Consider the following 86,181-nt stretch of genomic DNA (forward strand, 5'->3'; position numbering starts at 1 on the left):
ACCGGCACCTGGTGGCCCGCGGCAGCGAGGAGGCGTACCGGTGAGCCGGCTGCCCGTCGCCGACCGCGGCACCGTACGCCGGGCCCTGCGGGACATGATCAGCCGGCACCGGCGCGCCGTCTGGGTCGTGCTGGCGCTGCACAGCGCCGCCGCGGTCGCCGGGCTCGCCCCGCCGTGGCTGCTGGGCACCATCGTCGACCGGGTCACCGCGGGCGCGGACGTCGCCACCGTGGACCGACTGGCACTGGCCATCGCCGGGTGCGTCCTGGTCAGCGCCCTGCTCTCCCGGTACGCCCAGTACGCCGGCCACCGCTTCGGCGAACGGGCCGTCGCCGAGCTGCGCGAGGAGTTCGTCTCCCGGACTCTCGGGCTACCCGTCTCGGTCGTCGAGCGTGCCGGCTCCGGGGACCTGGCCACCCGCAGCTCGGTCGACGTGTCGACGGTCGGCACCACGGTCCGGGACGTGGTGCCCACCATCGTCATCGCCACGGTGCAGTTGACGTTGCTGTTCGGGGCCATCTTCCTGCTGCACCCGCTGCTCGGGTTGGCCGCGCTGGCCGGGCTCCCGTCAATCGTGGGGGTGACCCGCTGGTACCTGCGCCGGGCCAGCTCCGCGTACCTCACCGAGGGCGCGGCGGCGGCCGAGCTGACCGAGACGCTGACCACCACCGCCGAGGGCGCGCGCACCGTGGAGGCGCTGCGGCTGGCCGACGACCGGATCCGGCACGGCACCACCCGCGTCACAGCGGTGTGGCAGGCCCGTCGGGCGACCCTCGCGCTGCGTACCGTGTTCTTCTCGGTCGTCGAGGCCAGCTATCCGCTGCCGGTCGCCATGGTCCTGCTCGTCGGGGGCTACCTGCTCTCCCGGGACATGGTGTCGCTGGGCGCGGTGGTCGCCGGCGCGCTCTACCTGCAACAGGCGATCGACCCGTTGGACCGGCTGTTGCAGTGGACCGAACAGGCGCAACGCGGGTTCGCGTCGTACGCGCGGCTGCTCGGCGTGGGTCTGGTCCCGCCCGAAGCAGCCGGCACGACCGCCTCGTCACGGGGCGAGCGGCTCGTCGTTCGAGGCGCCCGGTTCTCCTACTCCGACGGGACGGACGTGCTGCACGGCATCGACCTGGAGGTGCAGCCCGGTGAGCGGCTGGCCGTCGTCGGCCCGTCCGGCGCTGGCAAGTCCACACTGGCCCGTCTGCTGGCCGGGATCGACGCGCCGCGTCAGGGCCTCGTCAGCATCGGCGGCTGCCCGGTCACCGACCTCGACCCGGCCGAGCGTCGCCGCCGGATCGCCCTGGTCACCCAGGAGCACCACGTCTTCATCGGCTCGGTACGCGACAACCTCTCCTTCGCCGCGCCCGACGCCTCCGACGAGCAGATGCGCGCCGCGCTGCTCACAGTGGGCGCCGACTGGTTTGCCGGGCTACCCGACGACCTGGACACCCAGCTCGGCGACGGGGCCCGTCAACTCGGTGCGGCCGAGGCCCAACAGCTCGCGCTGGCCCGGTTGGTGCTCGCCGACCCGCACACGCTGATCCTGGACGAGGCGACCGCCGCGCTCGATCCGTCCACCGCCCGCCGCACCGAACGCGCGCTGGCCGCCGTGCTGGTCGGGCGGACCGTCATCGCGATCGCGCACCGGCTCAACACCGCGCACGACGCCGACCGGGTGGCCGTGCTCGCCGACGGTCGGATCACCGAGATCGGCAGCCACGACGAGCTGGTCGCGGCCGGCGGAGCGTACGCGGCCCTGTGGCGCTCCTGGCACACCCGCGTCGACGAGCGCTGAGGCGTCCTACTTCACCGCGCCGGAGGTGAGGCCGGCCTGGATCTGACGCTGGAACACCGCATACACGATGATCATCGGGAGGATGGCGATGGTCAGCGCGGCGAACAACCCGGACCAGTCCGCCTCGTAACCGGCGTTGACCGAGATGTCGGCGATGCCCTGGGTGAGCACCCACTTGTCCTTGGCGTTGGAGAGCAACACCAACGGGAGCTGGTACTGCGCCCACTGACCGATGATGTTGAAGATCGCGACGCTGATCAGACCCGGCTTCGCCATCGGCATCATCACCTGGAAGAACAGTCGGCTGTGCCCGCAGCCGTCGATCATCCCCGCCTCGGCCACCGACGACGGCAGCGTCTTGAAGAACGCGGCCAGGAAGAACACTGTGAACGGCAACGAGTACGCGGTGTAGACCAGCACCACGCCGGTGTGGGTGTCCAACAGACCGAGGTTCTTCACCACGAAGAAGAGCGGCACCAGCGCCAGGAAGACCGGGAAGGCCAACCCCGAGACGAACAGGAAGTAGACCGCCCGGTTCCCCCAGAACTTGTAGCGGGCCAGCACGTACGCGGCCATCGAACCGAGCAGCATGGTGAGGAACGTGCTGCACGACACCACGATCACGCTGTTGAGGAAGTACCGCCCGACGTGCGCCTTGGTCCAGGCCCGCCCGAAGTTCTCCCAGCGCAGCTCGGCCGGCAGCGTCCACGGGCTGCTGAAGATCTCGCTGGTGTTCTTGAACGCGGCGAGGAAGGTCCAGAGGATCGGCACGATCACGATCACCGCCCACACGGCGAGCGCGACGTGCCCCAGGCTGGCGAAGAACCGTACCTCCGAGCGGGGGCCCTTCGGCCCCGACCCGGTGGGGGCGGACGGGTCACCGGTCTTCGGCGGCAGCGCCGCCGGCGTCGGCGGCAGCGTCGACTGCGGATTCATCAGTACTCCACGCTTTCCCGCTTGGTGAGCCGCAGCGTCAGCGCCGCGAACGTGAGGGTGAGGAAGAACAGCGCCACGCCCATCGCCGAGGCGTAGCCGTACTTCGAGTAGACGAACGCGTTGCGGTAGATCTCCATGGCGAGAACCGTGGTGGCGCCGTCCGGGCCGCCACCGTCCACCGAGAGCACCGCGACGATGGCGAACGCGTCGAACGCCGCGATCCCGAGGTACACCCAGGCCACCTGGAGGGTGTCCCACAGCAGCGGCAGGGTGACCCGGAAGAACAGGGTCACCTTCGTCGCCCCGTCCATCTCGGCGGCCTCGTAGATCTCACCGGGGATGGAGGCCATCCCGGCCGAGAAGAGCACCACGTAGAAGCCGACCGCCTGCCACACCAGCACCGCGATGATCGACCAGAGGGCCAGGTTCGGCTTGATGAGGAAGAGGACCGGCTCGATGCCGAACTTCATCAACACGCCGTTGATCAGGCCGGACTCGTTCGGCCGGTACACCATCTGGAACAACACAGCGATGATGGCCACCGCCAGGACCTGGGGGAAGAAGAACACCACCCGGTAGAACTTCGCCCCCCAGACCCCCTGGCGTTGCCCGCCGCTGCTCTTGCCGCCCACGTTGAGCAGGAAGGCGAAGAACAGGGCGATGGCAATGGTGATCAGCGGCAGGGCAAGCAGCAGTACGCCGTGGTGCTGGACCGCTTTCCAGAAGGCCCCGTCGTCGAGCAACCTCCGGTAGTTGTCGAAGCCCACCCACTGCGGGGCCGACAGCCCCCGCCAGTTGGTCATCGAGATCTGGAACGCCTGCGCGTACGGCCAGATCACGAATGTCACGTACAGCGCGACCGGGGCGAACAGGAACCCGATCACGAATGGATACTTGCCGTGCCGCATGACCCTAGCTCCGATCGATCAGCGCTTGAACTTGGTGACGGAGCTGTCCTTCTTGATGGCGTCGGCGCGCTTCTGGATCCGCTCCACGAAGGCGTCGGCGTTGATCCGGCCGAACATCAGCTCGTTGGTGGCGGTACGCGCCTCCGTGTCGAGCTCCTTGTACCAACCGTCGAAGTACAGGTTGAACACGTCCTGACCGGCCGCCTTGAGCGCGGCCTGGGAGCTGGCCACACCGGGCGGGAAGGCGAAGCCCTCCGAGCCGGCGGTGACCACGGTCGGGGCCTTGACCACCTCGGTGAAGCCCTTCGCCCCCTCCTTCGACAGCATCTGGCGCATGTACTCCAGCCCGCCCTTGGGGTTCTTGCTCTTCGCCGAGACAAAGTAGCCCTCACCGGCGGTGGCGCGCAGCGCGGTGGCCGGCAGCTTGTCCGAGGCGGACAGGCTCGGCACCGGCATGAGCTGGTAGTCGAAGCCGGCCGGCGTGTCCTTCTTCTGCTCGCCCTCCAGCCAGTCACCGCTGGGGTACATGGCCACCTTGTACTGGTTCTGCCGCAGCTGCACGTCGGTGTGCTTTAGCCCCTCGAAGCTCTTGTCGCTGAACTTCGCGCCGACCTCGGCCCACGCCGCGGCAGCCTGCTTGACGGCGTCCTGCTTCCAGGCACCGTCCTCCAGGTTGTCGATGTTCTTCAGCACGTCGGTGCCACCGATCTTGGCGGCGTGGGTGAGGATCACGTTCCACTGGTAGTACGCAGCGTTCGCCCCGGCGTAGCCGTACGGGGTGATGCCCTTGGCCTTGATGTTCGTGAGCAGGGCCATGAACTCGTTCCAGTCCTTCGCCGGCGCCCAGCCGTTGTCCTTGAACAGCTTGCCCGAGTACCAGATGCCGAAGACGGTGGAGACGTAGTACAGGACGAACGGCTTGCCGTTGAACGAACCGGCCTCGATGGTGCCCGGCACCACCGTGTCGCGGACCTTCTTGCTCGGATCGTCGACAGACGGTGCGTCCCACAGCTCGGTGAGGTCCTGGAGCTGACCGTCGGCCACGAGCGCCCCGAAGTCCATCAGCTTCTCGCCCGAGTTGTTCACGAACTCCGGCGGGTTACCGGAGGCGAACCGCGGCTGGAGCACAGTGGAGACGGCCTGGGTGGCCTGGTGCTTGACCTCGGCCTTGGGGAACGCCTTCTTGTACAGCGGCTCGTGCACGTCGGTGGCGTACTTCTCGCCGTAGCCACCGTTGAAGATGACCACCTCGATCGCGGCGTCCTCCTTGACGCCCAGCGGGTTCTTCTCGCTCTTGGTGCCACCGGCGACCTGCTCGTTGTCACCGTCGCTGCCGCTGGTGGCGCAGGCGCCGAGCAGGCCGATGGCCGGAGTGGCGAGCATGCCCACGGCGGCGGCGCGACGCAGCACCGTGCGACGGTCGAGTGCGGCCGGGTGTTCGGGGGTAATCGACATCGTCGTCTCTCCTTGTGAAATTCGGGTCATGCGGTACGCCGGAGACGTCCGGCGTACCGCGACTCGAGGGCGAGGTTGTGCTCGTCCCCGCCGGGGACGTTGGCGGAGAGGTAGATAGGGGGTACCTCCCCGGCCTGGTGGAACCGTCGTACCACCTCCGCGGTCAGCAACTGCGCCAGCAGCGCCGTGGTGACCGAGGAGACCGCACAGACCGCGCCGCCGCCCTCGAGCGGCAGCAGTGCATCGCCGTACGGCGCGCCGTTGTCCAGCACGACGTCGGCGAGGTCGGCGAGCCGGTGCCCGGACGGGTGCCGTGGGGCGACCCGCGCGGTGTGCTCGACCGAGGTGACCGCGATCAACGGGTGACCGCGCTCGGTGACCAGCGCCGCCAGCTCGACCACCGAGCCGTTGATGCCGGATTGGGACGCCACGACGAACACGTCGCGCGGCTGGGGCGCCGCGAGCGCGTAGATCTGGTGGGCGATGGAGGGATCACGTTCCAGCTTGGGGTCGGCGAGCACGTCACGCGGGGCGTCACCGTGCATCACCAGGTCCCGGACCGAGAGCCTGTTGGTGGGGACCAACCCGCCGGCCCGGGCGACCAGCTCGGCGGCGAACGCCTCCGAGTGCCCGGCGCCGAACGCCTGGAGCACGCCGCCGTCGCGCAGGCTGTCGGCGATCAGGTCGGCGGCCCGGGTGATCCCGTCGGCCTCCGAGTCGAGCAGCCGGTCGAGCACCGGGCGGACGGCGTCCGCGTACCCCTGGGCGCTGATCATGAGAGGGCTCCCTTCGCCGCCTTGTGCCCGTCGACTGCCTGCGCTGTCCGCCGGAAGGCCGCGTGCGCGCGGTCGTGCGTGCGTTGGGCGACGGCGATGTAGAGCAGGTCGAGCACCACCAGTTGGGGGTGCCGGGCGGAGAGCGCGTCCGGTCGGAAGGTGGTCGCCTGGCTGGCCGTGAGCAGCACGATGTCGGCCAGCTCGGCCAACGGGGAGCGGGGGAAGCCGGTGAGCGCGAGCGTGGTGGCGCCCCGGCTGCCCGCCTCGGCGAGCATCTCGATCGTCTCCCGGGTCTGCCCGGTGTGCGAGATGCCGAGCGCCACGTCCCCCGATCGCAGCAACGCGGCGCTGGCCAGCCCCTCGTGCACGTCGTTCCACGCCCACGCGGCCACACCGATGCGGTGCAGGCTGAACTGCATCTCCTCACCGACCAGGGCGCTGCCACTGGCACCGAAGATGTTCACCCTGCTGGCGCCGGCGATCGCCACAGCGGCCCGTTCCACCTCGGTGAGGTCGAGCAGTGTGGCGGTGTCGTGCATGGCCCGGGTGTCGGCGGCCATGATCTGGTCGAGCACCCGGGCGAGCGGGTCGCTCGGCTGGATCTCCCGTCCGATGTCGACCGTCCAACCGGCCGAGCGGGCCCGGCCGGTCTCGGAGGCGATGCCCAGCCGCAGGTCGGCGTACCCCTCGAAGCCCATCGCCCGGCAGAAGCGGGTGATGGTCGCCGGTGAGGTGCCACTGCGCTCGGCCAGCTCGACGATTGTCGACCGGGCGGCGGCCTCCGGGTCGCTGAGCACGTGCTCGGCGACCCGACGCAGGGCGCCGGTCAACTCGCCGAGCCCGTTGCGTACCCGGGCCAACACCCCGTCGGAGGCCGAGGTCCGCCGGTCGATCACGTTGGCGTCGACCACCGCGGTCCCCGCGACGGTGTCCACCTCGTGATCAACCATGAGACGCCTCAGCTTTCCGAAAAGACTGTTAACTGTTAGTGGTAAAAGTTCTTACTGAACGACCCCCTGTGTCAAGACTGTGGGCGAAGTTTTCAAACTGTTACCTGGTGCACAGCCCGCCAGTCCCGCCACAACTTGCCCCGCACGACCCCGCCGACCAGCATGAACAAGCCAGATCGCCGTTCCGCGCAAGGAGACTCGTGCCGATGTCCGACACCGTCGTGGTGGGTCTCGATATCGGCGGTACGTCCACCCGGGCGACCGTCCTCACCCTCACCGGGCAACGCCTCGGCACCGGCCGCGCCGGCGGCGGCAACCCCACCAGCCACGGCGCCGAACGCGCCGCCGCCGAACTGCTGACCGCGCTCCGCAGCGCGCTCGCCGACGTCGACCCGACCCGGGCGGCCGCCGGCACCATCGGGCTCGCCGGAGCCGGCCGGCTGCTCGCCGACCCCGCCGGGCGGGACGCCTTCGACCAGGCCTGGCACGACGCCGGCCTGCGCTGCCCGTACGAGGTGCACGGCGACGCCCTGGTCGCGTACGCCTCAGGCACCGCCGCCGCGGACGGAACCATCCTCATCGCCGGCACCGGGGCGATCACCGCCCAGGTCCACGAGCTGCGACTCGACCGGATCGCCGACGGCCACGGCTGGCTGCTCGGCGACGCCGGCTCGGGCTTCTGGCTCGGCCGGGAAGCCGTACGTCGACTGCTCGCCGACCTCGACGCCGGCAGTGGGCTCGGCGCGCTGACCACGACAGTGCTCACCGAGATTCTGGGCAGCGCCGACATCGCCGCCCGCCCCCGGGACACCGTCGACGCCACCATCCAGACCGTGACTCGTCGCCCCCCCGTCGAACTGGCCCGGCTCGCGCCGCTGGTCGTCGACGCCGCCACCCACGGCGACCCGGTCGCCGCCTCGCTGATCAGCGAAGCCGCCACACACCTCACCGAGAGCGTGAGCCGGATCCGCCCCGCCGGGGCCGTGACACCGATCGTGCTCGGCGGTGGCCTGCTCACCGCTGACACCCCGCTGGCCGCCGCCGTCCGGGCCGAGATCGCGCGACACTGGCCGGACGCGCCACTGCGTACCGCCGGAGACGGGGCCGCCGCCGCAGCCTGGCTGGCCGCCCGCGGCCTACCCGAGGTGACCGACCCGGCCGCCCTGCACGCCCGCCTCTTCCCCACCCCCTGACACCCCCGGCGCAACGCGCCCGCAGCACCCCCGCCTGCCCGGCACCCCGCCCCACGCGCCGCGCCACCCCGCCCTGCACACCGCGCCACCCCGCCCCACGCGCCGCGCCACCCCGCCCTGCACACCGCGCGCCGCACGCCGCACGCCGCACGCCGCGCATGATCGCGCCCGATCCAGGTTGTAGTGCCCTCCGGTCGCGACGAGGGGACTCTTTCCAGGTTCCAGCACGATCACCGACGCGCGGCACCCGAGACGAGCGCGCTCACGGCGGCAGGCGGCCGCGTATCCGCGTGGCCTGCCCCGGCCGTGAGCGGCTGGGCGGCGGCATCGCCCACTTCATCGAGGCGGACCTCTCGGCGGGCGGCGTCGAGATCCGCCGCCTCGCACACGAGGCGACGACCCTGGCGGGGCGGCCGGTCGACATCCTGGTCAACAACGCGGCCTTTCTCGTGCCACCTCACCCCATGACGGAGTCGACCGAGGAACAGATCGACAAGGCGCTCGAGGTCAACGTCAAGGCCCCGTTCCTTCTGGCGGCGGCCCTGGTGCCCGGCATGGTGGAGCGGGGTGGCGGCTCCGTGATCAACATCGGCTCGATCGGCGGCGTGGACGGAATCAAGTTCACTTCGCTGTACGGCGCCAGCAAGGCAGGCCTGCACTCGCTGACGAGGTCGTGGGCCGCGGAGTTGGCCGCCGACGGTGTGCGGGTGAACACCGTCGCCCCCGGACCGACCATCACGGAGGGCAGCGAAGACCTCCGCCCCCTCCTGGAGAAGCTCGCGAGAGCAACCCGGACAGGCGTACGGGCAACGTGCAGGACACCGCCGCTGCCGTGATCTTCCTTGCCAGTGAGGACGCCTCACACATCCACGGTGTACTCCTCCCGGTGGATGGCGGGGCTCTCGCGATCTGAGGACCGGCCGGCTCGGCGCGTCGGCGCGCCGAGCCGGCGTCGACCGGATCTCCAGGGCCCGACGCACGTCGGGCAGCGCACACGTCGAGCGGTTCCGACTGATCAGTATCGGTCAGACCCGAGCTGCCTGGAGATCGATGCCGGTCCCGCCACAGTCGCCCGGGGTACGCGGGGAAGCTGCCCCGATGACCGGGAGGCACTGACCGACCCTACTTGAGCTGCCCTGCGGTGAGGCCCGCCTGCACCTGACGTTGGAAGGCCACATAGACGGCAAGCACCGGGAGCACCGCGATGCTCAGCCCGGCGAACAGACGAGCGTAGTCGCCGGCGTACCCCTGGCTGACCGACAGCGCGAACAGCCCCTGCGCCAGCATCCACTTGGACGCGTCGCCCTGCAACAGCACCTGCGGCAACAGGAACTGGTTCCAGTGGCTGAGGAAGTTGAAGATCGCCACACTGATCATTCCCGGACGGGCCATGGGCAGCATCACCCGGAAGAAGAGCCGGAAGTGACCGCAGCCGTCGACAAGTGCGGCTTCCGCCACCGAGGTCGGCAGGGTCCGGAAGAAGGCGGTCAGGAAGAACACGGTGAACGGCAGCGAGTAGGCCGCGTACACGAGGATCAGCCCGAGCCAGGTGTTGAAGAGACCGGCGTTGCGGACCACGAAGAAGAGCGGCACCAGGGCGAGGAACACCGGGAACATCAGGCCGCCGACGAACAGGTAGTAGACGACCTGGCGGCCGCGGAACTCGTAGCGGGCAAAGACGTACGCGGCGGTGGCACCCATCAGCATGGTGAGGCTGACCGAGCCGGTCACCACCACCAGGCTGTTGAGGAAGTACCTACCGATGTGCGCGCCGGTCCAGGCCCGCGCCCAGTTGTCCAGGTGCAGCGCGCCGGGGAGCCCCCAGGGGTCGGCGAGGATCTCACCGTTGGTCTTGAACGAGCTGATGAACATCCACAGCAGTGGCAGCACGGTGAGCAGGCCCCAGAGCAGCAGGAAGCCGTGCGAGAGGGCGTTGGCCACGCCGAGTTCGCGGCGCACCGGGCGGTCCCCGCTGGTGACCGGGTTCGGGGCGGTCGCTGTGGGCTGATCCAGAGTGGTCACGAGTACTCGATCCGTTCGCGCCGGCCGATGCGCAGCGACAGCACCGCCACCGAGAGGGTCAGGAAGAACATCACCACGCCGATGGCCGAGGCGTAGCCGAACTTGGTCTCGCTGCCGAAGGCGGTGTCGTACATGCGTACGCCGATCACGTCGGTGGAGAAGTTCGGCCCGCCGTTGGTCATCAGCTGCACGAGGATGAACCCGTCCAGGGCGAAGATGGCCAGATAGACCCAGGCGACCTGGACGGTGTCCCAGAGCAGCGGCAGGGTGACCCGGCGCAGGGTGGTGAACCGGGACGCGCCGTCGAGCAGGACGGCCTCGTAGATCTCCTTCGGCACTGCCGACATCGCCGCGCCGAACAGCACCACGTAGAAGCCGACGTTGCTCCACACCATCACCGCGAGCACGCACCAGAAGGCGGTCGCCGGGTCGCCGAGCCAGGTCGGAGCGGGCAGGCCGAGGCCGTGCAGAGCGGTGGTGAGCAGCCCCTTGTTGGGGTGGTACACCTCCTTCCACAGCAACGCGATGATCACCACGGAGAGCACCTGCGGGAAGAAGTAGACGGTGCGGTAGAGCGCGCCGCCGCGTACGCCGGTGACGCCGGCACTGCCCTTGCGCCCACCCATGGCGAGCATGGTGGCGAAGAAGAGCCCGAGCACGATGGTCAGCACCGGCACCAGTCCCAGCAGGATCGCGTTGTTCTTCAACGCGTTCCACACGTAGTCGTCGTGCCAGAGGGTCTTGAAGTTGGCCAGTCCGACCGGGTTGGCGTCGGCCGAGTAGCCGAGCCAGTCGGTGGTGGAGATCTGGAACGCCTGGAAGTACGGCGAGACGACGAAGAACACGTACAGCAACACCGGTGGCACCAGGAACGTGACGATCAGCGGCCACTTGCCATGTTTCACGAGAGGGACCTCTCCGAGGGGGGACGGCCGGTGGGGGTGGATCTCTCCCCCACCGGCCGGGCGGTCAGGCCGCTCGCTTGTACTTCTTGATCGAGCTGTCCTGGGCGATCGAGTCGGCGCCCTTCTGGCACTGTTCGAGGAACTCGGCGGGGCCGATCCGGCCGCTGAAGAACTCGCCGCACGCGGCGTCGACGAGGTTGCGCTCCAACTTGCGGTAGTAGTTGTTGTAGACCCAGTTGAAGCCGTTGGCGCCGGACGCGTCGAGGGCCTTGACCACTGTGTTCAGCCCGTACGGCAGCTCGACTCCCTCGCTGGCGCCGGCGACGACGGTGAGGCTGGCGACCTTCCTGGTGAAGTCCTGGGCGCCCTTCTTGGACAGCATGGTCCGGAAGTACTCCAGACCGCCGGCGACGTTGCGGGCCTTGGCCGGCACCAGGAACGGTTCACCGGCGGTGCCGCGGATCGCCTCGAACGGCAGCTTGTCGCCGCTGCCCAGGCTCGGCGTCGGCGCGATGGTCATGTTGAATCCGGCCGGGGTGACGTCCTTCTGCTCGCTCTCCAGCCAGGAGCCGCAGGAGATGAATGCGGCCTTGCCCTGGCACCAGGCGGTCTGCGACTGCTTGTGGTCCAGGCCGGGCGAGCCTTCCAGGATGTACTTGTCCTTGACGATCTGGTGCCAGGCGTCGGCCGCGGCCTTCATCGAGTCGGACTTCCAGGCGTTCGGCTCCAGGTTGTCGAGCGCGAGGGCCACCGACGGGCCGCCGAACTTGATCGCGGTGGAGATCAGCGGCCAGCTCATGTAGCGCGGGTGCAGGCCGGCGTACGTCCAGGGGGCGATGCCGGCGGCCTTGATCTGCTTGCAGAGCGCGATGTGCTCCTCCCAGGTCTTCGCGTACTCCCACTTGCGTTCGGTGAACAGCTTGTTGGAGTACCAGATGCCGTAGGCGGTGTAGGTGTAGTTGAGCACCAGGAACTTGCCGTCGTAGGAGCCGATCTCGACAGCACCGGGCAGCAGGGTGTCCTTGACGGTCTTGCCGGGCGCGTCGAGGCTCGGGGCGGCGAGCAGCTCCCCGAGGTCGGCGAGGGCGTTCTGACTGACCAGGCCGTTGAAGTCGATCTGGCCGGTGCCGGAGTTGTTGACCACGTCCGGCGGGGAGCCGTCGACGAAGCGCGGCTGGAGGGTCTTGCTGATCTCCTGGGTGGAGGAGTGCTTGATCTTCGCCTTCGGGTACTTCTCGGTGTACATGGCCTCGTGGGCCTTGGCGTACTCCTCTCCGAACCCACCGCCGAAGATCACCACTTCGAGGGGGGCGTCCTCCTTCACGCCGAGCGGGTTCTGCGCGCTCTTGGTGCCCCGGTAGATCTCCGCGTCGTTCTTGTCACCGCCACCGCCGGTGGCGCAGCCGGCCAGCAGACCGGCGGCGGGGGTGGCCAGGAGGCCGGCGGCGGCGCTGCGCCGCAGGATGTCACGCCTGTTCATGGGTTCTCCTCGGGTCGGGTCGGGCGGATCGCCGGTCTGTGGGGGGAGGCGTCCGCCGCGCGAGGGGCGGTAGTTCTCTTCAGTTCATGCTCTGTTGCTGAAGAATTTCTACGACAGCCGGGCTCGGACTTCAAGTCCTGACTGTCGAACCGTTATCACCACCAGCCGCAGGGACCGACGCCGCCGGGCCGTCGCACCCCGAGAATCCGGGGGTACGCCGACGAAGGCCGGCCCACCTCGCGGCGAGCCGGCCTGGTGTTGTCGGCGGCGAGCGTCAGGTCTGGGTGGGGAACCCGAGGTTGACCCCGCCGTGGCGCGGATCCAACCAGCGGCTGGTGACGACCTTGCCCCGGGTGAAGAAGCGCACCCCGTCCTCACCGTGCGCGTGCAGGTCACCGAAGAGTGACGACTTCCAGCCGCCGAACGAGTGGTACGCCATCGGCACCGGAATGGGCACGTTGATCCCGACCATGCCCACCTCCACCTCGTGCTGGTAGCGCCGGGCCGCCCCACCGTCGTTCGTGAAGATCGCCGTGCCGTTGCCGTACGGGCTGGCGTTGACAAGGTCCACCGCCTCGTCGTACGAGCCGACCCGGACCACGCTCAGCACCGGCCCGAAGATCTCGTCGGTGTAGATCGACATGTCCGGGGTCACCCTGTCGAACAGCGTCGGGCCGAGCCAGAAACCGTCCGGGTCGCCGTTCGGCGTCACGTCGCGCCCATCCACCACCGGCACCGCGCCGGCGGCGACACCCGCGTCCACGTAGGAGCGCACAGTCGCCGCGTGCGCGGCGGTCACCAACGGGCCCATGTCGCAGCCCCGTCGGCCGTCGCCGGTGCGCAGACCGGTCACCCGCGCGGCGATCCGCTCGACCAGCGCGTCCGCCACCGGCTCCACCGCCACCAGCACCGAGATGGCCATGCACCGCTCCCCCGCCGAGCCGAACCCGGCGTTCACCGCCGCGTCGGCGGCCAGGTCCAGATCGGCGTCCGGGAGCACCACCATGTGGTTCTTCGCCCCACCGAGCGCCTGCACCCGCTTGCCGGCTGCCGTTGCGCGTTGGTAGACGTACCGGGCGATCGGCGTGGAGCCGACGAACGACACCGCCCGCACCTCCGGGTGCTCCAGCAACGCGTCGACCGCCTCCTTGTCGCCGTTGACCACGTTGAGCACCCCGTCGGGCAGGCCCGCCTCGGCGAACCACTCGGCCAGCAGCAGCGCCGCGCTCGGGTCCTTCTCGCTCGGCTTGAGCACCACCGCGTTGCCGCAGGCCACCGCCACCGGCACGAACCACAGCGGCACCATCACCGGGAAGTTGAACGGGGAGATCACCGCGACCACGCCGAGCGGCTGCCGGATCGTGTACGAGTCGACCTCGGTGGACACGTTCTCGCTGAACGCGCCGCGCAACGCCGACGGCAGGCCGCACGCGTACTCAATGACCTCCAGGCCGCGCTGCACCTCGCCGGCGGCGTCGGCGAGCACCTTGCCATGCTCGGCGGTGATCACCTCGGCGAGCCGGTCCCGCCGGGAGTGCGCCAACTCCCGGAAGGCGAACAGCACAGCGGACCGCCGGGCCAGCGACGCGTCCCGCCAGGCCCGCGCCGCGCGGGCGGCGGCCTGCACCGCCACGTCGACGTCCGCCGTCGAGGCCAGCTCGACAACTGTGGTACGCCGACCGGTCGCCGGGTCGAACACGTCGCCGCGCCGCTCGGAGGTGCCTTCGACCCGCTTGCCGTCGATGAAGTGACCGATGCTCATGCCGCCACCCCCGCAGCCGAACGGATCGCGTCGACGAGGATCGCCAGGCCCTCACGGGCCTCCTCCTCGGTCAACGTCAACGGTGGACCCATCCGCAGCACGTTGCCGTAGAGCCCGCCCTTGCCGGTCAGCAGGCCACCGTTTCGGGCGGCTTCGAAAACCAGGTTGGTCAGCGCCGGATCCGGCTCACCGCCGCCCGGACGGACGAACTCGACGCCGAGCATCAGCCCCTTTCCGCGTACCTCGGCGACGCAGTCGAGACCGCCCACTGCGGACCGCAGGCCGTCGGCGAGGATCGCGCCGACGCGGGCCGCGTTCGCCTGGAGGTCGTGCGCGATCAGATAGTCGAGCACCGCGTTGCCGGCCGCCGTGGAGATCGGGTTGCCGCCGAAGGTGGAGAAGCTGATGGCCGGCACCGACTCCAGCACCTCGGCCCGGCCGACCACCCCGGCCAGTGCGAAACCGTTGCCGATGCCCTTGGCGAAGGTGAGCAGGTCGGGGGTGACGCCGTGCGCCTGGTAACCCCAGAAGTGCTCCCCGGTACGCCCCCAGCCGGTCTGCACCTCGTCGGCGATGAACAGGATGCCGTGCTCGTCGAGGACCTTCTTCCAGCTGGCGAAGAGCCCGTCCGGCGGGTGCACGAAACCACCCACGCCCTGGATCGGCTCGGCGATCAGCGCGGCCACGTCACCGGCGGTCTGGGTGGCCAGCACCTCGCGCAGGTCCTCCACCGCCGCGTCGACCTGCTCGTCGGCGCCGAGCCGGGCCAGCAGGCCGCGCAGCCGGTCACCGGAGTGCAGCCAGGCCACCTGGAGCGGGTTGAGGCCGCTGGCCGACCAGTTGCGGTTGCCGGTGACGCCCATCGCCGCGTACGACCGGCCGTGGTAACTGTTGCGCACGGCCAGGATCTGGTGCGAGCGGCGGTGATTGGTGGCGACCAGCAGCGCCGCCTCGTTCGCCTCGGTGCCGGAGTTGGTGAAGAACACCCGGGCGTCCGGGATGCCGGAGCGCTGGGCGATCTTCTCGGCCAGCTCCACCTGTTGACGGATCAGGTAGAGCGTCGAGGTGTGCACGATGCCGGTGGCGAGCTGCCGCTCGACGGCCTCCCGGATCTCCGGAATGTCGTACCCGATCATGTTGGTCAGCACGCCGCCGAAGAAGTCCAGATAGCTGCGCCCCTGCGCGTCGGTGACCCGGCGACCCGAGCCGGAGACCAGTTCGAGTGGCTCGGCGTAGTACAACGGCATCCAGGACGGGAGCACGGCCCGGTGCCGGGCCAGCAGGTCGTCGGTCATCGTGGCAACCCTTCAGCGGCGTTCATGGATATCGCACGCTCCCACCGCCGGCCGATGCGAACAACTGTCAGCCTGTAGCGCATGGGTGCCCCGACCTGACAGCACGTCAACGCTTTCCACAGCTATGGTCATTATTGACCGCCGATTTCAGCAGCGTTGACGGCATACTTCCACTCGATCCGCAGCATGGCCGCCCACCGCTACAGTGGGTCGGTCCACTGTCGCCGGGGAGGCACGCGGTGCGCATCGAAGAGACGATCGCCGAGCTGGAGCGCGTCGCCGCCCGCGAGGTGGGCCGGGGCAGCGAGGCGCTGGCAGCGCCCGCGGCGGGTGGACTGCTGGCCGCCGCCCGGTCGCTCGCCACCGCCGGGGCGCCCGACGCCGCGGTGTTCACCGGGTTCTTCATCCCCGGCGCCGAGCCACCCGCCGCGGAGACCGACGGCCCACTCGGCGCGGTCCAGATCGCCACCGCGCTGCGCCTACTCGGTGGCCGGTGCCGGCTCGTCACCGACGAGCCCTGCGCCCCGGTGGTCGAGGCGGCCGTCGCCGCCGCCGCGCCGGGCCTGCCGGTCGACGTCGCGCCGCTACGGGGGTACGAAGAGTGGGCCGCAGTCCTCCGCCCCGAGTACGGCCGGCTGACCCACCTCATCGCCTGCGAACGGGTCGGACCCGGGGTGGACGGACGGCCCCGCAACATGCGCGGCGAGGACATCGGCGCGCACACCGCACCCCTCGACCGGCTCTACACCTGCGGGTCGGCGTACCGCATCGGCATCGGCGACGGCGGCAACGAACTCGGCATGGGCCGCCTACCGGCGGACCTGATCGGACGGGTGGTCGCCTCGGGCGAGCGGATCCGGTGCGTGGTGGGCGCTGACGCGCTGCTCGTCGGCGGCACGTCCAACTGGGCCGCCGCCGCCCTCGTCGGCGCGCTGTCGCTGCTGCGCCCGGAGGTGCCCGAGCTTCGGACACTGCTGGAACCCGCCTGGTCGTACGACCTGCTGACCGCGATGGTGCGCGCGGGCGCGGTGGACGGCGTCCGCCGCCGCCCCACGCTCAGCGTCGACGGCCTCGACTGGCCCGCGTACGCCGAACCGCTCACCCGGATCGCCGAGCTGGTCAGGGCAGGCCGGTAGGCGTCTGTGGCTCGGTCGCCGGCCGCAGTGCCCTCGGCGGGCGGCTCGCCGCTCGGGCGTGCGCGACCTGGCGGGGGCGCAACGGCAGGTGCAGGGCGGCGGCGACCACAGCGAAGGCCGCCCAGCCGGCGCCGAGCGCCGCAGCCGACGAGACGTCCTGAAGGTAGTGGTACGCGGTGAGGAAGCCGACCAGCGCGAGGCTGTTGCGGGCGAAGTGCCGACTGAACTCCGCCAACTGCCGGCGGGCCTCGACGGCGACCAGCACCCCCGAGTACGGGAACGTCACCACCATGCCGCGCAGCACCGCGCCGAGCAGCGCGGTGAGGACCGCCCCAACGAAGATCACCACCAGCTTGAGCAACACCGGCAGCCCGTCCGGGCGGCTCTCCGCGACGGCGACCGCCTCGTCGGCGGAAGCGCCACGTCGGCGGGCGCGACGGCGCAGCCACAGGATCGCCGCCAGCCAGAGCACCAGCGTGACGGCGAGGGCCACCTCGAACGGAATGTCGACGGCCAACAGGCCGGCGCTCAGCGCCACGTAGACGGCGATCCCCGCGACGTCGGCGAGCAGAATCGGCCAACGCCACAGCTGGTGGGTGACCGCCACTGTGACGAAGAAGAGGTTCAGCCCGAGCACGCCGAGCACCTGCGCGCCGTCCACCCGGTACTCGGTGGTCACCAGGGCGAGCGTCATCGGCAGCGGCAGGCTGTAGACCAACGCGCGGAGCCGGACGGAGCGGATCACGCTGACCGCCCAGACCACGGCCGTCACCAGCAGGACCGCGCTCCACGTCATGGCTCACCCGTTCCCGCCCCGCTGGGGGCCGTCAGTCCTGGAAGGTCGCGGCGTTCGCGCAGCTGTCGAACACGCGGGTGAGCCGAGCGACATCCGTCCGGTTGACCGAGAACTGATTCTCGCCGATCTCGCCGTGCGCGGTCATGTGGGCCTCCCAACAGCTCGACCCGTCCCAGAGTGTCAAGTTCACGTGCAGATGCGGGCTCACCACCCCGAGGGGCAGCAGACCCACCCGCGCCCCGGCCGCGCGCTGCTTCTCCACCAGGGCGGACAGATCGTCGGTCAGCGTGGCGTAGACGAAGACCCGGGTTATCTGGACACCCCGTTGCAGGGCCTCCACGTTGGCCTCCCAGTAGCGGCGGCCGATCTCACTGCGCCACCAGCTCAACTCGCCGCTCACCCGGGGCATCACGTTGGTCAACCCGTCCAGCCGACGTACGCAGGCGCGGGTCGCGCCGACCAGATCCTCGTCCTCGTCACCGCGCCGGATGATCCGACCGTCCGCGAGCTGCTCGGCCTCCAACCGGAACTGCTCGTAGCGGCGCTGCGCCTCCACCGCGACCCGGGTGCCCGCGTGCTGCTCGGCAGCCGACCGCATGGCCCCGGCCAGCTCCGTGGTGGTGCGGACCAGCCAGGGCGGACCGTCCAACAGCGTGCGCAGGTGGAAACGGCGCTCCGCGCGGGCCAGCGAGTCGACCAACAGCGAGATGGTGATGCCCATCAGGCCGGCCAACAGCGACTCCACCCCGGAGGCGGCGTTGCTGAGGTCGAGCACGATGCTGAGGGTGATCGACAGCGTGATGCCGACCAACGCCACCGGATCGGTGTGCGCCACCAGCCGGACGAAGCCGGCGGTGGAGCCGCCCTCCCGCAACCGCTGACGGGCCACGTCACGGGTCATCGAGATCCCCCAATCAGCCGTTCCCGCCAGCGTAGACAGCGACCACAACCAGAGGCCCCGCCGCAGCGGGCCGGTAGCATCCGGCTGTGCACAGAGCGGACGCGGCGGCGTCGAGCGGAACGGACGACGAGCGGATCACGGCGGAAGTCCGAACCTGGGTCTGCTCGACCCCGCTCCGCGGCCTGGTCGCCCACTTCGGCGGCACCTGGCCCGACGGTGACCTCACCGACGTGCTCCGCTTCCTCGACGACTTCTCCGCCCGCCACTGGGACTTCCGGGGCGGCCGGGAACGACCCGACGCCCGGGAGCCCGACCTCGATCCGGCCACCGCGACACTGGTGCTCGACGCGGCCGCCGCGCTCGGGCTGATCCACCCGGTGCCGCCGGCCCGGTCGGCGTACGCCCACCTGGTGGTGCTCGGCGGCCTGGCGCACGCCTGCGTACGCCGCGTCGGCTACGCCGCGCACCTGCTCCGCGCCGGCCTGCCGGTCAGCGGCGAGGTCGCCGTCCTGGGCAGCTTCCGGCCACTGTCGGACTGGGAACGCCGCACCCTCGCCGAGGCGGGCCTGCCGGCCGACGAGACCGAGGTGGACGTGCTGGACACGGCCGTCCGCCGGGTGTTCGAGGTGGCCACCCCGGCGGAGCAGGACGGCGTCGACGCCGGCCACCCGCACCACTCCTGGTCGTCGCGGACCTACCGACCGGACGGGCTGCCGCCGGTCCGGGTGCTGGCCGCGCCGTCCAGCGAACCGGACCAGCGGCGGGCCCACACCGCCGACACCCAGCGGTTCTGGGCCGGCCACGTCCGGCTCGCGCCGGGCGACAAGGTCCTGATGGTCACCGCGCCGATCTACGTGCCGTTCCAGCACTGCGACGCGCTACGCACGCTGGCCGTGCCGTACGGGTGCGCCATCGACACGGTCGGGGTGGACCCGACGCTGGCCGACCTCGCGGTGCTGCCCGAGCAGACGCTCACGCCGGGGCGCTACCTCCAGGAGATCCGCTCGGCGGTCCGCTCGATGCGTGCCCTGCACGCCGGGCTACACCAGCGCTGACAGCTCAGCGGGCGGTGTCGGCGACGGCCTGGGCGAAGACCTCGGAGCGGTGCTCGAAGTTGCGGAACCGGCCGTAGCTGGGCGCGGCCGGGGACAGCAGAACCACCCCGCCGGCCGGGGTCACCTCGCGGGACAGCCGGACCGCGTCCACCAGGTCGTCGACCAGTTCGGTACGCACCTTCGGCAGGCCGGCGAGCACCTCGACGATGCGGGTGCCGCTGTCCGGAATCCCGATCACTGTCAGCTCCCGCTCGGCCAGGTGCTCCGCCAACGGCGTGTAGTCCAGACCCCTGTCGTTGCCCCCGACGATCACCGTCAACGGCCGCCCGTCGTACGCGTCGATGGCGTGCATTGCCGCGTACGGGCTGGTGGCCAGCGTGTCGTCGACGAACGTCAGCCCGGACGGGTCGATGATCTCGGTGAGCCGGTGCGCCAACCCCTGGAACTCGGCGACCGCGACGGCCAGGTGGTCCTTGTTCGCCACCACGTCCACGCCGAGCGCGTCGAGCACGGCGAGCGCGACGCAGAGGTTGCCCTCGTTGTGCCGGCCGACCAGCGGCAGCACCGCTCGCTGGAAGAGCGGCTGGTCACCGAAGTGGAACCACTGTGTGCCGTCGGCGCCGGTGGCGACGTGGGTGGTGTCGGGGCGACCGGCGCGGACCGCCGGCAGCTCACCCAACTCGGCGGCGAGCCGGGGGTCGCCGCCGTTGACCACGATCGTCTGCGGGTCGTGGGCGAGCAGGTTGAGCTTGTCCCGGTAGTACTCCCGTTCCCCACCGTGCGCGTCCAGGTGCTCGGGGAAGAGCGCGGTGACCACCGCCACCCGGGGCGAGTCGGTGAGGTCGCTGCACTGGTAGCTGGACAGCTCCAGCACGTACAGCTCCGCCTCCGGCAGGTCCAGGGTCGGCACCCCGATGTTGCCGCCGAAGACGTTCGGCCGGCCCATCGCGGTGAGCAGATGACTGATCAGGCTGGAGGTGGTGCTCTTGCCCTTGCTGCCGGTGACCCCGACGGTGCGCGCGGCGTGGTCGGCCATCCACAACGCGGTGCCCTGGGTCACCAGGATCCCGCGGCGGCGCAGCTCGATCAGCCACGGGTGGGTCTGCGGCACGCCCGGAGAGCGGACCACGACGTCCGCGGCGGCCAGCCGTTCGAAGCCCGCCTCGCCGGTGACCAGCGGCGCCGCCTCGGCCAGTGGACCGTCCCAGGGCAGCGACAGGAAGTTCGCGCTGTCGTCGACAGCGACCAGCTCGGCCGGCCCGTGCGCGGCGATGGCGGTCACAGCGGCCCGGCCCTCCCGACCGGTGCCCCAGACGGCAACGGTACGTCCGCGCAGGTCAGAAAGGCGCACGGGGCTCTCCTCGGGGGTCACGGCGGCGGCTGGCAGGGCCCGGTCCGGACACGGCCGGACGAACCAGGGCCTAGTATGGCGTGTGCCCAACGAGCAGCTCCGGCGGATGGACGCCTTCACCTTCCCGTCCTACTCGATCGACTTCGCCACCGGCGAGGTGTTGTTCGACTACGCCCTGACCGGCCCGGCCGGTGAGCAACGGTTCACCGAGGTGATCACGCTTCCGCTGCCGGCGGAGCCGCCCTCCGACGAGACGGTGGCGACCCTCAACCGGGTGCTGGAGGTGCTGCACCTCGTCGCCGGGGTCAGCTACTACAAGGCCGCCGCGCCGCCCCGACTCCTGCTGCCGACGCCGCTGGGCGCGGCCACCGTCGACTACGTCACGGCCGTCTACACGAAGGGCCTCGCGGAGTACGCGTACCGCAACCAACTGCCGCACGTGCTCGAGCTGCGCCCGGAGGTGCCGGCCGGGACGCCGGAGTCTCCCCGGGTGTACGACGACTCGGACCGTCGCCCGCTGTCGGCGGTCGGCGGCGGCAAGGACTCGATCGTCAGCCTGGAGGCGCTGCGCCGCGCCGAGCTGGACCCGGTGCCGTTCTCGGTCAACCCGAACCACGTGATCGTCGCCGTCAACGAGGCGTCCGGGCTGGTTCCGCTGGCCGCCCGGCGGCGCATCGACCCGGTCCTGTTCGACCTGAACGCAGCCGGCGCGCTGAACGGGCACATCCCGGTCACCGCCATCAACTCCCTGATCGCGGTGGCCACCGCCGTCCTGCACGGGCTGGGCCCGGTGGTGATGTCCAACGAGCGTTCGGCGTCCGACCCGAACCTGGTCTGGAACGGCCACGAGATCAACCACCAGTGGTCCAAGGGCGTCGAGGCGGAGGGGTTGCTGCGGGCGTCGCTGGCCGAGCACGCCGGCCTGACCGACCCGTACTTCTCCCTGCTGCGTTCGCTGTCCGAGCTGCACATCGCCCGGCTGTTCGCCGAGTTCACCCGGTACGACGACGTGGTGACCAGCTGCAACCAGGCGTTCAAGCTGCGCGACGCGAGTGAGCGCTGGTGCCGCGACTGCCCGAAGTGCCGCTTCGTCTTCCTGGCGATGGCACCGTTCATGCCGCGGGAGCGGGTGGTGGGCATCTTCGGCGGTGACCTGCTGGCCGACGAGTCGCAGGTCCCCGGCTACCGCGAGTTGCTGGGCGTGGACGGGCACAAGCCGTTCGAGTGCGTGGGCGAGGTCGAGGAGTCGGTGGTGGCTCTCGGCCTGCTCGCCGAGCAGGACCAGTGGCGCGACGCCCCGGTGATCCAGGCCCTTGTCGACGCCGTCCCGGAGACGGCCTGGTCGGCAGTGGCCAACTCGGACGTCTTCACCCCCGGCGGCCCCAACCACATCCCCCCCACCTACGCAAAAGCCCTGGCCACACTCACCTGACTCGGAAGCGGACCCACTTTCCCCGCCCCGCCTCGCCTCGCCTCGCCTCGCCTCGCCCCGCCCCGCCCCGCCCCGCCTCGCCTCGCCTCGCCTCGCCTCGGGGAGTGTGCCCCTGCTCCTTTGGAGCTGATGTCGTAAACGAATCAGGGCACGATTGACCCGCGCCGAGCCGCGCCCAGCCGCGCCGCGCCGCGCCGCGCCGCGCCGAGCCGAGCCGAACCAAGCCGAGCGATTCGTTTACGACATCAACTCGATAGCGTCCCGGCCCCCTATGCCCACCCCTACGCCAGGCCGACCCCGCCCGCGTCGATCATGGCGTTGCAGTGGGCGCAATAGACGTTTTTGCGACGTTTGCCCCCCACCACAACTCCTTGATCGACGCGGGCGGGGGTGAGGCGGGGGCGGGGGTGGGGCGGGGTGGAGTCCGGCCCGGGGGTTAGGGGGTGCGGACTGCTTCCAGGGCCAGTAGGGCCACGTGTAGGGAGAGGCTGGCCTCTACCGAGTCCAGGTCCACGTCGAGGATGCGGGCGATGCGGGCCAGGCGTTCGTAGAAGGCCGGCCGGGACAGGTGGGCGGCGGCGGCGCCGGCGGACTTGTTGCGCCCCTGCTCCAGGTAGGCGCGCAGGGTGTCGAGCAGCCGTTCCCGGGGGTGCCGGGCGTCGTACTCCAGCAGCGCGCCGAGTTCGCGCTCCACGAACGTCTGTAGGCGGGGCTCGTCGCGCAGCAGGTGCAGCAGCCCGGCCAGACCGACGTGCGGCAGCCGGAAGATCGGCAGGTCACGCCGGTCCCGCCGGGCCGCCTCGGCGATCTGCCGCGCCTCGACCAGCGACCGTCGGGCTTCCCGCAGTGTGCCCACTCCGGAGCCGGCGGCCACGATCACGCCACCCTGGCCAGCTCCCCGGAACGGGTCGACACCGACCCCCGACCGAGCGGCCTCGACACCGAACGACGCGCGGGTCGGATCCACGCCGAAGCCCGTGCGGGCCGGATCGACGCCGACCGCCGCACGGGAAGCGTCGGCTGCGGAGCGGGACACGTCGACGCCGGAGGCGGCCCGCGCCGGTTCGACACCGGGTGCCGGTCGGCCGGTGCCGGCGTCGAGGCGTACCTGACGAAGGGCGCTGGCGAACGCGGACAGCGCGCGGTCCTCGGCGGCCGGGTCCGGCAGGGCCAGGAGCGCGCCCACCGAGTTGTCGTCGACGGCGCTGGTGAGCGCGGTCAGTTTCGCCTCCCGCAGGGCCTGGCCGACCGCCTCGGAGAGATCGCGTAGCCGGGCCTGGCTGGCCTCGGGGCCGACCTCCCCGGCGGGGTCGTCGGCGCGGTGCCGGACCATCACGCCGACCAGGTGCCGCCGGTCGAGCACCACGCCGAGCGCCTTTGCCCGCAGCCCCACCTCGTCGACCGGGCGGGAGTGGTCGAGCAGCGCGGTGAGCAGGGTGCGGTGGATCTGCCGCTCCAGGCCCTCGGCGTCGCGGCGGATCAGCCGGCCGAGCGCGAGGGTGGACGCGGCCCGCTCGATCAGGATGGTGAGCCGGGTGGGCGAGCCCGCTGTCGGTTCGACGGCCTGGGCGCCGGGCACGTCGCCGCTGGCCGGCCAGCGGAGCAGCAGCCGACCCCAGTCCTGCCCCCGGGCACCGACGGTGGTCACCAGCCAGCCGCTGTCCGGGTCGTACGCGGTCCGCCCGGCCGGGCGGATCCGCCGGGAGTGCTGCTCCCAGCCGTCCAGCAGCAACTCGGCGCTCTCGCCCGCCGGGTCGTACCCGAGCACCTGCCGGGACAGGTTCTCCAGCACCACTGGGCAACCGGACAGCTCGGCGGCCTGTCGGATCACCTCGGCGGCGTCGGCGCCCTCCACCGACAGGTCGTTGAACCGCTGGTGGATCTCCTCGGTGGCGCGCAGTTCGGTGAGCTGCGCGTCGACGATCAGCGCGTGCACCGCCTCGGTGATCCGGACGAACGGGGTGGCCCGGCGCAGCTCCACCAGGGGCAACCCTCGCCGCTCGGCGGCGGCGGCCATCACCCGGGGCACCCCGCTGACGTACCTGCGGCCCAGCTCGACGACGAGCCCGGAGACTCCGACGTCGGCGAGGTCACCGATGAACGCGCGCAACCCGGCGTCGTCAGCGGGCAGACCGATGCCGGTGGTGAGCACCAGTTCGCCACCGCCGAGCAGGGTGGCGATGTCCGGCACCTCGGCGACGTGCACCCACCGGACGGGTCGGTCCAGCCCTTCGTCGCCGGCGACCACGCGGGGCGCGCCGTGGCGGACCGGGTCCAGGGCGAGGACCTCACGGACGGTAGGGAACACGGCCGACACGCTACCGTCCGTGACGCCGGAACTCGACTTGCCACCGGCGCGAGGGGTCAGTCGACGCCGAACTCCATAGCGGCGCGGTCGAGCGCCTCGTCCTCAGCCGAGGCGACGCCCCGGGAGGCGATGGCTTCCGCGCCGCCCTCGGGCATCGCGCCGATCAACCCGGTCGAGGCGGCCTGCGCGGCGCCGATCATCCGCTGGGGGTTCCCGCCGCCGACGAGGCCGAGGGAGGCGTACTGCTCCAGCTTCGACCGCGAGTCGGCGATGTCCAGGTTGCGCATGGTGAGCTGGCCGATCCGGTCCGACGGGCCGAAGGCCGAGTCCTCGGTACGCTCCATCGACAGCTTGTCGGGGTGGTAGCTGAACGACGGGCCGGTGGTGTCCAGGATCGAGTAGTCCTCGCCCCGGCGCAGCCGCAACGTCACCTCGCCGGTGACCGCCGTGCCTACCCACCGCTGCAACGACTCGCGCAGCATCAGCGCCTGCGGGTCCAGCCAGCGGCCCTCGTACATCAGCCGACCGAGGCGGCGACCCTCGTTGTGGTAGTTCGCCAGGGTGTCCTCGTTGTGGATGGCGTTGACCAGCCGCTCGTACGCGTAGTGCAGCAGAGCCATACCTGGCGCCTCGTAGATGCCCCTGCTCTTGGCCTCGATGATCCGGTTCTCGATCTGGTCGGACATGCCCAGGCCGTGCCGGCCGCCGATGGCGTTGGCCTCCAGCACCAGGTCGACGGCGCTGCCGAACTCCTTGCCGTTGATGGTGACCGGGCGACCCTGGTCGAAGCCGATGGTGACGTCCTCGGTCGGGATCTCCACCGACGGGTCCCAGAACCGGACGCCCATGATCGGGTTGACAGTCTCGATGCCGGTGTCGAGGTGTTCCAGGGTCTTCGCCTCGTGCGTGGCGCCCCAGATGTTGGCGTCGGTCGAGTACGCCTTCTCGGTGCTGTCCCGGTAGGGCAGGCCGCGTTCGAGCAGCCACTCGGACATCTCCTTACGCCCACCCAGCTCGGTGACGAAGGCGGTGTCGAGCCACGGCTTGTAGATGCGCAGCATCGGGTTGGCCAGCAGGCCGTAGCGGTAGAACCGCTCGATGTCGTTGCCCTTGAAGGTCGAGCCGTCGCCCCAGATCTGGACGTCGTCGGCGACCATCGCGCGGACCAGCAGGGTGCCGGTCACGGCGCGGCCCAGCGGGGTGGTGTTGAAGTACGCCCGTCCGCCGGTGCGGATGTGGAAGGCGCCGCAGGTCAGCGCGGCCAGGCCCTCCTCGACCAGGGCGGCGCGGCAGTCGACCAGGCGGCCAAGCTCGGCGCCGTAGCTGAGCGCACGACCGGGCACCGAGGCGATGTCGGGCTCGTCGTACTGGCCGATGTCGGCGGTGTAGGCGCAGGGAATGGCGCCCTTGTCGCGCATCCACGCGACAGCGACCGAGGTGTCGAGGCCGCCGGAGAAGGCGATGCCGACACGTTCGCCGGTGGGCAGGGAGGTGAGAACCTTGGACACGGGGAAAATTATGCAATAGAACGCATGGCCATGCAAGCTGATGCGGTCTACTCGCCGCCGGACGGCATGTCGTCGCGTCCCAGCTCCCAGAACGCCACCGCCGCTGCGGCGGCCACGTTCAACGAATCCACCCCGCGCCGCATCGGAAGGACCACCCGCACGTCGCTGGCGGCCTGGGCCGCCGCGGTGAGGCCGGGCCCCTCGGCGCCGAGCAGCAGCGCCGCTCGCTCCCGCTGCGCCGGGGTCAACCGCTGCATCGGTACGGCGTCCGGCGCGGGCGTCATCGCGAGCACCGTGAAACCGGCCTCCCGCACCTGGTCCAGGCCGGCGGGCCAACGGTCGAGCTTCGCGTACGGCATCGCGAAGACCTCACCCATGCTGACCCGGACACTGCGCCGGTAGAGCGGGTCGGCGCAGGTCGGCGAGAGCAGCACCGCGTCGACACCGAGCGCGGCGGCCCCCCGGAAGATCGCGCCCAGGTTGGTGTGGTTGTTCACGTCCTCCAGGACGACGACCCGGCGCGCGGTGGCGAGCACCTCGGCCGCCGTCGGCAGCGGCTGGCGGTGGAACGACGCCAGCACCCCCCGGTGTACGTGAAAGCCGGTGGCCCGTTGCAGCACGTCCTGGGTCGCGGCGTACACCGGGGCGTCGCCGGTGTCCAGGTCGGCGAGCTGGTCGACCCGCTTGGCGTCGACCAGGTACGACCGGGCCGGATAGCCCGCGCGCAACGCCCGGCGCAGCACCAGCTCCCCCTCGGCGATGAACAGGCCGTGCGGTGGTTCCCAGCGGGTGCGCAGCTCGACGTCGGTGAGCGCCCGGTAGTCGGCGATCCGGTCGTCGTCAGGGTCGGTGATCTGGTGTACGGGCACCGGACGATTCTGCCGGACGCCGGGCAGCGCGCTCCGACGCCCGCTCGACGACGTGTTTTGTCCGAATAAGAAGGGGAATGACCGGCGTAGCATCGGACGCGACGGGAAGGACCAGCCAGGTGAGCGCAGACGACACCACGCCGGACGAGGCGGGCGCTCTGCCCCGGCGTCCGACCGTCGCCGACCACATCGTGTCGCGGCTGTTCAGCTGGGGTGTGCACCGCTACTTCGGCTACCCCGGCGACGGCATCAATGGCATGACCTCCGCCCTGCAACGCACCAACGGGCGGGCCCAGTTCATCCAGGTCCGCCACGAGGAGACCGCCGGGTTCGCCGCCTCCGCGCACGTCAAGTACGGCGGCGGGCCGCTGGGCTGCGCCCTGGTCACCAGCGGGCCGGGCGCGATCCACCTGCTCAACGGCCTGTACGACGCGAAGCTCGACCACCAACCGGTGATCGCCCTGGTCGGGCACACAGCGACCACCGCCGAGGGCGGCGGCTACTACCAGGAGGTGGACCTGCTCGCCCTCTACAAGGACGTGGCCGCGGCGTTCCTGGCCCAGCTCGACAATCCGGCGCAGGTCCGCCACCTGGTCGACAGGGCGTGCCGGACGGCGTTGGCCCGGCGTACCGTCACCGCCCTGGTCCTGCCCCTGGACATCCAGGACGAGCCGGCCGTACCGAACCCGCCGCACGCGCACGGCTACTACCAGACCAGCAACGCGCCGAGCAGCACACCGACAGTGCCACCGGAGGCCGACGTACGCCGGGCGGCCGAGGTCCTGCGCGGCGGGCAGCGGGTGGCCATGCTGGTCGGCCAGGGCGCCCTCGGCGCGCGCGACGAGGTCCGCGAGATCGCTGATCGGCTCGGGGCCGGCGTGGCCACCGCGCTGCTCGGCTTCACCGCCGTCGACCACCGCGAGCCGTGGGTGACCGGCGCGATCGGACTGCTCGGCACACGACCGAGCTGGCAGTTGATGAGCGGCTGCGACAGGCTGCTGATCGTGGGCAGCAACATGCCGTACTCGGAGTTCTACCCGCCGCCCGGGCAGGCCCGCGCGGTGCAGATCGACCTGGACGGCACCCAGCTCGGGCTGCGCTACCCGACCGAGGTGAACCTGACCGGCGACGCCCGCCCCACCCTGCGGGCGTTGCTGAACGAGCTGGGCCCCGGCCCCGGGCCGACCGCCTGGCGGGCGGAGGTCACCGAGGCCACCTCGGCGTGGCGTCGGGTGCAACACGACCTGGCCGAGCAGACCGCCGACCCGGTCAACCCGCAGTTGCTGTTCCACACGCTGAACGAACGGCTGCCCGACGACGTGCTGCTCGCTGTCGACTGCGGCACCACCACCGCCTGGTACGCCCGACACATCCAGGTACGCCCCAGCATGCTGGCCAGCCTCTCCGGCACGCTGCTGTCCATGGGCGGCGCCATGCCGTACGCGCTGAGCGCCAAGTTCGCCCACCCGGACCGGCCGCTGGTCGCGTTGATCGGCGACGGCGCCATGCAGATGAACGGCGTCAACGAGCTGATCACCGTGGCGAAGTACTGGCGCAGCTGGGCCGACCCGCGCTTCGTGGTGCTGGTGCTCAACAACCGGGATCTGGCGTTCGTCAGCTGGGAACAGCGCTCCACCGAGGGGACACCGATGTTCCCGGACAGCCAGCAGTTGCCGGACATCGCCTACCACCAGTGGGCGGAGGTGCTCGGGCTGCACGGCGAGTTGATCGACTCACCGGATCAGGTACGGGACGTCTGGGACCGGGCGCTCACCGCCGACCGACCGGTGGTGATCAACGCCCTGGTCGACCCGGCGGAGCTGATGCTGCCACCGCACTTCACAGTCGAGCAGGCCCGCAAGACCGCCGCCGCGGTGCTACGCGGCGACACCGACTGGGCCGGAATCATCCGCCGCGGCATCCCCGCCACAGTGGCCAGCTACCGCCCCCGCCGCCGAGACCGCTAGGTTCTGTCTCGTAGATCTTGGTGGTCGGGGACGGCGCGTAGCCGGTCAAGGGTTTCGACCAGGTCAAGGGTGGCCTGGAAGTGAAAGCCGAGCTTGTCGTAACGGGTGGCGAGGCCGCGCCAGTGTTTGCATCGGTTGAAGCCGACCTCTTCGGGCGCACCTACAAGACCGCCAGCGCCTGGAGCAGCTATGCACAAGCCGACTGGACCGCCTACCTCAACAGCCGCTTGATTCTGACGGCCATAGGTGGCCCCACCTCATGGTCCGCTGGAGCCCACGGGCCTGGGCTGGACGGCTATTCGGCGCGGATCGCCTCGGCGAGCTGGTCGAACGTGCGCTCCAGGACCGCTGGCCGCTCAATGGTCGGCGGCTCCCGCGCGGACGACGCCGGATTCGTACGCGTACACCACGGCCTGGACCCGGTCGCGCAGGTTGAGCTTGGCCAGCACGCGACTGACATGGGTCTTCACGGTGCCCTCGGACAGGTGGAGCCGGTCGGCGATCTCGACGTTGGACAGGCCCCGGGCGACGCGCGTGAGCACCTCGCGTTCCCGCTCGGTCAGCACACCGGGGTCGGTGACGGCGGCCTGCGGTGCTCCCGCCGGTACGTATCGTTCGAGCAGCCGGCGGGTCGCGCTGGGCGCCACTACCGCGTCGCCGGTGGCCACGACGCGGATCGCGGAGAGCAGGTCGGCGGCGAGGGTGTCCTTGAGGAGGAAGCCGCTGGCGCCGGCCCGCAGCGCGGCGTAGACGTACTCGTCGAGGTCGAAGGTGGTCAGGATCAGGACCCGGGTCGGGCCCGCCCCGCCGGCCCGGATCAGGCGGGTGGCCTCGACCCCGTCGACGGATGGCATCCGGACGTCCATCAGCACGACGTCCGGTCGCAGCTCGCGCGCCATGGCGGCGGCCTGCTCCCCGTCGGCGGCCTCGCCGACCACCGCCATGTCGGGCGCCTGCGTCAGGATCAGCCGGAATCCGGTACGGACCAGTGCCTGGTCGTCGGCGAGCAGCACTCGGATCATGCTCGCCTGTTTCCGATCGGCAGGTTGGCCCACACCTGGAACCCGCCGTCGGGCCGGGGGCCGGCGGTGAACCGTCCCCCCAAGAGGTGGACCCGTTCCCGCATGCCGGACAGGCCGTTGCCGTCGGCCACCACCACGCCACCTCCTTTGCCGCCGCCATCGGCCCCGCCTCCGACGGTACCGTTGCGGATCTCGATGTCGAGCTCGGTCTCCCGGTAGCACAGAACGATGTCAGCGGACGAACCCGCGTCGGCGTGCTTCATCACGTTGGTCAGCGCTTCCTGCACGATGCGGTACGCCGACAGGTCCAGCGGCGCGGGCAGCGGCGCGGCCACGCCATCGATGCGCAGCCGTACCTCGGTGCCGGCACGGCGTACCTGGTCGACCAGGGTGGGCAGCTGCGCCAGTCCGGGTGGCGGGTGCCACGCGTCCTCGCCCTCGCCCAGTGCGTCGAGGACCCGGCGCATGTCGGTGAGGGACGCGCGGCCGGTGCGCACGATCGCATCGAGCGCGACCCGGGTCTCAGCCGGCTGGTCGTCCAGGGCCGCCACGCCGCCCTGCGCCTGGATCACGATGAGGGACAGGCCGTGCGCGACGACGTCGTGCAGCTCCCGGCTGATCCGGTCGCGCTCGGCGGCCATGGCGAGGGCGGCCCGCTGGTCCTGTTCGCGCTGCAGGTCCCGTGCCCGGGCGGCGAGCTGGTCGAGGTAGGCGCGGCGGCTGCGGCTGCCGGAGCCGATCGCCCACGCCGCGACCAGCGCGCCGCCCAGCACGGCCGGGCCACTCCACCGGGCCGCCCCGCCGGTGTTGTCGCCGGTGATCAACTCGGTACGTTCGAACGCCGGGCCCGCGCCCTGTTCGACGTTGTTGACCTGGAAGGCCATCGATGGAATGCCCGGTGCCGACCGTCCGCGCAGGGCGAAGTATCCGTTCCAGCAGAGCAGGACCAGCAGGACGCCGGCGAGCGTGGCCAGGGACGTCGCCGGCGATCGGCGGGCGGCGACCGTGTACACGAGGATCAGCACGGCGGCGTCGGACCCGCCGATGAGCGAGCCCTGCGCCACGTGTGCCGCGACGCATACCGTGCTGACCACCAGCATCGCGAGCGGCCAGCGGTTGCGCAGCCCCACCGCGATCACGGCGACGCCGGTCGCGATCCACCAGAGCACCACGGCGCGCTGGTGCGGGGGGCCCAGCAGCGCGACCGCGGCGAGCAGGCCGGCCGCGAGCGAGGCGTCGCGTAGCGCCGCCCGACCGGCCAACCGGCGTGCCGCGGTGAGGACCTGTCCTGCCACCGGGCAAGCCTACGGTCCGCCGCCGGGCCGCCGCGTCTGTCGTACGACGGACCCGGGCGTGGCGCACATCCCTCCCGCGACAGAACGCGATGACGACTCCGGCCGGATGCGGGTAGCGCACCCGGGACCGGAGGCTGGTGGCATGACCACACTGCGACCCTCTCGACGCTCCGTGCTGGGCCTGCTCGGAGCAGTGCCGCTGGCCACCGGCGGGCTGCTGGCGGTACCCGCCTCCGCCCACGCCGGTGCCGAGTCCGACCACCGCGGGTCCGATCCCGTCCCGGCGGACCTGCGGCCCGGCGGAGCGCTGGATCAGCTCATCGCCCAGTCCGCCGCCACCGACCGGTACTCCGGCACGTTGCTGTTGCTGCACAACGGTCGCCCGGTGCTGTCGCGCACGTACGGCATGGCCGACAAGGAGCAGTCCATCCCCAACCGGCCGGACACCATCTTCGCGCTCGGCTCGATCACCAAGATCTTCACCGGTATCGCGATCGGCCAGCTCGTACAGCAGGGCAAGGTCGCCTACCACGAGAAGCTGAGCGCCTACCTGACCGGCTTCCCTGCGGCAATCGGCGACACGGTGACCGTGCATCAACTGCTGACGCACACCTCGGGCCTGGCGGACGTGGCACGCGATAGCGGCGACGTCCTCAGGTCCTGGACCAGCGAGGCAGAGGTGACCCGCGAGCTGTTGAAGCTCGTCCAGGCGGCACCGTTGCTGTTTCCGCCCGGCACCGGCTACACATACAGCAACAACGGCTACATCACCCTGGCCTACATCGTCGCCGCCGTCTCCGGCCAGAGCTTCTACGACTACGTCCGCAAGCACATCTTCCGGCCGGCCGGGATGATCAGCTCCGACTTCTACAACCGCGATCAGTGGGACACCAACCGCCGCATCGCCCACCCGTACGCCCCGCCGCCGTCCGGCGGCGCGCGCGTCGACAACCACCTGCTCGACACGTACATCGGCCACGGGGCCAGCGGCGCCTTCTCCACAACCCCCGACCTGACCGCGTTCGTCAGCGCGCTGACCGGCGGCAAGTTGCTCGACACCGCGTACACCTGGCTGGCGACCACCCCCAAGTTCCCGGCGCCGCCGCTGCCGCCCAAGCCCGGCCTACCCGCGCAGTCCCTGTTCGAGTGCTACGGCCTCAGCGCGGTTCTGGTCAACGACCACTGGGGCCTCGGCCACAAGGGCGGCACCACCATGGGCATCTCGACCGCCCTGGAGTGGTACCCCGCCAACGGGTACGTCTACGCGAACCTCTGCAACTACGAGGCCGGCAGCACCACACCCATCGACACCCAGGCTCGACTGCTGATCACCGGGGCCGGAGAACACCGGCCCCATCCCCGTCACTAGGCGACTTCTCTGGCCCAGCCGGCCAAGAGCTGTGGCCCCGGCGCAGAACCGGGGCCACAGCGGAAGTTCTATGCCAGCCGACGAGCACCCCGATGGCCCGCAGACGGAGGGCCTCCGGCCCGGAGCAACACACACATCTGCCGCGAAGTGTTCACGACCAGGTCAGACGAACCAGTTGAACAGCAGGTCACCAAGCCGGCCCGGACGGTGGTAGGTGACATCGCGGCGTTCTTCGTCGGTAAGCAGCCGGAGGGACCGATCCTCGATCGGTTGCTCCAGCTCCGCGGTAGCTCGACGGTTCTCCACAATTGCCCACCGGATGCTCAAGGTCATCCCGAGCGACGTAGTCACCGACCTCGCCTCCGTCCACCCGGCCGTGCTCGACCTGCTCGGTGCCATCCGCACCTTCATCGACGCCTACAACCAGCGCTGCGAACCGTTCCTCTGAACCAAGACCGCCGACCAGATCCTCACCGAAACCCACCGTCAAAAGAACTCCGACACGCGACACTGGGCAACGCGTCGGAGTCCCATCTCCTCGCCCCGGTGTGTCAGGTCCCGAATTCCAATGCGCCTGACTCGAGTTCGCGTCGGAAGAACGTTTCTGGGTGCATGAGGCCGCCGGGGGGATCCGCTACGGCGGTGGCTCGTCGCCGGAGTTCCGTGATGTACTTCGTGTCCAGGACGGTGGAGGCGGCGATCTGTTGCCGCAGGATGAGCGCTCGGGGGCCGGTGTAGAGGTAGGCGTCTGCGCCGGGGTAGCCGTTGGCCGCGGGCGGCTGCCCGGGCCGGGACTCGAAGTAGGACGCGTCGAGTTGGCCCAGCCAGGTTCCTGCGAACGGGACGACCGACGGCACCGGCCAGCCGGCCATCCGCTTTTCCAGCTTCTTGTTGTCCTTCTGGAAGCCGAAGTGCGGGGCGACGGTGTACGTGACGCCAGGGAACTCTTGCTCGTACATCGCGACCGCGCTGCCGGCGCCGTGCAGCAGGTGGCTGATCCCGAAGAGCATAAGTGCCTTGCGGTCTTTGGAGAGCACCTCACTTTTCATCAGCGCGGCGATGGTGCGGTCCCGTTCCTCGAAGGGCGCGAGGCCTTCAGGGCTGGTCACCTTGCTCCAGTCGATGGGCGGATCACAGGCCACCACGCGCAGTTTCTCCGCCGGCGGCAAACCCCTGTTGACCTCGCGCACGAGCGGGAAGAGCCGCTCGTAGAAGACCGAGAAGCCGCAGCTCGGCTGGGTGGTGTTGCGCCACACCTGGCGTACGTCGCCCAGCGGCACGTCCTCGCCCGCGATGTAGCGGTCCAGAAGTGGCTGGTAGAGCGAATTACCGCACTCGACGGCGATGACGTCGGCCTTGCTCGGGAAGGCGGGATTGCGGATCAGGTCGAGGAAGATGTCGTTCGGACTGGCTCCGGCCACTACGTCGTAGCGGTCGAACGCGGCGAGGATGGCCTCCTGGGCATCCTGGGGGCGGGCGCCGGAGGCGGCACCCGGTGATGACTCGGACGGCATGGCGACCAGCAGGGCGGCACCGGCCGCCAGGGCCGCGGCGGCGATGTAGGTGAGCTTGCGCATGAGGCCTCCTATGGACGGCTTCGTGGTCACGCGAGGCGGCGGACGCGGCGGACTGCGAGGTAGAGCAGCAGGGCGGCGACGGCGACGAAGATGCCGGTCTCGATGCCCTGGAACAGCCAGAACCGGGTTCCGGGTTGGTAGAGCTGCCAGTTGTAGGCGCCCGAGGTGATGCCGAGGTCGGCGCCGCACGCGCCTCCCGGTCCGGCAGCCTCGGGGGCGCAGGCGATCTGCGCGTTGGCCGTGACCATCTTGCCGGAGGCGTCGCGGATACCGTAGGACAGGATCCAGTCGCCGGCGGCCGGGTTGGTCTGCTCGACGGCGTCCTGCAGGGGGAATGTCACCACGCGGGCGGGCAGGTAGTGCGGCCGGGCGAGTGTCGTCAGGACGATGCGCAACCCGAGGAACCCGAAGAGCGTGGCGGACATCGCCGGCAGCACCTTGGGCCAGATGGTGCCGGCGAAGATGCCGAGCGCGACCGCGAAGATCGTGTAGCCGATCGGGGCAGTGCCCTGCATGTCGAAGAAGAAGACGTTGAAGCGGCCGTGCTGCCCGGCCTGACTCATCGGGGTCAGCCACCACGAGACGCCCAACCCATAAACCACCGAGGCGACGAGCGCGACCGCGCCGGCGACCCCGAACTTGACCAGGGCCCAATGTCCCCGGCTGACGCCCTGGGTCCAGACCACGCGGTGGGTGCTCTGCTCGATCTCGCGGGCGACAAGCGGCGCACCCCAGAACAGCCCGACCAGCAGCGGCAGGACGAGGAAGAGCACGCCGATCATGGTCATCACGCCGTACTGGCCGTTGAACTGGACGGACGCCTTGCCGCAGGTGTCGGCGTCGGCCGGGATCATCGAGGCGGTACCCAGCGCGCTGACGCAGTCGTCCAGGCCCAGGTCGGCAAAGGTGTGCCGCATGGCCAGACCGGTGGGGACCATGAACACGGCGAGCAACGCGAGGCCGATCGCGGTGAACAGTGCCTGCTTGCGGTGTTGCCGCCAGGCGAGCCAAATCATGCCGGCACCTCCCATTCGGTGTTCGGCTGAGAGGTGCCATCGCCGAGGTAGGCGAGGATGAGGTCCTCCAAAGTGACGTCGTACGCCTCCCATGCCGAATCGCGCAGCGTTGCGTTCGTGCGGACCAGCAGCGTGGACTGCCGGTCGGTGTGCTCGGCCCGTATCACCTGCGCGATCCCGGCGGGCAGCGGGCGGTCGTCTCGAGGGCCGACGAGCTGCCGGTGTTCGGCGAGCAGGGCACTGACGTCGCCGGTGAGCTTCACCTGTGAGGCATGCAACACGATGAGGTGGTCGCAGGTGCGTTCGAGGTCCGCCAGGATGTGCGAGGACAGCAGCACCGTGGTGCCTGTCTCGGCGACGACGCCCATCAGCGTCTGGAGGAACTCGCGCCGGGCCAGCGGGTCGATGCTGGCGACCGGTTCGTCGAGCAGTAGCAGCCGTGGGCGCTTGGCCATCGCCAGGGCGAGGGCAACCTGGGCCCGCTGACCGCCGGACAACTTGCCGACCGGCTTGTCGCGCGGGATGCCGATCTGCGCCAGCCGGCGGTGCGCTAGTGCCGTATCGAAGCGCCGGTTCAGCTTGGCTCCCATGGTGAACAGCTCGTCCGCCGTGAAGTCCCGGTACAGCGGGGTGTCCTGGGCCACGAAGCCGACCTCGGACAGGACGGCGACGTTGTCGTACGGCATCCGGCCGAAGACCCGTACGGTGCCGGCGTCCGGCCGCAGCAGACCGACCGCCAAGTGCAACAGGGTGCTCTTGCCCGCTCCGTTGGGGCCGACCAGGGCGGCCACCCTCCCGGCCGGCAGGCGCAGCGAGCAGTCCTGCAACGCCCAGGCCTTGCCGTACCTCTTTCCGAGCTGTTCAGTTTCGAGAACGATATCCATCCGTAACCCTTCCGTCCTGCTCACGCGGTGTGCAGGTTTCAGTTCTACGCAGACGCCGGTGTCATCACGGTGCCGCCGGGTGACACCGTTCTGATACCCAGGCAGTGGCAGGGTGGGGATCATGCGCGTACTGGTGGTCGAGGATTTCGAGGTGCTGGCCCGTACGGTGGGTGTCGGGTTGCGTCGTGAGGGCATGGCGGTAGACGTGGTCCTCGACGGCAACGCGGCCCTCGATCACCTGGCCGTGACCCGCTACGACGTGGTGGTACTCGACCGCGACCTACCGGGCGTGCCGGGCGACGAGGTGTGCCGCCGGATCGTGGAAAAGCACTCGGCGACCCGGGTACTGATGCTTACTGCCGCCTCGACGGTGAAACAGCGGGTCGACGGCCTGGACCTCGGCGCCGACGACTACCTCGCCAAACCGTTCGACTTCGCGGAGCTGGTCGCGCGGGTGCGGGCGCTCGGCCGGCGGGCGGGTCCGGCCATGCCGCCCATCCTGGAGTACCGGGAACTCACGCTCGACCCGGGCCGGCGGGTCGCGACCCGCGAAGGACGCCGGCTGGAGCTGAGCCCGAAGGAATTCGCCGTCCTGGAATGCCTGCTCGCCGCAGACGGCCGGCTCGTATCGGCGGAGGATCTACTCGAACGGGTCTGGGACGAGGCGGCGGACCCGTTCACCACGGCGGTGAAGACCACCATCCGCCGCCTGCGGACCAAACTGGGCGACCCCGCCATCATCCACACCGTTCGCGAGGGCGGCTACCGGATCGGCGAACCGTGATGCGCGTCCGGATCCCCCGGCGGAGCCTGCATGCTCAGCTCACGCTGCTCTACGCCGTGCCCTTCCTGATCTCAGGCGTCGTGCTGCTCGCGATCCCGCTGCTCGGCAACAGGCAGGCCACCCCGGCGGGCCTGATCGCGGACCCGGCCGTCGTTACGAACGACGGCGGTCGCCTGGACCGACAGTTCACCACATCGGCGTGGGCCATAGCCGGCATGGTGGTGGTCTCCCTCCTGCTCGGCTGGTTCGTCGCCGGCCGGTTCTTGCGGCCGCTGCGCACCATCACCGCCACCGCCCGGGAGATCTCCGCCAGCGACCTGCACCGCCGGCTCGGCCGAACCGGACTCCACGACGAATTCACCGACCTGGCCGAGACGCTCGACGACCTGTTCCAGCGGCTGCAGGCCGCGTTCGAGTCGCAGCGGCACTTCGTCGCCAACGCCTCGCACGAACTGCGTACCCCGCTCACCGCCGAACGGACGGTGCTCCAGGTGGCGCTCGCCGACCCCGACGCCACCACCGAGACGCTACGGTCAGCGTGCCACGAGGTCCTCACGCTCAGCGACCAACAGGAACGCCTCATCGAGGCGCTGCTCACCCTGGCGCACGGCGAACAGGGCCTCCAACTGCACACCCCACTCGACGTCGCCGACACCGCCGCCGAGGTAACCGCCGCCTGCCATCAGGACGCCGCAAGGCGGGGAATCCGGATACACACCTCCCTCGAACAGGCACCGGCAACCGGCGACCCCGACCTGATCGAGCGCCTGATTGTCAACCTGGTCGACAACGCCGTGCGGCACAACGCGCCGGGCGGGTGGGTGGAGATCAGCACGATGACCACCGCGACCGGCAGCGCCATCCGGGTCAGCAACTCCGGCCCGGTGGTGCCGCCCGGTGAACTCGACGCGCTGTTCCAGCCGTTCCGGCAGGTCGGCAACCGCCGGACCAGGCACCCAGACGGACACGGGCACGGACTCGGTCTGGCCATCGTCCGCACGATCGCCAAGGCGCACGGGGCGACCCTCGACGCCCGGACCCGGACCTCCGGTGGTCTCGACATCGAGATCAGGTTCTCGGATGAATGAGCTGCGGTCAGCCGGCACGCACCTGGTCGGTGCGAGCCGAGCAAGATCAGGTGGGCGCTCATCGGCATTACCCGGACCTGTCAAAGGGCGGGGCGGGGCGGATCGGCGTGCGGGGGGTGGGGGTGGATGGTCAGCCTCGGCGGTCGAGCCAGCGTTGGAGGGCCGAGCGGGGGTCGTCGTCGGTGGTGGGGTCCTGTCGACGGTTCGGGACCGTCGGGCGCTCCACCGGGCGGTGCGGGTCGCCGGCCAGCTCGTGGCTCGGTGCGGCGAACGCCTTCTCCGGTTGGCCCTTCACTGCGGTGGCGATGACCCGGGCGACCGCGTCGATCACCTTGGTCTGCACCGCGGAGCCCACCGAGTCGGCCGGGTCGTCCGGGTTGGCGGCGATACCGGCCACCGCGACCTGCGGGGTGAAGCCGACGAACGTCTCGGTGGAGTTCTGCTCCGAGCTACCCGTCTTACCAGCCACCGGCCGGCCGTCGAGGATGTCGTTCACACCGGTGGCGGTGCCACCGTTGCACTGCCCGAACGCCGACTGCTGACCCACCGGGCAACGGGCCGCGTCGGTCGCGGCACGGGCGACGTCGGCGTCGAGCACCCGCTTGCAGGAGGGCTGCCCCACCGGCACCTTCGTGCCGTCCGCGCCGGTCACCGAAACCACAGGCACCGGCGTGCAGTAGGTGCCGTCGGCGGCCACCGTGGCGTACGCGTTGGCCAGGTCCAGCGGGGTGGTGGCCGCCACGCCCAGGGTGAACGAACCCCAGTTCGCGGCGTTGTTCTTGGCGAAGGCGGCGTCCGAGTCGGCGCGGAACGTGATGCCGAGCCGCTGCGCCATCTCGACCACCTTGTCCTGGCCGACCTGCTCGGCCAGCCAGACGAAGTAGGTGTTCACGGAGCGGCCGAAGCCGTCCCACATCATCCGGTACCCGTCCATCCAGTCCGGGTTGGCGTTCGCCGGGCACCAGTGGCCGTCACAGCTACCCGGCCCCTCGGCGGCGTACCGGGTGGGCAGCTTGGCGGGCGCGTCGAAACCGGTGGAGAGGGTACGGCCCGACTCCAGCGCGGCGAGCATGGTGAACAGCTTGAACGTGGAACCCGCCTGGTACCCGTCGACGCTGGCTCCGCCGGAGATCAGCGGGTTGACGGTGTTCGGGTAGTTCGCCTGCCCGGCCGGGTTGTCGGCGAGGCTGTAGTGCCTGTTGACGGCCATCGCCAACACCCGCCCGGTGCCCGGCTGGACCGCCGCGATGGGCAGGGCGCGCTTGTTGTCGTAGGAGTAGACCTTGGTGGCCTGCTGCTGCGCGGTGGCCTGGATCTTCGGGTCCAGCGAGGTGACCACCGTGTAGCCGCCCGACCGCAGTGCCTGCTCGCGCTCCGCGACGGTGGCCCCGAAGGCCGGCTGGGTCAGCCACCACTGGCGCAGGTAGTCGCAGAAGTAGCCCCAGTCGTCGTGCCCCTGGGAGACGGCGGTGCAGCCGTTGGGCTGGGCGGTGGGGTGCAGGGCCAGCGGCTCGGCCTTGGCCTGGGCGGCCTGCGCGGCGGTGATCGCGTTGGTGGCGACCATCGAGTCCAGCACGTACGACCGGCGGGCCAGCGCCTCGTCCTTGTCGCCGCTGATCGGGCTGTACGCGTCCGGGGACTGCACCAGACCGGCCAGCAGGGCCGACTCACCGAGGGTCAGCTGCGCCGGAGGCTTGCCGAAGTACCGCTGGCTGGCCGCCGCGATCCCGTACGCCCCGGAGCCGAAGTAGGCGATGTTCAGGTACCTGTCGAGGATCTCGTCCTTGCCGAGGCTCTTGTCGAGCGCACTCGCGTACCGGATCTCCTGGATCTTGCGGCCCACCGTGGGATCGGTGGCGGCGGCGCGTTCCTCGGCGGTGCGGGTGGGATCGGTCTTGAGCACGTTACGGACGTACTGCATGGTCAGCGTCGAGCCGCCCTGCTCGGTGCCGCCACCCTTGACGTTGGCCACCAACGCCCGGGCCAGGCCGCGCAGGTCCGCGCCACCGTGGTCGTAGAAGCGCCGGTCCTCTGCCGCCACGATCGCCTGCCGCATGACCGGGGCGATCTCCGACAGGGAAACGTCGGTGCGGTTCACGTCGTAGAACGTGGTGATCAGCGTCTTGCCGTCGTTGGCGTAGAGGTACGAACGCTGCGGCGTGGCCGGGGTCTTCAGCGAGGCCGGCAACGCGGCGTACGACCCGAGCGCGGAGCGGGCCGTGAGCCCGAGCAGCAGGTTGCCCGGCAGGGCGGCGACTGCCAGGACGAGCCCGGCCAACACGCCGGCGAGCAGCACTGTGAACAGCCGCGACAGCGGCGAGCGGGGGGCGGCCATGCAACCCAGGATTGCCACAAAAAGCGCCAACCGACCACCCCCACCCCGCGATTGTCAGCAACTTCACGCCCACCCACCAGCCAACTCCCACCCCACCCCCTCCGGCCCCCACCCCAGTGATCACGGGCTCGCCAAAAGGTTCAGAGTCGACCGAAGGCCGGCCCCGGCCCCGGCCCCGGCCCCCGGGCCCCGGCGATTGGCCCGCGTTGATCATGAAGTTATTGCCACGACACGCCGTGGCCGAGCGCAATAACTTCATGATCAACGGGCGAGGGGCGGGCCTGAGGCCGGGTGGGGTGGGTGGGGAGGGGTGGGTGGGGAGGGGTGGGGTGGGGTGGGTGGGTTAGGGGTTTGGGGTACTCAGGCTGGCGGTGGCGGCGTCTCTGGCGGTTTCACGGGGCATCAGGCGGCCGGAGCGGTAGCCGATGCCGATGCCGGCGATCAGCACGAAGATCGCGCCGAAGGTCTGCAAGGAGCCGATCAGGGCACCGCCGAGGCCGAGCAACGGCGCAGCGATGATCAACATGACGCCGTCGCCGAGGCTGAAGGTGCCCGAGCGGGCCACCGCCCACCCGGTGAGGAACCAGCCCGCGCTGTAGAACGTGGCGCCGAGCAGGACCAGCGACCGCGCGGTGGTGCCGAAGACCGGCGTCTGCTCCTCGAACCCGGCGAACGGCAGCATCAGCACGGTGCCGGCGATGCTGACCAGCAGCCCGGCGGCGGCCGCCCGGCGGCTGCGGGTCGCGGCCAGCAGCCCGGTGAGGGCCAGCAGCGCGAGCAGACCGAGCCAGACCGCGGCCACCCAGCCGATCAGGTACACCGCCCGGCCGTTGGCCGGATAGGGGTCGTTGCCCACCCCTCCGTCGCTGGCCATCGCCACCGCGCCGTAGAGGATGGCGTACGCGGGCAGCAGCCAGACCGCCGCCCGCGCGAACCGGCGCACCGACCAGGCCCAACTGGCGTTCGTGGCGGGGGCGCCCGGGGTCGGCTCACCGACGAAGGGCAGTACGCCGAACCCGCCACCGCTGCGCCGGGAGCCCAGCGGGGCGACCGGGTCATGTGCGCCGGGCACCGGGGCCGAGGACCACATCCGATTCGCCGGATCCTTCATGCGTCACCTCGCTCGTCGTCGAGCGGTGCACCGACGCGCCGGGGCGCCCCGATTGCCTGGTCACCACCCGTCCTAGGACCGATCGTGGCAGGCGTCGGAGCGCCCCATGAGTCTTTCTCGTATTAAGCCGTGATCAGCCGCGCTCACGCTGGTCGGCCGGGTCCTCGACGAGGCTGGTCGGCGACACCGGCTCCGGTGCGGGCAGCCCCTGCCGCCCCTTGCCGCCGGTGGCCTGCGCCTCGGCGACGCGTACCTCGTCGTGGATCTGCTGGGCCGCGTCCGCCGCGGCCTGCGCCGCCTCGGCGGCCTCGCGCTCGACCTGGCTCGCCTGGTCCGCGGCCTCCGGTGCGGGCAGGTCCCCGACCATCTGGCTCAGCCCACCGAGCGCGCCACCCATCCCCTCCAGGGCCTTGGTCAGCTCGGCCGGGACGATCCAGACCTTGTTGGCGCTGCCCTGGGCGATCTGCGGCAGAGCCTGCAGGTACTGGTAGGCGAGCACCTTCTGGCTCGGGTTGGCCTGGTGGATCGCGTCGAAGACCGTACGGATCGCCTTCGCCTGACCCTCGGCCTGCAGGATCCGGGCCTGGCGGTCACCGTCGGCGCGCAGCACCGCCGACTGCTTGTCACCCTCGGCGGTGAGGATCACCGACTGCTTGTGCCCCTCGGCGGTCAGGATCGCCGCGCGGCGGTCCCGCTCGGCGCGCATCTGCTTCTCCATCGAGTCGCGGATGCTGGCCGGCGGCTCGATCGCCTTGATCTCGACCCGGGTCACCTTGATGCCCCAGCGGCCGGTGGTCTCGTCAAGCACACCCGAGAGGTGCCGGTTGATCTCGTCCCGGCTGGTCAGCGCCCGCTCCAGATCGAGCGAACCGATCACGTTACGCAACGTGGTGACGGTCAACTGCTCGATGGCCTGGAGGAAGCTGGAGATCTCGTAGGTCGCCCGGACCGAGTCGACCACCTTGAAGTAGAGGACAGTGTCGATCGAGACCACCAGGTTGTCCGAGGTGATCACCGGCTGCGGCGGGAAGCTGACCACCTGCTCCCGCATGTCGACCTTGGTACGGACCGCGTCGATGAACGGCACCAGCAGGTTGAGGCCGGGGCTGAGGGTGCGCTTGTACTTGCCGAGCCGTTCCACCACGTCCTGGCGCTGCTGCGGCACGATCCGCACAGCCTTGGCCAGCGTTATCACGGCGATCAACGCCACCGCGATCACCACCACCCCGATTAAGGTCATCCCGTTCACCCTCTCGATTCCGGCAGCTCGCCGGCGGAAGAAACATCGTCCTGCCACACCAGGGCTGTCGCGCCCCGGACCTTTATCACCCGAACCCGTTGACCGGGGTCGTAGACCTGTGTCGTGTCGTACGACCGGGCGCTCCACAACTCACCGTCAATCTTGACGAGACCCTGCTCGGCGTCCACCCGTTCCAGCACCAGCGCCGTGGAGCCCTCGATCGCCTCCACGCCGAACGGCTGCTCGCCACTCTCCAGCGCGGAGCGGCTGTGCCGCCGGATAACCGGCCGCACCACCACCAGGCTCAACGCCGACACCACAGCGAAGACCAGCGCCTGCACGGCGACCGGCGCGCCCAGGGCGGCAGCACCGGCGGCGGCGAACGCACCGGCCCCGAACATGATCAGAAATAGCGTCGTCGTAAAGATCTCGGCGACGGCCAGCAGCACACCCAAAACGATCCACACCACGGCGTCCACCCCCCGATCGTGACACGCGAATGCACGAGCAGCCCACCCGTGAAGATCAGTAGGCTCGGCGAGACCTTTTCCGGCCCGTCAAAGACACCACGAATCGGCGGCCCGACCCGAGGAGATTCCGTTGACTCTGCTCCCCGAGACCGCCCGACAGATCGACACCCGGGTCGCCCAGGCACAGGCCGACGGTCACACCCCGTCGCTGGTGCTGGGCGTGGTCCGCGACGGCACGCTGGCGCATGTGGCCGTCGCCGGCGAACACCCCCGCCCGGATGTCGACCTGCAGTACCGGGTGGGCTCGATCAGCAAGACGATGACCGCCACCCTGATCATGCAGTTGCGCGACGCCGGCCGACTGGCCCTGGACGACCGGCTGGAGCAGCACCTGCCGGGCACCGGTGTAGGCGCGCTCACAGTGCGCCAACTGCTCGGCCACGCCAGCGGCATCCAACGCGAACCCGAGGGCGACTGGTGGGAGCGGGCGGCGGGCGTCGATCTCACCACACTGCTCGCCGGGGTCGACGCCGACAAGATCGCTTATGCGCCACACCGCGCGTACCACTACTCCAATCTGGCGTACGGGCTGCTCGGCGGGTTGCTCGAACGGCTCACCGGGAAACCGTGGGCCGACCTGCTCGACGAACGGATCCTCACCCCGCTGGGCCTGCGCCGCACCACCTACGCGGCCACCGAGCCGTACGCCCGCGGCTACGTCGTCCACCCCTGGCACGGCACGTTGCGCGAGGAACCCCGTACCGACACCGGTGCCATGGCCCCCGCCGGGCAGCTCTGGTCGACGATCGAGGACCTGGGGCGCTGGGCCGCGTTCCTGGCCGACCCCGACCCGTCGGTGCTGGCCGGCGAGACGCTGACCGAGATGTGCGCCCCCGTGGTGATCAGCGATCTCGACTCCTGGACCGGCGGGCACGGCCTGGGACTGGAGCTCTACCGTGACGGCGAGCGCGTGTACGTCGGGCACGGCGGCTCGATGCCCGGGTACGTGGCCGCCCTCGTGGTGCACCGGGCCAGCCGCACCGCAGTGGTCGGCTTCGCCAACTCGTACGGCTTCCCGATCACCGGGCTCGGCCGCCAGCTGCTCACCACGGTGCTGGACGCCGAACCGGCGTTCACGCAGCCGTGGCGACCGGCCACCGCCGCGCCGGCTGCCGAGTTGGCCGAGCTGACCGGCCGCTGGTGGTGGATGGGCACTCCGCTGGACCTGAGCTGGGACGCTGGTGACCTGCTGGCCCACGTACGCGGTGAGCGGGTGAGCCGGTTCACCGCCGAGGGGACGGACCGCTGGCGGGGACGTTCCGGCCCGGAGAACGGCGAGATCCTGTCGGTGCTGCGCGACGACAACGGACTGGCGCGGGCTGTCGACATCGCCACGTTCGTCTTCACCCGCAGCCCGGACGAGGTGCCCTGAACCGCCGCTGGGCGGATTCGGCGGACCAGGCGGTCAGGCCGGCTCGGTGACGAAGTCGATGAGGCGTTCCATGGCGTTGATCAGAGGGGTCTCCACGTCGGCGAAGCTGTTCACCCGGGACAGGATGTGCCGCCACATGTCGGCCGGCTCGGCCACCCCGAGGGCCGCGCAGACACCCTCCTTCCACGGCCGCCCCGGCGGCACCACAGGCCAGGCCGCGATGCCCAACGCGGCCGGCTTGACCGCCTGCCACACGTCCACGTAGGGGTGCCCGGTCACCAGCACGTGCGGCGAGTTCACCCGGGCGACGATCCGGCTCTCCTTGCTGCCCGACACCAGGTGGTCGACGAGCACGCCGAGTCGTCGGGTCGGGCCGGGGCCGAAGTCGCGTACCTCGGCGTCGAGGGCGTCGATGCCGTCCAACGGCTCGACCACCACGCCCTCGATCCGTAGGTCGTCGCCCCAGATCCGCTCGACCAGCGCGGCGTCGTGGATGCCCTCCACCCAGATTCGGCTGGCCTTCGCCACCTGGGCCCGGACGTTGTCCACGGCGACCGAGCCGGACGCGGTCCGCCGACGGGCCGCCGGCACCGCGGCGCGGGTCGGGCGGCGCAGCGTCACCGGACGGCCGTCGAGCAGGAACGCCGCCGGCAGCAGCGGGAAGTTGCGCCGCCTACCGTGCCGGTCCTCCAACACCACAGCTCCGGCCTCGAAGCCCACCACCGCTCCGCAGAACCCGGAGTCGGCATCCTCGACCACGAGATCCGGTTCGGCGTCCACCTCGGGGGTGACCTTGCGCCGTCGCCAGTCGCCCGCCAACACGTCCTCGCCGTATCGCCCCGCCATGTCGATCACGCTAAACCCAGCCCGCACTCACCTCGCTCCCCGACACACCGCGCCACGCCCACAGCCGCCCCCGCTGCCCCATCCCCTCCGCCGATCATGGACTTTTGGTGCCTCACAAAACACTCGCAATCGGGACTTGTCCCCCACCACAACTCCATGATCGACCTGAGCGGCGGGAGGGGCGGCGGGTGGGCGGCGGGGTGGGCGGCGGGTGGGCGGCGGGGAGGGTGGGCGGCGGTGGCGGCGGGTGGACGCAGGTCAGGCACGATGGGGCGAACAGGGCAGTTGGGGGCAGGCCGGGCGACCGGAGCGGCAGCCGAGACAGGGCCGGTCGCGACCACGTACCCTTTCGGCATGTCCACCCCCGCAACGGGCGCGGCCACTCTCGCGCCGCGCCGGTCCAGCCGGTTCGTTGCCTGGGTGCGCGCGTGGCGCGCCGGGTTGGTGCCCTACGACGAGGTCGCCGACGCCATCGCCGGCGACGAGGAACACCTCGTTGCGGACGCCCCGGGCACCTGGACCGACGTCCCGCTGGGTGCCGCGCTGCCCACCCTGGCCAAGCTCTCCCCGGACGAGATCCGCCTGGTGCTGCCCGCGCCGGGCGACCCGAGGGGTCTGCCCGGCCCCGGGGACTTCGCCGGTGCGGCGCTGGTCACGGGTGAGGCGGTGGTCGCCGGTGGGCTCGGGCTGATCCCCCAGGTGCGGCTGCACACCTCCGGCTCCGGAGACTGCTTCGAGACGGTGCTCTGGCGGGTCTACCCGCTGCCGGCCAACGCCCACGCCGCGTCACTCTCGTTGCCTGGCGCCGCCGAGGCGGAGGCCGAGTTGGCCGCCGCGCTGGCCGAGACGACAGCCGTCCTGACCCGCCTCGACGTCGCCCAGTGGCGGCCCGAGCTGGCCGGTGCGCTGGCTGCGCTCCGCCGCCCGGACGGCACCACCGACCTCCCACCGGGCTTCGACCCGCGGGCCCGCCGGCTCTTCGCCAGGGCCGCGGTGCTCGACCGGGTGCTGGCGTTGGCAGGGCACGCCGCCCCGGGCGGCGCGATCAACAACTACGAGGCGCAGCAACGGGACGCGGCACTTCGCCCCCTGACCGCTGCCTGCCGGCAGGCGCTGGTGGCCGCCTGCAACGCCCCCCTGCGCCCCTGACCAGCACCGCCGCCACGAGCACCGCAACACCGCCGCCCGGACCGCGACGACCAACCGCGACGCGCGCCTGCGCCGCCCCACCACACCCATGATCGTGCTCGATCCAGGATGTAGTGGCCTCCCGCCGCAGGGTCACCACTAAATCCTGGTTCAAGCACGATCATCAGCGCTAGCGCACCGCGCGGGCGAGGAGGACCGGGGCTGGTCAGATCTCGTCGAGCAGGTCAGCGACCGAGTTGATGATCCGCGACGGGCGGTACGGGTAGCGCTCCGCCTCGGTGCGGCTGCTGATCCCGGTGAGCACCAGGATGGTCTCCAGCCCAGCCTCCAGACCGCACAGGATGTCGGTGTCCATCCGGTCACCGATCATCGCGGTGCTCTCCGAGTGCGCGTTGATGGTGTTCAGCGCCGAGCGCATCATCATCGGGTTGGGTTTGCCCACGAAGTACGGCTCGACCCCGGTCGCCTTGGAGATCATGGCGGCGACCGAGCCGGCGGCGGGTAGCGCGCCTTCCACGGACGGGCCGGTCACGTCGGGGTTGGTGCAGATGAACCGGGCGCCATCGTTGATCAGGCGGACGGCCTTGGTGATCGCCTCGAAGCTGTACGTGCGGGTCTCGCCGAGCACCACGTAGTCGGGGGCGAAGTCGGTCAGCACGTAGCCGACGGCGTGCAGCGCCGTGGTCAGCCCCGCCTCACCGATGACGTACGCGGTGCCACCCGGTCGCTGGTCGGCGAGGAACTGGCCGGTGGCCAGGGCTGAGGACCAGATCGACTCCTCCGGCACGTCCAGCCCCATCCGGCTGAGCCGGGCCGTCAGGTCCCGCGGGGTGTAGATCGAGTTGTTGGTCAGCACCAGGAACGGCTTGCCGGAGGCGCGCATCCGGTTGATGAACTCCGGCGCGCCGGGCACCGGCTGGCCCTCGTGCACCAGCACGCCGTCCATGTCGGTCAGCCAACTCTGCACGGGCTTACGGTCATGCATGATGATCCTCAGAGGTCAGGGGCGACGGGTCGGCACGCAACAGACGGTGGGGCAGGTGTCCCACATGGGCAGCTCGCCCAGGCGGCGGCGCAGCTGCGCGCCGTCCGGGTCGGTCCGCTCGGTGACCAGCTCACGCACCATGGTCACGAAACGCGGGTCGGTGCCCGGCGTACCGGCCCGGACGAAGTCCAGGCCGAGCTGCTTCGCCGTCTCCAGCGCTTCGGTGTCCAGGTCCCACACGACCTCCAGGTGATCGGAGACGAACCCGATCGGGCTGACCACCACGCCGGTGGTGCCGCCGTGCGCGAGGGCGGCCAGGTGGTCGTTGATGTCCGGTTCCAGCCACGGCACCTGCGGCGGGCCGGAGCGGCTCTGCCAGACCAGGTCGTACCCCAGGTCGGGTGCGGCGGCAGCGGCGACGAGCCGGGCGGTCTCGTGCAGCTGCGCCTCGTACCGGCCGCCGTGCGGGCCGGCGTTGGCAGCCATCGAGTTGGGGATGGAGTGGGCGGTGAAGACCAGCCGGGTGGTGTCCCGCTTCGCCGGGTCGAGCTGGTCCAGCGCCGCCCGGACCGCGTCGACGTGCGGCTCGACGAAGCCGGGGTGGTCCCAGAACTGACGCAGCTTTTCGATCACCGGGGCGTCCGGGCCGACGGCGGCACGGGCGGCGGCGATGTCCTCCTGGTACTGCCGGCAGGACGAGTAGCCGCCGTAGGCGCTGGTGACGAAGGCCAACGCCCGGGTGATCCCGTCGTCGCGCATCTGGGTCACGGTGTCGGCGAGCATCGGGTCCCAGTTGCGGTTGCCCCAGTAGATGGGCAGGTCGAGACCGTGCGCGGCGAAGTCGGCGCGGACGGCGGACAGCAGGTCCCGGCACTGCTGGTTGATCGGGGACACCCCACCGAAGTGCTGGTAGTGCTCGGCGACCTCGACCAGTCGTTCGGGGGGCACACCCCGACCCCGGGTCACGTTCTGCAGAAACGGCATCACGTCCTCGGGCCGTTCGGGCCCGCCGAAGGACACCAGCACCAGCGCGTCGTACGACATGGGGTCATTCTCGCCCCTCGGCCGGGACGTCCCGGCGACGCCCCCTGGTCCGGACGCGTAGATCACGCGGACGGTGACCAGGGAGCGTCACGGTGCGGCGTCAGGAACCGATGGCGTGGTAGCCGCCGTCGACGTGGACGATCTCGCCGGTGGTGGCCGGGAACCAGTCGGAGAGCAGCGCCAGGCAGGCCCGCGCGGCGGGCTCCTGGTCGGTGAGGCTCCAGCCCAGCGGGGCGCGCTGAGCCCAGGCTTCCTCGAACTGGTCGAAGCCGGGGATCGACTTCGCGGCGATGGTGCGCAGCGGCCCGGCGGCGACCAGGTTGCTGCGGATGCCCTGCTTGCCCAGGTGCAGCGCCAGGTAGCGGGACGCGGACTCCAGGCCGGCCTTGGCCACGCCCATCCAGTCGTAGACCGGCCACGCCTTCGTCGCGTCGAAGGTCAGGCCGACGACCGCGCCGCCGGGCGACATCAGCGGCAGCGCCGCCATCGCCAGGGACTTGTACGAGAAGGTGGACACGTGCAGGGCGGTCGCCACGTCCTCCCAGGGCGCGTCGAGGAAACCGCCGCCGAGGCAGCTCTGCGGGGCGAAGCCGATCGAGTGCACGACACCGTCGAGGCCGTCGACGTGTTCGCGGACCCGGTCGGCGAGGCCGGCCAGGTGTTCGGTGTTGGTAACGTCCACCTCGATGACCGGCGCCGGCTCGGGCAGCCGCTTGGCGATCCGCTCGACCAGGGAGAGCCGGCCGTAGCCGGTGAGCACGACCTGCGCGCCGTTCTCCTGAGCGAGCTTCGCCACCGAGAAGGCGATCGAGGCGTCGGTGATGACACCGGTGACGAGCAGTCGCTTACCGGCGAGCAGTCCGGACATCGCTGATTTCCTCCGTAGTCAAAAGGGTTAGTGGCCCATGCCGAGGCCGCCGTCGACCGGGATGACGGCGCCGGAGACGTACCCGGCGCTGTCGGAGGCCAGCCAGGTGACCACGGCGGCGACCTCGTCCGGGCTGGCCATGCGGCCGGCCGGGATGGACTTGAGGATCTCCGCCTTGCGGTCGCCGGAGAGGCCGGCGGTCATGTCGGTGTCGATGAAGCCGGGTGCCACCACGTTCGCGGTGATGTTGCGGCTGCCCAGCTCTCGGGTGATCGAGCGGGCGACGCCGACGAGGCCAGCCTTGCTGGCGGCGTAGTTGACCTGCCCGGCGCCGCCGGCGAGGCCGACCACCGAGGAGATGAAGATCATGCGGCCCCACTTGGCGCGGAGCATCTTGCCGGAGGCCCGCTTCGCGACCCGGAACGCGCCGGTGAGGTTGGTGTCCACCACGTCGGTGAACTGCTCCTCGGACATCCGCAGCAGCAGCGTGTCGGCGGTCATGCCGGCGTTGGCGACCAGCACCTCGACCGGCCCCAGCTCGGCCTCGACGGCGGCGAACGCGGCGTCGATCGAGGCGGCGTCGGTGACGTCGGCGCGGACGCCGAACAGGCTGCCCTGATGGCCGGCTCCGCCTGCGCCCAACCCCGGCTCGGCTGCACCGGCGCCGGGCACTCCCCCACCCCGGTGGGTGACCGCCACCCGGTCGCCCTGCTTGGCGAAGGCCTGCGCGATGGCCAGGCCGATTCCCCGGTTGCCCCCGGTCACCAGCACGGTACGGGCCACTGTTCCCCCTTGCGAATGGTCAGCACGGACGCGTCGGAGCCTAGGCGTTACCGGCAGGTAAGCGCTAACGGGAGTCGCGTCACACTGGGGTACGACACGGGGATCAACCCCTGGTGGCACGCCTCGTGGCGGGGTCGGCCCGTAGCCTCCGGGTGGTGAACCGGCATCCGATCGTGGTGGCCCTGCGGGCTCTGCGGCAGACAGTGCTCGGCCCGGACGCCCGGCCCGAACGGCCGTTGCTGGCCCGTTGGCCCGGGCCGGCCCGCTACGCAGCGCCGGTCGGTCTGCTCGCCGCGCTCGGCCTCTTCCTGATCACGTTGACGGTGGAGAGCGACTGGGGCCTGCCGCCGCCGATCGCGCTCCTGTTCGCGGCGATGACGGTGGCGCCGCTGCTGGCGCTGCCCCGGCGTCCGCTGCTGGCCTGGCGGCTGACGGTGCTGGCCCTGCTGGTCTGCACCTTCAACGCCCCGGCCGACCAGGCCTGGCCGTGGACCCCGCCGCTGGCGCTCGGGTCGATCGCTGTGGTGGCGGTGGTCTTCGCACGGGTCGACCGGCCGGTGCTGGCCTGGGTGGTGGCGATCAGCACGGTGCCGGTGCTCACCCTGGTCCATCCCGACAACCGGGTCCCCGTCCTGCTGCTGCTCGGCGCGCTGGCGATCGTGGGCGACCTGATCCGCCGCAACCGACTGTCCCGGCACGCGCTGGCGGCGCAGGCCGAGCTGAGCGAACGGGAGCAGGAGCGCCGCGCGGTGCTGGAGGAACGCACCCGGATCGCCCGGGAGCTGCACGACGTGGTGGCCCACCACATGTCGTTGATCGCGGTGCAGGCGGAGACCGCCCCGTACCGGCTGACGGACGTGCCGGCCCCGGCAGCCGCGGAGTTCGTCGCCATCGCCGCGTCGGCCCGTGACGCGCTGACCGACATGCGGCGGCTGTTGGGGGTGTTGCGCAGCGAGACGACCGGACCGCAGACCGCACCGCAGCCGGACCTCACCGACCTGGGCGCGATGGTGGACGCGGCACGCCGGGCCGGGCTGCCGGTGACACTGGACGCCCAGCCGGTGGACGACGACCGGGTGCCCGCGCCGGTCGGGCTGGCCGCGTACCGCATCGTCCAGGAGGGCCTGGCCAACGCGGCCCGCCACGCGGCCGGCGCCGCGGTGCGGGTCACCGTCCGCGCCGGTCAATCCGGTCTGGGGGTACGCGTCGAAAACTCCCCGGCCGACGCCCGACCGACAGCCGACGGCGGCTCCGGGCACGGGCTGACCGGCATGCGGGAGCGGGCCACCTCGCTGGGCGGTACGTTCACCGCCGGGCCGCTGCCCGACGGGGGTTACGCGGTGGCGGCCGAGTTGCCGTACGACGTGGAGGGCGGGGACCGATGATCCGGGTGCTGATCGCCGACGACCAGGCGATGGTCCGGCAGGGTTTCGGCGCGCTGCTCGCCGCCCAACCGGACCTGCTGGTCGTGGGGGACGCCGCCGACGGCGCGCAGGCGGTGGCCGCCGCCCGCCACCTCGACCCGGACGTGGTGCTGATGGACGTGCGGATGCCGGTCATGGACGGGCTGGAGGCCACCCGCAAGCTGCTCGGTGACCGGTCGACGCAGCGACCCCGGGTGCTCATCCTCACCACCTTCGACCTTGACGACTACGTGTACGAGGCGCTGCGCGCCGGGGCCAGCGGGTTCCTGCTCAAGGACGCCCCGGCGGCCGACCTGGTGCAGGCGGTGCGGGTGGTGGCAGCCGGCGACGCGCTGCTCGCCCCGGGGGTGACCCGCCGGTTGATCGCCGAGTTCGCGGCCCGCCCGGACCGCCGCCGCCCCCGCCCCACCGACCTGGCCGGGCTCACGCCCCGCGAGACCGAGGTGCTGCGGTTGATCGCCCGGGGCCGCAACAACGCGGAGATCGCGGGTGACCTGGTGGTGGCCGAGCAGACGGTGAAGACGCACGTCGGGCGGATCCTGGCCAAGCTGGGGCTGCGCGACCGGGCCCAGGCAGTGGTGCTGGCGTACGAGACGGGTCTGGTGACCGCCGGCGAGTAGCCCTGTGGAGCCAGCCCGGGAACGGCTCTGCGGGACGACGACCGGGCCCCGCCCCTGGGCGCACTCTCCCTTCGGACGACATTCCGGAGGGAGAACGTGATGCGACGACGAGGTGCCAGCGGGGTGGCGATGGCCGCGCTGCTCGGCGTGAACCTGGTCCTGCCGACCCGACCCGAGCCGGCCACGGCGGTGGGGTTCGTCGAGGCGTACCCGGTGACGGCGGCGGCGATGCGCGCGGCCGGCCCTCCGTACGCGGACTGGGCTGCCGACGGACGCCGGTTCCTGCTGTTCGACGAGCGCGGTGACGGTCGCGCGGTCGAGGTGTTCGGCGACCTCGCCGACGCGGACCGGATCGCGGTGCTGGTGCCGGGGGTCGGCAGCACCCTCGCCGACTTCGACACCGGGTTGGGCGGGGTGGCCCGGCGGGCGCCGGCGGTGCAGGCCGGGCAGCTCTACCGGGAGCTGCGGGCGACCGACCCGACGGCGCGGGTAGCGGTGCTGGCCTGGCTCGGCTACGACCCGCCCGACGGGGTGTTGACCGCCGCCGGTGGCGTCAGCGCGCGGCGCGGCGCGGCCGGGTTGGCCGCACTGCTGCGGGAACTGGCCGGGCGGCGTCCGGCGGCGACGATCACGCTGGTCGGGCACAGCTACGGGGCGCTGGTGGTGGCGCTGGCGGCGGCGGACGCCCCGGCCCAGGTCACCGACGTGGTCAGCCTCGGCGGTGTCGGCGCTGGGGTGCAGCGCGCCGACGACCTGCCCGGCGGGCGGCGGTTCTGGGCGGCTGAGGCGCCGACCGACTGGATCCGTCGGGTACCGCCGGTGCGCCTGCCCGGCCTGGGTTTCGGCCGGCGACCCGGCGACCCGGCGTTCGGTGCCCGACCCCTGCCGGTGGGTGGGGTGGCGGGGCACGACGGCTACCTCGCGTCGGGCAGCGCCGCGCTGGGCGCGGTGGCGGCGGTAGTGCTGGGCGACGTCGACCGGATCGGGGACGCCCGGTGAGGCGGGACCGTGCCGTCGACGCGCTGCGGGCGTACGCCATCGGCGGGGTGGTGCTCGGGCACTGGCTGGTCACCGGTCTGGTGCTTGGCGGCGACGGCGGGCTGCACCAGGCCAGTCCGCTGACCGCCCTGCCCGACCTGGCCCCGGCGACCTGGGTGTTGCAGACGCTCGGGTTGTTCTTCTTCACCGCCGGGTTCGGCTCGACCCGGTCGCTTGCCCGCCACCCGGGCGGCGCGGGTGGTTGGCTGGCGGGGCGGCTGCGCGGGCTGCTGCTGCCCACTGTGGCGCTGCTCGGTGTGGGTGCCGCGGTGCTGCTCGCCGCCACCGTGGTCGGCACCTCGGACGACACGCTCGCCGTCGCGCTGCGGCTGGCGGTCAGCCCGCTGTGGTTCCTGTTACCGCTGGTGATCCTGGTCGCGGTGACCGGCCCGCTGCGCGTCGCCGTACGCCGGTGGGGGGTGGCTCGGTGCGGGGCACCGGCGGTGGCCGTGGTGGCTGCTGTCGACCTGGCCGTCCGGCTGCTGCCGGCCGGCGCCGACCTGCCCCCGGTCACCGTGCTGGCGGCCTGGTCGGTGCCGTACCTGCTGGGTGTGGCGCACGCCGACGGGCGGCTGGACGGCCGGCGGGCGGGCGGCACGTTGGCGGCCGGTGGGGCGGTCGCGCTGGCGGCGCTGCTGGCGCTGGGCTACCCGGTGAGCGCTGTCGGCGTGCCCGGGGCCGGGGTGTCCAACCTGAACCCGCCGTCGCTGCTGGTCGTGGCGCTGGCGGTGACCCAGGTCGGGCTGGGGCTGTTGGCCCGGCCGGCGCTGCACCGGCTGCTGACCCGGCCGCTGCCGGGCCGGGCGGTGACCGAGGTGAACCGGTCCGCGGTCCGGATCTACCTGTGGCACCAGCCGGTACTGGTGGCGGTGACCGCGCTCACCGCGCGCGGCGGGCTGGCGGTGCCCGGTCTGCACACCGCCCCGGACGGCCCGGGGTGGGTGCTGGCGCGCTGCTGCTGGCTGCCGTTGCTCGCCGTGGTGCTGGTCACTGTGGTGCGGGTGGGGCGGCCGAGATCGCGCCACCGAGGCGTACGCGCTGGTGGCGAGCGGCGTCGCCAACCGGGCGGTGGAGGGGCCGCCGGCCGGTCGGCCGAGTGCGTTCCGTCGGTACCGCAGGTGTACGATCATCGACGTTCCGGCCCGCCCGACTTGCAGGAGGTGATCGCTGTGCGAGATAGCGATCCTCCCAGTCGTGGCCGGGCCGATGGTCAGCCCCGCTGAGCCACGACTCAGTCTGGTGAGCTGACCCCGCTCCGCTCCCCACCACGTCGGCAACCGCCGAGGTGAGTGTGCCGCGCCGCCCGATCCCGGGCGGTCGCCGGGAGCCGCCCGGTCACGACTTCGTGTGCGCGTCCCCACCCCCTGCGGTCCGCCCCCGCACGCGGACCGTCCAGCCGCCACCCGGAGCCGTCATGAGCCGTTACGTCGCCCCGCTGGGCTTCACCCTCGCCGCCGTCTGGGTGGCCATCGTCTTCGTGCTCGCCGGTGGCGGTCACTGACCGCTCCGGATCGGCAGTGTCGCTGACCGCTGGCCGGCGCTGCCCCGTGCTGGTGCCGGCGGCGGTCCCTGACCGCCGCCGGCGCACCGGCTACAACATCCGCGACGACCAGAGCAGACTGAACGCGCCCGCGCAGAGCGCCAGCAGCAACGCCACCCCGGCGTACCACTGGGTCACCTCACGCGGCTCGGTGCGGAACCCGATCGAGCTGCCCATGTCCTGATAGACCTGCTTCAGCTCGCTCACCGAGGCCGCCTCGTAGAAGTAACCCTCGGTGGTCTCGGCCAGCTCGGCAAGGGCCATCCGGTCCACCGGCACCCGCTGCAACTGCCCGCCGATGTCGACCTGGCCGGTGTCGGTGCCGAAGGCGATGGTGGAGACCGGAACGTTCGCGGCCTGCGCCGCCGCCGCCGCCTCCTCCACCGCCCGACCGGAGGTCCGGAAGCCGTCGGAGAGCAGCACGATCCGTGCCGGCGGGATGCCCTCCGCGCCGTCGGTCGGCACCGATCGGATCGCCTCCAGACAGGTGAACACCGCCTCGCCGGTGGCTGTCGCCTCGGCCAGCACCAGCCCGTCGATGGCGCTGGTCACCGCGTCCCGGTCCTTGCCCGGCGGCACCAGCACGTTGGCCGCCTTGGCGAACGACACGAGGCCCAGGTTGTAGCTCTCCGGCAGCTCACTGACGAACTGCTTGGCCGCCTCCTGGGCCGCCTCCAGCCGGTTCGGTGCCACGTCGTCGGCCTGCATCGACAACGACACGTCGATGGCGAGCATCACAGTGGCCCGCTCCAGCGGCTCCTTGGTGTCCACAGCGGGACGGGCCAGCGCGGTGGCCAGCACCAGCAGGCAGAGCAGGAACGCGGTCGCCGGGACGTGCCGACGCCAGCCCAGGCCCTTCGGCGCGACAGTACGCAGCAGGTCCACATTGGTGAACCGCATCGCGTACGCCCGGCGGTGCAACTGCCGCCAGACGTAGAACGCGGCGAGGGCGAAGACCGGCAGCACAGCCAGCAGCCACCACGGTTGCAGAAAACGGATCATCGTGTCGTCCCCCGGGTACGCGCGTGCCGCTGCGCGGCCACGAATCGCACCATGTCCAGCAGCCAGTCTCGGTCGGTACGCAGACGCAGGTGGGCCGCGCCGGCGCCGCGCAGGGCGGCGGCGATCGTGGCCCGTTGGGCGGTGGCCGCCTCGGCGTAGCGCTGCCGCAACCGCGGGTCGGCGGTCTGCACCTCGTGCAGCTCGCCGCTCTCCGGGTCGACCACCGGCAACACGCCCACGTCGGGCAGTTCCAGCTCACGCGGGTCGACCACCTCGATCGCCAGCACGTCGTGGCGGACGCGCAGCTTGCGCATCGGCCGCGCCCACTGTTCGGCCGGCGCGAGGAAGTCCGAGACCACCACTGCCACACCGCGACGGCGCGGCGGACGGTTGAGCATCTCGATCAGGGCGCCGAGATCACCGCGGCCGGGTTGGATGGCGGTGCCGGCGACGGCACGCAGCAGGCCCTGCGCCTCCTTGCGTCCGGAGCGCGCCGGCAGCCGGGTGAGCACCCCGGGCCCGGCCGCCGGTGGTCCGCCGCGCCAGCGTCGGGCCGGGGCGGACACCCCGCCACCGGTGCCGATCACGGCGCCGATCCGGTTACCCCCGCGCACTGTCAGGTGGGTGATGGCGGCCGCGGCGGCCACCACCACCTCCCGTTTGAGCCACTGCCCGGTCCCGAAGTCCAGGCTGGCGGAGAGGTCGAGCGCGAGCCAGGTCTCCAGTTCCCGGTCGGCGACCGTACGTCGCACGTGCGGTGTGGTGGTCCGGGCCGTGACCGGCCAGTCCATCCGGCGCACGTCGTCGCCGGGGCGGTACTCCCGGGACTCTCCCGCCTCACTGCCCGGTCCGGGCAGCAGGCCGGCGTAGTCGCCCTGGAGCAGACCGTCGAGCTTACGGGTGACCAGCAGCTGAAGCCGGGACAGCACGGCCTCGCTACGGTCGGCGAGGGGTGCCGGACGAGGGGTGGGTGAGGTCACGGGCGCTGCCCGGGCCAGCCAGCGCCCGGCGGCGGCGCGATCGTCGGCGGGGTGGCCTGCTGCCGGGGAGCGACAGCCGGGAGCGGGATCGTCGACATCACCCGCTGCACGATGTGGTCGGCGGGTACGTCGTCGGCGAGCGCGTCGTAGCTGAGCACCAACCGGTGCCGCAGGATGTCCGGCGCGATGTCCTGCACGTCCTGTGGCAGCGCGTAGTCACGCCCGCGCAGCAGCGCCAGGGCGCGGGTGGCCCGGACCAGACCGAGCGAGGCGCGCGGGCTGGCCCCGTACTGGATCAGTTGCGCGACGTCGGGCATGCCGTGCTCGGCCGGGGCCCGGGTGGCCAGCACCAACCGGACCGCGTAGTCGACAAGGGCGTTGTGGACGAAGACCTGGTCCGCCTTACGTTGCAGGGCGATCAGCTCCGGGGTGTCGAACACCGCTGTCGGCTCGGGCGCGGCCACGCCCATCCGGTAGACGATCTCCCGTTCCTCCGCGTCGGTCGGGTAGCCCACCACAATCTTCATGAGGAACCGGTCCCGCTGCGCCTCCGGCAGCGGGTAGACGCCCTCCTGCTCGATCGGGTTCTGGGTGGCCATCACCAGGAACGGGTCCGGCACCCGGTGGCTCTCCCCACCGATGGACACCTGCCGCTCACTCATGACCTCCAACAGCGCGGACTGCACCTTCGCCGGCGCCCGGTTGATCTCGTCGGCGAGCAGGAAGTTGACGAAGACCGGGCCCAACTCGACGTCGAACTTCTCGCTCGACTGCCGGTAGATCCGGGTGCCCATGATGTCGGCGGGCACCAGGTCCGGGGTGAACTGGACCCGGGCGAAGGACCCACCGACGACCTTGGCGAGGGTCTCCACAGCCAGGGTCTTGGCCACCCCGGGCACGCCTTCGAGCAGGCAGTGACCCCGGGCGAGCAACGCGACGAACATCCGCTCCACCATCCGGTCCTGCCCGACGATCACACGTTTGATCTCGAACAGGCCCTTCTCCAGCAGGGTGGCGTCCTGCGCGGGTGTGGTCACCGGGGCGGGTGCCGCTCCGTTCGGCGTCGGGGCGTCGGGCATGGTCGGCTGGGCCACCGGTCCTCCACAGCGTTTGTCGGTCGTCGCGGCTCGTGCGGTATCAAGACTCGCACGCCTTGCTGAGTGTCGAGGTGGGGAGAAGCCGATTTTGGCCGCGCCGTCCCCAGCGGCCGAATCGCACATCGAGGGTGTGCACGGACCGGCCCACCGCGTGTACGATTCACCCCGTCGCCGGGCGGCTCCCCCCGTGGTCGCCCGGCGCTCAACTTCTCCGTCCCGCCGCCCTAGACTGGCCGGGATGAGCATCCCCTACCCCGCCGATGAGGCCCTGGTCTGTTCGGCCCGGGGCTGCCGGTCCACCGCCGTCTGGGCGCTGGAGTGGAACAATCCCCGTCTGCACGACGCCGATCGGCGCAAGACCTGGTTGGCCTGCGCCGAGCACCGGGGCAGCCTCGGTGACTTCCTCGACGCTCGAGGCTTCCTGCGTGCCGTCACTCCGGTGCCCGGATCGCCTACGCTCGACCTGTGAGCGGCGACCCTCCGGCTTCCCCCGGCCCCACCTCCCCGTCCTGGCCGCCCACCCCGGCCACCGCACCACCCGGCGTCGACCCGCCGCCCGGCGCGTTCCCGGCACCCGGCACGCTCGGCCCGGAGCCCACCGCGCCGGACGCCTCGACGCCTGCCCCGCTGCCACCGGGCGCGCTGCCGCCCGGTCACCGGCCGGCACCCGCCGCCGATCAGCGCGCGCCCGACCTGCCGCCCCCGGGTCTCCTGCCGCCCGAGCCCGGCGCGCTGCTGACGGCCGCGCCGGGTGGTCGGGGTCCGCTGGAGCCCTGGCCGGACACTGTCAACTGGCAGCCGATCTCCACCGACCTGATCTGGGTGGAGCTGATCCGGCTGGCGATCGTGGTGGCCATCGGGCTGGCGGTGACAGGGGTCGGCTGGGCGTTCAGCGGTCACTGGTTGTTCGGGCTCGCCGTGGCCGTCGTGCTGGTGCTCGGTGCGTGGCGGGCCGTCGCGATCGTCCGCGCGGTCCGGGCCTGGGGGTACGCCGAGCGGGAGAACGACCTGCTGGTGAGGCACGGGCTGCTGGTCCGCCGGCTCTCCATCGTGCCCTACTCGCGGATGCAGTTCGTCGACGTGAGCGCCGGGCCGTTGGAGCGCGCCTTCGACCTGGCCACTGTGCAGTTGCACACCGCGGCGGCGGCGAGCGACGCCCGGGTGCCCGGGCTGCGTCCGGCGGAGGCGTCGCGGCTGCGCGATCGACTCACCGCGCTCGGCGAGGACCGGGCGGAGGGGCTGTGAACACCCGCGTGGGCGGCCGCCGACCGCGCCGAGGGCCACGCCGATGAGCGACGGGTCCCCCGAGCCGAGCACCGTGCCACCCACCGGCCCGACGCCACCGGGGCCGGTGCTGCCCGATGGCGCGACATCGCCTGGGCCGGTGCCGACTGGCACGGCATCGCCTGGGCCGGTGCCGCCCGGCTCGTCACCTCATGGGCCGGTGCCGCCCGGCATGCCCGCGCCGTGGCCGGCACCACCGGTCGGCGGCGAGGGCGAGCCCCGGCAGCGACTGCACCCGCTCAGCCCGGTGCTGCACGGCGCCAAGTCCCTGGTCGTGGTGATCGCCGGGCTGTCCTGGTCGACGCTGTCCCGGGTGGGCTTCGGCTGGTTCGCCGCCATGGTGGCGGTGCTGGCGCTCGGCGCGACAGTGCTGTCGGTGATCAGCTGGTACAACACCGGCTACCACGTCGTCGGCCGGGAACTACGGGTGTACGAAGGGCTGCTCTGGCGGCGTACCCGGGCCATCCCGTTGGAACGGTTGCAGGCCGTGGAGGTGGTCCGGCCGCTGCTCGCCCAGCTCACCGGCCTGGCCGAGCTGCGCCTGGAAGTGGTCGGCGGAGGCAAGACCGAGGCGCCACTGGCGTACCTCGGCGTCGCCGACGCGGCGGTGCTGCGCGAGCGTCTGCTGGCGCTGGCCGGGCGGGTGGCGCAGCGGCCCGCGCCCGGCGACGCGGCCGCCCCGGTGGCCCCGGGTGCGACGGCGCCACCGACGGCCGTGCCGGGCCGGCCACTGCACGCGGTACGCAACCAGAACCTGCTGATCAGCCAACTGCTCACCCCGCAGGCGTTCCTGCTCCCGTTCGGTGTGGCCTTCGTCGTGGTGCAGTTCCTCACCGCCGGTTCGTGGTCGTTCGTCGCGGTGGCGAGCACACTGACCGCGATGGCGGGTGTCCTGCTGCAGCCGATCCGCCGGGTCCTCGACGACTGGAACTTCCGGCTGGCCCGCGACGGCGGCACGCTGCGGGTGCACAACGGCCTGCTGGAGACGCGGGCGCAGACCGTGCCGCTGGAGCGGGTGCAGACCGTGCGGGCCACCTGGCCGTTGCTGTGGCGGATGAAGGGCTGGCTGCGGCTGCGGCTGGAGGTGGCCGGTTACTCCGTCGCGGAGGCCGACGACCGCAACCGGCCCGACCGGCTGCTGCCGGTCGGCGACCTGCCGACGGCGACGATGATCGTCGCCGAGGTGCTTCCCGGGGTACGCCTCGACGCGCTCAACCTGAGCCCGCCGCCGCGGCGGACCCGTTGGCTGCACCCGCTGGGCCGCACCGCGTTCGGCGCGGGGCTGTTCGAGCGGGTGTTCGCCACCCGGTCCGGGCGGCTCACCAGGCAGTTGGTGATCGTGCCGTACGCCCGGATCCAGAGCGTGCGAGTGGTCCAGGGGCCCATCCAGCGCCGTCTCGGGTTGGCCACCGTCCACGCCGACACCGCGGGCGGCTCCGGCGCCACAGCCCAGGACCGCGACCTGGCCGAGGCCTGGGCCCTGGCTGCGGACCTGACCGCGAGAGCACACCAGGCCCGCACCCAACTCTGACCCCGCCACGGCCCACCCCGTTGCTATATATATCGCCGCACGATATATATAGACCATGGACATCAGTGAGCAGACGTTCCTGATCCTCTCCGCCCTCGCCGACCAACCCCGCCACGGCTACGCGTTGGTGACAGAGGTCGACGAGATGACCAACGGCAGGATCCGGCTACGCGCCGGCACCCTCTACGGGGCCCTCGACCGCCTCGTCACCCAGGGGCTCATCGCCCCCGACCACGACGAGGTGGAGAAGGGCCGGCTGCGTCGTTTCTACACATTGACCGACGCCGGGGCAGACGCCATCCGCGCTGAGAGCCAGCGGATGGCCACAGCGGTCCGGCTCGCCGAGGAACGCCTCAACAAGCGCGCCGCCCGCAACGCCCCGCGCCTCGGGACCATCGGATGAGCCCGGACATGAGCCCCCTGGAACGACGATATCGGCGGCTGCTGCGGCTGCTGCCAGCCACGCACCGCAGCGCCCGCGGCGAGGAACTGCTCGGACTGCTGCTCGACCTCGACGACGGCCGCCGACACCCCAGCTGGCACGAGACACTGAACATCGTCGCCCTGGCGATCCGGCTGCGACTCACCACGCCCGTCACCACCACGGCCCTGACCACCGGGCTCACCGCCCTGCTCGTCGCCGCCGGCACCCAGCCCGCCGGTCACACAGTGGACCTGTTCACCGGCGCCGTCCTCGCCACCGACATGTCGGCCATCATCGCCGGCTGGCCGCAGCTGGCCGCTCTCGGCCTGCTGCCCCTCGCGCCACTGATCGCCTGGCTGTGCGGCGCGACCCGGACCGCCCTCACCCTGCAGGCGATATTCCTGACGGTCACCGTAGGTTGGTTCGTCATCGACGTGCTCGGCGGCGCCGGCCTGGGAATCAACCCCGGCCAACAACTCTTCGCGTACGCCCCACCGACCCTGACCCTCGCCCTGCTCGCGGTCGCCGCCCGCGAGCGGTGGGCCGCGCCCCGGCCGCGCCCGTTCTGGTGGGCCCTCGTCCCGCTCGGGATCCTCGCCTGGAAGGGCACCGGAGAGTGGGGACGCCACGGCGTCTACGTTCCCGACGCCGTGCCGACGGTCATCGGGGTCCTCACCGCCGCCACAGTCGCTGTCGGAGCCGCCTTCGCGCTCCGCCGCCACCGGCCCGCTGTCATCGTCGGCGTCGGGCTCACCGGCTTCGTCGCCGGATGGCTCATCCCCGACCCGTTGCTCTCCAACACGGCGATGCGCCACTTCGACGGTCAACCGCTGCCACTGGCGATCCTCATCATGGTGATCGCCGCCACCGTGGCCGGCATCAGTCGCCTCACCCGTCGCCTCAAGCCCGAGGCGCGAGCTCTGCCACCCGATGAACCAGTGCTGCCCTGAACACCAGCTTCGGCTCGGAACGACCGACCCTGATGGGACCTAACGGTCGGCGGGGATCGCGGGGTGGGTGGTGGTGTCCGGTTCCCGTGGAGCGGGCGGCTCGGGCTCGCCGGGCGGAGGGTCGGTGGGCTGCTCCCTGGGCAGTGCCGCCTTGGCGCTCGGGTGGCGGGCCCGCCAGGCCGCCCAGCCGCGCTCCGCCAGACCGACCACCAGGAAGGTCAGCCCCACGTAGGCCCAGCCGACCAACACGTCGATCACGTAGTGCTCACCCGAGTAGACCAGGGTGAAGGTCATCGCCAGCGGGTACGCGAGCAGCAGCGGCCACCAGCGACGACGGGTGGCGGTCAGGAAGAACAGCACCACGAACAACGCCCACGCGGTGTGCAGCGAGGGCATCGCGGCGACCGGGTTGGAGGCGATCTGACCGGCGTTGAGGACGTTGCCGGCCCCGTGCATGCCGAACGCCTTCCAACCCCGGGTCGAGATCCGGGCGACCTCGGTGAGCAGGCCGTTCTGCGCCGCCCACCAGGGCGGCGCGGCCGGGTAGATGAAGTAGGTGACCAGACCGGCCGCGCAGAGGAAGCCCCAGCGCCGCATGTACGCGGCCCAGCGGCGCCGGTCGCGCAGCCAGAGCACCGCGGCGGCGGCCAGCGCCACCACGAAGTGGGAGAAGTACACCCAGCTCGCGGCGACATCCCACCAGTGCACCTGCGGGTGGTAGAGGTGCTGCTGCAACCAGACGGTGGGCACCTCACCGCCGGTGGCCCAGCCGAACATGAACCGGTCGGCGACGATCAGCTCCATCGCGTGCGGCGTGGCCCCGTTGTCGGCGAACCCGCGCGAGAGGTTGTAGATCACGAACAGCAGCACCACCGGCACCCAGTCCCGGGCGAAGCGCAGGTGGCTACGCCACGGCCGTTCGCTGTTCCAGGCGATGGTCGCGAGCCAGATCCAGACGAAGGCGTACGCCGGGTCGGTGGGCAGCCCGATGGCCAGCCACGCGGCGACGAAGGCGACCGCCCAGACGGTCATCGCGACGACGCGCCGACGACCCCCGTCCGGGGACGCGGGCGGGTCGGTCCGGGCGGGGGGCTGGGGGTCAGTCACGACGGCCATCGGGGTCAAGGTTAACGACGGGTACGGCATCGACCGACGGGGACCACCCGTTGCACGTCGGGGTGGTCGCGCCCGGATCGTCGGGCGCGTGCTCGACGCGTCCGGCGAGCACCTAGGCTGACGAGCATGCAGGAGCAGCCCGAGCCGGCCTTCGCGCCGGGTCTGACCGCCCAGGTCGAGTTGACGGTCACCGACGCGGACACCGCCCAGGCGGTCGGTTCCGGGGACGTACCGGTGCTGGGCACTCCCCGGGTGCTGGCGCTGGCCGAGGCGGCCACCGTCGCGGCGACAGCGACCGGGATGCCACAGGGTTCGACGACAGTGGGCACCCGTGTCGAGTTGGAGCACCTGGCACCGACAGTGGTCGGCCGGACGGTCCGCGCGCAGGCGCTGCTGGCGACCGTCGACGGTCGCCGACTGTCGTTCGAGGTCACTGTCAGTGACGGCGACCAGACGGTGGCCCGGGGCCGGGTGGACCGCATCCTGGTCGACCGGGGACGCTTCGTCGAACGGGCCGGGCGGACGTCGTGAACGCCGCTTTCGTCGAGGTCGCCGACCGGGTGCACGTGCTGGCCGAACCGCTGCTGCGGGTCAACGTCACGCTGGTCGTCGGCGACGACGAGGCGCTACTGGTGGACACGCTCTCCTCGGCCGCCCAGGCCACCGAGCTGGCCGAGGCAGTCCGGGCGGTCACCGACCGTCCGTTGACGCTTGTCAACACCCACCACCACTACGACCACTGCTTCGGCAACGCCGTCCTGGCCGGCGACCCACCCCGCCCGGTGTACGCGCACGAACTGGCCGCCACCGCCCTGCGCGAGGAGCCGGAGCGGCTACGCCGGGAGGCGTACGAGGAGTTGCGCACGGAGCACCCGGCGCTCGCCGCCGAACTGGCCGACACCCCGCTGTTCGCCCCCACGCACACAGTGCACGTCGAGACGGTCCTCGACCTCGGCGGTCGACGGGTGCTGCTACGTCACCCGGGGCGGGGGCACACCGAGGCCGACCTTGTGGTGCACGTGCCGGACGCCGACGTGTTGGTGGCCGGGGACCTGGTGGAGCAGAGTGGCCCGCCCGCCTTCGAGGACTCGTACCCGTTGCAGTGGCCGGACGCGGTCGCGGACCTGCTGCGATTCACCACCGCGCGCACTGTGGTGATCCCGGGCCACGGCGACCCGGTGGACGTCGACTTCGTCCGGGCGCAGCACGCGGAGCTGGCGGAACTGGCCTGGCTGATCCGGGCCGCGCACACCGGCAGCGCCCCGCCGGAGCGGGTGGCGGCCGAGGCCCCTTTCGGGGCCCGCCCGGCCCTGGTCGCCGCCCACCGGGGCTACCTCCAGCTGAACGGCGACGCCTGATCCGCCTACGCCGAGGCACGTCGCCACTGCTGGTGGGTGCCGGTGCCACACGTCCACTGGGCGAGGCGGGCACCGTCGGTGGTGGCGGCGTTGAGCACCTCCAGGCACTTGCCGCTGTGCCGGGCGACGAGCTGCACGTACCCCGAGCCGAGATCCTGCACGCGCCACTGCTGGTTGGTGCCGCCGTTGCAGCTCCACTGGATCACGCGGACCCCGTCGGCGGTAGCTGTCGCGCCGCCGGACACGTCGAGGCACTTGCCGCTGTGCACGCTGACCACCGCCTGGTAACCGCCACCCGCGTCCTGGAAGCGCCACCGCTGGTTCGGCTGACCGTTCGCGGCCCACTGCACGATCTCCGCACCGTCGGTGGTCGCGTTGTTGTAGACGTCCAGCAGCTTGCCGCTGTGTCGCGCGGTGAGGGTGTACGTGGTCGGCACCGGCACCGTGGTGTCCGGGGTCAGCCGGTACAGCCCGGCTCCGTGGGCCGGTAGCGACCGGGTGAGGGTGCCGGTCACCGTGCCGAGGGCCGCGCCGGACCACAGGTCGGTCACTGCGGCCGACCCGATCCCGAGGTCGGCGAGGTTCACCGACACCTGCGCCGCGCTGCTGTCCCGGTTGAACAGGGCGACGTACCGATCGGTGCTGCCCGGCACGTCGGCGACCCACACCTGCCGGCTGCCACCGTAGAGCTGACGGTTGTTCGTGCTGTTCTGGTTGACTCCCAGAACCGCGGCATTGGTCATCAGCGCCAGCTCCGCAGCGCGGTTCTCGACCAGGTTGCCGCCCCACATCAACGGCGCCCGGTTGATCGCCCAGAGTGACATCAGGGTGCGCTGCTCGTCGGCTGTCAGATTGGAGTATCGCGGCGAGCCAACCGGCCCGTACTTGGAGAGCCGGCCGATCGGGATCATGTCGGCGTCGGGCCAGGCGCCGGTGGTGCGGTACGGGGTCCAGTTGCGCAGTTGGTCGAAGAGCGCGTCCACTGACGACCAGTTGTCCCACAGATCGTTGACGATCCGCCACATGTGCGCGTTGGCCTGGACGTGTGCGCCGCTGGCCAACGAGGTCGGGCCGGGTGACAGGCTCAAAACCATCGGACGGCCACTGCGCTGGATGGCCAGTCGGTACCCCTCGACCTCCGACTGCCGATACGTCGGGGCGGCGATGTCGTCCACCTTCACGTAGTCGACCCCCCAGGACGCCAGCAACTGGAACATCGAGTCCAGGTAGGTCTGCGCGCAGGGGTTGGACATGTTCAGGCCCCACATCAGGTTGAGCCAGGCCGCTGTGGTGGTGTTGTTGATCTGGTTGGCGCGGCAGGTGGTCCCGAGGATCGGAACGTTGTCGGCGACCGCCTGGCGGGGAATGCCCCGCATCAGGTGGACGCCGAACTTCAGCCCCTGCGCGTGGACGTAGTCGGCGAGCGGCTTGAACCCGTTCTCACCGGCGGCTGAGGGGAACCGGGTGGTGTCCGGCAGCAGCCGTCCGTTGGCGTCCATCCGAAGCCTGGGTTGCAGGTTCGCGTCCTGGTTGGGGCTGTTGTTGTGCCGACCGGGGTAGTACCAGGCCCAGTCGATCACCACGTACTCCCAGCCGAACTGCCGCAGGTTGGTGCCCATGTAGTCGGCGTTGGCCCGGACGTCGGCCTCGGTGACACTCCAGTTGAACGAGTCGTAGCTGTTCCACCCCATCGGCGGGGTGTCGGCCACCCCGTTGTCCCACGCCTTCGCCCGCTCGGGCGGGTCGGCGACGACCATCCCGGCAGCCACGAGCAGCATGACCAGCAGGGCCGCGACGCGGCGAAACAACAGAGGCACCAAAACCACCCGCATCAGAACCTCCCCGACGACGCCCACGTTTCCATCGCGCATCGTCGATGTTAACGCTCACAAATTCCCGCGGTCAACCCCCTCCCCCACGCCCACTCCCCACCCCACCCCGCCCCACCCCCGCCGCGATCTTGCACTTTGTGTGGGGTTAAAGCCGAGCAAAGCGGACAAAACCTCGACCGAAAGTGCAAGATCGGCGCGGGGGCGGGGCGGGGCGGGGCGGCGCGGGGGCGGGGTGGGGCGGGGTGGGGCGGGGTGGGGTTAGGGGTTGAAGCGGTTTTGGACGGCGGTGCGGGTGGGCATGGCGGTGGCGCCGCCCGGGGATTCGCAGACCAGGCCGGCAACCCGCAGCGCGAAGGCGACCCGGTCGACCCAGCCTGACGGGCTCTCCGGTTCGCCGTCGACGAGCAGGTCGGCGATCAGCGCGGCCATCACGGAGTCACCCGCGCCGGTGGCGTCGATGGCGTTGACAGTGGGGGCCGGCACCCGGACCGGGTCGGCTTCGGCGGCGGCCAGCACCGCACCGGCCGCGCCGAGCGTCACCACCACAGTGGCCGCCCCCAACTCACGCAGGTACGCCGCCACCCCCTCGACCGGCTCACCGGGATAGAGCAGCACCGCGTCGGCGGCGCTCAGCTTGACCAGGTGCGCGCCGGCGGCGAACTCGGCGACCACCTCGCGCAGCCCTTCCAGCGCGGCTGGCCCGTTCAGCAGCCGGGGACGTACGTTCGGGTCGAAGACCCGCAGGCCGGCGGCGAGCGACCAGGCACGGCGGGCGGCGGCCAGCGTGTCGGGTTGGAGCAGCACGATCGAGCCGCAGTAGAGCACGTCGGCGCCCTCCAGCAGCGCCAGGTCCAGATCGTCGGGGCCGAGCAGTCCGTAGGAGGCCGGCTCGCCGTAGAAACGGAAGTCCGGCTCCGGTCCGGCGTACGTGACCACGGCGAGCGTGGTCGGTGCCGGGACCGTGATCGCACCGGCCACCCCGACGTCGGCCGCGGTGAGGAAGTCGCGGATCCTGCCGCCCAGCGCGTCGTCACCGAGCGAGCCGACGAACTGTGCCGCACCGCCGAGTCGGGCCACGCCGACGGCGACGTTGAGTGGCCCGCCGCCGATGGCCTGCCGATAGACCCGTTCCCCGTCGATTTCGCTGTCGAGCAGGTCGACGAGCGCTTCGCCGAGCACCACCGCGTACCCCATGCCGATCCTCTCGTCGTCGCCACCGGCTGCCGCTCGCCGAGCCGATCTCCGTGGCACCAGGCTGGCACAACGCACGGCCCGATGGGCGCCGAAGGCCGTGCACCGACGTGCGCGCTACCCCGGCCGGTGGATCGGCCCGTCGACAGCCGCGAGGGGGCGGCCGGTGCCACCCCACCGGGCCGCGACGATCTGCGCGGCCACACTCACTGCGGTCTCCTCCGGGGTACGACCACCGAGGTCCAACCCGATCGGGGAGGCGAGCCGGGCGAGCTGCGCCGGGCTGAGCCCCGCCTCACTCAGCAGCTTGTGCCGCTCGTCGTGGGTGCGCCGTGAGCCCATCGCGCCGACGTACGCCAGCGGGTGGCGCAGCGCCAGCTCCAGCAACGGCACGTCGAACTTGGGGTCGTGGGTGAGCACGCACAGCACTGTCCGCTCGTCGAGCCGATCGGCCGCCAACTCGGTACGCAGGTAGCGGTGCGGCCACTGCACCACCACCTCGTCCGCTTCGGGAAAGCGCCGCGCGGTGGCGAAGACCGGCCGGGCGTCGCAGACGGTGACCCGGTAGCCGAGGAACGCGCCGATCCGGGCCACCGCGGCGGCGAAGTCGATCGCACCGAAGACGATCATCCGGGGCGGGTTGGCGTACGCGGTCACGAAGAGGCTGATGCCGCCGCCCCGGCGTTGCCCGTGGTACCCGTACCGGAGCATTCCGCTGCGTCCGGCGGCGAGCAGCCCGAGGGCGTCGGCGCTGGCCGCGTCGTCGAGGCGGTCGTCACCGAGCGAGCCGACGGACCCCTGGCCGGTCAGCACCAGCCGCCGGCCGAGCCGCCGGGCCGGGTCGGTCGATCCGCCGCCCGGAGAACTGCCGGCGTCGGCGGCCACGCAGGTGACGATCGCCGCCGGGTGGCCGCTTCGGCGGGCGGCGGCGACCGCCTCCAGCACCGGCAGGGCGCTCGTGTCGACGCGCTCCACAAACACGTCGAGGATGCCGCCGCAGGTCAGGCCCACTGTGTACGCGTCGTCGTCGCTGATCCCGTAGCGGCACAGCTCGGGTTGGCCGGTGTCGAGCACCAGGCGGGCGCGTTCGTAGAGATCGGCTTCGACGCAGCCGCCGGAGACGCTGCCGATGACCGTGCCGTCGGTCGCGACCACCATGGCGGCGCCGGGTGGCTGCGGGGCGGAGTGCCAGGTGGCCACCACCGTGGCCAGCGCGACCGGCTCGCCGTCGCGGCACCGGCGGTGCACCTCGTCGAACACGTCCGGCACCGGCTGCCGCCTCTCCGTTCCCGCTCCCCGTACGCAGGATATGGCGTCCAGCGGCGACCGACGGGACTTCTCATGCATCGAGGAACGACTATTGCGCTCGGCCGCCGTGGCGTGGTGGGATGACGCGTACCGGGCGGTGCGAGGGCTGCGGCGCCGCCGGTTGCCGGGTTGGTTAGACGCGAGGGCACCGGTCCAGGACAGGACCGTCGACGGCGCACGTCCACCGGCTGTTTTCCGCCGGGGCACGTCGCCGTGATCGTCGCACCGCTCACGACAGCGGGGCGATCACGCCACATCCCACCCGATTGCGGCGGGGCGGCTCGGACAAGCGCCCCTCGCGAGTCAGGAGAACCCGTGAACCGTTCCCGTATGGCCGCCTTGCTCACCGCGGCCATGACTCTCGCGCTGGGCGCTGTCGCCCTGGCGTCCACTCCTCAGCCGGCCGCCGCGCACGGCGCGGCGATGACGCCGGGCAGCCGCACCTACCTGTGCTGGCAGGACGGCCGCAGCCAGACCGGTGAGATCAAGCCGAACAACCCCGCGTGCTCCGCCGCCGTGGCGCAGAGCGGGGCGAACTCGCTGTACAACTGGTTCAGCGTGCTGCGCTCCGACGCTGGCGGCCGGACCACCGGCTTCATCCCGGACGGGCAACTGTGCAGCGGCGGCAACACCGGTTTCCGCGGCTACGACCTGCCCCGCACCGACTGGCCGCTGACCCACCTGACCTCCGGGGCGCGGTTGGACTTCAAGTACAGCAACTGGGCGCACCACCCGGGCACGTTCTACTTCTACGTCACCAAGAACAGCTGGAGCCCGACCCGGGCCCTGGCCTGGAGTGACCTGGAGGAGCCGTTCCTGACGGTGACCAACCCGCCGCAGCGCGGCTCGGTCGGCAGCAACGACGGGCACTACTACTTCAGCGGCAACCTGCCGTCGGGTAAGAGTGGCCGGCACATCATCTACTCCCGCTGGGTCCGCTCGGATTCGCAGGAGAACTTCTTCGGCTGCTCCGACGTGACCTTCGACGGCGGCAGCGGCCAGGTCACCGGCGTGGGTCCGGGTGGCACGCCGACCGACCCGACCGACCCGCCGACCGACCCGACGGACCCGCCGACCGACCCGACGGACCCGCCGACCGACCCGACCACCCCACCGCCGTCGGGCGGTGACTGCATGGCCACCTACAAGGTGAGCAGCGCCTGGCAGGGTGGCTTCCAGGGCGAGGTCACGATCATGAACCACGGCAGTACGCCGTTCGCCGGTTGGACGGCGAGTTGGGCTTGGCCCAACGGACAGTCGATCAGTCAGATCTGGGGTGCCACCCAGACATCGTCCGGCTCGACGGTGACGGCGACGAACGTCGCCTACAACGGCACAGTCGCACCGGAGGGCACCACCACGTTCGGCTTCCTGGCCAGCTCCACAGGCACGAACGGGCTCCCCACGGTCACCTGCGCCCGCCGCTAACCACCACCACAGTGAAATGATCAAGAGGTTTGCGTCACCGGAATCGCTCCGGATGACGCAAACCTCTTGATCAACAGGGTGGGGCGGCCGGGGTCAGCGGACCATGGAGCCGACCACCGGCTTCGTGAGCAGGGCGGACTGGTTGCGCTGGATGCCCGGGTCGAGGGTCTTGGCCACGAAGATCGCGTGCCAGATGCAGAAGATCAGCACCGTCCACACCTTGCGGGAGTGGTCGGCCTCCTCCCGCTTGTGCTCGTCGAGCAGCCGCAGCGCGTACGACAGGTCGAGCAGGTCACCCGCGCCCGAGGTGCTGAGCACGTGCCGGGCCCACTCGTACATCTCGCCGCGCAGCCACACCCGGGTGGGGGTCGGGAAGCCCAACTTCTTGCGGTTGACGATGGCCGGCGGCACGACACCCTGCAACGCCTGACGCATCGCGTACTTGGTGGCGTCGGAGCGCGGCGGCAACTTCAGGTCGACCGGGATCTTCGCCGCGACGTCGAAGACCTCACGGTCGAGGAACGGCACCCGCACCTCCAGCGAGTGCGACATCGAGATCCGGTCGGCCTTGACCAGGATGTCGCCGCGCAGCCAGGTGTAGAGGTCGACGTACTGCATCTTGGTGACGTCGTCGAGCTCCGTGCACTCGGCGTAGATCGGGGCGGTGACGTCCGTGTAGCGCACCGAGGGGTCGTAGCGGCGCATCAGGTGCTGCTTCTCCTCCTCGGTGAACATCCGGGCGTTGCCGTAGTAACGCTCCTCGATCGGGGTGGTGCCGCGCTCCAGGAAGCTCTTGCCCTTGACCCCCTGCGGGATCGCCTTGGAGACCGCGCGCAGCCCCTTCTGCACACCGCCGGGCAGACCGTTGACGGTGCCCAGCGACAGCGGCTCCCGGTAGATCGTGTAACCGCCGAAGAACTCGTCCGCGCCCTCACCGGAGAGCACCACTGTGACGTGCTCGGCGGCCTTCTTCGCCACGAAGTAGAGCGGTACCAGCGCCGGGTCGGCCACCGGGTCGTCAAGGTGCCAGACGATCTTCGGCAGCGCGTCGATCATGTCCTGCGGACCGATCTTGGTGGGGATCGTCGTGACGTCCAGGTGCCGGGCCGAATCCTGCGCGACGTCGATCTCCGAGTAACCCGGCACGTCGTAGCCGACGGTGAAGGTGAGGATGTTCGGGTTGAACTCCCGCGCCAGCGCCACCACCGCTGTGGAGTCGATGCCACTGGACAGGAACGAGCCGACCGGCACGTCGGAGCGCATGTGCATGCGCACGCTCTCCCGCAGCGTCTCGCGGATCTCGTGGTAGAGCCTCTGCTCGTCGTCGACCGGCGCCGGCCGGAACACCGGCCGGTACCACCGGCGTACGTCGATCCGGCCGCCCGGGGTCCAGTTCAGGTACTCCCCGGAGCCGATCCGGCTGATGCCCTTGTGCAGGGTGCCGGGCTCGGGGACGTACTGCAGGGTCAGGTAGTGACTCAGGTTCGCCGTGTCGACGCCAGCGTCGCCCTGGTAGTTGCTGTGCGCGAACGGCAGCAGCGCCTTCTTCTCCGAGGCCAGGTAGAGGCCGTCGGCGGTCTCCAGGTAGTGCATCGGCTTGATGCCGAAATAGTCGCGGGCACCGAACGCCCGACGTTCCTGCCGGTCCCAGATGACGAAGGCGAACATGCCCCGCAGCCGGGTGAGCACCTGCTCACCCCAGAAGTGGTAGCCCGCGACGATCACCTCGCCGTCACCGGCGGTGGCGAACTGGGCACCGAAGTTTCTGATCAACTCCTCGCGCAGCTCGATGTAGTTGTAGATCTCGCCGTTGAAGGTCAGCAGGTAACGGCCGTTCGCGTAGGGCAGTGGCTCGTGGCTCGACGCGACGTCGATGATGGCCAGCCGCTTGTGGGCGAACACGCCGTCCGCGTACCGGCCGGAGGCGTCGCCGACCACCTCGACCCCTGTCTCGTCGGGGCCGCGGTGGTGCAGGCATTCCAACGCTCCGGCGATGTGGTCGCGATGCGCGGCGGCGTTGCCGTTCGCGCTGAAGAAGGCCAGAAGTCCGCACATGGTGGCCATCTTTCCACGCGCGCTGTCGGCCCTTGCAGCCGTCCGTCGATCCACCCGACTCCCAGGGGGCGTTACCGCCAACCGGACGCGCGGTACCGTCGGGACCAGCAACGAAGCGGAGGGAGCGGCGCAATGACCGAGGGACAGACCGACGGTACGCCGACGGACGGTACGGAATCGCACGATCCGGACTTCCCGGAGGCGTTCCTGTCCTTCATGCGGCAGGGCTGGAGCGACACCGCGCTCCCCGTGACGCCCCGCCCGGAGACGCCCAACTACGCCAAGCGACGGGCAGCGCTCTCGGCGGCCTTCCCCGGCGAGACGCTGGTGATCCCCACCGGCACCGAGAAGGTCCGGGCCAACGACACCGACTACCCGTTCCGGCCGGGCAGCGACTTCGCCTACCTGACCGGCGACCACGACGCCGACAGCGTCCTGGTGCTGCGCCCGAACGGCTCGGGGCACGACGCGACGCTGTACATGCGGCCCCGATCCTCCCGGGAGACCGACGAGTTCTTCCGCAGCCGCAACGGCGAGCTGTGGGTGGGCCGGCGGCACACCCTCGGCGAGAAGTCGACCGAGCTGGGCCTGCCCACCGCCGACCTGACCGGCCTGGAGGCGACCCTCGCCGACCTGGCTCCGGGGCGTACCCGGGTGCTGCGCGGTTTCGACGCCCAGGTGGACGCGGCCGTCCGGCCCTACGACGGGCCCCGCACGGAGGGCCAGCCGGCCCGCGACCGTGAGCTGGCCATCGCCATCTCGGAGATGAAGCTGGTCAAGGACGAGTGGGAGATCGGCCAACTCCAGGACGCGATCGACGCCACCGTCCGCGGCTTCGAGGACGTCGCCCGGATCCTGCCGGCCGACCGGGCGGTCTCCGAGCGGCTGCTGGAGGGCGTCTTCGCGCTGCGGGCCCGCCACGACGGCAACGACGTCGGGTACAGCTCGATCGTCGGTGCCGGCGAGCACGCCACGATCCTGCACTGGGTGCACAACCACGGCGCCACCCGACCGGGTGACCTGCTGCTGATGGACATGGGTGTCGAGGGCCGCAACCTCTACACCGCCGACGTCACCCGGGTGCTGCCGGTGAGCGGCCGGTTCACCGCGCTACAGCGCCAGGTCTACGACATCGTGTACGCCTCGCAGCAGGCCGGCATCGAGGCGATCCGCCCGGGGGTGAAGTTCAAGGACGTCCACCTGACCTGCATGCGGGTGCTCGCCGAGGGCCTGTCCGAGCTGGGTCTGCTGCCGGTGAGCGTGGACGAGGCGATGGACGAGAAGTCGACGGTCTACCGGCGGTGGACGCTGCACGGCTTCGGCCACATGCTCGGCATCGACGTGCACGACTGCTCCAACGCCCGCAAGGAGACCTACCGCGACGGCGCGCTGGGCGAGGGCTACGTGCTCACCGTCGAGCCCGGTCTGTACTTCCAGCCGGAGGACGAGCTGGTCCCTGCCGAGCTGCGCGGTATGGGCATTCGGATCGAGGACGACGTGCTGGTCACCGCGACCGGCGCGGTCAACCTGTCGGCCGGGCTGCCCCGCACCTCCGACGAGGTGGAGACCTGGCTGGCCGAGCAGCGCGAAGCCGGCCCCCGCCTGCCCAGCTGAGCCTGCTGGCGGCCGAGGCTGGCGGATCAAGCCCGCCCCTGGCCGCCAGCCCCTGGCCTGACCGGCCCTCGCCGCCAGCCCCTGGCCGTCCACTCCTGGCCCGACCGCCCCTGGCCTGACCGCCCCTCGCCCCTTCGCCGCCAGCCCCTGGCCGCCTGCCCCTTCTTGAGGGCTGGCGGCCAGGGGCTTCCGCCGTGATCCACTCGGCTTCCTTGAAGTCGCGCTGTCCCGGCCGCTCGGATGCCGCGTTTTCAAGAAAGCCGAGCGCCAGCAACGGTCGGTGTGCGCGCTCGGGTCCTTTCCGCCGACCCCGGACCGGTTGGCCGCCCTCACCCGACCTGCGCCCAATGCGTGGTTATCTCGGATACGTCCGCATCGCGAAGATGGTTCTCATACGGTGAGGATCAGAGGCTACAACCCATTTGTAGCTGGTCGTGGCGCCTCGGGCGGTGCGATCCCGTCTGGTAGCAGGAAAGGGCGGAAGGCTCTGATGTCCAACGACGTAACGAGTACCGACGGCGGGGCCTCGGCAGCTCCGCCGACACGGCGAAGGCGGGCGCTCTGGGTCGCCGGCGTGGCCGGGCTGACCGGCGTGGTCGGGCTGGCGGCCCTCGGCGGCGTCGCCGCTCGAAACGACAAGCCAAAGGCCGACCAGGTGTCCGATGCGCAGCCGTCGACCAACCGGCAGAACGTCAACGACGACGGCGGCGCGGACAAGGGCGGCGCCAAGGACGACGGCGGTCAGGACGACGAGTGGAGCGGCGACTGGAGCGGCTTCGACGACCAGTCCGGCAAGGATGGCAAGGAGCGCAAGGACGGCAAGGACGACGAGAAGGACCGGACCAGGCAGGTCCCGTGCGACTCCGACAAGCTGATCCAGGCGATCACGTTCGCCAACAACGAGGACGGCGGCGTACTGGAGCTGGCCAGGGGCTGCACCTACACCCTGACCCGCAACCAGGACGGCAACGGCCTCCCGGTGATCACCGAGCGCATCACCCTCAAGGGTGAGCACACCACCATCGGCCGCGAGGCCACAGCCGACTACTTCCGCATCCTCAACGTCGGCGCTGGCGGGCACCTCACTCTCAAGGGCCTGAGCATCAGGGGTGGCCAGACCCTTCAGCCCCCGATGGCCTTCGACCCGACGACGGTCTGGGCGCCGTACTCGGCCCAGGTCCGCTCGACGGTGGCCGAGCCGGCGGCAGCAGCGACGCCCGCCGGGAAGCCGACGACCACGGCCGCGCCGGGCGCCAAGGCAGCGGCAGCGAAGCCGGCAGCAACCGCCGGCAAGCCGGCCACGAAGGCAGCGCCCGTGAAGGCCACCGCCAAGGCCGACGCCAAGCCGGCGGCGAAAGCAGCGCCAGCCAAGCCCGCAGCGGCAGCAACCAAGGCCGCCCCGACTGCCAGCAAGGCCGCCCCGGCCAAGCCGGTAGCCGCTGCGGCGAAGCCGGTGGGGGCCGGTACGGCGGTGGTGCCGCTGGTCGAGCAGCCCGGGTTCACCGACGGGGCCGGGGTGCTGGTGCAGCCCGGTGGCCGCGCGGAGATCCTGGACAGCGAGCTGCTCTACAACCAGTCCGGCGGCAACGGCGGCGGGTTGGCCAACTTCGGCAGCGCCAGGCTCAGCAAGACGACTGTGGCGCACAACACCGCCTTCTTCTTCGGCGGCGGCATCTTCAACGCCGGCGTACTCCAGGTCGACGAGTCGAAGATCACCGACAACACCGGGATCATCGGCGGCGGCGGCATCTCCAACGGCGCTGCCGACATCTTCACCGAGGACGTCGACGGCGGCTCGGTCTGGGTCTACAAGAGCGAGATCACCGACAACGAGACGCTCGGCTTCGGCGGCGGCGTCCTGGACGTCGAGGGCACCACGACGTTGCACCAGACGACGGTCAGTGACAACACCGCGGTGCTCGACGGTGGTGGGGTCGCGGTGGCCGACAGCCAGCTCACCCTCAAGGACGCCACGGTGGTCAGGAACAGCGCCGCTCGCTCGGGTGGCGGTGTGGCCGCCTTCGACAGCGTTGCGACCATCGAGAACAGCAGGATCAACGACAACACGGCGGGCTTCTCCGGCGCCGGCCTCTTCAACGAGGTGAGCGTCACCACGCTGCGCGACAGCGAGGTGTCGGGCAACCGGGCCGTCGGTCCGTTCGCCCGTGGCGGCGGCATCCTCAACACCGAGGGCGGCGAGGTGACGCTCTACCGGACGAAGGTGGCGCACAACTTCTCCACCCTTGAGCCGGGGGGCATCTTCAACAGCCTCGGCGGCACCGTGACGCTGGACGACGAGTCCGCGGTCACTGCCAACCGCCCGACCAACTGCTTCAACGTTTTGGACTGCTTCGCCTGATCGGGTGGGGCCGAAACACATAGAGGGCGCGCCCCTTCGAGCCGTGACCGGCTCGGAGGGGCGTACCCATTTGGGCAGGTCAGGCGCTTGCAGGCCGGCTTGGGTGGCGGTGTGTCGGTCCGGACCCCGGTGGGGGCAACATGAACCGAATGTGGGCTTCTCTCGGATAAGCCCGCGAGGCGAGGAACCTTCTCATACGGTGGTTTTGGGAGCTACAACCGATTTGTAGCAGGGGACGCCCGTCTGACGGCGGCGACCCTGTCTGGTACGAGGAGAGGGCAGAGAGCTCCGATGTCCAACTACCTAACGAACAACGAAGCCTCCGGGCGGGCGACGGCCAAGAGCCGCCGCAAGCTCTGGCTCGCCAGTGGCGTGGCCGGTTTGACGGGCGTGATCAGTCTCGCGGCGGTTGGCGTCGCGGGCAGCGCCGGAGCGGTCGGCTTGAACTGGAACACCGCGCAGGTCAGCAAGGACGGCGACCAGCGGGGTGACGAGGCGCGCGACTGGGACAAGGACGAGGACCGCAACAAGGACCGGGACAAGGACAAGGACCGGGACAAGGACCACGAGCGCGGGAAGGAGGTGCCCTGCGACACCGACAAGCTGATTCAGGCGATCGTGTTCGCCAACAACAAGCACGGCGGTGTGCTGGAGCTGGCCAAGGGCTGCACCTACAACCTGAGCCGCAACGACTACGAGGGCAACGGCCTGCCGGTGATCACCGAGCGGATCACGCTCAAGGGCGAGCACACCACGATCTCTCGGGAAGCCACCGCGGACTACTTCCGCATCCTCAACGTCGGCGCCGGCGGTCACCTCACCATCAAGGGCCTGACCATCAAGGGTGGCCAGACCCTCGAACGGTACAACGGCGTCGAGCCGGCGGCCGTCTGGGCGTCCTACTCGGACTCCGAGGCGATCGCTGCGCAGGTCAAGGCAGGCGTTCCGCTGAACCAGGCGCTCGCCTCCCGGCAGGCCAACCCGAAGGCGGGCCTGACGGCGGCACCGAAGGTCACGGCCAAGGCCGCGCCGACCGCTCAGGGGGGCGTCGTGACGCCGCTCGTCGAATACCCGGAGTCCACCGACGGCGCCGGCATCCTGGTTCAGCCGGGTGGCACCGCCGAGATCCTGGAGTCCGAGGTCGTCCTGAACCAGTCGGGCGGCAACGGTGGTGGTGTGGCCAACTTCGGCACCACGAAGATCTGGCACAGCACCGTCACCCGTAACACCGCCTTCTTCTTCGGTGGCGGCGTCTTCAACGCCGGCCTGCTCAAGGTCGAGGAGTCGAAGATCAAGGACAACACGGCCATCATCGGTGGTGGCGGTATCTCCAACGGCGCCGCGCGGATCTTCGCCGACGACGTCGACGGCGGTACGGTCGAGCTCAAGAAGGCCGAGATCACCGACAACGAGACGCTCGGCTTCGGCGGTGGCTACCTCGACATCGAGGGCAACACCACGGCGTACGAGACCAAGTTCGTCTCGAACACCGCGGTTCTCGCCGGTGGCGGTATCGCCGCTGCGGACAGCCAGCTGAACCTGCACAACGCCACGGTCGAGAAGAACAGCACCGCAGGTGTCGGTGGCGGTGTAGCCATCGCCTTCGACAGCGCGGTCACGTTCGAGAAGAGCAGCATCAAGGACAACACCGCCGGCTTCTTCGGCGGCGGGCTCTTCAACGCCTTCAGCGTCACCACGCTGCGCGACAGCGAGGTTGTCGGCAACCGGGCTATCGGCCCGATCGGGGTCGGCGGCGGCATCTTCAACATCTTCGGCGAGGTCAACCTGTCGAAGACGAACGTCGCCCACAACTTCTCCACCTTCGAGCCGGGCGGTGTCTTCAGCTTCTTCGGAGACGTGAACGTGGACGACAAGTCCGCCATCACCGCGAACCGTCCGACCAACTGCCTGGCCATCCCGGGCGGCACCATCGAGAACTGCTTCGCCTGATCGCTCACCCTCGGGTGACGACGACTCAGCACCCTCGGGTGACGACGGCGTAGCGCCGGCACAACGGACCGGCCCCCTTCCGCGAGACGCGGAAGGGGGCCGGTTCGCGTCACTTCTGGACGAAGACCGCCACGCTGCGCGCCGGGACGGTGAACGTGCCGGCCGCCCTGTCGAACGAGGCGGTACGCAGCACCGGGTCGGCCGAGTCGACAAGCACCGGGTGCAGTGCCACGTCCGCTCCGCGCAGTCCGGTCACCGTCTGGTCGGCCGCCGACGGGGTGCTGTTGAAGACGACGGTCAGCGACTTCCACGGCCCGCCCAGCCCACCGGCGTCCAGGGTCATGGTCAGCACCCCCGGTGTCTCCTGCGCGCCGGACAGCGGGAACGCCACCCTCCGCTGCACCTGCTCGGCGGTGGCCAGCCCGAACACCGGCGACGACGCCCGGATGCGCAGCAACTCGGCGTACCTGGCGTCGGTGGTGTTGATCGCCGCGCAGTCCGGCACCAGCGTCGGGTCGGCCAGCAGCGGCTTCGCGTACGACCACTTGTCCTCGTTGTCGGGTGCGGGCGGCAGTCCGGCACCGAACCCGTTGCCCCGCTCGCAGCCCCACCGGATCTGGTTGAACCAGTCACCGGAGTTGTACGAGTTGCGGTCCAACGACTTCGACCGCAGCCGCTCGGTGCCGGCGGTGACGAACCCGGTGCCCTGTCCCAGCACCACTGTGCCGAGCGCCAGCACCTGCATCCGTGAGCGGTCCGCCGCCGTCGTGGCCTGCGGGAGCTTGTACGCCAACGCGTCGTACAGGATCTCGTTGTCGTGCGCGTCGGCGTAGGTGACGGCCTCCCCCGGTGCGGCGGTGTAGCCGGCCGGGGAGCCGTTGTAGTCCACCTGCGCCCCGGTGACCTCACGCCCGGCGGTGTCGGTGAACCGGTAGCCGCGCAGGTTGCCGGTGAGCCCCACCTTGATCAGGTCGTGGGCGTGCAGCAGCCGGGCCTTCTGCTCGGCCGGTGACCCGTTGGCCGCGTCGCCGTTCGGGTCGGTGTAGAGCCCGGAGGCGAAACCCTGCACCCGGGGGTTGGCGTCGAACGGCCCGCCGCCACGCACCGCGTCGCGCAGCCGGTCGTTGAAGGTGCCGATGCCGGTGCCGGCCATGTTGGCCTGGGTGGCCTGGACGAAACGGGCGTCGTTGGCGACCTCGCCGAAGTTCCAGCCCTCGCCGTAGAGCATGATCGCCCTGCCGTCCACGCCGTCGCGGGCGACGGTGAGCCGGTCCAGTGCCGCCCGGACGGCGAGGATGTTCGCCTTCGGGTGGTGACCCATCAGGTCGAAGCGGAAACCGTCCACCTTGTACTGCCGGGCCCAGGTGACCAGCGAGTCGACCACCAGCTTGCCCATCATGGCGTGCTCGGGGGCGGTGTTGGCGCAGCAGGTGGAGTTGGCCACACTGCCGTCTTCCAGCAGCCGGTGGTAGTAGCCGGGCACGATTTGGTCGAGCACCGACTTCGCGTCGGTGCCGGCCGCCGACGTGTGGTTGTAGACCACGTCCATGACCACCCGCAGCCCGGCGTCGTTCACCCCGGCGACCATCCGCCGGAACTCGGTGGTCCGCGCCGCGCCGACCGGGTCGACGGCGTAGCCACCCTCGGGCACCGTGTAGTGCAGCGGGTCGTACCCCCAGTTGTAGCCGTCGGCTTCGGCGACCGCCGCCACGCACTTCTGCTGCTCGGCGGAGTCCGGCGGCAGCGCCGCCAGGTCGCAGGCCGGCTCGCGCTGGTCGGCCCGCTTCTCGGGGATCGTCGCGAAGTCGAACGCCGGCAGCAGGTGCAGGTGGGTGACCCCGGCGTCGCCGAGCGCCCGCAGGTGGGTCATGCCGGCGGTCTTCGGGTCGGTGAACGCGAGGAAGGTCCCCCGCCGCTCGGTCGGCACTGTGTCGTCGGCGATGGAGAAGTCCCGCACCGACAGTTCGGTGATCTGCGCCTTCGCGGCCGGCACCGGCGCCGGTTTGCGCAGCGTGCGCCAGCCAGTCGGGGCCAGCGCCGGGTCGTTCAGGTCGACCAGTTGGCTGTGCGTGGAGTCCGCGGCGAGGGCCACCGCGTACGGGTCGGTCACCGACGCGGTGACCATCCGCTGCGCCGCCGGCTGCCACGCCCGCACCTCGTACCGGTAGAACCTGCCGGTCCAGGTGTGGTCGCCGCGCACCGACCAGACGCCGGTGCGGTCGTCGCGGCGCATCGGCACCGTCCTGGGTGCGGCGGTGGGCGAGTCGAACAGTTGCAGGCGCACGCTGTGGGCGGTCGGCGCCCACAGCGCGAGGCTCGGCGTCCGGCCCGCGAAGGTGGGCCCGAGGGTCGCGTCGGTCGCCCGGGAGTACACGTCGTCGAGCACGCCGGGGATCTGCACGCCGGTCGCGGCGAGCAGCGCACCCTCGGCGTCGCGTTCGGTGACCAGCAGTTGCCCCCGCAGCGCCGCCGGGACCTTGGCCAGGTCCGCCCGGTCCAGGGCGAAGCTACGGTACGACCACAGGTGCGGGAACCTGTCGCGTTGGGCCTCGGTGAGCCCGTTGCGCTGCGCCCGTAGCGGCAACGTGGTGTACGTGCCGGCCAGCTCGCCGTCGACCACGCTGACCCCGCCGGTGGGTGCGGTGACCAGCGCGTACGTCCTACCGTCGGTCGGCGGGGTCTGCCAGGCCACTGTGGACCTGTCGATCCAGTGCGCCTTCTGCTTGCTGATGTCGGTGTCTCCGCTGGCGGTGGTGGCCGTCGACGGCAGCAGGCGGCCCGGCGTGGCGGCGAGCAGCCACACCTCCCGACCGGCGCTGGCGAAGTCGAGCCGCTGGTCGTCGGGCAGGTCCTTGGTGTCGCCGTTGTGGATGATGTAGTTCAGGCCGGTGGCGCCGGCCGCCAGCGGCACCCGGAACACCGCCCCGAACGCGTCGACGGCGCTCGGCCGCAGCGGGGCGGACCACTCGGTCGGGTTGGCCGCGCCGTCCCACAGGTGCAGGCCCCAACCGTCGTAGTTGCCGTCGGCCCGCCGATAGTGGAGCACCGCGGTGCCCTCCTCGACCGGCGGCTCCGGTTCACCGGCGGCCGCCTGCCTGCTCGGGTAGATCGCCGGGTCGCCCTGCTTGAGCCAGATCTCCCCGGTCCGGGTGACGTCGATGCTGCGGTCCTGGGCGACGTCCTTCGTACCAGCCTTGTCGACAACCAGGAAGTTCACCGACGTCGCGCCCGGCTTGAGTTTCACCCAGGCGAACCGGCCGTAGGAGTCCTCCCCGGCGAACGGCTGCCCCTTCGGCCACTCGGTGACGTACGCCGGGTCGATGTCCCCCCAGGCGTACAGCCCCCAGTCGTCGTACCCTCCGGCCGGGCGTTGGTAGTGCACCACCGCCCACTCCCGGGAGCTGCCCTGCGGCGGGGTCCCCACGACGGCTGTGGACCTGGCGGTGGCGGTACGGCCCCGGCCATCGCGGACCACCGCCTTGTACTCGACCCGGGTGCCGCCGGCCAGGCCGGTCAGGTCGTGCTGCACCGTGTACGGGGCGTGGTCGGCGCTGCCCAGCAGCGTCCACCGACCGCCGGCCACCCGGGCCGCGACGGTGACTGTGGCCAGGGGATCGCCTGTCACCCGGGCGGTGACCGCCGCCCTGGTGGCGACCGGCGCGTCCGGAACCGGGCTGGTGATGGTGATGGTCGGCTTGTCGGCCGCCGGTGCGATGGGTTGACCGGCCCGGTACACGGCGGCCGACAGCGGCGGCACGGTGAGGGTCAGTTCACCGTCGTCGCCGGCCCGCGCTGCGGCACAACATGCGCCGGAGGCCGGTCCGGTGCCGGCGCCGCCGTAGATGCCGGTGAAGGTGGCGCCGGCCGACCAGGTGTCCACCGTGACAGTCTGCGCGGTGTCGGCGTTGTTCACTGCCACCACGTACTCGGTGCGGTCTGCCGGGGCGATCCGGGAGGCGGCGAAGACGCCCGGCCCGTCGGCCGCGTACCTGGTGACCTGGACGCCGTCGCGCAACGCCGGGTGGGCCTGGCGCAGCCGGCCCAGGTCGGCGATGGTCCGGTACAGCGGGTGGGTCGGGTCGAACTGGTCGGCGGCGTGGGTGCGGTCGGTGCCGAGCAGGTCGTCGTCGAGGTAGTCGGGAACCGACGAGGCGAACATGTCCTGGCGGGCGTCCTTGTCCCCGCCCGGGCCGGTGAAGCCCTGCTCGTCGCCGGAGTAGACCACCGGCTGGCCCCGGGTCAGGAACATCAACTGGTGCGCGAGCTGGTCACGACGCAGGTGGCTGGCCGGGTCGCTGCCACCCCCGGCGATGAACGATCCGATCCGGCCCATGTCATGGTTGCCGAGGAAGGTGGTCAACCGGCCCGCGTCGGTGTCCCGGGCCGCGTAGAGGTCGTCGCGGGCGTACACGTCGGCGAGCGCCTTCGCGGAGCCGGCACCGGCGGTGAAGCCCCGCGCGGCCTCCTGGAAGGCGAAGTCGAGGGTGGCCGGCAGGCCACCCTGGCGGACGTAGCTGGAGCTGATCTCCGGATCGGCGCTGTACACCTCGCCGAACATGAAGAAGTCCTTCTTGCCGGCCTTCTCCGCGGCCCGCTCGATGCCCTGGCTGAACTGCGGCCAGAAGTCCATGTTGACGTGCTTCACGGTGTCCAGTCGGAAGCCGTCGACGCCGGTCGCGCCGATCCAGTCCCCGTACGCCTTGGTCAAGCCCCGGACCACCTCGGGACGCTCGGTCCACAGGTCGTCGAGACCGAAGAAGTCGCCGTACTCGCTGTTCTCGCCGGCGAACGTGGAGTCACCCCGGTTGTGGTACATGGTGGCGTCGTTCAGCCAGGCCGGGACCTTGACGCTCGCGTCCTTCGGTTCGGCGAACGTCGGCGTGTACGGGAAGGACTCCTTGTCGACCGGCGGGAACGCCCGGCTGCCGTCGGCGTGGTTGCGGTCCTCGAAGGCCCGGCCCTGCGCGTCGGTGTACGGCGAGGTCGCCTTGTCCACGTACGCGTACTTGTCCTCGGCGTACTTGATGACGTCAGCGGTGTGGTTGACGATCACGTCGAGGTAGATCTTGACGCCGCGCTGGTGGGCGAGCCTGACCAGCCGCTTCATCTCTTCCATCGTGCCGAAGTGCGGGTCCACCTGGGTGAAGTCGGTGATCCAGTAGCCGTGGTAGCCGGCCGAGATGTCGTCGCCAGCGCCCTGCACGGGCCGGTTCTTGAAGATCGGCGCGAGCCAGATGGCGGTGGTGCCCATCCCCTGGATGTAGTCCAACTTGTCGATGACGCCAGCGAGGTCGCCGCCGTGGTAGAAGCCCTTGTCGGTCGGGTCGAGGCCGGTCCGCAGCCGGTCGCCGGTGAGGCCGCCCCGGTCGTTGCGGGGGTCTCCGTTGGCGAACCGGTCCGGCAGGACGAAGTAGAACTGCTCGGCTCGGGCGGAGTTGCCGCCAGCCTTCAGCAGCGCCTCGGCGGTGGGTTCGTCACGCCACTGGGTCGCGCCGCCAAGCGTGAGTGGGGCGCCGTCGGCCGGCCGGGGGCCTGCGGCGGCGGGGTGCACGGCGACCGGAGCGCCGACGAGCGTGACGGTGAGCAGGGAGGCAAGGGCCAGCAGGGCGGTGCGCGGTATCGGCGGGGGTTTCATCGACGCCTTCCTCTGGTCGCTGATTGGCCGCACGCTAACCCTTGCCGAAACATTCTGCAATACCTTGCAAACATGGTCGCAACAAAGCAGCATCCTTGCGGAAGCGCCGCTCAGAGCCCGTTACAGCGGACCCCGTCCACCGTGCACGCGCGGGGCGTCTGCGACGCCCGCTCGATGTGGAACCGCAACGACACCGAACCGCCCGGCGACACGTCGACGCCGCTGACGTAGGTGAAGCCGTCGTCGGACTGGCGGATCGTCCCCTGTGGTACGCCCTCCACCCAGGCGGTCACCAGCCGCCCACCGGAGAACTCCAACCGCACCGTCCAACCACGGCTCCGGGTGGACGTGTTGACCATCGCCACCTCGCCGATGAAACCCCCGTCGAAGCTCTGCACCACCCGGTACCGCCCGGTCATCGCCGGCTGCCCCGGCGCGGCCCGGCTCGGCGACCGCGTCGCCGACGGCTTTCCGATCGGACCGGCCGTCGGATCGGCCGTTGGTGAACCGGACCCTGCTGCGGCGCTCGGCGGCAACCCGCTCGCACGGCCGGATATCCCCGGCAGCACCGGCGCCGGAGACGGCACCGAGGTGGGCACGCTCGGAGCCACCACCACCGCAGACGGCACCGGCAGTGCCGGCGGTTGCGCGCCGTCCGGCGCGGGGCTACGTCCCCGGTACGCGCCCAGGGCCACGATGAGCAGGACCACCATCACGACGACACCGGCGCCGACCACGATCCAGGGCGACGTGGCGATCGCCACCGGACCGTGTGGCGGGCGCGGAACACGGCGCATGCCGGACATGTACCTCCTTCAGCGGACCGTCCGCGCAGCGTAGCGATCGGCGGCCCGGCCCGGAAAGCCTTGGCGGTGCGGCGGTGCGGCGGTGCGGCGGCGCTGGGGTGCGGCGGCGCTGGCTCAGCCGATCCGGCAGTCGGCCCCGTTGATCGTGCACTTGACCGGTCGCTGCCCCGAGTCACCCCAGCCGACGCGCAGCCGCAGCCTCCGGGAGTCACCCGCGTCCAGCGAACGGGTGCCGCGCAACACGAACTTTCCGTGCCCGCTGCCCTGCACCGAGACGCCCGAGTCATCACCCACTCGCAGAGTCCAGGTGTCGTCGTCGAACACCAACTCCACCTGCCAGTCCGCCGACCGACTCGACTCGTTGGCGATCGCCAGCACCGCCGCGTCCCCGTCCCAGCCGTTCGAACCGACCTCGTACCTGGCGTTGACCGTCTGGTCCGCCGACGGCGCCAACAGGACGCTCGTCCGCCCCGGAGTCGGCGAGCCGGTGACGGAGGCTCGCGGTGACGGCGTCCGACTGCTGCGTGACGGTCGCGGCGACACCGAGCGCCGCTCCACAGCGGCCGGAGTCGGCCCACCGGTGGCCGACGCGGCGGCCGGCATGGTCGGCAGGAACGCCGGAGGCGCTGCCTGCGGCGGCGCGTCCCGCTCCCTGGTCCGAAACGACAACAGCGCGATCACCAGGAGCACCACCAGCGCGCACACACCGAGCAGCACCACGATCCACGGAACCGACACCAACACCCGCGCCGCACGCGAATCTGCCGCACCGTCCGGCCGCACCGCCATCAGGTCTCCCCTCGTCCCCCACCGACGCGACAGCGTAGCCAGCGCCGCACGGACCGGAAACCAGGCGGGTACGGATCGGGCCGACCGGCCCCCGTCGGTCAGCCCGTCCGGACGACAGTGCAGATCAGTGGTCCGTCATCCGAGATACGCAACAGGTAGCGGTACCGTTCCCCCGGCACCGCCTGCCCCCGACTGTCCAGGAACTCCCACTCCACCGCCACCATCGTCAACAGCGCGGACACCGGCTGCACGTCCTCTATCCGGGCGTGGGCCGCTACCAACTCCCGGTCCTGGTAGTCGGGTGCGGCGCCCACGAAGGACAGGGCCACCGCCGCGGCGGACGTGAACGAGAAGCTGTAGGTGTCGGCCACCACCAGCCCTGGCAGGGCGTAGCAGCCGGCGATGGCCGGCAGGTCACCTGAGGTCAACGCCACGCCGTACCGGTCGAAGAAGTCGGCCAACGTGGCAAGATCCGTGGAGGCGTTCACGGTCACAGCAATTGCCGGTCACCGCCCAGGTCAAACCTCAGCGCGGCGGTACCCGCACCTCGATCTCGGAACCCAACCGGGCGTCGGCGGCCAGACCCAGGTCGTCCCCGCTCCAGAACCGCCCCGGGTCATACCAGTTCGGACGCCGACCCGCCGGCAGCAACCCCATTGCCTCATAGGTCACCGCCACCACCTCGGCGCAGTACGCCGTCTCCAGCGCCCGGTCCCGCTCCCCCGCCGACCGGGCACGATCGGCCGGGTTGGCGCGGTCGG

The 86,181-nt window shown here is 71.2% G+C and carries 74 protein-coding genes and 1 pseudogene (1 of these 75 cut by a window edge); 31 read left to right on the forward strand and 44 right to left on the reverse strand.

All coding sequences use genetic code 11. The annotated features are described in order from the left end of the window. Together MED01_RS34195 and MED01_RS34200 are read left to right on the forward strand one after the other, a co-directional pair. On the forward strand, positions 1–44 hold the 3' portion of the coding sequence (locus MED01_RS34195) for an ABC transporter ATP-binding protein (protein WP_238672713.1). It extends 1,663 nt beyond the left edge of the window; the window shows 44 of its 1,707 coding nt (coding positions 1,664–1,707); its start codon lies beyond the left edge, outside the window; the stop codon is at positions 42–44. Positions 45–94: 50 nt separating this feature from the next. Next, positions 95–1,786 (forward strand): ABC transporter ATP-binding protein, encoded by a 1,692-nt coding sequence (locus MED01_RS34200; RefSeq protein WP_238672714.1) that lies wholly within the window; start codon positions 95–97, stop codon positions 1,784–1,786. A 6-nt stretch (positions 1,787–1,792) separates the two neighbouring features. On the opposite strand, the gene MED01_RS34205 is transcribed toward MED01_RS34200, so the two are convergent. From MED01_RS34205 to MED01_RS34225, 5 genes are read right to left on the reverse strand one after another with little or no spacing between them, the layout of a single operon-like run. Beyond that, entirely contained in the window at positions 1,793–2,722 is a 930-nt protein-coding gene (locus tag MED01_RS34205) for a carbohydrate ABC transporter permease (RefSeq protein ID WP_238672628.1), read from the reverse strand. Further along, on the reverse strand, positions 2,722–3,630 hold the full coding sequence (locus MED01_RS34210; protein WP_238672630.1) for a carbohydrate ABC transporter permease: 909 nt from the start codon (positions 3,628–3,630) through the stop codon (positions 2,722–2,724). The genes MED01_RS34205 and MED01_RS34210 overlap by 1 nt, the downstream gene beginning before the upstream one ends. Positions 3,631–3,648: 18 nt before the next feature. After that, positions 3,649–5,085, reverse strand: coding sequence for an N-acetylglucosamine/diacetylchitobiose ABC transporter substrate-binding protein (gene ngcE, locus MED01_RS34215; protein WP_238672632.1), 1,437 nt, complete (start codon positions 5,083–5,085; stop codon positions 3,649–3,651). Between the two features lie 26 nt (positions 5,086–5,111). Continuing rightward, the gene (locus MED01_RS34220) at positions 5,112–5,861 is read right to left on the reverse strand and encodes a sugar isomerase domain-containing protein (RefSeq protein WP_091403970.1); all 750 of its coding nucleotides are present in this window, start codon (positions 5,859–5,861) and stop codon (positions 5,112–5,114) included. Beyond that, positions 5,858–6,811 (reverse strand): MurR/RpiR family transcriptional regulator, encoded by a 954-nt coding sequence (locus tag MED01_RS34225; protein WP_238672633.1) that lies wholly within the window; start codon positions 6,809–6,811, stop codon positions 5,858–5,860. Before MED01_RS34225 ends, MED01_RS34220 begins: the two co-directional genes overlap by 4 nt. A gap of 206 nt (positions 6,812–7,017) precedes the next feature. Here MED01_RS34225 and MED01_RS34230 point away from each other — a divergent pair, with 206 nt between their 5' ends. The 3 genes from MED01_RS34230 (at position 7,018) to MED01_RS36435 (ending at position 8,917) form a co-directional block, all read left to right on the forward strand. Further along, complete coding sequence (locus MED01_RS34230; RefSeq protein ID WP_238672634.1) at positions 7,018–8,004, forward strand: N-acetylglucosamine kinase; 987 nt, start codon at positions 7,018–7,020, stop codon at positions 8,002–8,004. A gap of 290 nt (positions 8,005–8,294) precedes the next feature. Next, positions 8,295–8,840, forward strand: a complete 546-nt coding sequence (locus MED01_RS34235; protein WP_238672635.1) for an SDR family NAD(P)-dependent oxidoreductase — start codon at positions 8,295–8,297, stop codon at positions 8,838–8,840. Beyond that, on the forward strand, positions 8,837–8,917 hold the full coding sequence (locus MED01_RS36435) for a hypothetical protein (RefSeq protein ID WP_372493794.1): 81 nt from the start codon (positions 8,837–8,839) through the stop codon (positions 8,915–8,917). Before MED01_RS34235 ends, MED01_RS36435 begins: the two co-directional genes overlap by 4 nt. Positions 8,918–9,126: 209 nt before the next feature. Here the strand turns inward: MED01_RS36435 and MED01_RS34240 are convergent, their stop codons facing one another. From MED01_RS34240 to MED01_RS34260, 5 genes are all read right to left on the reverse strand, one after another. After that, positions 9,127–10,026, reverse strand: coding sequence for a carbohydrate ABC transporter permease (locus MED01_RS34240; RefSeq protein ID WP_238672636.1), 900 nt, complete (start codon positions 10,024–10,026; stop codon positions 9,127–9,129). Beyond that, on the reverse strand, positions 10,023–10,931 hold the full coding sequence (locus tag MED01_RS34245) for a carbohydrate ABC transporter permease (RefSeq protein WP_238672637.1): 909 nt from the start codon (positions 10,929–10,931) through the stop codon (positions 10,023–10,025). Before MED01_RS34245 ends, MED01_RS34240 begins: the two co-directional genes overlap by 4 nt. A gap of 64 nt (positions 10,932–10,995) precedes the next feature. Beyond that, on the reverse strand, positions 10,996–12,411 hold the full coding sequence (gene ngcE / locus MED01_RS34250) for an N-acetylglucosamine/diacetylchitobiose ABC transporter substrate-binding protein (protein WP_238672638.1): 1,416 nt from the start codon (positions 12,409–12,411) through the stop codon (positions 10,996–10,998). A gap of 274 nt (positions 12,412–12,685) precedes the next feature. Continuing rightward, positions 12,686–14,173 (reverse strand): CoA-acylating methylmalonate-semialdehyde dehydrogenase, encoded by a 1,488-nt coding sequence (locus MED01_RS34255; protein ID WP_238672639.1) that lies wholly within the window; start codon positions 14,171–14,173, stop codon positions 12,686–12,688. After that, on the reverse strand, positions 14,170–15,468 hold the full coding sequence (locus MED01_RS34260) for an aspartate aminotransferase family protein (RefSeq protein ID WP_238672640.1): 1,299 nt from the start codon (positions 15,466–15,468) through the stop codon (positions 14,170–14,172). The genes MED01_RS34255 and MED01_RS34260 overlap by 4 nt, the downstream gene beginning before the upstream one ends. Before the next feature lie 239 nt (positions 15,469–15,707). Here MED01_RS34260 and MED01_RS34265 point away from each other — a divergent pair, with 239 nt between their 5' ends. Beyond that, positions 15,708–16,604 (forward strand): glutamate cyclase domain-containing protein, encoded by an 897-nt coding sequence (locus MED01_RS34265; protein WP_238672641.1) that lies wholly within the window; start codon positions 15,708–15,710, stop codon positions 16,602–16,604. Here MED01_RS34265 and MED01_RS34270 read toward each other — a convergent pair. Together MED01_RS34270 and MED01_RS34275 are read right to left on the reverse strand one after the other, a co-directional pair. Next, positions 16,588–17,400, reverse strand: a complete 813-nt coding sequence (locus MED01_RS34270; RefSeq protein ID WP_238672642.1) for a hypothetical protein — start codon at positions 17,398–17,400, stop codon at positions 16,588–16,590. The two genes, MED01_RS34265 and MED01_RS34270, sit on opposite strands and share 17 nt — an antisense overlap. 31 nt (positions 17,401–17,431) lie before the next feature. Continuing rightward, entirely contained in the window at positions 17,432–18,301 is an 870-nt protein-coding gene (locus tag MED01_RS34275) for a hypothetical protein (RefSeq protein WP_238672644.1), read from the reverse strand. A gap of 86 nt (positions 18,302–18,387) precedes the next feature. Here MED01_RS34275 and MED01_RS34280 point away from each other — a divergent pair, with 86 nt between their 5' ends. Further along, positions 18,388–19,356 carry a hypothetical protein gene (locus tag MED01_RS34280; RefSeq protein WP_238672646.1) on the forward strand — a complete coding sequence of 323 codons (969 nt, stop codon included), beginning with the start codon at positions 18,388–18,390 and terminating at the stop codon, positions 19,354–19,356. A 4-nt stretch (positions 19,357–19,360) separates the two neighbouring features. Here the strand turns inward: MED01_RS34280 and murD are convergent, their stop codons facing one another. Continuing rightward, on the reverse strand, positions 19,361–20,707 hold the full coding sequence (gene murD, locus MED01_RS34285) for a UDP-N-acetylmuramoyl-L-alanine--D-glutamate ligase (protein ID WP_238672648.1): 1,347 nt from the start codon (positions 20,705–20,707) through the stop codon (positions 19,361–19,363). 82 nt (positions 20,708–20,789) lie between these two features. On the opposite strand from murD, the gene MED01_RS34290 reads away from it, so the two are divergent. Further along, entirely contained in the window at positions 20,790–22,139 is a 1,350-nt protein-coding gene (locus MED01_RS34290; protein WP_238672649.1) for a MurL-like N-terminal domain-containing, read from the forward strand. A 436-nt stretch (positions 22,140–22,575) separates the two neighbouring features. On the opposite strand, the gene MED01_RS34295 is transcribed toward MED01_RS34290, so the two are convergent. From MED01_RS34295 to MED01_RS34305, 3 genes are read right to left on the reverse strand one after another with little or no spacing between them, the layout of a single operon-like run. Continuing rightward, positions 22,576–24,447 carry a PucR family transcriptional regulator gene (locus MED01_RS34295; protein ID WP_443677145.1) on the reverse strand — a complete coding sequence of 624 codons (1,872 nt, stop codon included), beginning with the start codon at positions 24,445–24,447 and terminating at the stop codon, positions 22,576–22,578. A gap of 56 nt (positions 24,448–24,503) precedes the next feature. After that, on the reverse strand, positions 24,504–25,955 hold the full coding sequence (gene argG, locus MED01_RS34300; protein ID WP_238672652.1) for an argininosuccinate synthase: 1,452 nt from the start codon (positions 25,953–25,955) through the stop codon (positions 24,504–24,506). Between the two features lie 47 nt (positions 25,956–26,002). After that, the gene (locus tag MED01_RS34305; protein WP_238672653.1) at positions 26,003–26,917 is read right to left on the reverse strand and encodes a TrmH family RNA methyltransferase; all 915 of its coding nucleotides are present in this window, start codon (positions 26,915–26,917) and stop codon (positions 26,003–26,005) included. 26 nt (positions 26,918–26,943) lie between these two features. Between MED01_RS34305 and MED01_RS34310 the strand changes: the two genes are divergently transcribed. After that, positions 26,944–28,791, forward strand: a complete 1,848-nt coding sequence (locus tag MED01_RS34310; RefSeq protein ID WP_238672655.1) for a thiamine pyrophosphate-requiring protein — start codon at positions 26,944–26,946, stop codon at positions 28,789–28,791. Positions 28,792–29,147: 356 nt separating this feature from the next. On the opposite strand, the gene MED01_RS34315 is transcribed toward MED01_RS34310, so the two are convergent. Together MED01_RS34315 and MED01_RS36260 are read right to left on the reverse strand one after the other, a co-directional pair. Next, the gene (locus tag MED01_RS34315; protein WP_196925564.1) at positions 29,148–29,813 is read right to left on the reverse strand and encodes a response regulator; all 666 of its coding nucleotides are present in this window, start codon (positions 29,811–29,813) and stop codon (positions 29,148–29,150) included. After that, on the reverse strand, positions 29,810–31,108 hold the full coding sequence (locus tag MED01_RS36260; RefSeq protein WP_238672657.1) for a sensor histidine kinase: 1,299 nt from the start codon (positions 31,106–31,108) through the stop codon (positions 29,810–29,812). Before MED01_RS36260 ends, MED01_RS34315 begins: the two co-directional genes overlap by 4 nt. A gap of 142 nt (positions 31,109–31,250) precedes the next feature. Here MED01_RS36260 and MED01_RS34325 point away from each other — a divergent pair, with 142 nt between their 5' ends. Next, positions 31,251–32,477, forward strand: coding sequence for a serine hydrolase domain-containing protein (locus tag MED01_RS34325; RefSeq protein ID WP_238672658.1), 1,227 nt, complete (start codon positions 31,251–31,253; stop codon positions 32,475–32,477). Between the two features lie 162 nt (positions 32,478–32,639). Here MED01_RS34325 and MED01_RS34330 read toward each other — a convergent pair whose 3' ends face one another. Beyond that, positions 32,640–32,810: a hypothetical protein gene (locus MED01_RS34330; RefSeq protein WP_238672659.1), complete on the reverse strand. Its 171-nt coding sequence runs from the start codon at positions 32,808–32,810 to the stop codon at positions 32,640–32,642. Here MED01_RS34330 and MED01_RS35970 point away from each other — a divergent pair. After that, a complete protein-coding gene (locus MED01_RS35970) occupies positions 32,797–32,925 on the forward strand; it encodes a hypothetical protein (protein WP_274526660.1) in 129 nt (42 codons plus the stop codon). The genes MED01_RS34330 and MED01_RS35970 overlap by 14 nt on opposite strands. A gap of 103 nt (positions 32,926–33,028) precedes the next feature. Here MED01_RS35970 and MED01_RS34335 read toward each other — a convergent pair whose 3' ends face one another. Genes MED01_RS34335 through MED01_RS34345 form a run of 3 tightly spaced genes read right to left on the reverse strand, consistent with a single transcriptional unit; the run spans position 33,029 to position 35,954 of the window. Continuing rightward, entirely contained in the window at positions 33,029–34,054 is a 1,026-nt protein-coding gene (locus MED01_RS34335) for a hypothetical protein (RefSeq protein ID WP_238672660.1), read from the reverse strand. A 26-nt stretch (positions 34,055–34,080) separates the two neighbouring features. Beyond that, positions 34,081–35,070 (reverse strand): ABC-2 membrane transporter-related protein, encoded by a 990-nt coding sequence (locus MED01_RS34340; RefSeq protein WP_196925560.1) that lies wholly within the window; start codon positions 35,068–35,070, stop codon positions 34,081–34,083. After that, the gene (locus tag MED01_RS34345; RefSeq protein WP_238672661.1) at positions 35,067–35,954 is read right to left on the reverse strand and encodes an ABC transporter ATP-binding protein; all 888 of its coding nucleotides are present in this window, start codon (positions 35,952–35,954) and stop codon (positions 35,067–35,069) included. Before MED01_RS34345 ends, MED01_RS34340 begins: the two co-directional genes overlap by 4 nt. A 121-nt stretch (positions 35,955–36,075) precedes the next feature. Between MED01_RS34345 and MED01_RS34350 the strand changes: the two genes are divergently transcribed. Together MED01_RS34350 and MED01_RS34355 are read left to right on the forward strand one after the other, a co-directional pair. Next, on the forward strand, positions 36,076–36,738 hold the full coding sequence (locus tag MED01_RS34350) for a response regulator transcription factor (protein WP_196925558.1): 663 nt from the start codon (positions 36,076–36,078) through the stop codon (positions 36,736–36,738). Further along, entirely contained in the window at positions 36,738–37,826 is a 1,089-nt protein-coding gene (locus tag MED01_RS34355) for a sensor histidine kinase (RefSeq protein WP_238672662.1), read from the forward strand. Before MED01_RS34350 ends, MED01_RS34355 begins: the two co-directional genes overlap by 1 nt. A 130-nt stretch (positions 37,827–37,956) precedes the next feature. Here the strand turns inward: MED01_RS34355 and MED01_RS34360 are convergent, their stop codons facing one another. The 4 genes from MED01_RS34360 to MED01_RS34375 all read right to left on the reverse strand — a co-directional run bounded on the left by MED01_RS34360 (position 37,957) and on the right by MED01_RS34375 (position 42,991). Continuing rightward, positions 37,957–40,161, reverse strand: a complete 2,205-nt coding sequence (locus MED01_RS34360) for a transglycosylase domain-containing protein (RefSeq protein WP_238672663.1) — start codon at positions 40,159–40,161, stop codon at positions 37,957–37,959. A gap of 343 nt (positions 40,162–40,504) precedes the next feature. Continuing rightward, on the reverse strand, positions 40,505–41,272 hold the full coding sequence (locus MED01_RS34365; RefSeq protein WP_238672664.1) for a hypothetical protein: 768 nt from the start codon (positions 41,270–41,272) through the stop codon (positions 40,505–40,507). A gap of 133 nt (positions 41,273–41,405) precedes the next feature. Then, complete coding sequence (locus tag MED01_RS34370) at positions 41,406–42,512, reverse strand: SPFH domain-containing protein (RefSeq protein ID WP_238672666.1); 1,107 nt, start codon at positions 42,510–42,512, stop codon at positions 41,406–41,408. A 5-nt stretch (positions 42,513–42,517) separates the two neighbouring features. After that, positions 42,518–42,991: an NfeD family protein gene (locus MED01_RS34375; RefSeq protein WP_091403880.1), complete on the reverse strand. Its 474-nt coding sequence runs from the start codon at positions 42,989–42,991 to the stop codon at positions 42,518–42,520. Positions 42,992–43,112: 121 nt separating this feature from the next. Here MED01_RS34375 and MED01_RS34380 point away from each other — a divergent pair, with 121 nt between their 5' ends. After that, on the forward strand, positions 43,113–44,414 hold the full coding sequence (locus MED01_RS34380) for a serine hydrolase domain-containing protein (protein WP_238672668.1): 1,302 nt from the start codon (positions 43,113–43,115) through the stop codon (positions 44,412–44,414). 33 nt (positions 44,415–44,447) lie between these two features. Here MED01_RS34380 and MED01_RS34385 read toward each other — a convergent pair whose 3' ends face one another. Beyond that, positions 44,448–45,260: a DUF3097 domain-containing protein gene (locus tag MED01_RS34385; RefSeq protein WP_238672670.1), complete on the reverse strand. Its 813-nt coding sequence runs from the start codon at positions 45,258–45,260 to the stop codon at positions 44,448–44,450. A gap of 354 nt (positions 45,261–45,614) precedes the next feature. Between MED01_RS34385 and MED01_RS34390 the strand changes: the two genes are divergently transcribed. After that, positions 45,615–46,409, forward strand: coding sequence for an Rv1486c family protein (locus tag MED01_RS34390; protein ID WP_238672671.1), 795 nt, complete (start codon positions 45,615–45,617; stop codon positions 46,407–46,409). 205 nt (positions 46,410–46,614) lie between these two features. On the opposite strand, the gene MED01_RS34395 is transcribed toward MED01_RS34390, so the two are convergent. The 4 genes from MED01_RS34395 to fabG all read right to left on the reverse strand — a co-directional run bounded on the left by MED01_RS34395 (position 46,615) and on the right by fabG (position 50,089). Next, positions 46,615–47,394 (reverse strand): HAD-IIA family hydrolase, encoded by a 780-nt coding sequence (locus tag MED01_RS34395; RefSeq protein ID WP_091403868.1) that lies wholly within the window; start codon positions 47,392–47,394, stop codon positions 46,615–46,617. 15 nt (positions 47,395–47,409) lie between these two features. Further along, complete coding sequence (locus tag MED01_RS34400; RefSeq protein ID WP_238672672.1) at positions 47,410–48,438, reverse strand: ferrochelatase; 1,029 nt, start codon at positions 48,436–48,438, stop codon at positions 47,410–47,412. Positions 48,439–48,538: 100 nt separating this feature from the next. After that, on the reverse strand, positions 48,539–49,306 hold the full coding sequence (gene fabI, locus MED01_RS34405) for an enoyl-ACP reductase FabI (protein ID WP_238672674.1): 768 nt from the start codon (positions 49,304–49,306) through the stop codon (positions 48,539–48,541). 27 nt (positions 49,307–49,333) lie between these two features. Beyond that, positions 49,334–50,089, reverse strand: coding sequence for a 3-oxoacyl-ACP reductase FabG (gene fabG / locus MED01_RS34410; protein ID WP_238672675.1), 756 nt, complete (start codon positions 50,087–50,089; stop codon positions 49,334–49,336). Positions 50,090–50,244: 155 nt separating this feature from the next. On the opposite strand from fabG, the gene MED01_RS34415 reads away from it, so the two are divergent. The 5 genes from MED01_RS34415 to MED01_RS34435 all read left to right on the forward strand — a co-directional run bounded on the left by MED01_RS34415 (position 50,245) and on the right by MED01_RS34435 (position 54,672). After that, entirely contained in the window at positions 50,245–51,474 is a 1,230-nt protein-coding gene (locus MED01_RS34415; protein WP_238672677.1) for a sensor histidine kinase, read from the forward strand. Next, complete coding sequence (locus MED01_RS34420) at positions 51,471–52,133, forward strand: response regulator (protein WP_238672678.1); 663 nt, start codon at positions 51,471–51,473, stop codon at positions 52,131–52,133. Before MED01_RS34415 ends, MED01_RS34420 begins: the two co-directional genes overlap by 4 nt. A gap of 99 nt (positions 52,134–52,232) precedes the next feature. After that, on the forward strand, positions 52,233–53,132 hold the full coding sequence (locus tag MED01_RS34425; RefSeq protein WP_238672679.1) for an alpha/beta hydrolase: 900 nt from the start codon (positions 52,233–52,235) through the stop codon (positions 53,130–53,132). Then, positions 53,129–54,394 carry an acyltransferase family protein gene (locus tag MED01_RS34430; protein ID WP_238672680.1) on the forward strand — a complete coding sequence of 422 codons (1,266 nt, stop codon included), beginning with the start codon at positions 53,129–53,131 and terminating at the stop codon, positions 54,392–54,394. The genes MED01_RS34425 and MED01_RS34430 overlap by 4 nt, the downstream gene beginning before the upstream one ends. Positions 54,395–54,462: 68 nt before the next feature. Further along, positions 54,463–54,672, forward strand: a complete 210-nt coding sequence (locus MED01_RS34435; protein WP_238672681.1) for a hypothetical protein — start codon at positions 54,463–54,465, stop codon at positions 54,670–54,672. A gap of 90 nt (positions 54,673–54,762) precedes the next feature. Here the strand turns inward: MED01_RS34435 and MED01_RS34440 are convergent, their stop codons facing one another. The 3 genes from MED01_RS34440 to MED01_RS34450 are packed head-to-tail and all read right to left on the reverse strand — an operon-like array spanning position 54,763 to position 57,787. Further along, on the reverse strand, positions 54,763–55,713 hold the full coding sequence (locus tag MED01_RS34440; protein WP_238672682.1) for a VWA domain-containing protein: 951 nt from the start codon (positions 55,711–55,713) through the stop codon (positions 54,763–54,765). Further along, positions 55,710–56,711 carry a DUF58 domain-containing protein gene (locus MED01_RS34445; protein WP_238672715.1) on the reverse strand — a complete coding sequence of 334 codons (1,002 nt, stop codon included), beginning with the start codon at positions 56,709–56,711 and terminating at the stop codon, positions 55,710–55,712. Before MED01_RS34445 ends, MED01_RS34440 begins: the two co-directional genes overlap by 4 nt. Next, positions 56,690–57,787, reverse strand: coding sequence for an AAA family ATPase (locus MED01_RS34450; RefSeq protein WP_238672683.1), 1,098 nt, complete (start codon positions 57,785–57,787; stop codon positions 56,690–56,692). The genes MED01_RS34445 and MED01_RS34450 overlap by 22 nt, the downstream gene beginning before the upstream one ends. Positions 57,788–58,028: 241 nt before the next feature. Here MED01_RS34450 and MED01_RS34455 point away from each other — a divergent pair, with 241 nt between their 5' ends. The 5 genes from MED01_RS34455 to MED01_RS34480 all read left to right on the forward strand — a co-directional run bounded on the left by MED01_RS34455 (position 58,029) and on the right by MED01_RS34480 (position 61,979). After that, positions 58,029–58,259: a hypothetical protein gene (locus MED01_RS34455; RefSeq protein WP_238672684.1), complete on the forward strand. Its 231-nt coding sequence runs from the start codon at positions 58,029–58,031 to the stop codon at positions 58,257–58,259. 242 nt (positions 58,260–58,501) lie between these two features. Further along, positions 58,502–59,035: a PH domain-containing protein gene (locus MED01_RS34460; RefSeq protein ID WP_238672716.1), complete on the forward strand. Its 534-nt coding sequence runs from the start codon at positions 58,502–58,504 to the stop codon at positions 59,033–59,035. A gap of 211 nt (positions 59,036–59,246) precedes the next feature. Next, positions 59,247–60,605 (forward strand): PH domain-containing protein, encoded by a 1,359-nt coding sequence (locus tag MED01_RS34470; RefSeq protein WP_238672717.1) that lies wholly within the window; start codon positions 59,247–59,249, stop codon positions 60,603–60,605. 55 nt (positions 60,606–60,660) lie between these two features. Beyond that, entirely contained in the window at positions 60,661–61,008 is a 348-nt protein-coding gene (locus tag MED01_RS34475; RefSeq protein WP_238672685.1) for a PadR family transcriptional regulator, read from the forward strand. Between the two features lie 8 nt (positions 61,009–61,016). Further along, positions 61,017–61,979, forward strand: coding sequence for a hypothetical protein (locus MED01_RS34480; RefSeq protein WP_238672686.1), 963 nt, complete (start codon positions 61,017–61,019; stop codon positions 61,977–61,979). A 39-nt stretch (positions 61,980–62,018) separates the two neighbouring features. On the opposite strand, the gene MED01_RS34485 is transcribed toward MED01_RS34480, so the two are convergent. Beyond that, positions 62,019–63,095 carry a phosphatase PAP2 family protein gene (locus MED01_RS34485; RefSeq protein WP_238672687.1) on the reverse strand — a complete coding sequence of 359 codons (1,077 nt, stop codon included), beginning with the start codon at positions 63,093–63,095 and terminating at the stop codon, positions 62,019–62,021. Positions 63,096–63,221: 126 nt separating this feature from the next. Between MED01_RS34485 and MED01_RS34490 the strand changes: the two genes are divergently transcribed. After that, entirely contained in the window at positions 63,222–63,626 is a 405-nt protein-coding gene (locus MED01_RS34490) for a thioesterase family protein (protein WP_238672688.1), read from the forward strand. Then, positions 63,623–64,453 (forward strand): MBL fold metallo-hydrolase, encoded by an 831-nt coding sequence (locus tag MED01_RS34495; protein WP_238672689.1) that lies wholly within the window; start codon positions 63,623–63,625, stop codon positions 64,451–64,453. The genes MED01_RS34490 and MED01_RS34495 overlap by 4 nt, the downstream gene beginning before the upstream one ends. Before the next feature lie 5 nt (positions 64,454–64,458). Here MED01_RS34495 and MED01_RS34500 read toward each other — a convergent pair whose 3' ends face one another. The 3 genes from MED01_RS34500 to MED01_RS34510 all read right to left on the reverse strand — a co-directional run bounded on the left by MED01_RS34500 (position 64,459) and on the right by MED01_RS34510 (position 68,745). Beyond that, positions 64,459–66,270 (reverse strand): RICIN domain-containing protein, encoded by a 1,812-nt coding sequence (locus tag MED01_RS34500; protein WP_238672690.1) that lies wholly within the window; start codon positions 66,268–66,270, stop codon positions 64,459–64,461. A 273-nt stretch (positions 66,271–66,543) separates the two neighbouring features. After that, positions 66,544–67,479, reverse strand: a complete 936-nt coding sequence (locus MED01_RS34505; RefSeq protein ID WP_238672691.1) for a carbohydrate kinase family protein — start codon at positions 67,477–67,479, stop codon at positions 66,544–66,546. 114 nt (positions 67,480–67,593) lie between these two features. Continuing rightward, complete coding sequence (locus tag MED01_RS34510; RefSeq protein ID WP_238672692.1) at positions 67,594–68,745, reverse strand: XdhC family protein; 1,152 nt, start codon at positions 68,743–68,745, stop codon at positions 67,594–67,596. 369 nt (positions 68,746–69,114) lie between these two features. Between MED01_RS34510 and MED01_RS34515 the strand changes: the two genes are divergently transcribed. Next, positions 69,115–70,212, forward strand: coding sequence for a lytic polysaccharide monooxygenase (locus MED01_RS34515; protein WP_238672718.1), 1,098 nt, complete (start codon positions 69,115–69,117; stop codon positions 70,210–70,212). 93 nt (positions 70,213–70,305) lie between these two features. Here MED01_RS34515 and asnB read toward each other — a convergent pair whose 3' ends face one another. After that, on the reverse strand, positions 70,306–72,267 hold the full coding sequence (gene asnB / locus MED01_RS34520; protein WP_238672693.1) for an asparagine synthase (glutamine-hydrolyzing): 1,962 nt from the start codon (positions 72,265–72,267) through the stop codon (positions 70,306–70,308). A 132-nt stretch (positions 72,268–72,399) separates the two neighbouring features. On the opposite strand from asnB, the gene MED01_RS34525 reads away from it, so the two are divergent. The 3 genes from MED01_RS34525 to MED01_RS34535 all read left to right on the forward strand — a co-directional run bounded on the left by MED01_RS34525 (position 72,400) and on the right by MED01_RS34535 (position 78,190). After that, positions 72,400–73,881: an aminopeptidase P family protein gene (locus tag MED01_RS34525; RefSeq protein ID WP_238672694.1), complete on the forward strand. Its 1,482-nt coding sequence runs from the start codon at positions 72,400–72,402 to the stop codon at positions 73,879–73,881. A gap of 490 nt (positions 73,882–74,371) precedes the next feature. Continuing rightward, the gene (locus tag MED01_RS34530; RefSeq protein WP_238672695.1) at positions 74,372–76,240 is read left to right on the forward strand and encodes a hypothetical protein; all 1,869 of its coding nucleotides are present in this window, start codon (positions 74,372–74,374) and stop codon (positions 76,238–76,240) included. A 291-nt stretch (positions 76,241–76,531) separates the two neighbouring features. After that, complete coding sequence (locus MED01_RS34535; RefSeq protein WP_238672696.1) at positions 76,532–78,190, forward strand: hypothetical protein; 1,659 nt, start codon at positions 76,532–76,534, stop codon at positions 78,188–78,190. 109 nt (positions 78,191–78,299) lie between these two features. On the opposite strand, the gene pulA is transcribed toward MED01_RS34535, so the two are convergent. The 5 genes and pseudogenes from pulA to MED01_RS34560 form a co-directional block, all read right to left on the reverse strand. Beyond that, positions 78,300–83,825, reverse strand: coding sequence for a pullulanase-type alpha-1,6-glucosidase (gene pulA, locus MED01_RS34540; RefSeq protein ID WP_238672697.1), 5,526 nt, complete (start codon positions 83,823–83,825; stop codon positions 78,300–78,302). Between the two features lie 110 nt (positions 83,826–83,935). Next, complete coding sequence (locus MED01_RS34545) at positions 83,936–84,622, reverse strand: cellulose binding domain-containing protein (protein ID WP_238672698.1); 687 nt, start codon at positions 84,620–84,622, stop codon at positions 83,936–83,938. A gap of 123 nt (positions 84,623–84,745) precedes the next feature. Further along, on the reverse strand, positions 84,746–85,420 hold the full coding sequence (locus tag MED01_RS34550; protein WP_238672699.1) for a hypothetical protein: 675 nt from the start codon (positions 85,418–85,420) through the stop codon (positions 84,746–84,748). A gap of 98 nt (positions 85,421–85,518) precedes the next feature. Further along, complete coding sequence (locus MED01_RS34555; protein ID WP_238672700.1) at positions 85,519–85,908, reverse strand: DUF6841 family protein; 390 nt, start codon at positions 85,906–85,908, stop codon at positions 85,519–85,521. 37 nt (positions 85,909–85,945) lie between these two features. Next, positions 85,946–86,181 (reverse strand): annotated as a pseudogene (locus MED01_RS34560) (hypothetical protein); the annotation flags it as partial.

Origin of the sequence: Micromonospora alfalfae, assembly GCF_022230925.1 — a bacterium.
In the GTDB taxonomy this organism is placed as follows: Bacteria; Actinomycetota; Actinomycetes; order Mycobacteriales; family Micromonosporaceae; genus Micromonospora; species Micromonospora alfalfae.

What these genes read in the sequence shown, in the direction of transcription:
- MED01_RS34200 (WP_238672714.1), top strand. Translation starts at nt 95, where the DNA reads ATGATCAGCCGGCACCGGCGCGCCGTCTGGGTCGTGCTGGCGCTGCAC.
- MED01_RS34205 (WP_238672628.1), bottom strand. Translation starts at nt 2,722, where the DNA reads ATGAATCCGCAGTCGACGCTGCCGCCGACGCCGGCGGCGCTGCCGCCG.
- MED01_RS34210 (WP_238672630.1), bottom strand. Translation starts at nt 3,630, where the DNA reads ATGCGGCACGGCAAGTATCCATTCGTGATCGGGTTCCTGTTCGCCCCG.
- ngcE (WP_238672632.1), bottom strand. Translation starts at nt 5,085, where the DNA reads ATGTCGATTACCCCCGAACACCCGGCCGCACTCGACCGTCGCACGGTG.
- MED01_RS34220 (WP_091403970.1), bottom strand. Translation starts at nt 5,861, where the DNA reads ATGATCAGCGCCCAGGGGTACGCGGACGCCGTCCGCCCGGTGCTCGAC.
- MED01_RS34225 (WP_238672633.1), bottom strand. Translation starts at nt 6,811, where the DNA reads ATGGTTGATCACGAGGTGGACACCGTCGCGGGGACCGCGGTGGTCGAC.
- MED01_RS34230 (WP_238672634.1), top strand. Translation starts at nt 7,018, where the DNA reads ATGTCCGACACCGTCGTGGTGGGTCTCGATATCGGCGGTACGTCCACC.
- ngcE (WP_238672638.1), bottom strand. Translation starts at nt 12,411, where the DNA reads ATGAACAGGCGTGACATCCTGCGGCGCAGCGCCGCCGCCGGCCTCCTG.
- MED01_RS34255 (WP_238672639.1), bottom strand. Translation starts at nt 14,173, where the DNA reads ATGAGCATCGGTCACTTCATCGACGGCAAGCGGGTCGAAGGCACCTCC.
- MED01_RS34260 (WP_238672640.1), bottom strand. Translation starts at nt 15,468, where the DNA reads ATGACCGACGACCTGCTGGCCCGGCACCGGGCCGTGCTCCCGTCCTGG.
- MED01_RS34270 (WP_238672642.1), bottom strand. Translation starts at nt 17,400, where the DNA reads ATGACGTGGAGCGCGGTCCTGCTGGTGACGGCCGTGGTCTGGGCGGTC.
- MED01_RS34275 (WP_238672644.1), bottom strand. Translation starts at nt 18,301, where the DNA reads ATGACCCGTGACGTGGCCCGTCAGCGGTTGCGGGAGGGCGGCTCCACC.
- MED01_RS34305 (WP_238672653.1), bottom strand. Translation starts at nt 26,917, where the DNA reads ATGCTACGCCGGTCATTCCCCTTCTTATTCGGACAAAACACGTCGTCG.
- MED01_RS34315 (WP_196925564.1), bottom strand. Translation starts at nt 29,813, where the DNA reads ATGATCCGAGTGCTGCTCGCCGACGACCAGGCACTGGTCCGTACCGGA.
- MED01_RS34325 (WP_238672658.1), top strand. Translation starts at nt 31,251, where the DNA reads ATGACCACACTGCGACCCTCTCGACGCTCCGTGCTGGGCCTGCTCGGA.
- MED01_RS35970 (WP_274526660.1), top strand. Translation starts at nt 32,797, where the DNA reads ATGCTCAAGGTCATCCCGAGCGACGTAGTCACCGACCTCGCCTCCGTC.
- MED01_RS34330 (WP_238672659.1), bottom strand. Translation starts at nt 32,810, where the DNA reads ATGACCTTGAGCATCCGGTGGGCAATTGTGGAGAACCGTCGAGCTACC.
- MED01_RS34335 (WP_238672660.1), bottom strand. Translation starts at nt 34,054, where the DNA reads ATGCGCAAGCTCACCTACATCGCCGCCGCGGCCCTGGCGGCCGGTGCC.
- MED01_RS34340 (WP_196925560.1), bottom strand. Translation starts at nt 35,070, where the DNA reads ATGATTTGGCTCGCCTGGCGGCAACACCGCAAGCAGGCACTGTTCACC.
- MED01_RS34345 (WP_238672661.1), bottom strand. Translation starts at nt 35,954, where the DNA reads ATGGATATCGTTCTCGAAACTGAACAGCTCGGAAAGAGGTACGGCAAG.
- MED01_RS34350 (WP_196925558.1), top strand. Translation starts at nt 36,076, where the DNA reads ATGCGCGTACTGGTGGTCGAGGATTTCGAGGTGCTGGCCCGTACGGTG.
- MED01_RS34355 (WP_238672662.1), top strand. Translation starts at nt 36,738, where the DNA reads ATGCGCGTCCGGATCCCCCGGCGGAGCCTGCATGCTCAGCTCACGCTG.
- MED01_RS34360 (WP_238672663.1), bottom strand. Translation starts at nt 40,161, where the DNA reads ATGGCCGCCCCCCGCTCGCCGCTGTCGCGGCTGTTCACAGTGCTGCTC.
- MED01_RS34365 (WP_238672664.1), bottom strand. Translation starts at nt 41,272, where the DNA reads ATGAAGGATCCGGCGAATCGGATGTGGTCCTCGGCCCCGGTGCCCGGC.
- MED01_RS34370 (WP_238672666.1), bottom strand. Translation starts at nt 42,512, where the DNA reads ATGACCTTAATCGGGGTGGTGGTGATCGCGGTGGCGTTGATCGCCGTG.
- MED01_RS34385 (WP_238672670.1), bottom strand. Translation starts at nt 45,260, where the DNA reads ATGGCGGGGCGATACGGCGAGGACGTGTTGGCGGGCGACTGGCGACGG.
- MED01_RS34390 (WP_238672671.1), top strand. Translation starts at nt 45,615, where the DNA reads ATGTCCACCCCCGCAACGGGCGCGGCCACTCTCGCGCCGCGCCGGTCC.
- MED01_RS34395 (WP_091403868.1), bottom strand. Translation starts at nt 47,394, where the DNA reads ATGCATGACCGTAAGCCCGTGCAGAGTTGGCTGACCGACATGGACGGC.
- MED01_RS34400 (WP_238672672.1), bottom strand. Translation starts at nt 48,438, where the DNA reads ATGTCGTACGACGCGCTGGTGCTGGTGTCCTTCGGCGGGCCCGAACGG.
- fabI (WP_238672674.1), bottom strand. Translation starts at nt 49,306, where the DNA reads ATGTCCGGACTGCTCGCCGGTAAGCGACTGCTCGTCACCGGTGTCATC.
- MED01_RS34420 (WP_238672678.1), top strand. Translation starts at nt 51,471, where the DNA reads ATGATCCGGGTGCTGATCGCCGACGACCAGGCGATGGTCCGGCAGGGT.
- MED01_RS34425 (WP_238672679.1), top strand. Translation starts at nt 52,233, where the DNA reads ATGCGACGACGAGGTGCCAGCGGGGTGGCGATGGCCGCGCTGCTCGGC.
- MED01_RS34440 (WP_238672682.1), bottom strand. Translation starts at nt 55,713, where the DNA reads ATGATCCGTTTTCTGCAACCGTGGTGGCTGCTGGCTGTGCTGCCGGTC.
- MED01_RS34455 (WP_238672684.1), top strand. Translation starts at nt 58,029, where the DNA reads ATGAGCATCCCCTACCCCGCCGATGAGGCCCTGGTCTGTTCGGCCCGG.
- MED01_RS34470 (WP_238672717.1), top strand. Translation starts at nt 59,247, where the DNA reads ATGCCCGCGCCGTGGCCGGCACCACCGGTCGGCGGCGAGGGCGAGCCC.
- MED01_RS34475 (WP_238672685.1), top strand. Translation starts at nt 60,661, where the DNA reads ATGGACATCAGTGAGCAGACGTTCCTGATCCTCTCCGCCCTCGCCGAC.
- MED01_RS34480 (WP_238672686.1), top strand. Translation starts at nt 61,017, where the DNA reads ATGAGCCCCCTGGAACGACGATATCGGCGGCTGCTGCGGCTGCTGCCA.
- MED01_RS34485 (WP_238672687.1), bottom strand. Translation starts at nt 63,095, where the DNA reads ATGGCCGTCGTGACTGACCCCCAGCCCCCCGCCCGGACCGACCCGCCC.
- MED01_RS34490 (WP_238672688.1), top strand. Translation starts at nt 63,222, where the DNA reads ATGCAGGAGCAGCCCGAGCCGGCCTTCGCGCCGGGTCTGACCGCCCAG.
- MED01_RS34505 (WP_238672691.1), bottom strand. Translation starts at nt 67,479, where the DNA reads ATGGGGTACGCGGTGGTGCTCGGCGAAGCGCTCGTCGACCTGCTCGAC.
- MED01_RS34515 (WP_238672718.1), top strand. Translation starts at nt 69,115, where the DNA reads ATGGCCGCCTTGCTCACCGCGGCCATGACTCTCGCGCTGGGCGCTGTC.
- asnB (WP_238672693.1), bottom strand. Translation starts at nt 72,267, where the DNA reads ATGTGCGGACTTCTGGCCTTCTTCAGCGCGAACGGCAACGCCGCCGCG.
- MED01_RS34525 (WP_238672694.1), top strand. Translation starts at nt 72,400, where the DNA reads ATGACCGAGGGACAGACCGACGGTACGCCGACGGACGGTACGGAATCG.
- MED01_RS34530 (WP_238672695.1), top strand. Translation starts at nt 74,372, where the DNA reads ATGTCCAACGACGTAACGAGTACCGACGGCGGGGCCTCGGCAGCTCCG.
- MED01_RS34535 (WP_238672696.1), top strand. Translation starts at nt 76,532, where the DNA reads ATGTCCAACTACCTAACGAACAACGAAGCCTCCGGGCGGGCGACGGCC.
- pulA (WP_238672697.1), bottom strand. Translation starts at nt 83,825, where the DNA reads ATGAAACCCCCGCCGATACCGCGCACCGCCCTGCTGGCCCTTGCCTCC.
- MED01_RS34545 (WP_238672698.1), bottom strand. Translation starts at nt 84,622, where the DNA reads ATGCGCCGTGTTCCGCGCCCGCCACACGGTCCGGTGGCGATCGCCACG.
- MED01_RS34550 (WP_238672699.1), bottom strand. Translation starts at nt 85,420, where the DNA reads ATGGCGGTGCGGCCGGACGGTGCGGCAGATTCGCGTGCGGCGCGGGTG.